The following is a 115,343-nucleotide window of genomic DNA, read 5'->3' on the forward strand; positions in this document are numbered from 1 at the left end:
ACTGTAACCGGTAGTCGGTATCCGCATCATGTTGTGTGTAATGGCCGATGGGCGGAGGGGTCTCGGCCATGGCCGGGGTGGCCACCACGTCGTAGGCGGACCACTGGGTGATGAAATCCGCGGCGATCTGTTTAATCCGTGCCGCAGCGGTAAGCGCGGTGGATTCGCTGCGTAATTGAGCGCGTCGGCGGAAGCCCTTGGCCAGAGTCCCGAGCGCTTGCTCGTCGGTCAGTTTGAGGTGTTGCAGCCCATTGGTCCAAATAGTTAGAAAGGTTTCCGGGTAATCCTGCGCATAACGCAGCTTCGCCTCGCTGAGGTGGTGGCGTGATTCGAGGATGCGTAATCCTGTTTGAAAAGCCTGCCGTGCCGCGCTGCTCAGTGAGATCTCGTAGGTTGATTCGAAGGGCGAGTGGGTGCTGTAGCCGATGCGCAGGCCGCGTAAGGAATCTACCGAGGCGTCAGAGAGTAAGCCCAGATATCTGTCCCCTCCCACCATCGCGTCCAGCAACAGAGCCGCATCCTTGGCATCGCGTGCCAGTGGTCCGGAGACGGTGAACTTCGGGGCCCCGAGACTGTCATAGTAGCCGTCGTGGACATCCGCGGGAATGCGGCCCAACGCAGGTTTGAGTCCCACCAGCCCGCAAGCAGCAGCCGGGATTCGAACCGAACCGCCCCCGTCACTGCCCGGTCCAAAGGGAATCATTCCGGCAGCAATGGCCGCGGCCTGCCCGCCGGAAGAACCGCCGGAGGATGCAGTGGGGTTCAATGGATTGCGCGAGGGAGCGGCGACCAAGTTTTCGGAATAGCTGCTCAACCCGAATTCTGGAACTTGGGTTTTGCCGGTAAAGATCATGCCCTCGGCACGTAACTGCGACACCATCGGATGATCTCTAAGCGCCGTCACATGCTTCATAGCTGCGGTGCCGTAGCTGGTGGGCATCCCAGCAATCTCGTTTAAGTCCTTAAACGCGGTGGGCAGCCCGTGTAACTTGCCAATCTGCCCCCGCATGAAATTCTGATCGGCGCGAGCAGCATCCGCTAAGGCGTGCTCGGACAAATGCACAAAGGCACCGAGTGTGGAGAGCTTTTCGCTTTGCCGCAGATAATGTTCGGTGACTTCGCGGCTGGAGATTTCACCCGCCGCCAACTGATCACGCAAGGTCAGCGCCGAAGGCATCTTGGCTTGGTTGATCGCCTCGAAAGAACCGCGGGATCCTAGATCACCAGCGATGGTGTCACCTCCAGAAGTCTGCACCCTCGATTCGGCGGGTAAACGCCGAGTCTCGAAGCTCCATCCTAACAACGACGCGTCGGTGACCTTCAGGTGTGTGTAGCTTGGCGGTGAGTGTCGAGCTGATATCTGCTTTTGGTCGGAAACTTAATTAGGCTTGGAGAACCATCAGACGTGAAAGGAACACCAGATATGAGCGACTTTGAAACCGTAGCCGTCACCGAGGTGCCCGAAGGGGCCTTGATCTTGGATGTGCGCGAAGACTTTGAATGGGTTGAGGGGCACGCTGCCGGGGCCGTTCATATTCCGCTGGGGGAGCTGCCCGAGCGTTTTGAAGAGCTAGACATGGACACCGACACCTACGTGATCTGCCGGACCGGGGGTCGTTCGGCTCAGGCCGCGGCGTGGTTGACCGGGATGGGCTTCGCGGCCTTCAACATCGCTGGCGGTTCCGATGCCTGGCTGGAAGCAAAGCTAGCCATGGAATCGGAAAATGGGCAGGAACCAACCGTCCGATGAGATATTCCTATCTGGGTCCGGCCGGCACCTTCACCGAGGCAGCACTTCTGCAGGTTCCGGGCGCAGACGAAGCCGAACGGGTGCCGGCTGCCAACGTGAACGAAGCGCTGGCGCTGGTACTTGAGGGTGCGGTCGACGGGGCGATGGTCCCGATCGAAAATTCCGTGGAAGGTGGCGTGTCAGCCACCTTGGACGCCATTGCGCGTGCCGATCACCTGCAGATCGTGCGCGAAGTTTTGGTGCCGATCAGCTTCGTGCTCGCGGTGCATGAAGAGATTGATTCGCTGGATCAGATCACCACGGTTGCGACCCATGGGCATGCTTGGGCCCAGTGCCGACACTGGGCGCAGGCTAATATTCCCGGAGCGGAATTTATCCAAGCTTCCTCCACCGCCGCCGGAGCTTTAGGGCTACAGGACCCGGAGCAACACCATGATGCGGCGATCTGTTCACCATTGGTGGCGTACGAACGCAATTTGAAGGTTTTGGTCGAGGGGATTGAAGACAACGTCGGGGCGGTAACCCGCTTCTTCCTAGTCACCAGAACCGGCCCGTTGCCAGCACCCACCGGCGTGGATAAATCCACCATGATCTTCCGGCTGCCTGAGGACCACCCCGGCGCGCTGATGGCACTGTTGGAACAATTCGCGGCGCGCGGGGTGAATCTTTCGCGGATCGAATCTCGCCCCACCGGCGAAGGCCTGGGAAATTATTTTTTCTCTGTGGACATTGAGGGTCACTTAGCCGAAGAGCGGGTTGCTGCGGCGTTGAGCGGACTGCATCGGCTGTGCTTGGAGCTAAAGTTCCTAGGATCTTACAATGCAGCCGAAGGCGTGACCACGAGCGTGGATTCGCACAACTCGAATGAGGCGTTCGTCCGGGCGCGTCATTGGGTTGCGGAGCTCCAAAACCGTCTTTAGGGCGTCCGGATGCGCAGGGCCGACGGGTTGACCGACACCTCAAGGTTGTTGACCATACCCGTCGGGTCCCCATCGATCTGGGTATTCATGGGCTCGGTGCAACGCAAGGAAAGCTTCTTGGTTTTGTAGAAGCTCAATACCGGGATGTCGTTCTTGGCGCGGAAAGCAGTCTTGAGGAAGATCCACACCCAGCCAGCTGCTGAACGCGGAGAGAGCACCACTGCATCCAGAAGCCCGTCATCAAGTTTGGCATCCGGGACGAAGTCGAGGCCTTGCAATTTGCCGCAGTTGGCGAAGAGCACCGAGCGGACCCGTCGGGTCTGCCAATTCCCGTCAGAGAGCTGGAAGGACACTTTTTTGCGGTGCCCTGGCAGTTGGCGCAGCCCGGCCTCGGAGTAGGCCAGCCACCCCACCTTCTTTTTCAGCGTTTCATCGGTGTCATCGAAGAGATCCGCATCGGTGCCCACCCCGGCGATCACCAAAAACGCATGATCGGCTTCGGTGCCGTTCAGGTGCTGCAATTTCAGGTGTCCCACGTCAATCCGCCGCACTTCACCACGCACCGCCAGCAGGGCCGCGGTGCCCAGGTCATCAACCGGGATATCCAGATTCCGTGCCAAGAGATTTCCGGTGCCCAAAGGAAGAATTCCTAATGTTGCGTCGGTTCCCTCGATTATTTCGGCCACTGCGCGCACCGTCCCGTCCCCACCGGCGGCCAGAATGGTGTCACAACCCGCTTCGAGCGCTTGCCGGGCCATGGACTGGCCAGCATCCTCACGCGTGGTTTCCAATAACAGCGGGGCTTCCAGCCCGGCTTCCTCGCACACACGCTTCACTGCCGCATGCGCCTGATCGTTCTGTGACTTGGATGGATTAATGATTAGCGCGACCTTTTTTGCCGCGGTCTGTTCAACCTTTGCGGGCAGTTGAGTCAAGGGGCTGCTGGGCTCGGTCAGTTTGCGGACCGAGATCCAGCTAAGAATCGCTGCAACCCCGGCACCGCCCGCCAACGAAGCGAGGATCACACGGTTTCTCTGCATAGTGACTACATCGTACTCAGGGTTGCTAGGCTTATGGTGTGATCGACCTGAAAATGCTCACCGATAATCCGGACCTATTCCGCGCCTCCCAACGTGCCCGCGGTGCCGACGAGTCACTCGTTGATGCGCTGCTGGAAGCCGATGCGGCGCGTCGTGAAACCATCGCCGCCTTTGAAGCGCTGCGTTCTGAGCAGAACGTATTCTCCAAGAAGGTCGGCCAAGCTAAGGGCGAGGAGCGCACCGCGCTCTTAGCCGAGGTCAAGGAGCTTGCTGCTCGCGTGAAGCAGGCACAAGCCACCTCCGATGCGGCCGCCGAAACCTGCCTACAACTGCAGCGCAGCTTCCCGAACCTGATCGTTGAGGGGATCCCGGCTGGCGGGGAAGACGACTTCAGCGTTATCAAACACGTGGGTACCGCCCGCGACTTTCAGGCCGAAGGCTTCGAACCGCTGGACCACCTGCAACTGGCCGAAAAGCTGGATGCCATTGACATGGAACGCGGCGCCAAAGTTTCCGGTTCGCGTTTCTACTTCCTCAAGGGCGTGGGTGCACGCCTGGAAATCGCGATGATGAACATGGCCCTGGATGTGGCCATGGAGCACGGTTTCATCCCTATGATTACCCCCACCTTGGTCCGCCCGGAAACCATGCAGGGTACCGGGTTCGATGTGGAACACGATGACGAGATCTACAAGCTCGAACGCGACAACATGTATCTGGTCGGTACCTCCGAAGTGGCGCTGGCCGGTTACCATGCCGATGAGATCATGGACCTGTCTGACGGGCCGATCCGTTACGCCGGCTGGTCCTCCTGCTACCGCCGCGAAGCCGGCGCGGCGGGTAAAGATACCCGCGGCATCATCCGTGTACACCAGTTCAACAAGCTGGAGATGTTCATCTACGCCAGCGTCGAGGACGCCGAAGCCGAACACCAGAAGCTACTGGCCATGGAAGAAGACATGCTGGGGCGCATGGAATTGCCCTACCGCGTGATCGACACCGCTGCCGGAGATCTGGGTATGAGCGCGGCCCGTAAGTTCGACTGCGAAGCATGGGTACCGACTCAGGGCACCTTCCGTGAACTGACCAGTACCTCGAACTGCACGACCTTCCAGGCTCGCCGCCTGAACATCCGCGAACGCGAGATCGTAGACGGCAAGGCCGGCAAGACCCGCACGGTGGCCACCTTGAACGGCACGCTCGCCACCACCCGGTGGATTGTCGCGATTCTGGAAAACCACCAGAACCCAGACGGTACTGTCAACGTCCCGAAGGCGCTACAGCCGTACCTCGGCGGGCTTGAAGTGCTGTCCTAGGCTCAAGAAGCTCTCTTCACGGCGAGCCAGCATCCCACTGCGGGACGCTGGCTCGCCGTTCATTTTTTAGACCGAAAGGCACATCCGTCCGCCACCGGTTTACAGCGTGTTCGACGCGAGTTCACTCTGGATGTGCCCGGCATCATCGCTAAGTCTTGTCCAAGATGGTTCACTGGAGACATGACAGTTCTGATAAAGACCGGCAACGAAGACCGGTTAACTAACAAGAAAATCATGGTCTGCCTAGATGTCGATGGCACAATCGTGAACCACCAAGGTGAGATGAGCGAGCAGGTTCGGCACACCGCGCGGGCGGTCGTGGACGCGGGACATGACGTGGTGGTATCCACCGGACGCTCGCTGGGTGCGACCCTCCCGGTGGTCCGTGAACTCGGCATTGATCAAGGCTATGTGGTGGCCTGCAACGGCGGGGTGATCGCAAAGATCTCCGGCACCGAGGTGGAAGTGGTGCACCGCGAGGTCTTTGACCCTTCGTTGGTGCTGGCCACGCTGTGGCGGACCATGCCAGATGCCAAGTACGCACTTGAAAACGAGCTGGGCGAATTTCTCTCCAGCGAAGAATTTACCGACATCAGCTTCGGCTCACCGGCGCGCGTGGTGGACTTTGACGAACTGGTCAATAGCAAGGCCGTGCGCGTGGTGGTCTTCTCCACCGACGCTACCGCCGAAGAGTTTGGTCAGGCCGTGCACGGGTTAGGGCTCTCCGGAGTTACCTATTCGGTGGGGTGGACCGCATGGCTGGATATTGCGGCCGAAGGCACCACCAAAGCCAGTGGCTTGGAATGGCTGCGCGAGTTGCGCGGTTTCGAGGTACAGGACACCGTAGCGGTGGGCGATGGACGCAATGACATCGAAATGTTGCAGTGGGCTGGCACCGGGGTGGCGATGGGTCAGGCACCCGACGAGGTGAAGGCCGTGGCCGACTCGGTCACCGCTTCGGTGGATGAAGACGGACTGGTCAGTGTGCTGCAGCGAGTATTGCTCGGCTAAGCCTGATCAGCTAATTCCAGTAGCCGGCTAAGCCCGGCTCGCGCGTCATGCTCATCATTGAACCCAGAACGCACAATGGCCGCCGAAACGGCCTGCGGGGTGATATCTAAGGCTTCGGCGATGGCTCGTTGCTGTCCGCGGACTCCGGGGGTCATAAGATCCACGACCGCCCATTCCGCCGCGCTACGCGTGCGGATCGACTGACCAAGCAGCCGTAGTAAACCCTCAATGCCGGTCGCTATGTCTTCTTCCGGGCCGGAAACACAGATCGGAACTCGTTCTCCGCGGTGTCCGGCGGCCTCCAAAGCGCCCAAGGCGCGGTGTACCGCGCGTCCATCAACCAATTCGGCATCCTGCGGAACCGGTTCATAGAGCGGACCAATACCCAACCCAATATTGCAAAAGTTTAAGCGAGTAGTCCGCAAGATGGCGTCGATTGCCGCGGATGCGTCGCGCGGCACTCCGAGCAACAGCTGACCGGAAAGCGCCGTAAAGGGCGAGTGCGTCTCAACCTGATCAAGTTGTTGCCATAACGCCTCGCTGGCGGCGGCTACATCCGTCACCGAGCGGGGCCTGGGGCTAAGCGCAACGACAAACATGGCTTAAGTATTGCCTGTCAGCTTCACTTTGTCCTGCCTTTGCCGGGATATGACCGCGAGCGAACTTGGTGTGTCCTAGGCTGGTAACGGAAGAATGCGAAGGAGTACGCATGGCAGCAGAAGTCATCGCCGGGCGGTTTGAGCTCATTGAGCACATTGCCGAAGGCGGCTCCGGTTCGGTGTGGTTGGCCTACGACCGCCAACACGCTCGTCGTTGCGCGGCCAAGGTGATGCGACAAAGTTACAGCGGTGAGGTGCTGCGCTTTGTGCGTGAACAGGGCGTGAAGTTCGAGCACCGACACCTGTTGACCCCTTATGGGTGGGCGGCGGTGGACGATCGGGTGGTACTCGCCTCCGAATTGATGCGCGGTGGAAATCTACATACCGCGATGCAGGATTATGGGGCGTTCTCTCCGGAACTCGTGGCTGAAATCCTCGTCCAGTTACTTGACGGTTTAGCGCATGTGCATGCCGCGGGTTGGGTACACCGGGATGTGAAACCAGCTAACGTGCTCCTGGAACTCACCGGCTCCCGGGTGCCGCAGGTGCGGCTGACCGATTTTGGGATTGCTGCCCATGAAGATGCGCCGCGGTTGACCCAATTGGGGATCACCGTGGGAACCGAGGGATTTCTGGCCCCGGAACAACTCGCCGGTCAAGACCCGGCGCCCGCTCAGGATCTCTACGCCTTAGCGGTTCTGGGCGTCCAACTGCTCGAACCAACCTTGCATGGCGATCAGCTGCGCCGACGCTGTGACCAGTTGCGCACCGAGCCTTCCAAGGTGCCGGCACCACTGGGAAAGGTTCTGGCCGGACTATTGGCCCAAGACCCGCGCCAACGAGAAAAAACTGCTCACACAGCGGCCGGTAGCCTATCCCCAATGCGTAGCCAGCATGGATACCAGGTCGCCTCCGGAGAAGCTTTCGAGGTCCTTGATCACTTTGCGGACCTAGCGGAGCAGGCTGCCGATACTCCGGAGCTGTCATCGCATCAGGAGGTGCAATCTGCGGCTACCCCACAAGCAGGGGAAAAACCGATCCCGGCGCCGGGTACGCCACAGAACGTAGTCCCGGTTCGGCCTCGACCCTGGCAGCCCCTGTTCCTCTTGCTAGTGGCTCTACTCCTCGGGGCATTGTCCCTGTGGCTGGTCTTTGGTGATTCAAGCCAGACGCAAAGCACGGCGGAGCAACAGCAGTATCCAGCACCCACCGCATCGGGGCAGATCAAGCCAGAATCCAGACCCACCGGCTCCAAGACCCCGCAGCCGGCTGAGCCGGAAACCACGCTGTCGGCTCAGCCCACACCAAGTGATCGGGTTTCGGAGAACACCTTAACGCTGGACATTAGTTCCAATGTGCGTGAGGGCGATGAGTGCACGGTGCTGGAAGTGGGGTTAAGCGTGCACGGGGCAACGGGTGACACGCTCAGCTGCCTGATCGAGGGTGCCACCCAACGTTGGCTAGCCGCCGACTAGCTTCGCTTCCTGCGGCCTAGAAACCACACGCCGGCGAAGCCAGCCAATGCGACAGCGACCCCGCCAAGCAGAGCGCCGAGCTGTGCAGTAGACGGCAACCAGCCGTTCGACGCGGTGGCTTCAAATCCCAAGGAAGTACCTTCGGCGCCCCTCAGATCACTGGCTGGTTCCCAGTGATCTGAAGCCGTAGCTTCACCGGTGAGCTCAACAGCCAACTCGTATTCCAATGGACTCAGACCCCGTGGGTCACGGGCGGCACCGCTCACAGTGATGTAGTAGTACCCCGGGGTACGCAACCAGGACTGTGAGCTATGGGCATCGACCAGGTCGCGCGAAACCTCACTGAGCGTATTACGAGTGACCGAAGAGCCCACCTGCTCGCGTTCCAGAGCTTGTGACGGTCGATCCATGATCTGATCGGACAGTAACGGGCTAAAGGCAGCCGTCACCAGACGCTGGGCACTGGCCTCACGTGAATCCCCCACGGTGAGCCGATAGTTGAGGCGCTGCCCCTCGGATACATGGACCCGGTAGTACTTCACCTCAAAAGGCAGAACCGAATCCGTGGAGACCGAGGTTCCGGCCAGCTCGGTGGCGGTGGCGAAACCGCTGCCACCGCTGACCGGCTCTGCCGGAGCGTCCACCGACAAACTGGCCGGAGGTAGTTTCTCGGGCAAGAGGCCCGAGAGTGTTGTGGGATCCATGGCGGGTTCGACGATCACACGAAGTTCCAGCGGGATCTCGGTATCGGCCTGCCACAATCCGTCGCGAGAAATCTTCAGGTACACCTCGTCGTTGTTCTGCGATAGGCAGCCACCAGAGCTGTCGGTGCGTTTCACTCCGGTGTCCAAGGTGAGCAGAGCCGGGCCGTCGAATTGGGCGCGAGAAATTCGGACATTGTCTCGGCTGGAACACTGTTTGCCATCCAGGGTCACCAACTCACCATCCAACCGAATCGATTCCCGGCTGGTTGGTTGATTCAGCGGATCTACGATTAGCTGGGCACTCACGTGGGCTCTCTCGCCCTCGTCAACCGCGGGTAGCTTGTAATAGCGTCCGTGGTCTTCTCCGGTAACCGGAAGTAGATCTTGGCTCGCCCCGGCCGGTAGTTCCGGAGCCTGTTCCAAGGTATCGCCGCCGCTGCGAGGTTCACCAACCGCTTGGTGGGTGAGAATCTTGGATTCCGCGGAGTCTTGAGCGTGGGCCGGCACACCAAGGGTGACGGCTGCCAATGTGGCGGCCAAGGCCAGGGGTAGGGTTAGCTTTTTCACGCTTGGCCTCCAGGGGTGGTGGTCTGGGTGGTGGGAACTTCCACTACCGCGGTGGAACGGTGTCGAAAAAGGAACCGCCCAGCCGTCAGCAGTGCAGCGGTACCGACCAAACCACCGGTGAACCATGGCCATAAGGCCCCGCTATTGCTTCCGGTGTTCTGTACCGCGAGAATCTCGTCCTGCTCATCCTCCGCTGGTACTTCCGTGGATTGTGCGCTTTCGGGGGATCCTGCCTGCGAAGCCTCGGTCTCAGGTTCGGCCTGCTGATCCTGATTCACGTTGTCGACCTGGAAGACCGGTGGCTGCCCGGTAAAGGGCTGCTCTGTGCCGGTCACCTCAAAAGCCAGCTCATAGTCGAAAGGAACCCCATTGGTTTCTCGCGACCACGTGGCCGAATGGACCACCACATAGTAGTCCCCGCCGAGATAAGCATCCGAGCCGATGGAATTATCGCGGTTGGATTGGTTCACCGGGGTTCGCATATTCAGGGTAGCGGTCCCCGCAATATTGCGCTGCAGGGTCGTATCTCCAACCATATTCACCTGATCTCGCACCGCCGAGTACACCCGCATCCGAATTGCGTTGGTCCCCGACTCGGCATTATTTCCTCCGGTGACCCGGAAGTTCAGTTTTTGTCCGTTGCCCACGTGAACCCTGTAGAAACGAGCCTCGTTGGCCATTGCGGAGTCAGCGTAGAGCTGTCCCGATTCCACTTCGAGCGCGTCATTGAAACTCGAGCCGCCAAGTACCGGCTGCGCTTCACCAGTGACCGTGACCGACTGCGGTGCATCGGCCTGTGTGGTGGCGGCATCCAATAGGGTTGGATCGACCGCAGGCTCCAAGGCGTAGAGCAGCTCCACATCCATCGCAGTGTCCTTTTGGAGCGCACCATCGCGAGTCACCTTCGCGAAGAGCTCACCGGTCCCATCGGCGAAGCATCCACTGGAGGAATCCTGCCGGTACTCCGGGTTGTGCACGTACCCGCTCATTGGACGGCCCAGCTGGGTGGAGTTAGTCATCTCACTGCGCCCCATGGCGCATTGTTTTCCTTGACCATTGACCAGCTCGACACTCACCCGCGCATGCGAGCTACCATCGGAGGATTGTGACTGATCCGGGATCATCGTGGCCGAAACGTGGGCGCGCTCGCCGGGTGACAGTGGTCCGATCTTGTAGTACTTGGTGGTCCCGTCCTTGCTCGTCCAGCTCTTGGTTTCACCCTTTTCTAGGGTATCGAGGTACTGGCCCGGGAGCAGGGTGGGCGCCTGATGCATTTGGGTGGTGCCCTCGACGGGGGTACCGCTTGCGGTATAGCCCTGGAAGGCGCGCAGCGTGCGGGTAGTCAATTCTTCTTGGAGGGTATCGGCGTCATCAGCTGTGACATAGCTGCCGCCGGTGGCCTCGGCAATGCATTCGAGCTGCGAGCGGGCTTCGTCGTTGACCTTGAAGCCAATGGTATGAACCGTCAGGTTGATTCCTTGACCGGCCAAATCCTGCGCTGCCTCACAAGCTGGTGGCTGCGAACAATTTTCTTCGCCGTCGGAAACGAGGATGATTGATTTAGCGCCGTCAGTATCCTTCAGTTCCGCCGCCGCGTGGAGTAGTGAGGCGCCGATCGGGGTTTCACCGACCGCTTTGAGCTGATCCAGTTTGGCTGCGAGACCCGCTTTGTCGACCGGCCCTGGCTTTTGCACGGTGGTGATGTCATCGCATTTCTGCGCGGTCGTGGAACCATAGACGACCAAGCCCATGGATGCATCCTCGGGGGCGTTGCTGATCAGGTGTTTAGTGGCTTTACGAGCCGCATCGATACGGCTAGTTCCCTGATCGTCGGCGTCTTTCTCCAACATCGAGCTGGAGTAATCCATGACCACCATAACCGGCTGCATTTCGGTAGTCGGTACTTCGTCGGCCTGAGCCGCGCTGATACCGGTGAAGGCCAGTAGTGCTGTGGCTACACCGGCCACTAGCCGCCTGGGATAGCTGGGCATTGGTCTTTCCCTCCATCGCGAGTGTTTGCATTTGCAAATATATCTAAAAAGTTTGCATTTGCAAACATGCGTGCAAAACTTAGTTTATGGATAACACCATGGAACAGCAGCGAGCCATCTATGGCACGAGTTTGGCCGAACGATTCGGCTTCGTGATGCAAAGTTACGGACTCTCCCAACGCGCGCTGGCTCGCGTATTGGGGCTCAGTGCCCCAATGCTCTCGCAACTCATTAGTGCTCAAAGGATTAAAATCGGTAATCCGGCCGTTTACGGTCGCCTGCTTATGCTCGAAGCCCGGGTAGACCAGGAAGACCGGGATCGAGTGCTTCGCGAAGTTGAACAAGCAGACCCGGTGACGGCAACCCAATCGAGCAGTGAGCCGACCGAAGAAGCCGAGCAACACACGGTGATTCAGTATCTGCGTCGTACCACTGAGCCTGCCGCCTTAGGAACGCTGGCCACGCAGGCGGTCCAGCTTGGCGCCGCGGACCTAGCCCAGGTACTTCAGTTGGCCGCTGCGCCAGAAAGCTAGGACTAATCTAGGGCTGGCTGGGATTGGGTTCGCGGTGCGGGAAGCCGCAGGACCATAAATTTCATGAAGAACTGCACCGATGGGCCGATCAGCAAGGCATAGGCCACGGTGCCGACACCGACCGGCCCGCCAAGCATCCAGCCGATTGCCAAGACGCTAACTTCGATGCAGGTGCGTATCAGCCGGATTGAGCGACCGGTTGCTAAATGTAAGCCGGTCATCAGTCCATCGCGTGGCCCGGGCCCCAAATGGCTACCAATGTACATTGCTCCACCAAGCCCATTGACCGCAATACCGAGTAAGAACACCGAAATCTGCCAGCTCAACCCCTGAATCGGGGGAATAACGGCTAAGAAGAAGTCCAGACCCAAACCGATGACTAACACATTGGCGATGGTTCCTAGCCCGGGCCACTGCTTCAGCGGAATCCACGTAAATAACACCAGCGCGCCGGTGAGGATTGCGATGGTGCCTAAAGATAGCGGCAGGTGGTTGGCGATCCCTAGATGCAGCACATTCCATGGATCCACCCCGAGCTGGGCACGGATCATCAAGGCTATGGCCAGAGCAAAAAAGAGCAATCCGACGATGAGATAGGTCAGTCGTACCGGTAAGCGTCCGGCACGTAACTGTTGCAAAGGGGATAGATTCGTCAGGCTCATGGTTCCTTCAGGGTACGGTTGGCCGCCACCAACCGCCCAAAGCCAGCGTTGCATTCGGTCATAAAGCGCTAAGGCACAGTTCGATGGCCCGGCTCAGCTGGTCAAAATCTAGGTCGGTTCCCACGGGTGCGTGTCCATCGGTTTCGGCGCCAACTCGCGCTCGTTGTCCAGACGGGCGAGCGGCTGGGACGTGGATGAAAACCGCCGGAACGCTCGATCGGTAGGCACAAAAGGCCACATGGTTGCATAAAAACCGGCCTGGATCTTCGGAGAGCTCCGCGGGGATTCCAGCTTGCTGGAGAGTTTGGATCAGCGGTGCGGGATCGATGCTGGAGCGGATGCGTTGAGGCCCGCCGGGAAAAATTTCGCAGGTTTGCGGCTGATGGCCATCATTGTCGGCAATACGGGCCTCGTCGAGGTTGTATCCCCACAGTTCCGGGGTAATGCTGCGACGCCCGCCGGCTTCACCGAGACAGATTAAAGCCTCTGGACGGTGCTCGTGAATCGCCTGTTCCAAAGCTGCCCCGGCCCGGGCGAAGGAGACGGGCAGGATGGCGGTGCTAATTTGATGTTCACCGAGCGTGGCGGGTAATCGGGTAAGGATTTCCGCGCTGGCGTTGATATTGTCCTGCCCGAAGGGCTCAAATCCGGTAACCAAAATCTGCATTCACCCATTATCGCGCCAAACTGTCGGGCCTAGCTGCTATTGATGGAGATGTCCCAAACTGAACAGACCGGAGCTTAATCCTCGTGCACATCACCCTTTTAATACTGGTCATTCTGAATGTTGCTCTAACGGCATTTGTCGGATTACTGCTTGTGCGCCGTACTTCTGGTACTGCGACGGAACAGTCTCGGATCACCGATGCGGTTCGTGCTACCCACGGTGAGCTCCGTCAAGATCTGGGCAGTCAGCGAGCCGAATTGCGCCAAGCTCTGAGTGAGGTTCGCCAAGAAAATGAGCTGCGCTTGGACCGGGTACGCGCCACTTTGGATGAGAAACTCAGTGCGCTGACGGATTCAAATTCGCGCCGGCACCTGCAGCTGCAAACGCTGTTGAGTGAAGAGATGGAAAAATTGCGCTCCGGCAACGAAGCGAAGCTGGAAAAAATGCGCGAAACGGTGGACGTGAAGTTGCAGGGCACCTTGGAGAAGCGACTGGGTGAGTCCTTCGAATTGGTGAGCAAACGCTTGGAGCATGTCCAACAGGGACTAGGTGAGATGCAGTCCTTGGCGCAGGATGTCGGCGGACTCAAGCGCGTGCTCACCAACGTGAAAAGTCGCGGCACTTGGGGTGAGGTGCAGCTGGCCCGGCAATTGGAAGACATTCTTACTAGCGCGCAATACGAAGAGAATGTGGCGATCGTTCCTGGAAGTGCTGAACGCGTGGAATTCGCGGTGGTGCTTCCGGGACGTGAGGATGGGACTGTCTATTTGCCCATTGACTCCAAATTCCCGCAAGAGGATTACGAGCGCTTGCTGGATGCGCAGGAGTCCGGCGATAAACAGGAGATTGATAAGGCCCAGCGACTTTTGGATCGTGCCGTTCTGGAGCAGGCCAAACTCATCGCGGGCAAGTACATTGCTCCGCCGCATAGCACGGACTTCGCGATCCTCTACCTACCCACCGAAGGGCTCTTCGCCGAGGTGGTGCGCCGACCTGGACTGGCTAGCAAACTGCAAACCGAACACCGGGTACTGATTACCGGTCCCACCACCCTGATGAGCCTGCTTAACTCGTTGCAAATGGGTTTCCGCACCCTCGCCATTGAGAAACGCAGCTCCGAAGTCTGGCAGGTGCTCTCCGCGGCCAAGGAGGAATTCCGCAAGTACGGGGATGTCTGGGACAAGCTAGGCAAGCAATTGGCCACCGCACAGAACACCGTCCGCGAAGCCGGTACTCGTTCGCGTGCCGTGGAACGTCAGTTGCGCGGCGTAGAGGACAGTCCACAGCGGAGCGAAGACATCCTCGACACGCTGGGAGTCGAACCGCAGGGTCTGTCCGGCTAAACCCCCGGCAGATCCCAGCTCAGGCAGAAGACCTTCCTTAATGATGTCTTCGGGTGGGGCAGCTCATGGTTCCGCAAACCGTGCGGATGCAAGTTCCTGCGGGATGGAACCCTAGACTGAAATCATGAATGAAAGTTCAATGAGACTCAGCCCGCGTACCCTCTTCCGGATCTTTGCGATCGCCGAGATGTTCACCTGGGCGGGGTTAATCACCGCGCTGATTCTGCGGGCGGTGGATGTAGCTAACATCGTCCCGATTGCCGGCGGTATCCACGGGTTCGTGTTCCTGTGCTACGCGATGAGCACCATCTTCGTTTGGGTCAACCAGAAGTGGAACGTCGGTTTGGGACTCACCGGGTTGCTTTTGGCGGTTGTCCCCTTCGCCACGGTTCCGTTCGAAGTCACCGTAGAGCGCCGCGGACTCCTGGACGGCGGCTGGCGTCTAGCCCCGGGAGGCGACGAACCACGAGGCTTGATAGAGCATATTCAGGCCTGGATCTTGCGGCACCTGCTGCTGGCAATTGTGCTCATGGTCCTTGCCATCGTCGCGGTATATATTATTTTGCTGATTCTCGGCCCACCGGTACCCCGCGGCTAGTGAACTGAATGTCCAAGTCAGGGCATAACTAAAGGGTTGAGTCCCGGTACCAAAAGGTGCCGGGCCTCAACCCTTAGTCATGACTGGAAGTTTTAGCCCTTGAAGCGAGCGATCGAACGCTCAAGCTCAGCCTCGGCAGCTTCGCGGCCTTCCCAGCCCTCAGCGTTAACCCACTTGCCTGGCTCCAGGTCCTTGTAGCGGGTGAAGAAGTGCTCGATCTCCTTGATCAGCCACTGGTCGATGTCCTCAAGCTCCTTGATGTGATCAAAGCGCTTGTCGGTCGGAACGCAGAGCAGCTTGGCATCGCCACCGCCATCATCGGTCATGTTGAACACGCCGATGGGGCGGGCTTCCACAACCACACCTGGAATCAGGTCAACACCCGGGATGTACACCATGGCGTCCAACGGGTCACCGTCTTCGCCCAGGGTGTCATCGAAGTAACCGTAGTGGGTTGGGTACTGCATCGGGGTGAACAGCACACGATCCAAACGTAGGCGGTGGGTTTCGTGGTCGATTTCGTACTTCACGCGCGATCCGGTAGGGATCTCGATGGTGACGTCGTGGCCCATTAACAGCACACTCCTCAACTAGTCTTAGGGATATCCGAATCTAAGCGTATATGGCAATTACGCTCAGTTGATAAACCAACGAAGGGAAGCTCGCACGCATGAAGGCGTCCACACACCGAGTAATCACTCTGAGCGTGGCTTTGCTAGCCGCGGTGATTCTCGTCTTCACGATGCTGAGCGTTCCCCGGTTCTTTACCGGCTCACCTGAGCTTTTCTACACACCTGCCAGCGCCACCTTGAGCGCCGAGCAACCAGTGCCAGTGACCGGCTTAGCGCAGGAGGCGGCGCTTCCCGATGCGCAGGTTCTGGCGTCAAAGCTTGACGCAATTTTGGCTCCCGCGTCGGATGGAACCAGCTTTAGCGCCTCGGTGCGTGATATCGAAACCGGTCAGGTGCTGTATTCGCAGAACGCCGAGCAGCCCGGGACGCCGGCTTCCAGCCTAAAAATTGCCACCGCGATTGCCGCACTCGATGCTTTAGGCGGTGCCAGACAGCTCGCCACCACCACGTTGCTGGATGGAAATACCGTGATCTTGCGCGGTGGAGGTGATGTGTTGCTGGGAGATGGGCCGTCAAATGATCAGCTCACCGAGGGATACGCCGGAATTGAAACCTTAGCTGAACTCACCGCGCAGCACCTGGCGCAGCGCGAACTCTGGGAGGTGAGCGTCTGGCTAGACGATTCTCTCTTCGCTGATGCCCAAGTCAATCCGGAATGGGAACAATCCCTGTTCACCACAAATAACATCGCACCGGTATACCCGATCGCGCATTACGCCGGTCGCGTGTCCGCGGCGGACCGCGCCGCCCATGAAACCGACTCCGCCGGAAGGGTGCAGCAGATTTTTACCCAGGCTCTGGAGACGGAACTGACCGAGTTGGCCGCTGCCAAGGAAACCTCCAGCCAGCCATCAGCCGATGAGCCTAAGGTGGTTGCAGACGGTCGCGGAGCGTATCAGGGAGGCGAGAAACTTGCTGAGGTTCTCTCGGCACCGTTGAGCCAACAAATCAAACACATGCTGCTGGTTTCGGATAATTATTTGACTGAGGCGATGGGCCGCTTGGTGGCCTTAGAGCAACAGTTACCCGCGGCAGAAGCGGACACGGCGGTGGAACGGGTTGCCGCTGAGTATGGGGCCGAGAACCTGTCGCTGATCGACACCAGCGGGTTGGCCTCAGGTAACCGGGTGGCCCCCGCGGAGCTGACCGAGCTACTCGTCAACGCGGCGGCCAGCGATAATCCCGACCTACGCCAGCTGGCGTACTCGCTGCCGATCTCCGGATACAGCGGCACCATGGCGATGCGTTTATCCTCGGCAACTGACCGGGGTCTGGTGCGAGCCAAAACCGGATCGTTGATGGGGGTCGCGACGCTGACCGGGGTGGTGGTGAGCGACGCGGGGCGGGCGCTGGCATTTAGTATCTACTCCTTCAACCCGGACGGGGCCTTGGCCCCACACCGGCCGACCATTGACCAAGCGGTCAGCACGCTGCATGCGTGCGGCTGCTAGTAAAACTTCAGGAGAAATCGATGAACCAATGGATCGATTGGGATGTGGCGCTAAGCACCGCGAAGGCACTCACCCCGGCAGGGCCCCCGGTTGACCCCAAGAAGGCGGCGCGAATCGTGGCGCAGCTGCGTGAAGCGGCCGAAATTGGGTTGGAAAAAGCCGAACGGATTTCCCGTATTCCGGCCACCGGCCCGGCCGAGGTGCTGGTAGTGGATCGGGCAGGCTGGGCCAAGGCTGTCAGCCAGAACTTTGCCGCCATGATGCCGGCGTTGCCGCAATCCCCGCCGACCGTGCCGGTGATTGCTGGCGCGGAATTAGGCGCGGTGCTGTCCCTGCTCTCCACCCGGGTCTTGGGGCAGTTCGATCCCTACAGTGGATCTCGGCTGCTGCTCAACGCCCCAACCATCACCCAAATCCGTGGCGAGATGAACCTCAACGCCAAAGACTTCTATTTGTGGATCGCCACCCATGAACAAACTCACCGCCTACAATTTGAGGCGGCAGAATGGATTCCTGGGGTGATGCGTGAAACCCTGGCCTCGGTTTTCGCCGAATCCAATGGCAAGACCCGCTCGATGTCCGATATCGCCGAACGGATGAAAACTCTGCGCCATGAGGTCAGCGAACTGACCAGCATCATGTCGGTCCTTGAAGGCCACGCCATGGCGGTAATGAACGATGTGCATGACATCGCCACGATTAAAACCATCCGGCAACGCTTCGCCGCCCGCGGTCAAAACCGTGGTGTCATTGCCACCTGGATTGGCAAACTCTTAGGAATGGACGCCAAGGCTCGGCAGTACGAGCGTGGCGAAAAATTCGTCCGGCAGATTGTCGAGGACCGCGGCTACGCGGGTTTCAACGAGATCTTTAAGGCGCGCGAGAACTTCCCTAACGCCGCCGAACTCGACGACCCGGCACAGTGGCTTCACCGGATGGCATGAGCACGGCGTTAGCGCGCGCCCGCAACGCTATTGACGCGATGGCGCACGGGCAATTTGTGTTAGTGGGTGTCTCTGGAGGCGCTGATTCCCTAGCGCTGGCCGTGGCGAGTAGCGAGCTGATGCGTTTTGGAAAACTTCGCGCCGGAGCGATTATTGTCGATCACGGACTACAAACCGACAGTGCCGCCGCCGCCGAGCAGGCGGCAGCCCAATGCCGCGCGTTGGGGTTGGAGCCGGTGCTGATCCGCCGGGTAGAAACAAGCGACGACGAAGCTAGTGCCCGGACCGCACGCTACGCCGCCTTCAACAGTGCCCTGGGCGAAACCGGAGCCGAATCCATTTTGCTCGCCCACACCCTGAACGATCAGGCCGAACAGGTGCTATTGGGATTGTTACGCGGCTCCGGAACCCGTTCGCTGGCCGGGATCCCGGCCCGCCGCGGACCTTTCTTACGCCCTCTGCTAGGTCTGGACCGTGCGGCGATGGAAGAAATCTGCACTCAGGCCGGGCTGAGCTGGTGGCAGGATGCCAGCAATACCGATCAGCGTTACCGGCGTAACCACATCCGGCATCGAGTGCTACCACTACTACAGAATGAACTCGGTACGCATCTGCCCCAAGCGCTGGCCGCGACCGCGAGCTTAGCTGCGCAGGACGCCGAAGCCTTAGAACAATGGGCACATCGTGCCTATGCCGAACTTGGTGGGGCCGATACTTTGCACCTTGCCGAGCTGGGCAAACTGCCGCTGGCTATCAGCTCTCGGGTACTTCGTTTAGCCGCCCGCAGCGCCGGTGCGAGCACCCCCACTAGGGAACGCACTGAAGCACTCTTACGGCTGGCCGGGCTAGGCTATGCGAAGAGTAAATCCGCCGGACCGGTCCAACTTGAGGGTCATGTTGCCGCGTTCCGGCGGGGCCCGGTGATCGTTTTCACCCGGCCGGGCTAAACACAATTCGCCATATTATGGCAATCTAGGTGTGTACCACCCCTTAAAAATTCAGGAGATCCGACGTGGATTCAAATGCAATCAAGGCCGATCTGGCGAATGTGCTGTACACCAAGGAAGAAATCCAAGCACGTATCGAAGAGCTGGCCGCAGAGATTGACAAGGACTACGCCGGGCGCGACATCCTCGTCGTTGGCGTGCTCAAGGGCGCAGTGATGGTCATGGCCGACCTGTCGCGCGCACTGACGTCGCACGTCACCATGGACTGGATGGCAGTGTCCTCCTACGGTTCGGGTACTCAGTCCTCCGGTGTTGTCCGGATCCTGAAGGACCTAGACACCGACCTGATGGGCAAACACGTACTGATCGTGGAAGACATCATCGACTCGGGTCTGACCCTGTCTTGGCTGAAGGCCAACCTCGAATCCCGCGGCCCAGCTAGCGTGGAGATCTGCACCCTGTTGCGTAAGCCAGAGGCCGCCAAGGTCAAGATTGATGTGAAGTACGTGGGGATGGAAATCCCTAACGAGTTCGTGGTGGGTTACGGTCTGGACTATGCGGAGAAGTACCGCAATCTGGACTGCATCGGCACCCTGGCCCCACACATTTACTCTTAGGGAACTTTTTCGACGCTCCAAGCGTTGAATCCATCGACAGACTGACGTAACCCGGACGTCGTTTGATTGTGTGAGGGGGATGCGGAGGAACGGGAAACTCCGGATCGATGAAAACCAAGAAATTTTTTAACAGCTGGATCATTTGGGTCCTGGTCGGTATCACCGCGATGCTGCTGTTCCTGCCCATGATCTTTGGGCAGAACAGCTCACAGGTGGACACCTCGGTGGGGCTTAACCAGTTGCGTTCAGGAAATGTCACCGAAGCGAAAATCTTCGACGGTGAACAACGCGTGGACCTGCTGCTGCAGGACTCGCTGAACGTTGACGGGGTGGATAAGGGCAAAAACGTCTCGTTCTACTACTCGGTGGCACGTGCCGAGCAGGTCATCGACGCGATGAACGGTGCCCAGCTCAATAAGTTCACCGACCAACCGGTTCAGAACAACTGGTTCCTTTCCATGCTGGGAATTATTATCCCGTTCCTGCTGATCGCCGGATTGTTCTGGTTCATCCTTGCCCGTTCGCAGGGCGGCGGTTCCAAGGTGATGCAGTTCGGCAAATCCAAGGCCAAGTTGATCACCAAGGACATGCCGCAGGTGACCTTCAAGGATGTTGCCGGAGCCGATGAAGCGGTCGAGGAACTCCACGAAATCAAGGAGTTCTTGCAAGAGCCGGCGAAGTTCCAAGCTGTTGGTGCCAAGATTCCTAAGGGTGTGCTGCTCTACGGCCCTCCGGGTACCGGTAAGACCCTGTTAGCTAAGGCCGTAGCCGGTGAAGCTCAGGTGCCGTTCTACTCGATTTCGGGTTCGGACTTCGTGGAAATGTTCGTCGGTGTGGGTGCCTCGCGCGTACGTGACCTATTCGAACAGGCTAAGAACAACGCCCCAGCGATCATCTTCGTTGACGAAATCGACGCAGTAGGTCGTCACCGCGGTGCCGGTATCGGCGGCGGCAACGACGAACGCGAACAAACTCTGAACCAGCTGTTGGTGGAAATGGACGGCTTCGACGCCACCACCAACGTCATCCTGATCGCCGCGACCAACCGTCCCGACGTGCTGGACCCCGCGCTGTTGCGTCCGGGACGTTTTGACCGTCAAATCCCGGTAGAAGCACCGGATTTGAAGGGTCGCGAACAGATTTTGGCGGTACACGTCAAGGGTAAGCCGGTGGACGAGTCGGTAGATCTGAATGCAGTAGCGAAGAAGACCCCGGGTTACACCGGCGCCGATTTGGCTAACGTGCTCAACGAAGCGGCCCTGCTGACCGCCCGCTCTAATGCGAACCTGATCGATGATCGGGCGCTGGATGAGGCGATCGACCGCGTGATGGCGGGACCACAGAAGCGTACCCGACTGATGGACGAACACGAGCGGAAGGTCACCGCCTACCATGAGGGTGGGCACGCCTTGGTGGCCGCGGCCATGAACCAGACCGCGCCGGTCACCAAGATCACCATCTTGCCGCGTGGTCGGGCGCTGGGTTACACCATGGTGGTTCCCGAGTCCGATAAGTATTCGGTCACCCGCAACGAACTGCTGGATCAGATGGCTTATGCCATGGGTGGCCGCGTGGCCGAAGAGATCGTCTTCCACGATCCTTCGACCGGTGCCTCCAATGACATTGAGAAGGCCACGGCAACCGCTCGCAAGATGGTCACCGAATATGGCATGAGCGAAAAGGTCGGCGCAGTACGGCTGACCTCCAGCGCCGGCGAAGGCCCTTACGGTGGCGCAGCCAGCCGTGAGTACTCCGATGAGATGGCACATCTGGTCGATGAGGAAGTGCGGAAGCTGATCGAACAGGCACATGACGACGCGTACTGGGCCTTGACCCATAACCGTCCGGTGCTTGACCGTTTGGCGCTGGCTCTCCTGGAGCGTGAAACCCTGAACCAGAAGGAAATCGAAGAAATCTTCGTGGATCTGGTCAAGATCGATAAGCGTGAAGTATGGCTCTCTAACGAGGCCCGTCCGGTTCACGAACAAGGTCCGATCCGAAGCCCGAAGGAGCTCGCCGCAGAGGCAAGTGACTAATTAGTAATTCCCGCAAAGGCGGCCAGGGGTACACCTTCTGGCCGCCTTTGGCTTTCATACACGATGCCCAGTTGCACATTTGCAATGTTGTTGTGACCCTTCAATACGTGGCTCGGCAGGCTAACCCGATAGGATCGAAAGCGTGAGTAGTTCCGAGATCAATGAAATTGACCAGCCCCGAATTGCCGCGGCGGTCCGTGAAATCCTGTTGGCAATCGGTGAGGATCCCGATCGTGATGGTTTAGCCGACACCCCGAAACGGGTAGCGAAGGCGTACGCCGAGTTTTTCGCCGGGCTGTCACAGAACCCGGCGGATCATCTGAGCACCACCTTCGATATCGAACACGACGAGATGGTTTTAGTTAAGGACATTCCGTTCTACTCCACTTGTGAGCACCACCTAGTTCCATTCCACGGCTCGGCCCATATCGGTTACATCCCCGGCAAGACCGGCAAGGTGACCGGGCTGAGCAAGTTGGCGCGACTGGTTGAAGTCTTCGCCCGCCGCCCGCAGGTTCAGGAACGATTGACCACCCAGATTGTTGACGCGTTGGTCGAACATCTGAACCCCGCTGGTGCCATCGTCGTCGTGGAGTGTGAGCACATGTGCATGTCCATGCGCGGCGTTCAAAAGCCAGGGGCCAAGACCGTGACCAGCGCGGTTCGTGGCCAGTTACGTGAAACCGCTACTCGCGCAGAAGCGATGAGCCTGATCTTAGGAAAGTAGTTAAATGTCTCTTGGAGCCATCCCGGGAACCGGCCCGGCCACCAGCCCACTTAGCGTCATCCGCAAGATTAAGCCCAAGACTTTCTCGGATCTTCCCACCGACCGCACGCTGGTCATGGGGATTCTGAATATCACCGAAGATTCGTTCTCTGACGGCGGCAAGTACCTAGACTCTGGGGCTGCAATCGATCATGGCTTGAAATTGCTGTACTCCGGCGCCGACATCATCGACGTGGGCGGCGAATCTACCCGCCCCGGCGCAGTAGCGGTGGATCCGCGAGTTGAACAGGAACGGATCCTTCCGGTCATCCGCGCCTTGGTCAAGGGTGGTGCGGTGGTTTCGGTTGACACCATGCATGTGGCAACCGCGCGGGCCGCAATCGAAGCCGGTGCCCATATCATCAACGATGTCTCCGGGCTGACCTACGAGGACGGGATGCCGGAGCTGATCGCAGAAACCGGCGTGCCTTATGTGCTGATGCATCGCCGTGGGACCGCACAGACCATGGTCACCGAAGCCAACTACTCCCAGGTGCTTGCTGAGGTGCAAGCCGAACTACGTCAGCTTCGTGATGAGTTCGTCGCTAAGGGTGTGAACAGTGAACAGCTCATTCTTGACCCCGGACTAGGCTTTGCCAAGGACGCTGAACACAACTGGGCACTGCTGGCTCACACCGAAGAACTGCAGGAGCTTGGGCACAAGGTTCTCGTCGGGACTAGCCGGAAACGTTTCTTGGGCGAATTGCTCAGCGAGTCGGGCAAGCCACGTGAAGCCGTTGACCGTGATGCCGCAACCATCGCCACGACCGCGCTGGCCGCGGCCAAGGGCGTGTGGGCTGTGCGCGTACACGATGTGCGCGGCAGCCGCGATGCCATCGAGGTAGTGAAGGCGCATGGATCGCATTAGCGTCTACGGAATTTCGGCCACCGGCTACCATGGCGTTTTTGACCATGAAAAACGTGACGGACAGAAATTCATTGTTGACGTCGTGCTGCACACGGATATTTCGCGTGCGGCAGCCAGCGACAATGTGGCCGATACCGTGCACTATGGCGAGGTCAGCGAACTAGTTGTTGAGCAGATCCAGGCCGGGCCCTGGGACTTGATCGAGAAATTGGGTAGCGAGATCGCCGAGGCGATACTCGCTGCCTACCCCACGGTGCTGCAGGTTGATGTTGTCGTCCATAAGCCGCAGGCCCCGATCCCGGTGCCATTCAACGACGTCACCATCTCTTTGTCACGTCGGCAGAAACAGCACACCGCGATCATTGCGCTCGGCGCTAATCTCAGGGATCCCCAAGCTACCTTGGCTGCTGCGGTCAAAGAACTGGGACAGCACACGGAACTGCTACGCGTCTCACCGCTAGCTAGTACCAAACCGGTGGGTGGACCACCGGACCAGCCGGACTACACCAATCAGGTGGTTGAGGTACGCACCGGGTTGTCCCCGCATGAGTTGTTGGACTTATGTCAGCAGATCGAAGCCGCACATCATCGCACCCGGGAGATTCGTTGGGAAGCCCGCACCCTGGATCTTGATTTGATTGTTTACGATCAGTTGCGGCTGGACGATGAACGGTTGACCCTGCCCCATCCGCGAGCTCATACGCGAGGATTTGTGCTGGCTCCTTGGAGCTGGATGGATCCGGATGCGGTGTTGGACGGGCAACTGGTTTCCCGGCTCGCTGCCGCGGCCGCGGACACGCCGGATATCATTCGTCTATGAAGGCGCTTCGTTTCCTACCGCTGGCATTGTGTACAGTGGCCGGGGCAATCATCGGCTATCTGTTGATGCTGGTGATGAGTAGCCGCGGGTTAATGAGCCCGGTCTTGGATTACAGTGCCCTGTTCTCGATGGGGGCCGTTTCCCTCATCACGTTGGGTCTGGGAATTCGGGTCAAGAGATTTACCAGCGGTCGGAGCAAGAACCGGGTTGAACCGATCGCAGCGGCCCGAATCCTTGTCCTGGCTCAAGCTGGCGCCTATGCCGGGGCGGTGATCTGCGGCTGGCATCTGAGTTTGATGGCAGTGTTGCTCGCCGCAAGCGGACCGAGCCCTACCGCGATCCGATCCATTGTGCTGGCTGCGGCCGGGGCACTTATGGTGATCATCGGATTCATAGTGCAACACCTGTGCAAGTTGCCACCGGAAGACACGGACGAGAATGGTGAAGGAGCCCAAGGTTATGTCACAGACTGAATTCGTGAGCGTTGACCCGGCCTACTACAAGGTCCGGTTACTTTCGTGGCTGATTAACACCCTGATCTATCTGGCGATAGCGCTGGTGCCACTGATCTTGTCGCTCTTTTCCATCAACGTGCCCCAGTGGCTGATTATCGTGCCGCCACTGGTGGTTGTGCTGATCGCCGTATGGGTTCTCTATTTGATTCGACGCCGGGTGCGGGCACTTGGCTATGCCGAACGAGCCGAAGACCTAGTGGTGCGTTCGGGTGTGTTGGTCCGCAAACGTATCGTCATCCCTTATGGCCGGCTTCAATACGTCGAAATGACCTCTGGGCCGTTGGAACGCCGCTATAAGCTATGCCGTCTGACCATGAACACTGCCGCAGGTGCGGCTACCGCCATGATCCCCGGCTTGCCGGCCGAGGTTGGAGCGGACCTACGTGAACGGCTGGTCGCCGCCGGCGAAGAGAAGATGATCGGGCTATGAACGAAAACTGGCAACGGGTTCACCCGGCCAGTCCGTTTGTCCATGGCTGGCTGGCTATCATTGGTTTGATATGGGTTTATTGGAGCTCGACCGACGAGCTTTCGTGGTCCGAACGCTTCGAAGGCCCGCGCCTTGGATGGACGGCGGCCATTGGGGCCGCAGCCCTTGTAGTGATCCTGATCTTTTATGCGCTGTCTTGGTACTTCACCCGCTACCGGTTGAGTGAAACGCATGTCTATGTAAACTCCGGGATGCTTTTCCGCAGCCAGAAACAAGCTCGAATCGAACGCGTGCAGGCGATTGATATTGCCCAGCCTCTGGTTGCCCGGTTGTTTGGTCTGGCCGAACTCCGTTTCGATGTGGCCGATGGTTCGGCCTCGGTGATGCGTCTGGCTTTTTTGAAAAAGGCCCAAGCCCATGAGCTGCGCACCGAAATTCTCAACCTAGCCCAAGCGGCTCGAAGCGGCACTACTCCCACTATCGAGCAAGGGCAAGAATTACCGGCGGGGGAAATTGCCTCAGGCGAGGAGAGCGCACCCCCGGCCGATGCTATAGCGGGCACTGAATACCTCATCGTCTCAAAGGTGCCAGCAGGGCGACTGCTCGGTTCGCTGATGCTGCGCGGCTCAACCGTCTTTGGTGTCCTTCTGGCGATATTCTTCGGAATCATGGCCCTAGTTGGCCAAGCCGGAGTGCTCGCTGGTGCTATTCCCGCATTACTGGGCTTCGGTGGCTGGTTCTATAAGCAGCTGAATGATTCATGGAATTTCACCGCGTCGAATACCGACACGGGGCTCCGTATTAGCCGCGGATTGGTTGATACACGCCACCAATCGATCCCAGCTGGCCGGGTACAAGCTATCAAGATCAGCACACCCGTGTTTTGGCGCCCACTGGGGTGGTACCGGATCGAGGTCAATGCGCTGGGATTGGGAGAAGACGAATCCTCCGAAACACTGGTAATGCCAGTGGGCAATTTCGAATCGGTTTGTGAAGTGATGGGAATCCTTCTTCCTGACCTCGGCGTTTCACCACAGCGTGAAGTGCTGCAGACCGCGATTAGTAGCGGCACCGAATACGGCTTCACGACTTCCCCCGAGCGTGCCAAACTCTTCTCTCCGGGAGCCTGGCGGCATCAGGGATTCTTGGAAACGGGAAAGGTGCTGATTACTCGCTATGGCTGGCTGTCCAGAACGGCGACCTTCATCCCCTACCAACGAATTCAAGGTGTTAGCTGGCACCAGGGTCCGTTAGAACGCCGCCGAGATTTGGCAGGAGTGCGGGTACATTCGGCCGGGGGCAGCATTCTGGGATATGCTCACCAACTTGATATGAACCGGGCCGACGAACTCTTCCAGGCTCAGGCACTCCGAGCGGCCGAAAGGTAGAAGGTGGACGCTCCACGATTAGGTATTGGCATTATTTCCGCGGGCAAGGTTGGGGCGGTGCTCGGCGCGGCTCTGGCCGCCGCCGGACACCGGATCACTGGTATTCATGCCGTATCCGAGGCCTCTCGCGACCGAGCCGAAGCACTGCTACCACAGGCGGAAATCCTCAACCCCGACGAGATTCTGCGCCGTAGCGAGCTGGTGCTCTTCGCGGTTCCAGACGACGTTCTAGGAGAACTGGTCGCAGGTCTCGCCGCGGCCGGACATTTTGTGACCGGACAACTGGTGGTTCACACTGCGGGACGCTACGGGACCGGAATCCTCGACCCGGTCCGTCACGCCGGAGCATTCCCGTTAGCAATTCACCCGGCGATGACCTTTACCGGGATGAGCCTAGACCTCGAACGGCTTACCGACTGTGTTTTCGCGGTGACCGCCGATGACATGATGCTCCCGGTGGCTCAAGCTCTCGTGGTGGAGATGCGCGGAGAGCCGGTAACTATCGCCGAGGCGGATCGCACCAGTTACCACGCGGCCTTGGCCCACGGGGCAAACCACCTCAACACCATTACCGCTCAATCAATGGATTTGCTGCATCGAATTGGCGTTGCGGATCCCGGAGCGACATTGCGCGCGTTGATGAGTGCAAGCCTAGATAACGCGCTGCGTTCCGGAGCTAGCTTGTTGACCGGACCGGTCGCACGTGGTGATGCAGGTACACTCAGTGCACATCTGGAATCACTGGAAGACGATCCACAGGAAACCGCCGACAGTTATCGTGTCTTGTCGCGGGCCACAGCATTACGGGCTCGGACTCAGGGGCTCATTTCCGCAGGAACATTAGAAGAATTGTTGAGCATCTTAGAATAGGGGAGTGAAAACCCCGAAGATCATCACCACTCGTGCCGAATTAAGAGCAGCTATCCATGAAGCAAACCCAGCCTCGCTGGGTTTTGTACCCACCATGGGCGCCCTGCACTCGGGCCACGGCACACTCTTTACACAAGCCAGAGAAGAAAACGAACTGGTGGTCATTTCGATTTTCGTCAATGAACTGCAGTTCAATGACCCGGAAGACTACCGTCGTTACCCGCGCAATCTCGAAGCAGATGTCGCCGTGGCTCAAGCCGCCGGGGTTGATCTGATCTTTGCTCCTGACGCCGAAGAGATCTATCACGCGGGCAAACCGATGATCCGTTTGGATACCGGGGTGATGGGTGCACTGTATGAGGGGGAGTCGCGGCCGGGACATTTCGACGGAATGTTGGCCGTGGTTTCAAAGTTGCTGCATCTGGCTGACCCGGGACGCGGGAAATACCGCGCCTACTTCGGGCAGAAGGATGCCCAGCAATTGATGCTCATCAAGCGGATGGTTGCCGACTTGGATTACCCGGTCGAAATCCGTCCCGTACCCATCGCGCGCACCGAGCGCGGACTGGCCCTATCAAGTCGCAATGCACTGCTGAACCAGCAACAGTTAGAATCCGCGCTGGTGCTGTATCGGGCTATCGAACTGATCGCCGCACGAGCCGCACGCCACGAGCCGTTGCATCTCGAAGATGCTATCGGACTGTTTCAGATGACTCCCGAGGTTGAGCTGGACTATTTCGTGGTTGTCGACCCGAACACCTTGCAGGAGCTGGCCTTCAATTGTCAGGACACCCCCTTCGTTGGAGAAGGACTGATTCTGGTAGCCGCCACCGTTGGTGGCGTGCGGCTGATCGATAATCAGCCGATCTAAGCAAACCGGCGAGACGCATCGGCCAAGATCGAACGAAATTGGGCTAGTTCTGTGATGATCTGCGCAGCACTTTGCAACTCATTGGCAAAGGCAACAGCCTGCCCTGCGTAGAACGGGGCGATGCGTCCGTTGGCTGCTTCGCGTGCCTGCTCCATCTGTGCGAGCAGGTCTGCGTCGGCCATAGCTTCTAGTTCCGCAACGCGGTGAGCCCACTGAGCAGAGAATTCATTGGCCAAGGCTCGCCCGCCAAACTCCGGTGCCCAAGGAACCTGCTGGGCAATATCGAAGACACGGGTGCAAACGGTGTCATCCAAGCCCGCAGCAATTACCGCATCCTTGACGTTCGGATGTCCTGCGGCTTCTTGCGCGGTTAGGAATCTCGTTCCTACCCACACGGCTTGGGCGCCACAGGCTAGAGCGGCGGCCACACCCTGCGCGGTAGCTATTCCCCCGGCGGCAATGACTGGCTTGTCGGTCTGTGTCACTGCCAGCTGCAGGAGTGCCAGAGTGCCAGCTTCATTGCGGCCGTGGCCCCCGCCTTCGGCCCCTCGGGAAATCACTAAATCAATATCAGGCTCGGATGCGCGTTGTAGATCTGCCGCGTTACCCACCTGCATAGCGGTTAGTGCCCCGGCTTCCTTGGCCATGGCTACTGCCCGGGTGGGATCCCCAAAACTCACCGCCACCACATCCGGCTTGTAGCTAAGGAACGCCTCAACCGGTTGCAAGTCCTGTTCGACTGACCAACCCATGAATCCCACGCCCCAGGGGGTCGAGAGATCCTCAACAGCCTGAGCCTGTTCCTGGATCCATTGCTGACTGGGGTTTGCGGGCGCGCCGATCATTCCCACTCCGCCGGCACGGGAAACCGCAGCGGCCAATTGACCACCGGCAGCCCCAGCCATGGAGGCATTGAAGATGGGCAGTTGGTAACCGAGAAGGGCCTGTAAATCGTTCATGAAAGTACTCTATTCCAGCCTTGCAATACATGTAACGCAGAACACCTCGTTTCGATTTGCGTGGTGGTGGAAACCTGCGTATAGTTTTTCTTTGTTGCCAGCGAGGAACACGCCGCGAAAGCGGGAAGTTCAGCTGGTCTTCACAAAGACTTTCCTTGCTAGTCACTGAGGGTTCCGGTTGAGTTTGAACCGGGTCCACGGTGTGCTAAGGTTGGGAAGTTGCTCCGAAGCGAAGCGCTCACCTTTGGTGGTGGGTTGTGGTGTCGGAAGTGTTTGTTGTTTGAGAACTCAATAGTGTGCCAAGTTTGTTGATACCGAATGTTTTTTGTTTGGTGAATACGAAACATTTTTTTGCTTGAGGATGCCGCACCCCCGTGTGGTGTTTCTTGAGTGGTTTTTATTCGCCAGGACTACATCAACGTTGTGGTTCCCTGATTTTCCTTGGGGGGCTTGTTGGTGGCTTTTTATTTTTTTATGGAGAGTTTGATCCTGGCTCAGGATGAACGCTGGCGGCGTGCTTAACACATGCAAGTCGAACGATGAAGCCTAGCTTGCTGGGTGGATTAGTGGCGAACGGGTGAGTAACACGTGAGTAACCTGCCCCTGACTTCGGGATAAGCCTGGGAAACTGGGTCTAATACCGGATATCACTTCCTGCCGCATGGTGGGTGGTTGAAAGATTTATCGGTTGGGGATGGACTCGCGGCCTATCAGCTTGTTGGTGAGGTAATGGCTCACCAAGGCGACGACGGGTAGCCGGCCTGAGAGGGTGACCGGCCACACTGGGACTGAGACACGGCCCAGACTCCTACGGGAGGCAGCAGTGGGGAATATTGCACAATGGGCGAAAGCCTGATGCAGCGACGCCGCGTGAGGGATGACGGCCTTCGGGTTGTAAACCTCTTTCAGTAGGGAAGAAGCGTAAGTGACGGTACCTGCAGAAGAAGCGCCGGCTAACTACGTGCCAGCAGCCGCGGTAATACGTAGGGCGCGAGCGTTATCCGGATTTATTGGGCGTAAAGAGCTCGTAGGCGGTTTGTCGCGTCTGCCGTGAAAGACCAGGGCTCAACCCTGGTTCTGCGGTGGGTACGGGCAGACTAGAGTGATGTAGGGGAGACTGGAATTCCTGGTGTAGCGGTGAAATGCGCAGATATCAGGAGGAACACCGATGGCGAAGGCAGGTCTCTGGGCATTTACTGACGCTGAGGAGCGAAAGCATGGGGAGCGAACAGGATTAGATACCCTGGTAGTCCATGCCGTAAACGTTGGGCACTAGGTGTGGGGGACATTCCACGTTTTCCGCGCCGTAGCTAACGCATTAAGTGCCCCGCCTGGGGAGTACGGCCGCAAGGCTAAAACTCAAAGGAATTGACGGGGGCCCGCACAAGCGGCGGAGCATGCGGATTAATTCGATGCAACGCGAAGAACCTTACCAAGGCTTGACATGTTCCAGACCGGGCTAGAGATAGTCCTTCCCTTCGGGGCTGGTTCACAGGTGGTGCATGGTTGTCGTCAGCTCGTGTCGTGAGATGTTGGGTTAAGTCCCGCAACGAGCGCAACCCTCGTTCCATGTTGCCAGCGGGTTATGCCGGGGACTCATGGGAGACTGCCGGGGTCAACTCGGAGGAAGGTGGGGATGACGTCAAATCATCATGCCCCTTATGTCTTGGGCTTCACGCATGCTACAATGGCAGGTACAATGGGTTGCGATACTGTGAGGTGGAGCTAATCCCTAAAAGCCGGTCTCAGTTCGGATTGGGGTCTGCAACTCGACCCCATGAAGTCGGAGTCGCTAGTAATCGCAGATCAGCAACGCTGCGGTGAATACGTTCCCGGGCCTTGTACACACCGCCCGTCAAGTCACGAAAGTTGGTAACACCCGAAGCCGATGGCCTAACCACCTTGTGTGGGGGGAGTCGTCGAAGGTGGGACTGGCGATTGGGACTAAGTCGTAACAAGGTAGCCGTACCGGAAGGTGCGGCTGGATCACCTCCTTTCTAAGGAGCTAACCATTATTTGGTTGCTCATGCCAGACACGAGTGTTGTTTGGGTGGGTTGCTCATGGGTGGAATATCAATGAACTCAACACTGGGAAACATGCGCCGTTGGTGGTGTGTGGGTGTTGGCTGTGGCTGTGTCGCATTGTTTGCTTGTGAGTACGCATGATCGTCCCTGTTGGGGTGGTGGTGTGGGAAAGCGGGTGAGGGGTGTGGTGTGGTTTGTGTGGTTTGGCATGCTGTTGGGTTTTGAGGCAACAAGCTTTCATGGCCCCCCTTTTTTGTTGTGTCTGGTTTTGACTGGGTGCTGGGGGGTTGTGCTGGTTTTGGTGTGGCCTTGTCCTGTGTCTTTGAGATTATTGCCCCGGTTGTGGGTGGTGGTTTTGGGGGTGTGGGGTTGTTGTTTGGGAACTGTATAGTGAACGCGAGCATCTTATAGAACGAGATGAGTTGCATGGGCCTGTTGTCGCGGGTTTGTGTGATGTTTGAGTCTTGTTTTGTGATTTTGTTGATTGTTTTGTTGCTCAATTATTTTTGAGGCTTTTTGCAAAGTGTTTTGTTGAAAGTTTTTAAGGGCGCACGGTGGATGCCTTGGCATCAGGAGCCGATGAAGGACGTGGGAATCTGCGATAAGCCTGGTGGAGTCGATAACCGGACGTTGAGGCCAGGATTTCCGAATGGGGAAACCCCGCACCATGTTATGTGGTGTGACCCGTGACTGAATGTATAGGTTGCGTGGAGGGAACGCGGGGAAGTGAAACATCTCAGTACCCGCAGGAAGAGAAAACAATAGTGATTCCGTTAGTAGTGGCGAGCGAACGCGGATGGGGCTAAACCGGTTGGTGTGTGATAGCGGATAGGCGTTGCATCATCGGGGTTGTGGGGCTTATATGTGCTGACTCTATCTAGTTGGCGGAGCGAGGTGCGGGCGTATAGGTGAATCGGTTGGAATGCCGGACCAGAGAGGGTGATAGTCCCGTAGGTGTAATGCGTGTCTGCCGTTCTTGTATAGGTGCCCGAGTAGCACGGGGCTCGAGGAATCCCGTGTGAATCTGCCAGGACCACCTGGTAAGCCTGAATACTACCTGATGACCGATAGTGAATCAGTACCGTGAGGGAATGGTGAAAAGTACCCCGGGAGGGGAGTGAAATAGTACCTGAAACCGTGTGCTTACAAACCGTTAGAGCATGGGCTTGTCCTGTGTGATGGCGTGCCTTTTGAAGAATGAGCCTGCGAGTTAGTGCTGTGTCGCGAGGTTAACCCGTGTGGGGTAGTCGTAGCGAAAGCGAGTCTGAATAGGGCGTTTGAGTGGCACGGTCTAGACCCGAAGCGAAGTGATCTACCCATGGCCAGGTTGAAGCGCGTGTAAGAGCGTGTGGAGGACCGAACCCACTTCAGTTGAAAATGGAGGGGATGAGCTGTGGGTAGGGGTGAAAGGCCAATCAAACTTCGTGATAGCTGGTTCTCCCCGAAATGCATTTAGGTGCAGCGTTGCGTGTTTCTTACTGGAGGTAGAGCTACTGGATAGGCGATGGGCCCTACAAGGTTACTGACCTTAGCCAAACTCCGAATGCCGGTAAGTGAGAGCGTAGCAGTGAGACTGTGGGGGATAAGCTTCATAGTCGAGAGGGAAACAGCCCAGAACGCCAACTAAGGCCCCTAAGCGTGTGCTAAGTGGAAAAGGATGTGGAGTTGCTGTGACAACCAGGAGGTTGGCTTAGAAGCAGCCACCCTTGAAAGAGTGCGTAATAGCTCACTGGTCAAGTGATTCCGCGCCGATAATGTAGCGGGGCTCAAGCACACCGCCGAAGTTGCGTCATTCAAACATGTCATAGGCCTTTGTGGTCCAGTGGTTTGGATGGGTAGGGGAGCGTCGTGTGGCCGGTGAAGCCGCGGTGGAAACCAGTGGTGGAGGCTACACGAGTGAGAATGCAGGCATGAGTAGCGAATGACGGGTGAGAAACCCGTCCGCCGAATGATCAAGGGTTCCAGGGTCAAGTTAATCTGCCCTGGGTTAGTCGGGACCTAAGGCGAGGCCGACAGGCGTAGTCGATGGACAACGGGTTGATATTCCCGTACCGGCGAAGGACCGCCCATACTGAGCAGTTGATGCTAACCACCTCCAATCATTGCGTACGGCGCCCTTGTGGTGTTGTTGTGGTGTGCGGGGCTGGGAACCGAGGCTGTGAGGTCAGCGTATTAACAGGTGTGACGCAGGAAGGTAGCCGAGCCAGGCAATGGAATTGACCTGGTCCAAGGGTGTAGGAAGAACGGTAGGTAAATCCGCTGTTCATGTTTCTGAGACCTGATAGGCGCCCACTTTGGTGGGTGATTTGGTGATCCTATGCTGCCTAGAAAAGCATCGGCGTGAGGTCCCAGTCCGCCCGTACCCGAAACCGACACAGGTGATCAGGTAGAGAATACCAAGGCGATCGAGAGAATCATGGTTAAGGAACTCGGCAAAATGCCCCCGTAACTTCGGAAGAAGGGGGGCCTGCCCCGTGAAGAGGACTTGCTCCTTGGAGGCGGGTGTGGGCCGCAGAGACCAGTGGGAAGCGACTGTTTACTAAAAACACAGGTCCGTGCGAAGTCGCAAGACGATGTATACGGACTGACTCCTGCCCGGTGCTGGAAGGTTAAGAGGACTGGTTAGCAGTAATGCGAAGCTAAGAATTTAAGCCCCAGTAAACGGCGGTGGTAACTATAACCATCCTAAGGTAGCGAAATTCCTTGTCGGGTAAGTTCCGACCTGCACGAATGGAGTAACGACTTCCCAGCTGTCTCAACCATGAACTCGGCGAAATTGCAGTACGAGTAAAGATGCTCGTTACGCGCAGCAGGACGGAAAGACCCCGAGACCTTTACTATAGTTTGGTATTGGTGTTCGGTGCAGCTTGTGTAGGATAGGTGGGAGACTGTGAAGCTTGGACGCTAGTTCAGGTGGAGTCATCGTTGAAATACCACTCTGGCTGTACCGGTCACCTAACTTCGGACCATGATCTGGTTCAGGGACAGTGCCTGATGGGTAGTTTAACTGGGGCGGTTGCCTCCTAAAGAGTAACGGAGGCGCCCAAAGGTTCCCTCAGCCTGGTTGGCAATCAGGTGTTGAGTGTAAGTGCACAAGGGAGCTTGACTGTGAGAGTGACAGCTCGAGCAGGGACGAAAGTCGGGACTAGTGATCCGGCGGCACCGTGTGGAAGGGCCGTCGCTCAACGGATAAAAGGTACCTCGGGGATAACAGGCTGATCTTGCCCAAGAGTCCATATCGACGGCATGGTTTGGCACCTCGATGTCGGCTCGTCGCATCCTGGGGCTGGAGTAGGTCCCAAGGGTTGGGCTGTTCGCCCATTAAAGCGGTACGCGAGCTGGGTTTAGAACGTCGTGAGACAGTTCGGTCCCTATCCGCTGCGCGCGTTGGAAATTTGAGAAGGGCTGTCCTTAGTACGAGAGGACCGGGACGGACGAACCTCTGGTGTGTCAGTTGTACTGCCAAGTGCATCGCTGATTAGCTACGTTTGGAAGGGATAACCGCTGAAAGCATCTAAGCGGGAAGCCTGCTTCGAGATGAGATTTCCATGCACCCTTGTGGTGTGAGAGGCCCCCAGCTAGACCACTGGGTTGATAGGCAGGATGTGGAAGCAAGGACTGAAGACTTGTGTAGCTGACCTGTACTAATAGGCCGATGACTTATCAACACCAACAAAACACCCGACCTGTGGGTTGGGTAGACAAGATTTTTTGTGTGTTCGCGTTCACTATATGGTTACGAGATAACAACCTCATCAATCACACGCAAGTGTGGTTGCGGGGTTTGGTTGCATTATTGTGTTTGTTGTTTCGAGGCTGTTACGGCGGTCATAGCGTGGGGGAAACGCCCGGTCCCATACCGAACCCGGAAGCTAAGGCCCATTGCGCCGATGGTACTGCACTCGTGAGGGTGTGGGAGAGTAGGACACCGCCGGACTATTATTGTGGTTTGAGGCCCTGATACTTGTGTGTCAGGGCCTCACCCATTTAACCGGGTGGTATTCATTCCCGGGATGCTGGCTTATAGGTTGCGGGTTGCTGGTGGTCTGTGCGGATCCCGCGTAGGGACTCAACGCCCCTGGCTCCTGGTGCGGGGTGCACAGACAGAAACCACGCTTCCTTGTTGTCGGCTTTCCGTTAGTGCCCGCAAGCTCAGAGCTGCCACTTCTAAGCAGCAATACGAACCTGCTGCTTGATACACGGTTTTGATCCCGGTGCTCTGTATCTGGTGGCGAAAGTGGTTGGTGTTCGGTTCCAGGAGTGAGCTGATCGCCCCGGAGGGATGCTAGCTTTATCCTGCGGGCCCCAGTCGGAGTTTGACTGCATCTACGGTCTTTACGTGCGCTGGCTCCGATGTCTGTAAGCGGACATGAAAAACTGCCCATAGGTGGCCAAATAAATGCCCACACACGGACAACAAAACTGCCCGCTGACGGACAGCAGAATTACCCGCTCATGGCCAGCACTCTTTGCCCACTGATTTCATAACCAACCTTGTTCTCACCCTGATGCCACCTCGGCGAGGGAAGAGAGCGGGGCTCCTTTCCATCGGGTTTGATGAAAAGTACCAACAACTCATCAACCCATGGTTCTGAAAGGAGCCCCTCTATGAAGTCTGACGGAGAAATCATGGAAATTCTTGCAGCGTACGACCGAACCGGTTCGTTTCGCGCAGCCGCCGAACTTGCCGGCTGCTCACACCACACCGTTGCTAAGCACGTCAAAGCCCGTAATTCAGGCGCTCCGATTCCTGGGATGAAACCCCGCACAAAAATCACCGATGAGTACCGGGTAATAATTGAGCAGCTCATTGGTGAGTCTTCGGGCCTGATCCGTGCCGATAAAGTCCACGAAAAACTCATCAGCATGGGCTACACCGGTTCTGAACGTTCCACCCGCCGATCGGTGGCCGAGCTGAAGCGTTCCTATCGGCTAGGCAATCAGCGCAATCATCTGCCGTGGGTGACCGAGCCAGGGTTGTGGCTTCAGTACGATTTCGGTGATGGGCCAGTGGTGAACGGCGTGAAAACCGTGCTGTTCGTCGCCTGGTTGGCTTGGTCTCGCTTCCGGGTTGTGCTCGCGTTGCCTGACCGGCAGGGGCCTACCGTGTTCGCCGCTTTGGACCGCACCTTCCGGCTGTTGGGTGGTGCGCCGACGTATGTGTTGACCGATAACGAGAAAACCGTGACGGTGATGCATGTAGCCGGTATCCCGGTGCGTAACAGGTCGGCGGTGACGTTCGCCCGCTACTACTCGGTGAGCGTATTGACCTGTGAACCACGAGATCCAGCAACGAAGGGCGGAGTGGAGAACGCGGTGAAAATCGCGAAGGCGGATCTCGTACCCACAGAGACGAACTTGCGCCCCGCTTACAACTCTTTTGAAGAGCTTGAGGAGGCTTGCGACCAGTTCATGGCGCAGGTGAATCAGAAGAAACACCGGTCCACTGGGCAAGCACCGATGGACCTGCTCACCGCTACAGAGCAGGGTGCGCTGCACCGGATCCCGGATGAGCCGTTCACCCTCGCGCTGGGCGAAAGCCGTAAGGTGCCGATGAACACTTCCATGATCAGTTATGAGAACGCACGCTACTCAGTGCCCGGACGGTTGCTCGGTGAAACGGTGTGGGTGCGCACCGTGGGAGTCGGTTTACAAGCCACCGTGGTCATTGTTCATCAAGGTGTTGACGGGCCAGAACAGGTGGCCTCGCACTTGAAGCTGGGCCCGGGGATGGTGGCGGTGAAATCCGAGCATTTCTCCGGGAATCAAGAGCAGAAGATTCCGGGAGTGAAAGAGCCTAAGCCCCGTACCCAGGCAGAACGAGATTTCTGCGCCATCGGTGCCGGAGCCACCACCTGGCTGTGTGAAGCGGCCGCGGTAGGCACGGACCGGATCTTGGTGAAAATGGCTGAAGCGGTCAGCCTTGCCAAGTTACATGGCACTGCTGCGGTGGACCGGGCCCTCGGGTTAGCTGCGACGCATCATCGGTTCGGTTATGAAGACTTACGCTCCATCTTGGCCTGTGAAGTCGTTGGCAATCAGCCCGTGAAGCATCAGGGTAGTGAGCAGAGTTCCTTGACGCAAGGAACCAGATCATGGGCCGATTTCGGGGCCACTGAACCGACAGGAGAACAGTAGAAATGGTGATCAGCATCAATTCCGCACCACCGCTTCCAGAAGACCTCGAAGCCCAGTTCCGTGCCCTAAGGATGCCACACGCCCGCCTCGCGGCCCCCGAACTACTCGCCACGGCAAAGTCCCAGCGGTGGGAACCGGCCGAGGTGCTGCGGGCCTTACTTCAGGAGGAAACAACCGGCCGTTCCCGGTCGGTGATCGCTAGCAGGCGCAAAGCCGCAGGGTTTCCCACTGGGAAAACGTTCGATACATGGGATCCAACGCTTTCAACCATCCCGGTTGCGACGCAGCAGGCCTTACGAACTTTGGAATGGGTTCAGCGTGCGGAAAACCTTGTGCTGGCAGGCCCTTCTGGCACTGGTAAAACGTTCTTCCTCGAAGCGTTGGGGCAGCACGCGGTGGATGAAGGGCTGAAAGTTGCGTGGTTTACCCTTGAACGCCTTGCCGGGATCGTGCGCTCACACCGGGTCGACGCGTCAGTGAGCAAAGCCGTGGACAAGATTCTGCGTTCTGACCTGGTCATTATTGATGATATTGGGTTGTTACCGGTGCCTGAAGACGCTGCTGAAGCGCTTTACCGGGTGGTTGATGCCGCGTATGAGAAGAGCTCGGTAGCGATTTCCTCGAACTTGCACCCCGCGGGGTTTGACGAGTTGATGCCAAAGACTCTTGCTACCGCGACAGTGGACAGGTTGCTACACCATGCCCATATTTGCCAGACCAGTGGTGACTCGGTCCGACTGACTCAGGCGCTGGCCGGGGCGGGGGTGAGCGCGTTGCACTAGGACGAGTTCCCGGGGTGGACTGCTGTTGGTCACCGCCAGGCTGGAAATTACTTTCACAGTGGGCAGTGGTGGTGGCCGTCAGCGGGCAGTTTTGTTGGCCAATGGTGGGCATTTTTCGTGGCCGCCCGTGGGCAGAAACCAATGTCCCTTGACAGATGTCATCGTGTCAGCTGCGCGGCTCGCGGCGCGGTGATCCCGTTTGCTCAGCAAGCTCTGCGCTCCGAACGCGAAGGCTGCGACGAAAGAGGGATCAGTAGATACTCCCCGGAAAATCCGAACTTAGGCAGTTTATTGCCGATACATTTGCTTTAGGGTTGATTTCTTCCCCTTTTTCCAGCTCTTCGGCAGGATCTTGCCGAAGTGGGTGATCTCATGCATTATGGAACTTGAATCAACCAGAATCGGCGTTATCTTGCCGGGACGGGAGCGCGGATGAATTCGCTAAGTGATGTCGGGGCAGCCATTCAAACGTCGAGGAAAGAAAGTGGTCTGACTCAAGAGCAGCTAGCCGATCTTGCAGGGATTTCTGAACGTACGCTGCGTTCGATTGAATCCGGAAATGGCAATCCCTCCTTTGCTGCCGTTCTGGCTACTTTGAACGTGCTGGGTATCCGACTGCTGGTAGTGCCGTGAGCTCTAATTTCCAGGAACTGAAACTCGTATCGACAGCTGACGTATATCAGGACGGAAAGCTCGCTGGCCATCTGCGTAGACAGCCCGACGGTAGTGTTGAATTCTCTTACACCGTCGAATATCTTGCATCCGGCCGGAAGGGCATAGCATTTTCGCTACCGGCCTCGAACCCCACTTACAGTGTTCCGAGTGGCGGACTCCCCGCGTTCTTCTCGGGTCTTCTTCCCGAAGGCCACAGGCTCACCGTACTTAAGAATGCGGCTAAGACATCCCTATCTGATGAACTGACATTGCTAATGATCGTAGGTGCCGATACACCTGGCGATGTCAGTATTGTGCCATCCGGGCGGCCATTGACCTCTCCTCCAGTGGTCGCGGAAGTTCTTGACCCGGCTCAAATGGACTTTGCAGCCCTGTCGCGTACGTTGGATCTGCATTCATTGCCGGGGGTACAGGACAAGATCAGTGCCACAATGCTGACAACGCCGGTGGCAACGCGGGAATTCAACTATCTGCTCAAGCTAGATACTCAGGAGCATCCGCATCTGGTGGCCAACGAGCATCTTCATTTGGAAGGCGCCAAGAAACTCAAAATTCCAACAGCCAAGAGTGCGCTCTTGCGTGATAAGAACGGCGTAGAGGGGCTTCTTGTCGAACGCTTCGACCGGAGAATCGGAGCAGATCGCACGACGTTGACGCGCAGACGCCTCGAGGACGCGATGCAGGTGCTGAATCTGCCGCCGTCGGCCAAGTATTCGATATCATCCGAAGAAGTGTGCTTGGCATTGTCAGAGCATTGTCATGCCCCTTTGCTCGCGGTGAGAAACCTTTATCTGCAGTTCGTCTATGCGTGGCTGACGGGAAATGGGGATCTTCACGGGAAGAACGTGTCAATTCTGGCTGACGAGAGGGAGAGATTTTCGGTTGCTCCGGTCTATGACGTGCCGTGCACGCTTCTTTATGGAGATGACACGATGGCTTTGACGCTGGCTGGGAAGACCAAGAATCTCAAACGCAAGCATTGGGCACAGTTTGCTGGGGATCTAGGGCTCAATGAGCGGTCCGCTAATGCAGCAAATAAGCTGGCGCTCAATGCAGCCGGCTCTGTCGACTTGAACCAGCTACCAATAGACGGTTCACCATTGCGTGGTGCACAGCGGGAGTTAAGACATCGACGCTTCGAGCTGGAAGGGCAGTAGAAGAGTACTGTCCGTCCGTGGTGAGTGGGTAAGCGAGGCCGATACCTACGCACTGACCCTTTGCGAAGCACAGTAGGTCTATCGCGCCTACCGGGGAGCAGAGTTAGATCTCCGACCTTTGCGGCCTGCCCAATGGCGCGGTCTTGGAGTTCCTCCAAGATGACAACGAGCTATGGGATTTCGGCGCAGACAAATTTGGACGCCCGGTGCGGCGCTCGACCTGCGCAGCAGACGAGGCTCCACTCGAATGCTAAGGCGCCTGGCTCATCGATGCTTTGGAACGCTACCTACGAGCACTAAAAATATGAGAGTCCGTTCTCGATGAGGTGTGGATCCACAGTTGCGGCAAATCCAGACCATGCCCGAATGGCGTAACAGCCAGACCATGAGGATATGTGATGGGCGAGATGCGCCGTGCGCCCTTCAAAGCTGGGACCACCTAAACATTTGCAGGATGCAACTAGGGGGAAAGCGGTAGGCCTTTAGAAGAAGCCAGCGGCTACCGCAGCAGGGAGGACAGGACAAGATCGATGACTGAGACTTACTGTCGTACTGACCCTCCTTTGCTCCGCTTGCCTTTACAGTGAGTGTTACGACGAGCGGGAGAATCGCAGAGACTTCGGGCTCTTTGGATGGCAAATAATTAAGTGTGCACGGTCACCCCTGATAACCCGTCTACCGATTTGCGTGCCCCCTGAAACCTGTGTATAGTTTTTATCTGTTGCCGAACGGAACACGGGATCAAAACCGGAAGAAACAGGGCAACAAAAACCCCATCAAAACCCTGAAGAACACAGTTATCTGTGAAATCAATCAGGAACTAAATGGGGGAAGAATAGAAATTCAAATCACATGAAAATGAATTTGACTTTCAAATATTCTTCAAGATAAGATTTACAAAGAACGCCGGAAGAAATCATCACCTTGAATGTGGTTGATGAGGAACCGGAAAGTGTTTGTTGTTTGAGAACTCAATAGTGTGCCAAGTTTGTTGATACCGAATGTTTTTTGTTTGGTGAATACGAAACATTTTTTGCTTGAGGATGCCGCACCCCCGTGTGGTGTTTCTTGAGTGGTTTTTATTCGCCAGGACTACATCAACGTTGTGGTTCCCTGATTTTCCTTGGGGGGCTTGTTGGTGGCTTTTTATTTTTTTATGGAGAGTTTGATCCTGGCTCAGGATGAACGCTGGCGGCGTGCTTAACACATGCAAGTCGAACGATGAAGCCTAGCTTGCTGGGTGGATTAGTGGCGAACGGGTGAGTAACACGTGAGTAACCTGCCCCTGACTTCGGGATAAGCCTGGGAAACTGGGTCTAATACCGGATATCACTTCCTGCCGCATGGTGGGTGGTTGAAAGATTTATCGGTTGGGGATGGACTCGCGGCCTATCAGCTTGTTGGTGAGGTAATGGCTCACCAAGGCGACGACGGGTAGCCGGCCTGAGAGGGTGACCGGCCACACTGGGACTGAGACACGGCCCAGACTCCTACGGGAGGCAGCAGTGGGGAATATTGCACAATGGGCGAAAGCCTGATGCAGCGACGCCGCGTGAGGGATGACGGCCTTCGGGTTGTAAACCTCTTTCAGTAGGGAAGAAGCGTAAGTGACGGTACCTGCAGAAGAAGCGCCGGCTAACTACGTGCCAGCAGCCGCGGTAATACGTAGGGCGCGAGCGTTATCCGGATTTATTGGGCGTAAAGAGCTCGTAGGCGGTTTGTCGCGTCTGCCGTGAAAGACCAGGGCTCAACCCTGGTTCTGCGGTGGGTACGGGCAGACTAGAGTGATGTAGGGGAGACTGGAATTCCTGGTGTAGCGGTGAAATGCGCAGATATCAGGAGGAACACCGATGGCGAAGGCAGGTCTCTGGGCATTTACTGACGCTGAGGAGCGAAAGCATGGGGAGCGAACAGGATTAGATACCCTGGTAGTCCATGCCGTAAACGTTGGGCACTAGGTGTGGGGGACATTCCACGTTTTCCGCGCCGTAGCTAACGCATTAAGTGCCCCGCCTGGGGAGTACGGCCGCAAGGCTAAAACTCAAAGGAATTGACGGGGGCCCGCACAAGCGGCGGAGCATGCGGATTAATTCGATGCAACGCGAAGAACCTTACCAAGGCTTGACATGTTCCAGACCGGGCTAGAGATAGTCCTTCCCTTCGGGGCTGGTTCACAGGTGGTGCATGGTTGTCGTCAGCTCGTGTCGTGAGATGTTGGGTTAAGTCCCGCAACGAGCGCAACCCTCGTTCCATGTTGCCAGCGGGTTATGCCGGGGACTCATGGGAGACTGCCGGGGTCAACTCGGAGGAAGGTGGGGATGACGTCAAATCATCATGCCCCTTATGTCTTGGGCTTCACGCATGCTACAATGGCAGGTACAATGGGTTGCGATACTGTGAGGTGGAGCTAATCCCTAAAAGCCGGTCTCAGTTCGGATTGGGGTCTGCAACTCGACCCCATGAAGTCGGAGTCGCTAGTAATCGCAGATCAGCAACGCTGCGGTGAATACGTTCCCGGGCCTTGTACACACCGCCCGTCAAGTCACGAAAGTTGGTAACACCCGAAGCCGATGGCCTAACCACCTTGTGTGGGGGGAGTCGTCGAAGGTGGGACTGGCGATTGGGACTAAGTCGTAACAAGGTAGCCGTACCGGAAGGTGCGGCTGGATCACCTCCTTTCTAAGGAGCTAACCATTATTTGGTTGCTCATGCCAGACACGAGTGTTGTTTGGGTGGGTTGCTCATGGGTGGAATATCAATGAACTCAACACTGGGAAACATGCGCCGTTGGTGGTGTGTGGGTGTTGGCTGTGGCTGTGTCGCATTGTTTGCTTGTGAGTACGCATGATCGTCCCTGTTGGGGTGGTGGTGTGGGAAAGCGGGTGAGGGGTGTGGTGTGGTTTGTGTGGTTTGGCATGCTGTTGGGTTTTGAGGCAACAAGCTTTCATGGCCCCCCTTTTTTGTTGTGTCTGGTTTTGACTGGGTGCTGGGGGGTTGTGCTGGTTTTGGTGTGGCCTTGTCCTGTGTCTTTGAGATTATTGCCCCGGTTGTGGGTGGTGGTTTTGGGGGTGTGGGGTTGTTGTTTGGGAACTGTATAGTGAACGCGAGCATCTTATAGAACGAGATGAGTTGCATGGGCCTGTTGTCGCGGGTTTGTGTGATGTTTGAGTCTTGTTTTGTGATTTTGTTGATTGTTTTGTTGCTCAATTATTTTTGAGGCTTTTTGCAAAGTGTTTTGTTGAAAGTTTTTAAGGGCGCACGGTGGATGCCTTGGCATCAGGAGCCGATGAAGGACGTGGGAATCTGCGATAAGCCTGGTGGAGTCGATAACCGGACGTTGAGGCCAGGATTTCCGAATGGGGAAACCCCGCACCATGTTATGTGGTGTGACCCGTGACTGAATGTATAGGTTGCGTGGAGGGAACGCGGGGAAGTGAAACATCTCAGTACCCGCAGGAAGAGAAAACAATAGTGATTCCGTTAGTAGTGGCGAGCGAACGCGGATGGGGCTAAACCGGTTGGTGTGTGATAGCGGATAGGCGTTGCATCATCGGGGTTGTGGGGCTTATATGTGCTGACTCTATCTAGTTGGCGGAGCGAGGTGCGGGCGTATAGGTGAATCGGTTGGAATGCCGGACCAGAGAGGGTGATAGTCCCGTAGGTGTAATGCGTGTCTGCCGTTCTTGTATAGGTGCCCGAGTAGCACGGGGCTCGAGGAATCCCGTGTGAATCTGCCAGGACCACCTGGTAAGCCTGAATACTACCTGATGACCGATAGTGAATCAGTACCGTGAGGGAATGGTGAAAAGTACCCCGGGAGGGGAGTGAAATAGTACCTGAAACCGTGTGCTTACAAACCGTTAGAGCATGGGCTTGTCCTGTGTGATGGCGTGCCTTTTGAAGAATGAGCCTGCGAGTTAGTGCTGTGTCGCGAGGTTAACCCGTGTGGGGTAGTCGTAGCGAAAGCGAGTCTGAATAGGGCGTTTGAGTGGCACGGTCTAGACCCGAAGCGAAGTGATCTACCCATGGCCAGGTTGAAGCGCGTGTAAGAGCGTGTGGAGGACCGAACCCACTTCAGTTGAAAATGGAGGGGATGAGCTGTGGGTAGGGGTGAAAGGCCAATCAAACTTCGTGATAGCTGGTTCTCCCCGAAATGCATTTAGGTGCAGCGTTGCGTGTTTCTTACTGGAGGTAGAGCTACTGGATAGGCGATGGGCCCTACAAGGTTACTGACCTTAGCCAAACTCCGAATGCCGGTAAGTGAGAGCGTAGCAGTGAGACTGTGGGGGATAAGCTTCATAGTCGAGAGGGAAACAGCCCAGAACGCCAACTAAGGCCCCTAAGCGTGTGCTAAGTGGAAAAGGATGTGGAGTTGCTGTGACAACCAGGAGGTTGGCTTAGAAGCAGCCACCCTTGAAAGAGTGCGTAATAGCTCACTGGTCAAGTGATTCCGCGCCGATAATGTAGCGGGGCTCAAGCACACCGCCGAAGTTGCGTCATTCAAACATGTCATAGGCCTTTGTGGTCCAGTGGTTTGGATGGGTAGGGGAGCGTCGTGTGGCCGGTGAAGCCGCGGTGGAAACCAGTGGTGGAGGCTACACGAGTGAGAATGCAGGCATGAGTAGCGAATGACGGGTGAGAAACCCGTCCGCCGAATGATCAAGGGTTCCAGGGTCAAGTTAATCTGCCCTGGGTTAGTCGGGACCTAAGGCGAGGCCGACAGGCGTAGTCGATGGACAACGGGTTGATATTCCCGTACCGGCGAAGGACCGCCCATACTGAGCAGTTGATGCTAACCACCTCCAATCATTGCGTACGGCGCCCTTGTGGTGTTGTTGTGGTGTGCGGGGCTGGGAACCGAGGCTGTGAGGTCAGCGTATTAACAGGTGTGACGCAGGAAGGTAGCCGAGCCAGGCAATGGAATTGACCTGGTCCAAGGGTGTAGGAAGAACGGTAGGTAAATCCGCTGTTCATGTTTCTGAGACCTGATAGGCGCCCACTTTGGTGGGTGATTTGGTGATCCTATGCTGCCTAGAAAAGCATCGGCGTGAGGTCCCAGTCCGCCCGTACCCGAAACCGACACAGGTGATCAGGTAGAGAATACCAAGGCGATCGAGAGAATCATGGTTAAGGAACTCGGCAAAATGCCCCCGTAACTTCGGAAGAAGGGGGGCCTGCCCCGTGAAGAGGACTTGCTCCTTGGAGGCGGGTGTGGGCCGCAGAGACCAGTGGGAAGCGACTGTTTACTAAAAACACAGGTCCGTGCGAAGTCGCAAGACGATGTATACGGACTGACTCCTGCCCGGTGCTGGAAGGTTAAGAGGACTGGTTAGCAGTAATGCGAAGCTAAGAATTTAAGCCCCAGTAAACGGCGGTGGTAACTATAACCATCCTAAGGTAGCGAAATTCCTTGTCGGGTAAGTTCCGACCTGCACGAATGGAGTAACGACTTCCCAGCTGTCTCAACCATGAACTCGGCGAAATTGCAGTACGAGTAAAGATGCTCGTTACGCGCAGCAGGACGGAAAGACCCCGAGACCTTTACTATAGTTTGGTATTGGTGTTCGGTGCAGCTTGTGTAGGATAGGTGGGAGACTGTGAAGCTTGGACGCTAGTTCAGGTGGAGTCATCGTTGAAATACCACTCTGGCTGTACCGGTCACCTAACTTCGGACCATGATCTGGTTCAGGGACAGTGCCTGATGGGTAGTTTAACTGGGGCGGTTGCCTCCTAAAGAGTAACGGAGGCGCCCAAAGGTTCCCTCAGCCTGGTTGGCAATCAGGTGTTGAGTGTAAGTGCACAAGGGAGCTTGACTGTGAGAGTGACAGCTCGAGCAGGGACGAAAGTCGGGACTAGTGATCCGGCGGCACCGTGTGGAAGGGCCGTCGCTCAACGGATAAAAGGTACCTCGGGGATAACAGGCTGATCTTGCCCAAGAGTCCATATCGACGGCATGGTTTGGCACCTCGATGTCGGCTCGTCGCATCCTGGGGCTGGAGTAGGTCCCAAGGGTTGGGCTGTTCGCCCATTAAAGCGGTACGCGAGCTGGGTTTAGAACGTCGTGAGACAGTTCGGTCCCTATCCGCTGCGCGCGTTGGAAATTTGAGAAGGGCTGTCCTTAGTACGAGAGGACCGGGACGGACGAACCTCTGGTGTGTCAGTTGTACTGCCAAGTGCATCGCTGATTAGCTACGTTTGGAAGGGATAACCGCTGAAAGCATCTAAGCGGGAAGCCTGCTTCGAGATGAGATTTCCATGCACCCTTGTGGTGTGAGAGGCCCCCAGCTAGACCACTGGGTTGATAGGCAGGATGTGGAAGCAAGGACTGAAGACTTGTGTAGCTGACCTGTACTAATAGGCCGATGACTTATCAACACCAACAAAACACCCGACCCTGTGGGTTGGGTAGACAAGATTTTTTGTGTGTTCGCGTTCACTATATGGTTACGAGATAACAACCTCATCAATCACACGCAAGTGTGGTTGCGGGGTTTGGTTGCATTATTGTGTTTGTTGTTTCGAGGCTGTTACGGCGGTCATAGCGTGGGGGAAACGCCCGGTCCCATACCGAACCCGGAAGCTAAGGCCCATTGCGCCGATGGTACTGCACTCGTGAGGGTGTGGGAGAGTAGGACACCGCCGGACTATTATTGTGGTTTGAGGCCCTGATACTTGTGTGTCAGGGCCTCACCCATTTAAGCCTTCGGCGCATCATTGCGCACCTAGGATTACAGGTACCCTCGTTCTGACTAGAGTAGCTATAGAGAGTTATTTTCCGGTCTACTCAGGGAGTATCTAGGTGAGCGCGCAGACATTAAAGTACCGTGACGAGTCCATTCGTCCGCAAGACGACCTGTACCGAAATGCCAATGGCAAATGGTTTGATACGGCTTCAATCCCCAGCGATCAGGGTCTCTACGGTTCTTTCATGGAATTGCGTGATGAAGCTGAGGCTGCCGTTCACGCGATCATTGAACAGACTGTCGAGGCGGTCGCTGCTGGTACTGCGAAGAATGCCGCTGAAACCCGAATTGCGCACCTCTATGGCAGTTTCATGAATGAGGAACTGATTGAGAGCAAGGGGCTGGACCCGGTTCGCGATTACCTGCAGTCCATCGCTGACGCACAGAGCATTGAGCAATTGATTGAACTGTCGGGAAGCTTCTACCGGAAGGGTGTTAGTAGCTTCCTACAATCCGGTGCCATGAATGATGCTGGAAACCCAGAGCGAAACCTGCTCACCTTCCTGCAGGGTGGTCTGGGGCTGCCTGACGAATCTTACTATCGTGAAGAGCAGTTCGCGCAGACCGTCACCGATTACCAAGAACATGTGGCCCGCCTGCTGGGACTGGGTGAACAGGCTGATGCCCAAGCCGCCGCAGAACGGGTTGTGGAGCTGGAAAAGGTCATTGCCGCTCACCACTGGGACCGCGTCAAAGTACGCGATGCGCAAGCCCGGTATAACTTGATGACTCGTGAGCAGGTCCTTGAACTCTTCCCCCAGCTCGAGCTTTGGCTAAAGGGCGCCGGTATCGAGCAACAGTACTTCGAAGAAGTGGTGCTATGGCAGCCTAGCTACTTTGCCGCGCTATCTAAAGCTCTGCAGGAACAGCCGCTTAGTGCGTGGAAAGCATGGCTGACTCTTCAGGTACTGCGCTCTTTCGCTTCCTACCTCTCCAGCGATTTCGTCAACGAAAACTTCTCCTTCTACTCCGCACGCCTGGGCGGGGTGGAGACGCTCAAGGAACGCTGGAAGCGTGGTGTGGCCTTCACCGAAGGTGCGGTGGGTGAAGACATTGGGCAGCTGTACGTCGCTAAACACTTCCCACCGCAGGCTAAGGACGCCATGGATCACTTGGTTGAGCGTCTGATCCAGGCCTACCGAGATTCCATTAGTACCCTGCCATGGATGGGCGCGGCAACCATTGAGAAGGCCTTGGAGAAGCTTTCGATGTTCCGGCCGAAGATCGGCTACCCGAATGAGTGGATCGATTACTCAAGTATTGAAACCGATCCGCACGATGTGATCGCTAATCTTGCCGCTGCCAACGAGTTTGAATTCAAGCGAGAACTCAAGAAGATCGACGACGGTGTGGACCGCGAACTGTGGTTTATGTATCCACAGACGGTCAATGCTTACTACCACCCGCTGTTGAATGAGATCGCCTTCCCCGCGGCGATTCTGCGACTTCCGTTCTTTGATGTGGACCGTGACATTGCGTCGAACTTTGGTGCCATCGGCGCGGTGATCGGCCACGAAATCGGGCACGGTTTCGACGATCAGGGATCGCAGTATGACGGTACCGGCGAGTTGAAAAACTGGTGGACGGCCGAGGACCGTGAAGCCTTTGAGAAGCTAACCGGCAAGCTCGTTGAACAGTACGAAGCGCTCTCCCCAACCGAGGCACCGGAACACCAGGTCAATGGAAAACTGACCCTCGGCGAAAACATTGGCGATCTTGGCGGCTTAGGTATCGCGTACAAGGCCTACAAGCTGGAGCTCGCGGCCCGCGGTATCGAGACTGACGAGGTAATCGATGGTGTCACCGGCGATCAGCGCTTCTTCTACGCGTGGGCCGAATGCTGGCGTACGTTGATTCGTCCGGAGACCGCGGTAATCCGCGTTACTACCGACCCGCATTCCCCGGGCGAGTTCCGTTGCAACCAGGTGCCGAAGAATCTGACTGCTTTCCACGAAGCCTTCGACACCAAACCAGGCGACGGAATGTGGCTAGATCCGGCTGATCGCGTCGAAATCTGGTGATCCGAGCCGCAGGCGGGCATCAATGATGCCCGCCTGCGGCGCTTAACTCACCGAATCTGGTGAGTCCGATCATGAAGCACCCACAACCACGGCCGTGACACGTAGAATGGTGTACTGTGACTTCCCTAGATAATTCCCCTGCAGCAGACAGCACGAACACTAACGACCAGCGTCAGGTCCGCATGAATAAGCGCGCCGAGCTGCTCGCCCGCGGCGAGGAAGCCTACCCGGTCGGAGTACCACGTACCCATAGCTTGGAACAGGTTCGTGCACAGTACCCGGATCTGGAACCAGACACCGCTACTGGGGCGATTGTCGGGGTTGTCGGTCGAATCGTTTTTATGCGCAACACCGGAAAGCTGTGCTTTGCCACCCTGCAGGAAGGGGGGCCGCAGGGCGCCGGCACGCGTCTGCAGGTCATGCTGTCACTGGCCAACATCGGTGAAGAGCGTCTGGCCGATTGGAAAGCACTGGTCGACCTTGGTGACCACGTCTTTGTCAGCGGTGAAGTGATCTCATCGCGTCGTGGTGAGCTATCCATTATGGCGACCGAATTCCAGATGGCGTCCAAGGCCCTGCGTCCGCTTCCGGTACTGCACGCAGACCTGAACGAAGAGACTCGGGTGCGGCAGCGTTACGCCGACCTGATCGTGCGCAATGAAGCACGTGAAATGATCTACAAGCGTGCCGCCATTGTACGTGCGGTGCGTCGTACTCTAGAGGATCACAACTACGTCGAGGTGGAAACCCCGATGTTGCAGCTCATCCACGGCGGTGCCTCGGCGCGACCATTCCAAACCCACCTCAATGCCTTCGATCAGGATATGACGTTGCGCATTGCCACCGAGCTGTACCTCAAGCGTTGCGTTGTCGGTGGTGTCGATCGCGTCTTCGAGCTAGGACGTATTTTCCGTAATGAAGGCGTGGATTCTACCCACTCACCAGAGTTCACCACGCTGGAAAGCTACGAAGCCTATGCCGATCAATTCGTGATGGCCGATCGCATTAAGGAAATTATCCTCAACGCCGCTGACGCCATTGGCGCTGGCCGCCAGATCGAAACTTCCAAGGGAACCATCAACCTTGACGGTGAATGGCGTTGGCTCGGTGTCTACCCTGGGCTTTCGGAAGCGGTAGGCGAAGAAATCACCCCGGAAACCACGGCTGAGAAATTGCGTGAGATTGCGCAGAAGCACGAGGTCAAGATCGACCCGGCGTGGGGAGCCCAGAAGCTGGTCATCGAATTGTTTGGTGAAATCGTGGAACCAACGCTGATCGACCCGACCTTTGTCTACGATTATCCACCGCTGGCGCAGCCATTGGCCCGGCCACACCGTGAGAACCCCGATGTCATTGAAGCTTGGGATTTGATTATTGGCGGGATGGAACGCGGAACGGCGTTTACCGAGCTGATTGACCCAGTAATTCAACGCGAACGCTTGACCGAACAATCGCTCATGGCTGCCGGTGGCGACCCCGAAGCCATGCAATTAGATGAGGACTTCCTGCGCGCACTGGAGTACGGTGCTCCGCCAATGGGCGGAATTGGCTTGGGCATTGACCGTTTGGTTATGCTCTTCACCGATGTGGGAATTCGCGAAACGATCCTTTTCCCTTTGCTGAAGCCGGAGGCATAAATGCCATATGTAGAAGCCCTATTGCCGACTATCGTTGTTGCATTGATTTTCTGGTACGTCATCAAAGCAGTCATGAATGCTGACCGCGCCGAACGTCAAGCGGAAGCCGAAGCGGATAAAAAATTAGTCCTTGATTCTACTTCTGGAGAATTAAAATCACAGGATAATAAATCCCAACCTGAAAATTAGGTATGAATTGAGCAATTAATGCATATCTAAAAGTATTTGTTAGATATGATGTATCTACAGCAGATCTGATGTTATAAATTCTTTGGGTCTAAAGCATTACCAGCACGGAGGATAATAACGTGGCACGCCAGGTCCAGATTGCATTAATTGACGATATTGATGGCGGGGAAGCAACCGAATCTATTTCTTTTAGTGTTGGTTCCGACCATTATGAGATGGATCTCAACGATCAGAATGCGGAGAAATTCCGCGCCGCGTTGGCGCCTTTTATCGAGGTGGCGCGCAATTCGAAGCAGGCGTCCAGCGGTGAGGCGCCAGCGATTCGAGCGTGGGCTAAGGAAAACAACATTAAGGTTAACGCCCGTGGTCGGCTGAATGCCGATGTGGTTGAGGCCTATCAGGCAGCACAGCGCAAGGGCGGGCGAAGCCGCGCTCGCTAAGAATACTGCCGGGTAAGTCAATTTGGCTGGAAGAGGTCGAGGTGTATATACCTCGACCTCTTCCGTTTCTGCGCCACTAAAGAATTGGCGGTAGCGTGCTTATCGGTTATCCCTGTGGCGAACAAGGCAGATTCCTGAGCCGATGATGCGTAGCATCGAATTATTGGTAAGCAAGGAGTGTGCCGCAATGTTTGAGAGATTTACCGACCGTGCCCGTCGCGTTGTCGTGCTCGCCCAAGAAGAGGCGCGCATGCTCAACCACAACTACATTGGCACCGAGCACCTGCTGCTCGGCCTGATTCACGAAGGCGATGGTGTCGCGGCTAAGGCGCTGGAATCGCTGAACATTTCGCTAGGAGCCGTCCGCGAGCAGGTCCAGGAAATCATCGGCAAGGGCCAGCAGGCTCCTTCCGGCCACATTCCGTTCACTCCGCGCGCCAAGAAGGTTTTGGAACTTTCGCTGCGCGAAGCACTGCAGCTGGGACATAACTACATTGGCACCGAGCACATCCTGCTGGGGCTGATCCGTGAGGGTGAGGGCGTTGCCGCGCAGGTGCTGGTAAAGCTCGGCGCCGATCTGGGCCGGGTGCGTCAGCAGGTTATCCAGTTGCTCTCCGGATACCAAGGTGGCAAGGACACCGCGTCCGCTGGTGTCAGCTCCGGCGGTCAGAGCGAAGGCACCCCGGCTGGCTCGGCCGTTCTGGACCAGTTTGGTCGTAACCTCACCGCGGCAGCCCGCGAAGGTAAGCTTGACCCGGTCATTGGCCGTGAGCATGAGATGGAACGCGTCATGCAGGTCCTCTCTCGCCGCACCAAGAACAACCCAGTACTCATTGGCGAACCAGGCGTCGGTAAGACCGCCGTGGTCGAGGGACTCGCCCAGTCGATCGTGCGTGGCGATGTTCCTGAAACCATCAAGGACAAGCAGCTTTACACCTTGGATCTAGGTTCGCTGGTTGCCGGTTCACGTTACCGCGGTGACTTCGAAGAGCGCCTGAAGAAGGTACTGAAGGAAATTCGCACTCGCGGTGACATCATCCTGTTCATCGACGAAATCCACACTCTCGTGGGTGCCGGTGCCGCTGAAGGCGCCATCGATGCCGCCAGCATTCTCAAGCCAATGCTCGCTCGCGGTGAACTGCAGACCATCGGTGCGACCACCTTGGATGAGTACCGCAAGAACATTGAGAAGGACGCAGCTCTTGAGCGTCGTTTCCAGCCGATCCAGGTCAAGGAACCATCGGTTGAACTGACCACTCAGATTCTGCGCGGACTGCGTGACCGCTACGAGGCACATCACCGTGTCTCGATTACCGATGGTGCCTTGCAGGCCGCATCGCAGCTGGCTCACCGCTATATTTCCGACCGCTTCCTGCCGGATAAGGCAGTGGACCTGATCGACGAGGCCGGTGCTCGACTGCGCATTCAGCGCATGACCGCACCCCCTGCTCTGAAGGAAATGGACGAGGAGATCGCCACTGTCCGTTTGGAGAAGGAAGCAGCCATCGACGCGCAGGACTTTGAGGGCGCGGCTTCCTTGCGCGACAAGGAGTCGAAGCTGATTGAAGCGCGCAACGAGAAGGAAAAAGCCTGGCGCAACGGTGACATGGACGAAATCGCCGAGGTCACTGAGGAGCTCATTGCTGAGGTCCTAGCGAACTCCACCGGTATCCCGGTTGTGAAGCTGACCGAGGAAGAGTCCACGCGTCTGCTGAACATGGAAGATGAGCTGCACAAGCGAGTTATCGGCCAGGATTCAGCGATCAAGGCTATTTCTCAGGCCATCCGTCGAACCCGTGCAGGGCTGAAGGATCCAAACCGTCCAGGTGGCTCCTTCATCTTCGCCGGTCCGACCGGCGTAGGAAAGACCGAGCTAGCCAAGGCGCTGGCCGAGTTCCTCTTCGGTGAGGAAGACGCACTGATCACCCTGGATATGTCCGAATACTCGGAGAAGCACACCGTTTCCCGACTTTTCGGTGCCCCTCCGGGCTACGTAGGCTACGAAGAAGGCGGACAGCTGACCGAGAAGGTACGCCGTCGTCCGTTCTCCGTAGTGCTCTTCGACGAAGTCGAAAAGGCCCACGCGGACCTGTTCAACTCATTGCTGCAGATTCTGGAAGACGGCCGTTTGACCGACTCACAGGGCCGAGTGGTGGACTTCAAGAACACCATTATCATCATGACCACCAACCTCGGTACCCGGGATATTTCCAAGGGTGTGATGACCGGCTTCCAGTCCTCGGCCGATACCCGTACCGGTTACGAGCGGATGCAGGCCAAGGTTCAGGAAGAGCTGCGCCAGCATTTCCGTCCAGAGTTCCTGAACCGTGTCGATGACATCGTGGTCTTCCCGCAGCTGAGCCAGGAAGAAATCGAAGAGATCGTGGATCTGTTCGTCGGTCGTTTGGCCAAGCGTCTACACGAGCGCGGAATGACCATCGAACTGTCCGATGCCGCGCGGACCGTTCTAGCGACCCGGGGCTACGATCCCGCCATGGGTGCACGTCCCTTGCGCCGGACGATTCAGCGTGAGATCGAGGATCAGCTCTCCGAGCGAATCCTGTTCGGTCAGATTCTGACCGGCCAGCACATTCACGTGGATGTCGAAGGTGAAGCCGGGGCGGAGAAGTTCACCTTCCGCGCCGAAGGCGGCACCGGACAGCTTGAAGGCGAGCCAGCACCGGCTGCGCTAGAGGGCTAAACAAGCAACGCCTACGGGCGGTGGCCGAGAATTTTATTCTTGGCCACCGCCCGTAGGCGTTTAATTGATTTCTTCGTCAGCAATCAAACAACTGTGAAGAGCACCGCTTGATATGGCTGCTAACCGAAGCGGGTACAGCTACCTGAGAGCGAGTGCCATAAGCGGCAGTGGGGTTTGCTTCGCTCTCGGAGGCGACTTGAGCCAAAGATCTCGTAGGTCAAGCCCGATCACTAGAGTTCAGCCCAGGAACGATTTCCACGCCGCCAGACGAGAAACAGTCCTAGGAACATGCAGCAGAGATAAATCCCGGTCACTGCCACCCAGCCCGCGCTAAATCCGCCGGAGGAACCAACCAGTACACCCATTAGGACCGGTCCAAGAGTAAATCCCGCAAACTGCCCTGCGGTAACGATGCCACTGGCGCTGCCTAAGCGGGAAGCTGGGATCACCCGGAGCAGAGCTGCCATCAAAACTACCGAGACCCCCAGAGCCGAAGCACCATGTAGCGCCACCGCAAGCCATAACAAGACCGCGGAATCTAGCTGCTGAGCAAGTAGGAAGCTGATCCCTCCACCGGTAGCCATGGATGCGAGCAAGAGGAGCAACTTAGGTGCAGAGATTCCCCGGGACATTAGCGCTCCCCAACCGACTCGTGCACTGACACCAATGATGCCAGCCACCGCAGCGGTGAAACCGCCGGCGACCAAGGAAAAATCCAGTTCACGAACCGCAAAGAGCGGCAGATAGACATTGGTTGCTTGTACCCCGGCGCCGTTAATAAACCCGAAGGTGCTCAACCCGAAGATAAAGAATCGTGTTGAGGTGTCTTTAGGTAGTGCGGTCGCTGAACTTTGAGTTTTGCTACCAGTGCGGGTCGGCAACGGCAGGAGTGGAACCGAGGAAACAACGCGTATGGCAAGGATGCCGAGAATAACGGCTAGCAAAGCGCCGAAGATATTGGCCCCGTGCCACCCGACCCAGGCCGCTAACAACGGGAAACCGATACTGCCAACGAGTTGCGAAACCTGCACACCGGACTGTTTCACGCCCGTCCACGTAATCCTTTGCTCCGTCGGAACCCGTTGAGCAAGGATCCGATTGGTCACGCCATTGGCAAAGGACTGCGCGAGCCCCGATAGTGCTGCGGCGATTAGCAGTAACCAATAACCGCCAGGGATCGCGGCAACTGCCATGGATAGAGCGGCAATCCCGAAGATTAGACTCAGTAAGCGCAGATCCGCACTTCTGTCAGTGAACCTGCCCAAAGCAGCGTTTCCCACGGCAGCAAACGCAAAACAGGCGGTGGCAAGCAAACCAAATTGTGCCTCATCAATACCCAGATCCCGAATGATCAGGTCGCTGGTCGCGCTCAGACCATAGTTGAGCAGCGGGGCGATCCCTACGGCGCTGAGCAAGATAGCTAACAGGCCGAACCCGGACTTGCGCGATGAAGTGTGCATGGCTCTAAGTCTCTCAGAGTCACGCCAGCGAAGTGTCGCCATCTGCTTCCTAACGCACCGGCAGATGAGCCTGACGACGGGTAAAGAAACCGCGCAGCGACCGTGAGTCGGACGAGAGCAACATTATGCGTCATCGTCCGTGACGGGGAGGGTGTTAGCAACGGATCTAAGCTTTATGCAGAAATACCGCTTCAAAGTGGTCTATTGCTGCACTGCGGAGGCATAGGATCGGAAGGTGAGTTCTTTTATCGTTCGCCCAGCCCGCACCAGCGACGTTCATGGCATTCGTGATCTTGTCCGGCCACTTGCCGAACAGCGAATTCTGTTGGATAAGGAAGCAGTGACCTACTACGAATCCATCCAAGAGTTCGTTGTCGCCGAGGACTCTGCCGGGAACTTGATCGGCTGCGGTGGTCTCCACGTGATCTGGGAAGACATCGCCGAGGTGCGAACTCTTGCCACAGCCCCGCAATGGTTGGGCAAGGGAGTGGGTAAAGCACTCATCAGAGAGTTGATCCGCCGTGGCCAAGACCTAGGAGTTAAACGAATTTTCTGTTTGACCTTCGAGGTTGAGTTCTTTGAACGCAACGGCTTCAGCGTGATGGCAGATCAAAGTGCAGTGGATCCGGAAGTTTATGCCGAGTTGCTGCATTCACGTGATGAAGGTGTGGCAGAGTTCCTCGACCTGGCAAGAGTCAAACCCAATACGCTGGGTAACACTCGCATGATCCTCAACTTCTAAAAACCGCTGACGACCCACCACCCGTCAGCGCGCCCGGACCCTTCGGAAGCGACTGGGTTTCCACTGACTAGCTTGGTAGCCGAATGCCGTCGGATTCTTCTGTCGCGAGCCCATCGGCTAAGAGACCGGCAAGGGCACGTTCGCGTTGCTCCAGCGGGGAGTCCAAAGACTGTAAACCGATAAAGATGGGTTCTTGTTGGGTGGCTAGGTCGCTCAAGAAAGCGCTAGGCGCAAGTAACCCATCGGTGTCACGCAGAATGGCCATCATCGCCCCACGCACCTGCCGGTCAGTTCCCTGCCAAGCCTGTCCCTTGGGCTTGTAATGTGGAGGCGGTTGCCCAGCCGCAATCCACGCACAGTGCTCAAACACCGGGCACTGCTCGCATTTGGGGCTACGTGCGGTACAAACCAAGGCACCCAACTCCATCACGGAAATATTCCAGGTCACCGCGGTGGCTAAATCTTCGGGCTGAACCTGACGCGCACGGACGAACTCGCTGGCTCGCGGATTGGGCTCCGGTAGCGCTGCGCCTCCAAAGAGCCGGGCATGAACCCGCCGAATATTGGTATCTACCACCACAGTGGGTTGCCCGAAGGCGAAGCAAGCGACGGCCGCGGCGGTATAGTCACCAACCCCGGGCAACGCCAAGAGCTGTTGTTCACTGGTCGGGACCTCGCCGTTGTACTCGGTGGTGATTTCTACGGCAGCCGCGTGTAACCGCACCGCACGGCGTGGGTAACCAAGACGTCCCCAGGCTTTAATAGCCTCAGAAACCGGTTCCGCCGCCAGATCTTGTGGTCGCGGCCAGCGTTCCATCCACTCGGTCCACACCGGAAGGACACGAACTACGGGGGTCTGCTGCAACATGAATTCACTGACCAACACCGCCCAACCCGAGACGTGGGGCTCACGCCACGGCAGTTGCCGGGCGTTAGTTTGATACCACTGGTTGATCAGGTGATGGATTTGCTGCACCTGACCACTGTATGTCGAGCCACCACAGGGGTGATAATTACCGTGAAATCAACGGGAAGTAACGGGGAATGAACTAGCCTTATGCCATGAGCAATTCACCGTCCGGCCGACTACCAGCTAGCGTCTATCGACGCCGGCGGATTACTGTTGCGGTTATCGCACTGCTAGTGATAGGTCTGCTGGGTTGGGGAATCTATGCGGCGATTGGAGCGCTGAGCTCGGAACCCGAGAATGGGTCGGCACCAGATCGTGAAGAAGTGCAACAGACGCTGCCAGCCCCATCGGCAACGGTAAACGAACAACCGGACGGAATCTGTAACCCCGATCAAATCGAAGTTACCGCCAGCACAGATCAGAATTCCTATACGGCGGACAAGAGCCCGGTGCTGATCATGCAGATCAAGAATACATCCGAGGCGGAGTGCAAAGTCAACGTCGGAACCACCGAGCAAGAGTTCCGCGTTATGAGTGGATCGGACCGGATTTTCTCTACTTCCGACTGTGCGGCCGAAGGTGAAGAAGTACTCCTAGATTTTAAACCTGGACAGCAGGAAGAAGCCCGGTTCACCTGGACACGTGAGCGTTCTGCTCCCGGATGTAAACCGGTCAATGTGCAGCCACGACCTGGAACCTACCGTTTCACCGCAGTTCTGGGAGAGGTTGAATCCGAGCCCAGCTCCTTCAACCTAGAGTAGCGCGCTACAGATATCGGTCCAGCAACGAGGACTCAGCCATCCGAGCTAACCCCTCGCGGATTGATCGCGCCCGTTGCTCACCGATCCCTTCAACATCCATCAATTCATTAGTGGATGCGGCCATCAAAAGTTGCAGGTCGTTGAAATTTTCTACGAGGCGTTCGCCAATGGCTCTTGGCAAAGTCCGGATCATCGAAAGCATCCTGAACCCGCGGGGGGTCAGCGGATCATCGAGGCCCACTCCGCCGTGCGGAGCCAACACCTTGAGCAGTGCATCAAGTTCAATGAGCAGGGCGTCCGGGATAAGTTCAAGACGGTTTAGCGCCGCCTGGGGATCTTGCTCCGCCCCGGCCAACGCCGGGTAGTCACGGAGCACCAACTGGTTATCGGTTTTGATACCAGCCAAGAGCTCGGCATGCTGTGCAGCTAACAACCGCCCGTCGGCGCCGAGTTCAAGAACATGGCGGGAAATATCCTCGCTGGTACGGCGAACCATTTCGGTGCGCTGCAGGACTGCCAAAACCTCGCGGACGGTGGCCGCGTCTTCAATCTCCGCCGCGGTTAGCGCGCTGGTCACCTGATCCAACCGGTGCCGGTAGCGTTCCAAGGTGGCAATGGCCTGATTCCCCCGGACCAGAAGCCGCTCACTAGTTTCCAGCACGTGGCGCTCGCCGGCGGCATAGAGCGTGATGGTCTGCATCGAAGCGGACACCGCAACGACCGGAAAACCGGTTTGTACCGCCACCCGTTCGGCGGTGCGGTGTCGGGTGCCGGACTCCGCAGTTTGGATTTTCGCGTCGGGCATCAACTGCACCCCGGCCTGCAGGATTTGCTGGCCAGACTCATCACAAATGATTGCCCCGTCCATTTTGGCGAGTTCCCTTAGCCGCGTGGGGGAGAACGCGATGTCAATCCCGAAGCCGCCGGAACAGATGGACTCAACGACCTCATCATGGCCCAAGACGATCAGCGCGCCAGTACGTCCGCGTTGAATCCGTTCCAGCCCCTCGGCCAGTTCGGTACCCGGAGCAATGCGAGCCAAAGTGGCCAAGAGTTCTGCTGAGGGATGTAGTTGCACCGACTATTCCTTTCAGGGCAAGCGATTGCTCTATCTTATCCCGTCGGCTTCTGCCGCTGAGTGAAGGCCAGATCCAGCGCCTCGGCAATCGACTCGACCTGAAAAACCCGGATGCCCGCAGGAATGTTCTTCAAAGGTTGTGGGGTGGCCGGAACCATCGCGAAGGAAAAGCCCAGTCTTGCCGCCTCAGTAACGCGACGGGAGATCTCTGGTACCTGGCGAACCTCACCGGCCAGCCCCACCTCGCCGAATGCCACGAAATCTTGCGGTAGTGGGAAATCATGCATCGAAGAGGCCAGTGCTAGCGTGCAGGCTAAGTCGGCGGCTGGCTCGGAGAGTTTGACCCCACCCACTGTGGCCAAGTAGGAATCCATCCCGGATAGATCCATCCGGGCGCGAGCCTGCAACACGGCCAACACCATTTGTGTGCGAGAAGCGTCGAGCCCGCTCACGGCGCGGCGGGGCGCCGGTCCCGCGGTGCGTGATAACAAGGATTGAACTTCGGCGACCAGTGGTCGGCGACCTTCCAGTGTCACCGTGATACACGTTCCTGGGACCGGGTGCTTAGTGCGTGTGATGAACAGCCGAGAGGGATCGGTGAGCGATTCGATACCGTCTTCGGTCAAATCGAAGCAACCCACTTCATCGGTGGGACCATAACGGTTCTTCAATGCGCGTAGTAACCGTAACCGGGAGTGTTTCTCACCGTCGAACTGGCACACCACATCCACGAGGTGTTCGAGTAGGCGGGGACCAGCGACCGAACCTTCCTTGGTGACATGTCCAACCATAATGGTGGTCATGGCCCGGGTTTTCGCAGCATTAATAATTGCGGCTGCCACCTCGCGGACCTGAGATACACCACCGGAGGCACCGTCCACCTCGGCGCTGGAGAAGGTCTGCACCGAGTCCAAAATCAATAACTGCGGATCAATTTCGGAGATTTGCCCGAGCGCGAGAGCAAGATCCGTTTCCGCGGCCAAGTACAGTGAATCGGCCACCGCATTAATTCGTTCGGCGCGAGACTTCACCTGCGGAGCTGATTCCTCACCGGTCAGATAGAGCACCCGCAAGCCACTGCGGGCAGCCTTCGCGGCCACATCAAGTAGTAGCGTAGATTTACCCACCCCGGGCTCACCGGCCAACAGTATGGCCGCAGCGGGCACCAGACCGCCACCCAATACCCGGTCCAATTCGGAAACACCGCTGGAGCGAAAAGCCGCTTGAGAAGCATCGATCTCGGCGATTGGTTGGGCGGGATTCGCTACCCGTGCCGCCGGGACGGTGCGTGCGGAAACCACGCCGACTTCCTCCACGCTGCCCCAGGCCTGACATTCGCCGCAGCGGCCCACCCATTTGGCGGTGGTCCAGCCGCATTCGGAACAGCGGAAATTGCTGGCAGTTTTGGTACGGGAGGTCTTACTCATGGATTAATCCTAGCTACCTGCGCCGACAGATCCGGGCTGGCAGCCCGCGGGCCGTCGGTTCAGTTCATCAGTCGCGGCAGTGGGGCAACTGCTTCATCGTGATCATTTCCGGCCGCCTCTAGGAGATCGACGAGTAACGGACGCAGCAGTAGCACTAGACCTTCACCCTGCATCCCGGCGATACCCATTTGGCGGGGGTCTAATTGGCCGGCGCAGTCCTCTAATTGGCGGCGAGCCAGCCGTTCGTATTTGCGTTGCCCGGCCACGGTGGGTTCGCGTACCGAATGCGCCAGCGTATTGACCGCCTCGGAGAGTTCGCGTAACAGCGCGGAGATCTGCTCGGCCCCCTCGGGCGCCAGCGCACTCTGACTGAGCACCGCGGCCAGCCGCCGCACGAATACTCGCAGGTTTCGCGCGGCCAGATCGAATTTCTCTTGACGTTGGGCCAGCCGTCGAATCTCGTGTCTGTGCCGCCGCTGGGTTGGCGCGAAGGTGGAGACCTCTAAGGCGGTGGAAAAGGCTTGCGGCAGCTTGTCCATATGCCGTTGCGTGGCGCGCGCCTTGACCAGAGCATGGAAGGCCGACCGGTGGTCATCATCGCGTACCGCCCAAGAGCATTCCAAAAGTACCTCGCCCAGTTCGCGCAGCAGATCGTTGAGCGCGGTGACCGGGGTACGCCGCGAATCGGTGGGAAGTAAGGCCATCAGCAGGATCGCCAGACTGGCTCCCAGCACCGCGTCAAGGGAACGGGAGAAGGGCCCATCAACGGACAATGGCATCAGCACCACCAGCGCGGACTGCATCCCTAGCTGGGTGGAGAAGATCGGCCCGGAATTCAGGTAACGGGCCACCAACAGACTCAACGACATCACGGCGGCAGCCTGCCACAAGCCACGGCCCCACCATTGCATCAAAAAGTCGCCTAAGGCGACCCCGAGGGTGCAGCCCAGCGCCACCTCCAACACCTTGCGCATGGTGGTGGAAGCCCCGAAACCGGAGGCGATCAACGCGCTGGTGGCCGCAAAGATCGGTTGGGTGTGCCCGAAAAGGACTTCGGCCACCCAATAGGCGCCGATGGCGGCAATGGTCATTCGAATGATGCGCGGCAGCGAGTTTCGGGCACGGGTGAACCCCACCTTATTCCGCTGGCGCACAAATTGACGTGCGCGTTTGAACTTCGCTGCACTGGCCATAATTCCCAGTTTTACATGGAGTTCGCGGCACAGTTCAAAACCGCCGTCACAAATCTGTGACTGACTTCACGGCGTTTCGCGCCGTTGTTTACCTTGCGTTCACTTTCGCCGGGGAATCTCGTTACCTGCCCTCCTTAGGCTCAAATCAGACACCAAGCCACTATGGCTGTCATCCACACGCTCTAAACATTCCTGATATGGGGGAGACCATCGTGAAGTTCCAACGCTTCGGTAGCGCAGCTGCCATCCTTTCGGTCGCAGCGATCGCGCTGACCGCCTGCGGTTCGGACAATCCGACCGGTGCCGCTTCGTCGGCCCCAGCTGAAACCCAGGCAAGCGCAAGCGGAGTTTCCGGTACGCTGACCGGCGCCGGCGCATCCAGCCAGAACTCGGCCATGGACGCCTGGACCAACGGCTTCTCGGCCGCCAACGCCGACGCTATGGTGCAGTACTCCCCAGATGGTTCCGGCGCTGGCCGCAAGGCCTTCCTGGCCGGTGGCGCACAGTTCGCTGGTTCGGACGCTTACCTGAGTGAAGAAGAGATCGAAGAGTCCAAGCAGGTTTGTGGCCCAGACGGTGCCTTTGACATTCCGGCTTATGTTTCGCCAATCGCCATCGCCTTCAACCTCGAAGGTGTGGAGTCGCTGAACCTGGATGCCGCGACCATCGCCAAGATCTTCAAGCTGGAAATCACCCAGTGGAATGATGAGGCTATCGCCAGCCAGAACCCAGATGTTGAGCTGCCAGATTCGGCCATCACCGTAGTGCACCGCAACGATGAGTCCGGCACCACCGAGAACTTTGTCGAGTACCTGAAGGCCGCCGCTGGCGACGTCTGGACCTACGACGTCTCCGGCGACTGGCCAAGCGACATTCAGGCCGAGAACGCCAAGGGCACCTCCGGTGTGGTTTCCACCACCACCTCCACCAACGGTTCGATCACCTACGCTGACTTCTCCGCCGTCGGTGACCTGTCCACCGTGAACGTCAAGGTTGGCGAGGAATACACCGAGATCTCGGCCGATGCTGCCGCTAAGGCCCTCGAAGCAGCAACCCCGGTTGAGGGTCGCGCCGACACCGATATGGCACTGGACTTGGCTCGCGACACCACCGAAGCCGGAACCTACCCCATCGTGCTGGTTTCCTACCACATCTACTGCTCCAGCTATGAGGATCAGGCTACCGTTGATCTGGTCAAGGCCTTCGGTAATTATGTAGTCTCAGAAGAGGGCCAGAGCGTTGCTCAGGAATCGGCCGGAAATGCCCCAATCAGTCCGGCGATTGCAGAGCAGGCTAGCGCCGCCATCAACTCGATCACCGTTGCCGAGTAAACTTAGAGATTGACCCGAAGTGCGGGCCGTGAAACGGTCCGCACTTCACCCCCTCCTCCACCCCAAAAGTGTCGGTCACCTCCGACCATGACCCCCAGTAGAAGGCATCTGCCATGACTACCAATGCTCTGAAGAGCAGCGGACCGTCCGCCGGACGCGCCGGTGACAAGATCTTCTCCGGTGCAGCGCTAGCGGCCGGCATCCTGATCTTGTTGACCCTGTTTGCGGTCGCAGTCTTCCTCTTCATCCAAGCCCTACCGACCTTTGCCGCGGATCCCGCGGACATTTCTGGCGGTGAGGGCTTCTTTGGCTACATCTTCCCAATCGTTATCGGTACCGTGATCGCCGCGGTGATCGCGCTCCTGATCGCCACCCCGGTCGGTATCGCCGTAGCCTTGTTCATCTCCCACTATGCACCGCGCAAGGTCGCCGGCCCCCTGGGCTACGTGATCGACCTGCTTGCCGCGATCCCATCGGTGATCTACGGTGCCTGGGGTTACCTGGTTCTAGCCCCCGCGCTGGTGCCGGTCTACGAGTGGCTGGCCGAGAACCTGGGATTCATCCCGATCTTCGGCGGACCAGCCAGCCAGACCGGTAAGACCATGCTCACCGCCGGTATTGTGCTGGCCGTGATGGTGCTGCCGATCATCACCTCGCTCAGCCGCGAAATCTTCTTGCAGACCCCTAAGCTGCACGAAGAAGCCGCGCTGGCACTAGGTGCTACCCGCTGGGAAATGATCACCACCGCAGTAATTCCTTTCGCCCGCCCCGGCATCATCTCCGCGGTGATGCTCGGCCTGGGCCGTGCCCTGGGTGAAACCATGGCTGTGGCCCTGGTGCTTTCCACCGGTGGCTTGATCCCATCACTGATCCAGTCCGGTAACCAGACCATCGCCGCGGAGATCGCACTGAACTTCCCTGAAGCCTTCGGTCTGCGCTTGGCTGAACTGATTGCCGCCGGTTTGGTACTGTTCGTGATCACCCTGATCGTCAACATGATCGCCCGGGCCATCATCGCCCGCCACAAGGAATTCTCGGGAGCGAACTGATGAGCCTGACTAAAACAAACCACGAACAGGACAGCTCGTTAGCGCCTCGTCGCCGTAACACGCTCTCCAAAGGCAAGCTACCGCGCTGGGCTATCCCCACCGTGGCCGTTGCCGCCATCATCCTCGGTGCGGCACTGTCCACCCTCACCGGCTTCGCCCTGGCAAGCTTCGCCATCTACGCGGCCCTGCTGTTTGTCATCGGTGCCACCGTGACCACCATGGTGGTCGAAGGTAAGCGTCGCGGAAAGAACGCGCTGGCTCTCTACCTGGTCTACGGTGCCTTTATCCTGGCGCTGATCCCGCTAGCCTCGGTGATCTACACCGTGCTGGAAAAGGGTCTGCCGGGGATGAGCATGCACTTTTTGACCAGCTCCATGAACGGGGTCACCGGCGCGGTCGATAACCAGAGCGTAGCCGACGGCACCCCAGTGCTTGGTGGCGCCTACCACGCACTGATGGGGACCTTGCTGATCACCCTTTGGGCCACCGTAATCTCGGTGCCGGTGGGTATGCTCACCGCCATCTACCTGGTGGAATACTCCAAGGGTGGGCCATTGGCCAAGGCAATCACCTTCTTCGTCGACGTGATGACCGGTATCCCTTCGATCGTCGCCGGTCTGTTCGCCGCAGCCTTCTTCGGCATCATCCTCGGGCCGAACGCCCGTATGGGTATTGTCGCAGCGGTCGCACTGAGTGTGCTGATGATTCCAACCGTGGTGCGATCCACCGAGGAAATGCTCAAGATCGTGCCGAACGAGCTTCGTGAAGCTTCCTATGCGCTGGGTGTGCGCCGCTGGCGCACCATCTTGAAGGTGGTCATCCCCACCGCGATTTCCGGTATCGCCTCCGGTGTCACCTTGGCTATTGCCCGAGTGATCGGTGAAACCGCTCCGATTCTGGTCACCGCGGGTATCGCTAGCAATATCAACCTGAACGCCTTCGCGAACTGGATGTCCACGCTACCGACCTTCATTTACTACCAGATCCTGACTCCGACGAGTCCGACGAACATTGATCCGTCCATCCAGCGCGCCTGGGCCGCGGCTCTGCTGCTGATCCTGATGGTGATGGCGCTGAACCTGGCCGCTCGTCTTGTCGCTTCGATCTTCGCCCCGAAGAAGGGCCGTTGAGCCACCTAGGCTCCGGAATCCTTCGCCCACAATAGATTTCAAAGGACCCACATCATGTCAAAGCGCATCGACGTTAAAGACCTAAACGTTTACTACTCAAAGTTCCTCGCCGTTGAAGGCGTAAACATCAATATCGCTGCAAAGTCGGTTACCGCCTTCATCGGCCCTTCGGGCTGTGGCAAGTCGACCTTCCTGCGCACCCTGAACCGTATGCACGAGGTCATTCCCGGCGGTCGTGTTGAGGGCGAAGTGTTGCTGGACGGCGACAATCTTTACGAGCCAGGGGTTGACCCGGTGAACGTGCGCAGCCAGATCGGTATGGTCTTCCAGCGCCCGAACCCGTTCCCCACCATGTCCATCAAGGACAATGTGCTGGCCGGGGTCAAGCTCAACGGCAAGAAGATTTCCCGCTCCGACGCCGACGCGCTGGTGGAAAGCTCGCTGCGCGGTGCGAACCTCTGGAACGAAGTCAAGGATCGACTAGATAAGCCAGGCTCCGGTCTTTCCGGTGGTCAGCAGCAGCGCCTGTGCATCGCGCGGACCATTGCGGTGAAACCGGACGTGATCCTGATGGACGAACCGTGCTCAGCGTTGGACCCGATCTCCACCTTGGCGATCGAGGATCTAATCAACGAGCTGAAGAGCGAGTACACCGTGGTGATCGTGACCCACAATATGCAGCAGGCCGCTCGCGTCAGCGATAAGACCGCTTTCTTCAACATTGCCGGTACCGGTAAGCCAGGCAAGCTGATTGAGTACAACGACACCACCACCATTTTCTCCAACCCAGCAGAAAAGGCCACCGAAGACTACGTCTCGGGACGCTTCGGATAAGCGAAGAATAAAGAATTCGCTTATCACCGGTTAGGGCCGGTGATAAGCGGTCCGGAAGGGGGTCTTCCGGGGGATCCTGGAGGGGATCAGACTAATGGCTCGCCCACAAGGCGAGCCATTGGTTTTTAAAGCTATGTAAAATAACCTTGACTGTAAAGCATCCTTGTCAGAAAAGTAAGTTTGGCATCCCGTCGATGGAAAGGATGCTACTGATGACCGCTGCTACCGCCCAACGCACCCGTTGGGGACGCGCCCGCTTCGGCGGAGGAACCGGCGCGCTACTTATGCTCAGCATGCTCTGCGGGGCACTTCTTGCGGCCGCGGCGGGTGCACTCTTCGGCTGGTTGGTGGCTTCCACGACGCAAGTGCTCGGCTCGATATTGTTCGCCTGTATGGTTTGGCCCGTCACCAGCACACTCGCCTGGGTTTGCTTCGTTGATGTGACCTCGTTGCGGGACACGGTGGAAAACGCTGAAGATACGGTGGAAAACCATTGGTATGACAAGGCTGCCTCGGCCACGTTTACCGACCTATTGCTGGTTCTCGGGATTGGCGGGGTGATTTTCACCTTTGCGCCTATTGAGGCGAATATTGGGCTCACTCTTGTTGCCGTGATTATCCTGGTGACGGCGGATTTTGCGCTCCGGTATCGGATGTTGAGTCGGGAGCAAGGGTAAGCCGATGCGCAATACGCTGCCCGACTACCGGCGTGAGCGAGGCCTATCCCAGCAGGCGCTGGCAGATCTTCTGGGGGTCTCTCGACAGACGGTGATCTCGATTGAAAAAGGCCGGTATGACCCGTCCTTGCCGCTGGCCTTCAAAATTGTGGCCGTTTTTGGATGCCGCATCGAGGATATGTTCACCACCGAGAGCAACAACTAGCCAAGTGCCAGCGAAAGATCAGAGCAAAGTCAGCGGATAGGCCGCCAGGGTCAGAATGATACCGCCCGGGACACAAATCAGCGGGGTGGCCAGCCAATGCCGAACCACGCGTTGCACATTGCGCCACGAAACCGTCTCATAAGGCTGGTTCGCGCCCGCGCCGACAATCGCGCTACTGACCGCCTGATTCGTGGACATAGGCAGGTGCAGGAGCAGTGCGCCGCCGTACAACAGTCCGGCGGCTACACCTTGGGCGACCATACCGCGCAGTGGATCAAATTTCACTAGCCGGTGTTGCAAGGTGTGCGCGATACGCCACCCGCCACAGCAAACCCCCAAAGCCAGCATCGTCGCGGCAAGTAGCTGGATCTGCCACGTGGTTTCCGGCGAATCGATGTAATGGGCGGTGAGCAGCACCAAGGTGAGCATTGCCCCGGAACGCTGTCCGTCTTGGATCCCCAGGCCCAACGCCACGGCGCAGGCACCCAAGGCCTGCCCGGCCCTAGAGGTGGCGTTGACCTTGCTAGCAGTGTGATGGCGGATCAGCCAGATGACCGGGTATACCAACAGATAGGAGATCGTATACGCCACGATCGGGGTGATGATCATCGGCAAGATCACGCCACCGGTGAGAATATCTAGCGGGTTGCTCATCGACCGGTTACCGAGCAAGGCGGCGGCACCGGTGGCGCCGGCAATGCCAGATAGCAGCCCCTGGGTGGATGAAACGGGCATCCCACGCCACCAGCAGAACAACCCCCAGCCGGTGGCGGTGAGGATTCCACACACCAAAACCATCAACCCCGGCACCCCGGAACCGAGGCTGAGGTCCAGCCGGCTGATCAAAAAGGAGCCGAGGCTGGTGCTCACGAGGGTGCCGAGAAAAGCAAAAATGGCTGCCACCCCGACAGCGATCCCCGGGGTCAGCGCCTTGGTGCGTACCGCGGCAGCCACGGCCGTGGATGCATCGCGAAAACCGTTAAGCCAGGTGTAACCCAGAGCAAGGATTAGCGCGAGGACAGCCAGAATCGTATGCAGGGTCATGTCCCTTTACGACTCCTTGACCAGTACACGACCCAAGTGGTCGGCGAATTGGCGCATGACGGTACATGAACTAAAAATCTGATCGGCCACTAACTGGTGGCGGTGCATGGTCGAGGCTTTGGAGAACTTGGAGATCTCTACACTCCACGCCAGATGCGTGCGCGACATGCGTTTGGAAAGATGCACCATTTGCAGCCAGTTATCTTCGAGGTCATCCAGGTGTTTGAGGCGGCCCAGCGACCCGCTGGCTAGTTCGCCGAGCTGGCTCACCAGTTCCAACTGCTCCGAGGCCCGGGGGGACAGGGGTGTGGAGCCCAAAGAATTAATCAGCTCGCCGGCTCCCCGCAGAATTTCGGTGACCTCATGGAGCAGCCGGGCAAAGGTGAAGATGTCCTCGCGCGGTAGCGGCGAGAGGTAGTTGGTTCGCAGCTTGGTCAGAATCGCGTGATGCAGATCCGAGGCCTTGGTTTCCGTGTCGGATAGGCCGCGAACAAGGCTTTCGCGTTCCTCGGTGTTCCCGACCATTTCTGCAGCAAGTTGCACGGCGTCGTGGATCAATGCGGCGAGTTCACGCAGTTGGTCCAACCCGCGTGATGCAGAGGGAAAGAGCTGAAATTTCACGATCTACGGTGCACCGTTCAACTTGGAAGTATCGGCTAAAGGGCTGACTGTGAATAGTGTACGACGTGAAGGTGAACAGCCGCGGTGATGGTGCCGAACCGGGAACGCCTCTCGGCGGAAGGCCGCTCTAGGCGGCTAATGGTTGGAGCCCGGGGTTACCAGCGGTTCGGCACCAGAGTCCAGTTTTCTTCCTCAGCGCCCGACTGTCAACCGCTAGGTGCCAGCGTGCTAAAGCTCACGCCTCGATCGAAGGGATTTTTCGATCCCCGACACGCATAACAGCGCACAACAAAACCAGATGGCACCGCCGGGTCCCACGAGGACCGCCGCGCTACTGGCGGCCACCGGAATGAGGACCTGACCTACTCGGTTGCCCATGAGCCGGACTGCCAGCGCCGTACCTCTGTCCTGAAACGCTACCGCGGTGGAGACCATGCTCATGGTCAGCGGTTGACCCAAACCCATGAGGAAACCGCCGATGAACAGGATCGCGGATGCCAGAAGTAGGTGTTCCAGAAGTAGCGGGACCAGAATGAAGCTCAGTCCGGTCCCGTACAGGCTTCCAAGGACCAGTCGCGACCGGTTGAGATGACGGGAGAACCAGGGCAGGAACATGCGTGAGATGACCGAGGCCGCGCCACGTACCGCCAGCAAAACGCCTACCGCGGCCGGTGCAACCCCATAGTGTTCGGCCACCAGGGGGAGGAAGGCGGTGAGAATATCGATCATGGATAGCAGCGCCAGCCCCGCGAACATATGTGAGGCAACTCCCGGGGTGCGCAGAATTGCGCCCACGGATGCCTGCTTGGCTTCGGGGGCGGCACTGGCGGTAACCTTTTGCGGTTTGCCGATGCGTCGCGGCTGCAGATTCGGCATGAGCAGGGGGATGGCCAAGGCGGATGCCGCGGCACCGATCCACAACGAGAGATTCACGTCCGCGGCCCGCTCGGAGACCGCAACCTGCGTGCTAGCGCCCAGAATACCGCCGGCCACGAGTGGCCCGATGACCTGACCGACGGCGAATGCGGCGGTAAACCACCCAAAGGCCTTATCGAGCTGGTTATCGGGAAAGAACCTTGCTATCGAAGATTGCCCGCCGATGGTGAACACCAGGTGCCCTAGCCCCAACACCGCGCTTCCGGCCGCGACGAGCGGAATCGTGGGAGCCCCCCCGATCAGTGCCGAGCCCAAGACAATGAGCAAAATGCCCCACAGCATGAGGTAGCGGATCTGTCGGACCCGGGAACTGATCCGCCCTAACCAAAGGGCGACCGCCAGGGGAAGGATCGCATAGACGGCGGTGGTGATACCCACCATCACCGAGCCCGCATTCAGGGTCAATAATTTGTAGGTGGTGACGGGTCGAACGAGGTTTAACGTGGTTTGCGACAGGATCGCGGTAAGGATCAAAACTAACAGCCAGCGGCCGGTACCGCTTGCGGGTGCTTGTTGCTGGCTGGTCAAATTGGGCGGTCCTCTTCGGAAGGGAAACGTGTCGGTGGGGAATCTTCGTACGGGAGGTGGATTAGTCGAGACAGTCGCTACGCCACAACCGTGCGCAGGCTTCCAAATCTTCGGCCGTGCGCACTAGGGCGGTGGCCCGTGCGGTAAGTTTACTGCCGCGTGCCTCATTGGATAGATCCGCGGCGTCGGCATGATCTGCCATCCCCAGTGCCAGCACCCGGCAATATGCGGCGGTGCGTTCCAGCGCGTGAGCGTAGTCGCCTTCGAAGGCCCCGGACAGGATCGAATCGGCCATCTTGCGCAGCTGCTCGGAGGTCGGTGGCTCGGCCACCCCGGCCACGATCCGATCGACCTGGGCGCGGTGTGCTCCGGCGCTGAACCGGGCGGCCATCACCTCGGGGTTACGTAGTGTTGCGGTGCGGATCGCGTACAGCCGCCATAGCGAACCGGGCAGCGAACGTGCCGGCGCCTGGCTCCACAGCTCGGCCAAGACTTCCAAGCCCTCATCCTCGGCGACGGAAATCAAACGAGCGGTGACTTCCGGGTCCCGATTGCTCAGCCCGCGCTGCACGAAGGCGGCGGCGGAAAGATGGGCGGCCTCGGAGAGGCGCGCGGGATCCGCCCCGCCGACGTAGGTATCAAATTCGGCCGAGGTTAGTGGTTTTGGTTTGTGGTGACGGAATCCCGGGTCGTGCGCGGCCTGGGAACCTGCGCGTGCGCCTTTCATGGTGAGAAGACTACTCCCTCAAACTTGTTAGTCTGGCGTTACCCGCCAACTTCCGAGTCTACCGTTGGAAGTATCTGGGTGCTGTGAGCAATCAGGCAAACGTTGTTTGACGCGAATTTTTCTCGATTAATGATCATGGGCTCTCATCGGGTAACATGGTTTTTGGCCTTGTGCCGTGCGCCTTTAGCTCAGTTGGTAGAGCACTGGACTTTTAATCCATTGGTCGCGGGTTCGAGCCCCGCAGGGCGCACAAGAGAAAACCGACTCTTACTTGGTAAAACAAGTGAGAGCCGGTTTTTTATTTAAGCAGAATTGCCGAGTTTGACCATAGTTTTTTGGTGCAACGAACTATGGGGTGCTCGCCGTGAAACCAAGTGGGTTTAAAAACACCCGTGGTGCTTCACCGGCCTTGTGCGCCACACGCCTATGACACACTTCTGGCAACACGTCCGTGGCGGGCAGCAGGTTAGTTCCCGATCGGTGGTGGTGCCACGTCATGCAGGCCGCGATCGATTTCCTTTTGTTTCTTCTTATCGGAAGGAACCGTCAGGATAATTGCCGCGATCGCCACAGCCACCATGAAGACGTTGAAGAGTAGGCCGATGGCTCCACCGAAGCGCAAGGCGATGTTATCCTGTCGCCCGATAAACAAGCCCCAGGAATGGATGATTTCGGGGTCCATGGCCTGACCTGCCACATAGAGCGCCGCCGAGACGGCCACACCAATGGCGTTACCCAGCGAGGATGCCATCTTGTAGATTCCCGAGGCCGCTCCGACTTCGGCATCTGGAACATTGGATAGCGCCGCGTCGGTGGACGGTGTGGCATAGAAACCCAAACCGATACCAAATAGCGTGAACCCGATGACGCTGAGGATGATGTAGGTGTCCAGGTAGAGGAAGGTGGCCGAGCAGAACAGCACACCAATACCGGTAATCACCGAGCCCCAGATCATCGGTTTCTTCGGTCCGAAGCGCTGCAAGAGCTTCTCGCCCACGCGGATTGTGGCCAGAATGGCAACCAGATAGCCCAGAGTGAGCAACCCGGATTGCAGCGAGCTGAGACCACCGGCCATTTGAACCAGGCCCAGGGACACGATCAGCGTACCGGCGGCACCATTGAGCATGAAGTTGGACAGCGTAGCCCCGGTGAAGGTGCCGTTGGCAAAGAGTTTGAGGTTAACGAAGGCTCCGCGCCGGTGGGTTTCGATGTACAGGAAGACCAACCCGGATATCGCGGTCAGCAAGACAAGCCCCAGCCCGCTAAGGCTCAACCAGCCGATATTCGGCCCTTGTGAAATATAGACGTTCAGAGCGACCAGAGCAATGATGAAGGAAATTAAGCCTCCCCAGTCAAACCCGTGATGTTGTTGATCCGCTGTGGTTGCGGCCCTTGATTCCGGGGTGCCGCGCAGCAGGAACAGGGCCAGGATCGAGAGCACCACCGAGATCCAGAAGATCGAACGCCAGCCTAAGAACGAGGAAGCCATGAGCCCACCGAAGAGTGAGCAGAACCCGGAGCCGCCCCATGAGCCGATGGACCAGAAGGAAAGGGCACGTTGCCGGGCCTTACCCTCATAGAACGTCTTGACCAGTGCCATCGATGAAGGCATGATGCACGCCGCGGATAGCCCCTGAACCACGCGACCGCCAAGCAGCATGGCGCTGGTAAGCCCACCCAAATTTTCCGGGGTCAGGGCGATCAGTAGGGAGCCGGCGATGCTAAGCCAGATACCCACATACAGGATCTTGGTGCGCCCGATTCGGTCAGCCAATCCGCCGGCGACCACAATGAAAATACCGGAGAATAACGAGGTGATCGAGACCGCAAGATTTGCCAGTGTCTCCTCAACTCCCAGCTCCCCCTTGATGCCTGGAATAACGTTGAGCAGGGTTTGAGCGAAAAGCCAGAAGTTAATGACCGCGAGCACCACGCCCAGTAGCCATTTATCGGTTGGTTTCCACGCCGTACTCGCCGGCGGCCTAGTGTTGGCACTCATGACAGAGCGACCCCTTCGCTATTGCTGTTTAAGGTAGGCCAAGGCGGCCACCAGATGAGTCCGGGTCATGGTCTCCAGAGTGGGATCAATGGCCGGGGTGAAAAATGGTGAGTGGTTGGACGGTAAGGAACCCAGCGTCCCTTCGGCCGCGGCCTTTTGGTAGAGGTGGCTGGGGACCGAGCCCACAACCCAGTAGGTGTATGGAACACCAAAGGCGTCGGGCACTCGACTAAAATCTTCCGACGCGGTTTTCGGCTCAGCCGGTCTGACCCGCTCGGATCCAAAATGCGCGGTGAATGCGGCCGTGACCTTGTCATTGACAGTCTGATCGTTGGAAGTCAGCGGGAACTGATCGTAGAACTCAAATTTCGGCTCCGCGGGACTACCGGCGGCCTGACACTCGCCGATAACGATGCGCTCAATGGCGGTAATCAGGGTCTGACGTACCTGAGGATCGTAGGTGCGCAGGTTCAGCAGCAATTCGGCCCGATCGGAGATGATATTGGATTTACTTCCCGCGTTAAGCGCACCAATGGTCAGCACCGCAAACTTTCCGGGCTGGATCTCACGGGAGACCACGGTTTGCAACCGCATCACAATGGCTGCGGCCAGCACGACTGGGTCTACCGAATTATGCGGCATCGAACCGTGGGCGCCGCGCCCATACACGGTGATTCTGAGGGAGTCACCGGCGGAGAGGATCGGTCCGGCCGTGGTGTAAACAACCCCCGCCTCCTCGGACATCACATGCTGCGAAAAAGCCACATCAGGCTTCGGGACCTTCGCGACCAAGCCATCATCGATCATGGCCTGGGCGCCGGCCGCGGTTTCCTCCGCGGGCTGGAAGAGTGCAATATACGTACCGGACCAGCCCGCGGTGTGGCTGGACATGAGTTTGGCGGCGCCGAGCAGGGCGCTGATATGCATATCGTGTCCGCAGGCATGCATGACCTGGGGAACCTTCGAAGCATACGGGAGATCGGACTGCTCGGCCACGGGTAAGGCATCGGTGTCGGCGCGAGCCAGTACCACCGGGCCCTGACCGTTCTGTAAGACACCGACAACACCGGTCCCGCCCATGCGATGCACCTGATAGCCATAGGCGGAAAGCTCCGCGGCGATATAGTTGGCCGTTTCATGCTCGGCACCGCTCAGCTCAGGGTTTTGATGGAAGTGTCGATAGGTCTCCCGCTGCCATTCAAGCTGATCTTCAAGAGCCGTAAAGATGCTAGAGGTAGTCATCTCAAACCTTCCTGATTACCTGTTATTTAAGGTAAACATATTCCTATGTATGCCCGAATGTCTACGGAAGCACAAAGTATTTAGGGGGGTATTCATCGGGCTTTAGAACGGCCGCGGAGCATAAGTGCACGACACTCCACTCAGGCTGGTTAGATTTCCAGCTCCAAATCTTGCAACGGTACTGCCACACAAGTCAGGATCTGATTTTCGGGGATTCGGGCGCTGGGTTCGAGTAGATACTCCACCGCCCCGCTCTTGAGTAGCAACGCACAGCTTCCACAGGCACCGGAACGGCAGGAGCTCTGGGGTTGCAGACCTCGAGATTCCAATGATTCAAGCAGTGTTCCCGCCTCGGGGCGCCAGTTAAACCGCTGCCCACTGGAACCGCAGGTGATCTGTGCTTCCGGGTAGCGTTCGAGCAGTGAACCGAAGTCTTTTGGCGGGGAGATGAAGACCTCTCGGTGAATCCGCGAGTCATCGATGCCAGCACCCCGGCAGGCCTGCAATGAGCTACTAACAAATCCCTCGGGTCCGCAGATGATGACATTGTTACTTCCCGTCACCACGCGAGTCAGCTCCTGTACCGAGGGACGGGCCCGTGAACTGTCGTAGTGCATGATGGTGGCCGGAATGTTCAGCGAATTGGCGGCGGCGCTAAGTTCCGTGAAAAGTTCTCCCTCCGCACCGCGCTCAACATGCACCACACGCAAAGCCGCTAATTCCGGGGCGTGGGATGCCCCGCGAAGCAGCCCCAGACCGGCGGTAATTCCGATACCCGCGGTCAGCATGGTCGTGTGGCCCTGCAGGGCTGTTGCCGCGGTCAGGGTGCCGTGGGGCCCGGAGGCGAGAACTCGATCGCCGGCGGCCAGCTGCCCCATCAGTTGGGAGGCCTCACCAAGTTGGCGCACGGCAATGCTCAGCCGGTCACCGCTCACCGCGGTAATCGTGTAATTGCGCCAGATATCTGCGCCCAAGTGGATCCGCAGGTGAGTGCCGGGCTCATCATAGGATTCCACCCAACCGTGCGGGTCACTGAGGGTGAGTAGGGCAACGTCGGAGTCAACGACCCGAGAATGAACTACCTCAAGGAAGCGCGGTGTTCGTTTGGCTGGCACCAGCGGAAGTGCTCGCCGGTCTGAGTCTTCGATGTGGATCTTCGCGCCCGCGAGAAGCTCACCCGGTTCAAGAACCGTCCCGTACACACCACAGTGAAGATGTCCGAAATGGGTCGCAAGAAGCTGTGGCCCATTGAGGTCTACTTCCGTGGTGGCGGGGTTGACCGAGGTAGCGGAGCAGCGCTCGATGGATTTGGTAATGGCAATTTTTGCCTCACCAATGCGTAGCACCTTGCCAATGAGGTCGAACTCTTCAAAAGCCGCCAGATCTTCCAGGAGGATATTGCCGCGGTAGCGTAAGGGGTCTATCTGGGTGCCGCTGGCCTGTGCCAAGGCCGCCACGGTACGCGGGTTGATCAGCGAAATCCCGGACAAGCGGGAATCAAACATGCCGTGTTCGGCGGCAATGACCTTACGCGGAAAACTGCCCTGGGCGGGCAGTTGGGCGGAAAAGTAGTTGGTTGCCTGCTCGCGTCCCGAAGCCGTTCCGGAATCGAAGGTGCAGGGTTCCGCGCCGGGTGCCGTCACGGTAATGTGCGGCGGATGAGAACGAAGCGTCCACTGTTGTAGCTCGGTGGTGTTTTTTAGGGCGTTAAAGGCCGACCATTTGTGCCATTGGTGATCCGTGACCTCGGTGCTGCCGTTGCTAAAAGCTACCGCCCTGTCCCCAACGAGACCGCCGCCGCGCACCACTTGAGCAGCCGTGATTTCCTCGGCGGGTAGGCCTTTGACGGGGAAACGGAAAAGGCGCTGGATTTGCATTGTTCCAGTCTAGAGCTCGACTGCGGGGTCTTTGCTTCCCGTGACGGGGGAAGCCACGCCACGAACTACGGCACTACCAGGACTCAATTTCTGGCAATGCCAGATAGAAACACAGCACGTTATCGAATTGGATGCTGCCGCGTGAAAGGTGATCCGGGCCCGTTGCGAGGGTGACCTGGATACTCTCTCCATCCCAGAGTACTTCGGTGGGCTCGTAGGCAGCACGCTCATCCCAATGCTCGGCACTACTGGAGTCATAGATCCAACGTTCGACCGTCATGTCGAGCTCATCGTAGAGGCATCTCCACCCCGGTCGTTGTGTCAGGTAAGCGTCGGGCTCCAAATCTTGGGCCGTCAGTTGTGGCCACGTATCGGTTCCGCTGAGCCTTCCGAGTTCACGGAGTGCTTCGGCGATATCTTCTAGACGGGAGCATTCGTAAACTCTGCACAGTGCCCGAGCGAGGCAGAGCAGGTAGCTTGCTTCGCGGGAGCGGGCGCGACGCTGCACCTCTAAACGTTCGCGGGCTCGGCGGATTTGCTGGGAGCTGCGTTGGCAACGGGTTTTGCTGACCGGCATGATATTTTCCCTTGTACGAAATTACCGTTCTGCCGGTCGGATCCGACAGTGTGATCAGGCTAAACGGAAAGTCGCTTGTGCGGTGCGGGAAAATAAAATCTGTGGACAAGTGCCATCCACAACAGGGCGCGCCGAAAGTTCTCGGGGCAGCGGTTATCCCTTGAGGCTACGCTTCGGCCGGTGTCGCTTGCTCAAGGACCCGCAAGAACTCGCGAATCCGCTGCATGACTTGCCGGTAGGCCGCATGATCGTAGGAGGGAAGTGAGCTGTCGGTGAATAGATGCTCGGCACCGGGGTAAGTGAATAGCTGCGCCAGATCCCTTCCCGTTGAAAGGACAAAGTTCCTCGCGGCAGCGAGGTCACCCTCAGCAGCGAAGAAGGGATCCTCGATCATGCCGTGAATCTGGGCGGGCACCGTGGCGGGCCATGGCCCGAATGACCACTCGGAATCTAGATCAATGAAGCTTTCCAACAAGATAGCACCGCGCGCTCCGGGACGTTGCTGCGCCAGCCGTTGAGCTTGCATGGCGCCATAGGAGATACCGATATAAACCAGCGACTGGGACAGTGCGCTGACCTCCTGCTCAACTCGCCGAGTCAGAAACTCTTCACCAAGCTCGTCCACGAGATTTATCCCGGCCGGCAGGTCGGCCGGAAGTACCCCGTCAAAAAGATCGGGAAGGTGGACCATGTGGCCCCATGACTCGAATTCGGTGGCCATGGCGCGTACCCCCGAGGTGAGACCACGAACGTGGTGCAAGAGAACAATGTCGGCCATGGTGTCCTTCCTCCGTGCGGCTAGCGTTCGTCGACGAGATTCTCGATGCGTCCGGGGAGGTGTTCCAGAGCCGAATCCCAGCCCGGCATCTGGCTATTGATCTCGACGCTGTACCCCTCGGCGAGGATGAATTCGGCACAAGTCAGCGTCTCCGTGCCGGATCCGCTTTCGTAAATGAATGCGCGACGAATATCGTGCCAGAGGAGGGTGGCGGATTGATCGATGACCAGCCCGGTGGGCAGGACCTCGACGGTGCGCTGCGGATAGCTCATGTTGGGCCTTCCATGGCTGAAAAAGTGCTGGCTTCCAGTGTGGCACACGCGGCTCGGCCGATGGGCCGTACGCGCCGAATTTTGCCGGAGATCACTACCCTGCACCCCAACCGTCCGCCCCAGTGAAGCAACGGACGGTTGCGCAGCACAAACCTAGAAAGTGGGGTCCAATTTTTTGAGGCTTCCCCGATGATCCAGCTCTAGCAGGTAGTCCAAACCTATTGAGGACAGGAACTTCTCATCGTGGCTCACCATCAGTAACGCGCCGCGGTAGGCGTTGAGAGCCCGCGAAAGTTGTTCAACGCTGCTGATATCCAGATTATTGGTCGGCTCGTCGAGAACTATGAGCGGCGTAGGAGGGTCAGCAAGCAGCAAAGTTGCTAGATATACCCGAAACCTTTCCCCACCGGAGAGCGTTGCCAGGGGACGATCCACGCTGTCGCCTCGCAGGAGCATCCGGGCCAAAGCATTGCGTACTTGATGACTGGTGCTTAGTGGGGCCACCGCGCGGACACTGTCCATGGCAGAGGACTGCTCCGGAAGGGTGTCAAGACGCTGTGGTAGGAAGCCGGCCTCGCAGAATAGTTGGGTTTTGATCGGTAACGCCGTGCCACCGGGTAAGCCCAGCAGCTGGTTTAGGAGGCTGGTTTTCCCTACTCCGTTGGCGCCAACCAGACCCACACGTTCCGGCCCCTGAATGATGTGGGCGCTATTTTCATCACTCAACACGGCGATTTTGCGGCTACGTGGTAGCCGAGGGTCGGGTAAATCAATGCTGATCTGCTCAGCCTTGCGGATACGATTCCCCGCGTCCTGAGCATGCTGTTGTGCCGAAGCGACTTTGGATTCCATTTCGGCGCGCATCACTCCGGCCGAAGCCTGAGATTTCTTGCGGAGGTTATCGGCCGCCATCCGCGGAATACTGCCGGATAGTTGCAGTTTTCGTCCCGCTTGTTGGCGACGGGCCAGCTTGGTTTCAGTTTCACTACGTTGACGCTTTTCCTGCTTGAGCTGTTGTTCAGCGGTTCGCGCCGCTTGTTTGGCCGCGTCCTGCTCCCTATCGAGATACTGGAGATATTCGCTATAGGTGCCACCAAAGTTTGTCAGGTTCCCTCCGAAAAGCTCGGCGGTGTGTTCCATCCGCTCCAACAACGCAAGATCGTGGCTGATAACTACCAAGGTCCCCGGCCAATCGTCCAGTAGGGAGTAGAGCTTGGTACGGGTGGGCCGATCTAAATTGTTGCTGGGCTCATCGAGCAGGGTGATGCTGGCCTGCGCCAAACGTAACCCGATGATCGCAACCAGCATGGCTTGTCCACCGGATAAGGTCGCTGCCAAGCGGTCCAAGTCGGAAACGCCTAAACCGATGCGTGAGAGCTCGGCCTCGGTTCGGGCCTCGATATCCCAGCGCTCGCCGACGGTGTCATAGTCGGCAGGGTCGAGACTTCCCGCTTCGACGGCTCGTAGGGCTCTAAGAATCGGCGCAATCCCCAATAGCCCGGCAACACTCATGCCGGGTGTAAGTAGCAGCATTTGGGGCAGATAAGCTACCTCACCATTGAGTTCGACACGACCCGAAGTTGGGGTCAGCTCGCCGGCAACGAGGCGTAGTAGCGTCGATTTTCCTGCGCCGTTATCGCCTACCAGACCGGTTTTTCCGCGGCTGAAACTGCCGTTGATTTCGGATAATGCTTCGGTTCCATCGGGCCAGCTGAAGGACACGGAATGAAGTGTAATTGCAGAGGATAAAGCCATGGTGGCCTCCTGAATCCTGCTGATTAGCGCAGGAAGGTGATCGGGGCGGCCGCGAAATCACCAGAAGGCATGGGGTTAGGCCAGCAAAGGACCCGTGTCTATTGAAATGAAGTATTCAACCATGAGATCTGGGATCGGCCAGCCGGAAATGAACAAAGTACATGCACCGGGCATGCAAGGGGTTCGGGGGGCTAGGAGCCGAGGATCTCGATCTTCATGAAAATAACTGTAGCAGTACTCAGCGTCCGGTGGGGGAGCCGCTGCGCATTGACTGCCGCCAAGCACCCGCGCGGGGCCGTGGATCCCTTAAAAACTTAGGCCCGCATGCATGCGGGATGCGGGCCACAGACAGAGATTAAGAGGGTACTACTTGGTTGCCCGGTGCAGGGCAACAATTCCACCGGTGAGGTTACGGAATTCGACGTTCTTCCATCCGACTTTGCGGAACTTCTGACCCAGTGCCTGCTGATCCGGCCAGGCGGCGATGGAGTCCGCGAGGTAGGCATAGGCCGAGGGGTTTGAGGAAACCAGGTAGCCCAAGGCCGGGATAACCCGCGGCAGGAACTGCTGGTAGGCCACCTTGATGGGAGTGACGGTCGGGGTGGAGAACTCGGCGACCACAATGCGACCACCCGGTTTGGTCACGCGAAGCATCTCGGACAGGGCCTTTTCGGTGTCCGAGATATTGCGCAGCCCGTAGGAGATGGTCACCGCGTCGAAGGTATTATCCTCGAACGGCAGATCGGTGCCGTCACCGTAGACGAACTCCAGCTGCGGGTGGCGTTTGCGGCCCTCGGCGAGCATGCCGTGGGACATGTCGCAGGCGGTGACCTTCGCCCCGGCCGCGGCGAAGGGTACCGAGGAGGTGCCGGTGCCGGCGGCCAGGTCGAGGATGTGTTCACCGGGCTTCGGGGCGACCGCCTCGGTGGTGACCTTGCGCCAGTAGTTAACGATGCCGCCGGTCATCAGGGTGTTGAGCAGGTCGTAGCGCGGGGCTACGTTGTCGAACATCTCCTGAACCTGGTTGGCCTGCTTGTCCAGGCCCGCGCGCACATTGTGGGAAGTCATGGTTCCCAGTGTTTCACATTCGCGCATGGCATATGCTCCGATGTGCGCGGAATCGCTCTCAGAGTAGCGACTCCAGCCGCCGGTAGCTGGCCTCCATCCCGTCGGTCATTCCGGTCGCCAGGACCATGTCCCGAAGCGCATTTTCATGCCATCGGCCTACGCCCTGGCCCATCAACCGGTGCGTTAACACCGGTTGATGGGCTTGAACGAGTCTTTTCGCCGATAGCGACCAGCATGGGTAACTACCCCGATGTCCCGGACCACAATCGGTGGTGGGAGTCAGCGCTTGCTTGCGTGGGTGGCCGGAGCCTTCAGCTCTTCGTCCCGCAGCTTGCCGAATGTCTCGGAAACCCAATCGGCAATGTATCCGGCCACGTAGGGCATATTGTCGATGGAAATATGCTCGGTGCCTCCCTCCGGCTCGTCGAACAGGCGAAGCTCACGCAATGGGCTGTTGACCGCCTGCTCGTAGCTCTGCCGTGCATAGTCCACCGAAATCTGGCGGTCGTTGACCCCATGGGTGATGAGGAACGGAACATCGATCTTCTCCACCACCCCGTTCAGATGCATGTTGCGGGTGCGTTCGAAGAAGTCCTCCTGGTCTCGCGCACCCCACACCCACTGCACGTGGTCCCAGTAGTGCGGCACCGGATTTTCGCCTTCGCGGTCAAGCCGCTTATGCTGCACCTCAGTCCAGTTGTGGTTGGCACCCCAGGCGACCACTAGTTTCAAGCGTTTCTCGAAGGCGGCGGCCCGTGGAGCGTAATAACCGCCGAGGGACCAACCCACGATACCGATCCGATCGGCATCAATGGCCTGGATGGTTTCGGCGTAGTCTATGATCGCGCCAGCCCATGCTTCGGTATCATGGCGGGCGGTCAGCCCACGTAGGCGAAGAGCCTCCCCTGAACCCGGGGTATCGACCATGAGCGTCGAGATTCCACGCTGGGCCAGCATCGCAGGGAACCCGGAGTAGTACATCATCTCCTTTGTTGAATCCAGCCCGTTCCACTGAATCACCAACGGGGTCGGGGACCCGTCAACGGATTCCGCTTGGTACAGGTAGCCGGGAAGGGACGAATCCTCGTAGGGGATTTCCACGGGCACCAAGGGCAGACCGCCTAATTGGATATGCTTCAGCAGCAGGTCAATGGACTTCTGGTACGCCTGATTGCGGCCCTCCCACTGCGGTGATTGCAGCCGCTCGGCTTGTGAGACATACAAGCTTGACCGGTAGTACTTGTCGGCGGCTCCCTGGTGGCGTCCCAGCTGTTCATCGACTTGCGCCGAGGCTACCAGCCGGTCGGCGACGGCAACCCACGCCGCGTAGAGTTCCTCGGTGCCTGCATCATCACCATTCTTCGCGGCCTCGAGCACGGGACGGCAGGCGCGGTCTACCTCGTCAATAAACCCGCCGTTGTTCAAGGTGGCGACAACGGACATCGACCAGACATAGTTGGTCGGGAAATACATGAACATAACTACTCCTCTGTGTTTCTGGAGGTGGCCCCTCAGATGTTCTCGTACGGACCCCCTGGACTTCTTCGGTGGCTGGTGGAACCTACGTGGCGGCCGGTGTGGTGGTACGTCCGGCAAGCAGATCCGACATGACCTTCACCCCGCCCGATGAGGTGAAGGCTCCGTCCACGGGGATCTCAGCCCCGCTGACGTAGCTAGCCAAACCGGAAAGCAGGAAGCAGACCACTGCGGCAACCTCCTGCGGCTGACCCACCCGTTCTAGCGGTGTGAGAGCCAGCTGGGCGCTAGTCATCAGCGGGGAGGCATTGGCCATCATCGGGGTTTCAATGTAGCCAGGATGGACGATATTCACCCGGATACCCCGTGGACCCAGTTCGGTGGCAGCCGCATGGGTCAGACCCCGCAGCCCCCACTTGCTGGCTGTGTAGGCTACCGTGTGGTGGGCGTTCAGTGCGGCGGCCGAGCCGATGTTCACGATGGAGCTGCCCGGTACCATGAGTGGCAGCAGCGCTTGGATGCCTAGCAGCGGTCCGGCCAAATTGATGTCCTGGGTGTGTTGCCAGTCGTTGAGACTGACATCTTGCAGCCGTGGACGCATGGTGATCCCTGCATTGTTGACCAGGCCATGCACGTCCAGGCTTCGTTGTTGCAAGGAGCGGGCAAGGTGTTGCCAGTTCTCTTCGTTGGCCACATCCAGCTGGTGGTATTCGACTTGCCCTGGAAGTTCCCGGGTTTCCGAAACCAGATCAGTAGCTTGTTCGGACAGGTCCGTGGCCACCACATGGGCGCCGGAAGCAGCCAGTAACAAGGTTTCTGCCCGACCTTGCCCGCCGGTGGCTCCGGTGACAACCACAAGGCGCCCGGCCAACTGTGGCAGTGCGTCGATGGTGTTCATGCGAGGGGTTCCTTTCGGTCGATCAATTCAATGAAGTTGCCTTCAGGATCGGCCACAAAACTCATTCGTACGCCGGGCTGCGGGGACGGGCAGGGAGCCATTTTCTCGATGGCTCCATGACGCAGCAGTGTGGCATGTAGTTGGTCCACATCAGTCACCCTCAGGCACAGGTGCCCGTAACCGCGGCGTAGCAGTGCCTCGGGCTGGGTCGCAGGCGCGGGAAGGGCCGCTGAACCCGCACGTTCGAGTAGTTCGAGCACCAGCCCTCCCGGGTGGACCAGGAATGCGCCACGCAGTTCCAGTGGCTGGACCTCGAAATGACCGGTGGACGTCATCTCCAGTGCTTGGCCGTACCAGTCGAGCATCGAGTCGAGATCGGCGACGGAAATTCCTACGTGGTCCAGCCGCATGCCGCTACCCTCGTTCACGAGCTGCTGCTGGTCAGTCGTGTGGGCCATGGTGTAGCAACTCCTCATGAATGGACCCCGGCAACAGGTCAAGCAGTTCGGGGGTGAAATGCCCGTCAACCAGGATGAAGGCCACCCGGCACACGGCATCCGAACGGTTCGCCCAGGCATGGTCGGTACCGCGTTGCACCACAACATCTCCGGCCCGTAGCAGCACCTCGCTGTCGTCGAGGACCAGGAAGATCTCGCCCTCGAGCACGATTCCATAGTCGATGGTTTCGGTGCGGTGCACCGGGGATTGGTTACCCAGTTCGTTCACATGACCGGGGAAGAACTCGTTGATGCGGATCTTGGTGCCGCGTTCCGGGGGCGGGACACGCAGTGTGCGCTGGGTTGGCTCATCCGGTTCCATCGGTTGGATCGCAGCGGGGCTGTTGTCGGTCTGCCAGATTTCGTAGAATCCGACACCGTCCTGCGGCATGTACTGGTGAACCGGCACGGTACCGTCGCTGAGCACCACGGAGGTACCTGCGGCATCGTGTCCGGTGACCACGCGCCGCGGCAGCGTGCTCTGTGGTTTGGAAGTCATGGTCGTGTCCTTTGGAAGGTGATAGTGGATCGGGACATCAGGCGGGCTGGGTCAGCACGTTGAGGGCACCGGCCATGACACCGGCGGTATCGATACCCTCCAGTGCAGGGTGCAGCTCCCATTCGGCCAGTTGCAGTGAGGCTTCAACCACGCCGGCGACGCGCTTCTTGCGACGGGTGATGAACTCATCGAGCAGGCTCTCGATGTGGCCGTCGCGGGCCACGTATTCGGCCAGCAGGATTGCGTCCTCGCAGCATTGGGCGGCACCCTGGGCGATCAGCGGTGGGCAAGCGTGGACCGCATCGCCGATGAGGACCACCAATCCGTCACGCCATGACTCGTCGTCGACGAAGAGCCATTCGATGGGTTGGAAGTTCTTCACATGCGCGTCGGTGATGTTCTCACGGATGAAGTCGAACGGGCCGTGGTAGCCGGCCAGTAGCCGCTTGAGCTCGTCGGTATCACTGAGCCCGTTGTCCGGGCGCACCGGGTCGGTCAGCACATATGCGTAGCAGAGGTCCTTGGAGATCGGGGTGTAGCCGGCCTTGTACTCAGGCCCGTGGTGGAAGACCGCGGCGCAGTCCATTTCTGCGGTGCGTTCGGTGACCACACGCCAGATCCCCAGCCCGCTGGGCTTCTTCTCGTGGGTGATACCGACCAGCTTGCGGGTTTCGGAGTTGATTCCATCTGCGACGACGATCAGGTCGAATTCCGCGGTGGTGCCGTTGGAAAATTCTGCGCGCACCGTGTGTTCCAGGTTCCGGTACCCGATCAGCCTGCCCCCGAGGATGACTTGGACACCTGCCTGGTGGATCATCTCCACGAGTACGTCCTGGATGTTCGAGCGCAACGCGCCCATGGTTGGAGGTAGGTCCATCCCGCCGGTGTGCGGGGTGTCCACGGTAGTGATCAGGTGCCCTTCGGCATGGCGTAACTGCAGGTCACTGAACGGGTGGGAGGTTTCCATGATCTTGTCCAGCGCACCGATGGAGCGCAGCGCCTTGAGCGCATTGCCCTGGACGGTGATGCCGTGACCGACCCCGTGCCACTGCTCGGAGCGTTCAAGCAGTGTGATGTTCTTACCCTGCTGGCGCAGTGCCAGTGCGGCGACAGTGCCGGCAATTCCTCCACCGACTACCAGGATGTTCTGTACCTTGTGCAACGTTTTGTCCTTCCGAGGCCAATGTCGTTCTGCGGATTGGTGATTACCATCACGCTATGGCCTGGGCTGTGTCGGCAGAAGTGGGTATGGCTGATGGCAACTATCGCGGTCAGACATAGCCGCAGGCAACAGATCCCGATTGCCATGTGTGGAGCAGGGTTATCGTTCAGATACAGCAGCACCTCCGCCTGGCATGTGCAGACGGAGGTGCGCGGAGTGGGTGGGTAACTGGATTATTCGGTGTCGAATTCGACCTTCTCGGCGGTCAGGTAGAGCATCTCCACCAGCCAAGTCACGGCAGGATCCGAATTCTTGGATGGGTGCCAGTGCGCGGCCTCCACCAAAAAAGCCTGGAGCGGGGTGTTGACTATGGCCAGGTTCAGGGACGCGGCATAACGTTCGGCCAGGATCTGCGGGACGTGCCCGATCAGCGCGGTACCGGCCACTGCCAAAGGCACCGGCAGGAATCCCTGTACCACCCAGGCGATGTCGGGAACCAGCCCTGCCTCGGCCAGCATGTCATCAATATGCGTCTTATTCCCTTCGCCGAAGCTGGCCTTCACGTGGCGTAGTGCGGCCAGGTCTTCAAGGGTGAAGGCGCCGTTGCGGATGCGTGGGTTCGTCGCATCGGCCACGCAGACGAATCTGTCACTGAACAGTGCCCGCTTCTTGCCCGGTAACCCGCGGCCGGTACCTGCGATGATGACATCGCGTTTGAGCAGGTCTTCGGGGGTGACTCCACTGCCTGCGGGCAACGAGTCGCACACCACCCGTACTCCGGGGGCATGCTCCTTGAGCAGGTTTGTTAGCGGGCTGGTCAGTTGCGCCAAGGCGTAGTCGGAAGCGGAGATGTAAAAGGTGCGTTGGCTGGTTGCCGGGTCAAAGGTGGGCAGTAACTGCACCGTTTGGTTCAACGCGTGCACGGCCTCGTTGATCAACGGCAGGATTGACTCTGCTTTTTCGGTCAGTTCGAAAGTGCGTCCTTGACGGGTCAGCAGTGGGTCGCCGTATTGCTGGCGCAGCCGCGCCAGGGCACCGCTGACCGCGGGCTGGCTCATGCCGAGCCGGGCACCGGCCTTGGTGAGGTTGCGTTCTAGCAGGATGGCCTGGGCCACTACGATCAGGTTGATATCGATCTTGCGAAGGTCGGTCATCGTTGTCCACATCCCGCGGTGTGCTGTGTAGTCTTCTACCGGACACGACAATTATCCCCGCCCGTACCCCCACATGTGGCCGGACGGGGATCTGTCTGGTGTTACTTGTTCAGTTCGGCAGCCCACACGGTGCGAACATTGGTGAACTCGCGCAGCCCCTCCACGGATAATTCGCGACCGTAACCGCTGGACTTCAGTCCTCCGAAGGGCAGTCGTGGGTCCGAGGCCGCGACTCCGTTGACGAAAAGCACACCGCTGGTGATTTGCCGGCCCACACGCAGTCCGCGGTCCATGTCCCCGGTCCAGACGGTGGCACCCAGACCGTAGATGGTGTCGTTGGCCAACTCGATGGCATGTGCCTCGTCGCGGGCGCGGATGATGGGCATGACGGGCCCGAAGGTTTCCCGGCGGAATACCGGCATACCGGCGGTCACCTCCGACAGGACGGTGGGCTGGTAGTAGTAGCCGGGACCCTTTCGCCGTTCGCCACCGGTCTCCAGCACCGCGCCGTCATCCACGGAATCCTGAACTAGTGCATGGATTTCCTCGACAAATTGTTCCTTGGCCAGCGGTCCCAGATTGGTGCCTTCGGCGCCGGGGTCCCCCAGCTCCAGTTCGCGTACGGCCTTGGTGGCCAAGTGGACAAATCGGTCGTAGAGCTCATCGACGACAATGAAGCGCTTGGCGCACAGGCAGCTTTGGCCGGTATTCCCGAAGCGTGCCGTCACGGCCTGCGGGATGATCGATTCCAGGTCGGGGACGTCCTCGAGCACCACGAACGGGTCGGAGCCGCCCAGTTCCAGGACGCATTTCTTCAGCGCCCGGCCAGCAGCCTGGCCGATCGCCTTACCGGCGGCTTCACTGCCCGTGAGGGTTACCGCGCTGATGCGCGGGTCCTCGATGATCGTGGAGACCATTTCATGTGATTGCGGCACCAGCACGCCGAATAGCCCCCGGGGCAGACCGGACTGTTCGAATACGGAATTGATGGCGTGGGCGGCGCCGGTGACGTTGGCTGCGTGTTTCAGCAGTGCCCCGTTGCCGGCGATCAGTGCCGGGATGGCAAATCGAATCACCTGCCAGTAGGGGTAGTTCCACGGCATCACAGCAAAGATGACCCCTAAGGGCTCGTAGGCAACGAAGGAGCTTTTCGCCTGGGTGTCAATGCCTCGCGGGGCCAGGAAATGTTCGGCATGTTGTGCGTAGTACTCGACCGTAGATGCGCACTTGAGCACCTCAGACCGCGCCTCGGTGATCGGTTTGCCCATCTCGGCGGTGATCAGCTGGGCATGTTCCTCCACATTGTCGCGCAATACCCGGGCGACCCGGGCTACTGCGGCGGCCCTGTCTGCCACCGGAAGTCGTGACCAGCCATGTTGGGCGGTGGCACTGGCGGCAATGATGTCCTGCAGCTGTCCCATATCGTGGGTAGGGTAGTCGGCCAGCTGTTCGCCCGTTGCCGGGTTTCGGGTGGTAATCGTTGCGGGGCTCATAACTGATCCTCACTATAGGTTCGCCGCGCAGCCGGAACCAGGTGTCCGGGACTGCGGGTTTTGGTAATGGTGTTGCTGATGGTGCCCAGCCCGGTCACCGACATCTCCACGGTGTCCCCGACCTGGAGGGGCGCCGGAGAGCGGGTGCCGGTCCGGCTCCAGGTTTCACTCAGGGCACCGGACCTGCAGGTGCCGGTGGCCAGCACGTCGCCGGCCCCGACCAGGGCGTCGCGTGACGCGTGGGTGAGCATTTGTTCGAAAGACCATGAAAGGTTGGCCAGGTTGTCCTGGCCGACTTGGACCCCGTTGACGCTCACGGACATATCCAGCGCCAGCCGGTCCCCTTGGCGGTATTGCTCCAGTTCGTCCGCCGTAGTGATCCAGGGGCCCAACGTGTTGGCGAAGTCCTTGCCCTTGTTGGGCCCGAGTCCGACTTGCATTTCACGTTGCTGGATGTCGCGGGCGGACCAGTCGTTGAAGATCGCATATCCGATGATGTATTCCCTCGCCTTCTCGACCGGAACATCGCGGGCCTCATGGCCCACGATGGCCGCGACTTCAAGTTCGAAGTCCAACGCCTGGGTGTGCGGCGGCATCGGAACCGGTGCCCCGGAGCCCACGAGGGACCACGGGTTCATGAACAGGAAACCGGGAGCCTCATACCAGGGCTCTGGAACGAAGCCATTGCCATCGAACCCCTTCTTCATTCCGGAGATGTGGGCCTCGAAGCCGAGGAAGTCCCGCATGGCCCGCGGCTGGATGGGTGGTAGTAACTGAACGTCCTCGAGGGGTGCGCGGAACCGTCGGCCGGCCGTGGCTTCAAGCTGGTTGCGTTCGGCCGGAGCCAGGCTCAGCACCTCAAGTGCGCTGAGCCTGGTTTCCAGCAGGTGCATCCAGCCATTGCGCACGATTCCCAAATGAGCGAAGCCGTGATGCTCAAAGGCTGCGAGTTTCATCTAGAAGTCCAAGGTCTCGCTGAAATCGCGCTTGCGCTCGCTTAATGCGGGAATGGCCTTCCCCAGAGCCCAGGTCTTGAAATGTTCGTAGGTGCCATGAGCCTTGAACGCTTCCTCGTTCACGTAGACCTCGAAAATCCTGAAGACGGACGGCTCCTCGGAGGACTGGTGCGCCTGGTAGTAGATGTTGCCCGGTTCGGTGCGCGAAGCCGGGGAGAGCTGCTCCAGGGCCGAACGGACGGTCTCTTCCTCGCCTGGCTTGGCGATCCAGGTTGCGCTGCAGACAAATGCCATGATGATGGTCCTTTCATAGGGTGTTTATTGATGTCATGGATCCGGGACGTTAGCCCTTTTTCCGGCGTCGACCAAGGTAGGTCGACAGTCCAACGGCCACCAGCAATGCGGCGCCGTTGAAAACAGAGGAGGCCCAGCCGCTGGCGCCGCTCAATGTCAATCCGCTGACCGAGATGGACACGAAGATCGCGCCAACCAGGGTGCCGATGACGTTGAAGAAGCCCGGGGTGATCGCGGTTGCGCCCAGGAACACGGCGGCCAATGCGGCGAACAACAGGTCGCCGCCGGAGGAGGCGGTGGCACTGCCCATGCGGGATAGCTGGATGATTCCGGCGATACCCGCGATGAGCGAGCCGAGAACGAAACCAACCCAGACATTGCGCTCCACGCGGATACCAACCAGTTTGGCTGATTCCTGGTTGGAACCGATTGCGTAGAGCGAGCGGCCATAGGGGGTGTGGGTCAGCACGTACCAGATGATCGCGGCGATCAACAGGACCACGAAGAACACCAGGGGCAGGCCCAAGATCCGGGTTGAACCGAATCTGGTGATCGCCGGGTCGATTCCGGAGAGAATGGTCTTGCCGCCGGTGAACCAGGTGACGCCGCCGGTGAGCAGGATCGACATGCCCAGGGTTGTCACGAAGGGGTTCATCTTCAGCTGGGTAACGAAGTAGCCGTTGACGACGCCGATTAGCGCGGCAAATACCATCGAGAGCAGGAACGCGGCCCACAAGGGGACCTGGTAAAAGGACATCAATCCCGCGCTGAGCACCTGGGTGCTGACTGCTACGGCACCAAGGGAGAAATCGAAGTGTCCGGGGATGAAAGCGAAGAGCGCGGCTATCGCGATCAGCGCAGTCACCGATTGACTGCCGAGGATCACGTTGATGTTGTTCATCGTTGGGAAGGCGGATGAGCTGGCAGGATTGGCCGAGAAGAAGATGATCACCAGCAGGGTCAGGATGACCAGGGCGTAGCTTTCCAGGAAATGGCCGAGCCGTGTGGTGAGGCTGGTGCCTGGGGCGGTGGCCGCTGTGGTCACCGGGATGCTGCCGGCGCGTTGGGATGCCGGGGTCCCGGGCTTGGTTTCAGTCATGTTCATGGTTCCGATTCCTTGGGTCAATCATGACGAGTTTGGTCAGTGAATCGACATCTACATCAGTGGCGTTGACGGATTCCTCCAGGCGTCCGTCACGCAGGATGAGGATGCGGTCGCTCAGGGCCACCAGTTCGCTCAGGTCCGAGGAAGCCAGGATCACTGAGCAGCCGGTGGATGCGGCCTGCCGGATGATGGCATAGATTTCGGCCCGGCTCATGATGTCCACGCCCTGGGTTGGTTCATCCAGTAACAGTAATTTCGGGTCTCGTTGCAGCCACCGGGCGATGACGACCTTTTGTTGGTTGCCGCCGGACATGGAGCTGAACCTGGCATCTGCCCCGCTGACTCTTATGGCGAGTTTGCCGATGTAATCACGGGCAATGCGTTTCTCCTTGCTCCGGGGCATCCACGTACCGCGCCAGGTGTTCTTGTGCACGGCCACCGAGATGTTGTCGCTGACCGTGCGGTCGGGGAACGCTGCTTCCTTTCCGCGGTCCTCGGGCACCAATCCCACTCCGGCATCCATTGCATCCTGGATGCAATGCGGTGCATAGGGATTCCCATCCAGCAACATGGTGCCGGAGTCGGGGCGGTGGCGGCCGAACAGGTCCAGCAGCAGTGAACTGCGCCCGGAGCCGACCAGCCCGGCGATGCCGACGATCTCTCCGCGTTTGACTTGCAAATCGACGTCGTGGAGCGGCCCGCCCCGCACGCCATGCACTTCAAGCCGTAGCTGGTCGGTGGCATGGGACTGCGCATCGTCCGGCCGCAACGCGGAGACCATGCCCCCGGCCATGATGGAAACAATGTCGTGCTCGGTGGGAGTGGCGTCCACCAGCGTCCCGGCCACCTTGCCGTCACGGAAGATCGTGTAGTCGTGGGCGACGGAAATGATTTCCTTGAGCCGATGGCTCACGATGATGATTGTCTGTCCAGCATCGGCACGTTCGCGGAGGCGGGAGAGCAGGTATTCGGATTCGGCCTGTGCCAGCGAGGCGGTGGGTTCATCAAGAACCAGGATGGCTTCGGAGGAGTCCTCGTGCTGCATGACCCTGGCGATCGCGACCATGGTGCGATCCGAGGGTCTCAGATCGCCGACTTTGGTGCGTGGATCGAACTGCAGGTCGTAACTGGCCAGTGTCACCGCAACCCTGTCGCGTAGGTCTCTGGCCGAGATCGCCCCGCCGGTGCGCAGCGGAAATCCATGGGCCAGGCCGAAGTTCTCGGCGATCGACAACTCCGGGAACAACGCCAGATCCTGGTGGACGAAGCGCAGGCCGGCGGCCCGGGCCGTGTCAGAGGTATATCCGGTCAGCGAATACGCCTGTCCAAGTACCTCGAGGTCACCGGAATCGGCCGGGTGCACGCCGGCGAGGATCTTGATCGTCGTGCTTTTGCCGGATCCGTTGCCGCCGAGCAGGGCGTGGATGGTGCCGCGTCGGACGTCCAAACTGACATCATCCAGCGCCTGCGTGCCGCCGAATCGCTTGGACAACCCGCGGAGGGACAGGGCCAGCCGTGGTGGGCCGCCTGACCCCGCGGCGCGGTCGTCAATAATTGGTGCTGCGCCGGACATGTTACTTGCCCCAGGCTTCGAGGAAGACCGATTCGAAGTCGATGGCTCCGTCATAGTCCCCGGAATCCGGGAGGTTGTGTTCGGCATCAATTGTCTGGATGGATTCACCGATCCAGGCAGCTGGTTGCCCATCGAGGATGCGGGCGGCGGTGTCCACCGAGCCCCAGGCCCCCCAGCGGACCGCGAAGCCCACCGAGGCGTCCACTCCGGCGTCACCTTGGCGGATCATGTCCATGACCGGCGCGTCGCCACCACGTCCGATGACGAAAAGTTCACTGTCACGCCCAGACTGCACAATGGTCTGGGCCAGGCCGGTGGCCAGCCAGCCGTCCACCGGGACTACTACGGCATTGGCTTCGGGGTGGTTCAGCAGGGCGGTACTGACCTTTTGCAAGTAGGAGCCGTCGGCCTGCTCTGGATCTGAAACGTCAACAGTGGCTACGACGTCCCCGCCGCCCAGCTCGGTGAGCCGTTCGGTGAATCCCTCGGTGATCCAGGGTCCCCAGGACTGTCCGGTGAAGTTCAGGACGACGGCCTTCACCTGCTGGTTGGTCTTGCCCGTCAGGTATTCGGCTTGCAGCTTGCCGAATCCCCGCCATTGGCTTTCGGGGGTTTCCCCGTCGATCCACAAACGTTCGGAGTCCCACAGTTTCGGGGAGCAATCATCCACACCGCCGCCGCCGATCACTGTGATACCGGCGTCATTGGCCTCCTGGAAGGCGGCCTGGGCGACACCGCAGCCGATGCCGATGGGCACAATCACGTCCGCGCCACCGGCGATGGCCTGGCGGATCGCGGTGGCGAATCCCTCTGGGTTCAGCTTGCCATCGGTGATAGTGGTTTTCCATCCGATGGCTTTGCCGGCTTCGACCACATTGGCGGCAGGAGTGGAGCAACCAGGCACCTGTTCCCCACAGGAGACCACGAACAGGTTCACGTCCTGGGAGACGTTGACCGGGTCCAGCTGCAAGTCGCCGCTGATGCCTTCGAAGGACTGGTCGAGTGCGGCCTGGGCATCGGCGCCCAGTTCGGTTCCCGAGGTGGTGGATGTATTGGTGGTGTCGGAGCCGCACGCGGAGAGGGCGAGGGTCGAAGCAGCGAAGACGATCGCTGCGGTTGCGAGTGGAGTTCGTTTCATGGTCTTACCTTCGGTTCCGGTGGATGGTGGGAAAGGCCTGCGGAGACTGTGTGCCGCATCACGTTGGGAACAGTCAATCAATACGCGGCCGGAGCGGGAACAGTGCCGGGGTGATGTCTGGTATTGGCTGCGGCAATGGTTGGGACATGGGCATGGAAACGCGCAGGGGCATCGCTTGATGGCCCTGCGCGTGGGGTGGTCTTCCAGGGTGCGGTCCTAGGTGAGGGTCCACCCTTCGATGGTGCTGCTGGTTTCGAATTCAGCGGTGTTCACGATCCGTCGTGCATCGTCCAGGTTGCCGGAAAAAGCTGTGACCAGCATGGTGCTTACCAGTTCCTTCGCGGTGTCCGTATCCAGGTAGGCGGCACCCAGGGTGAGCACGTTCGCGTCCGCCTGTTCCCGGGCCGCGGTCACAAACCGGGGGTCGCTGGCGGTGATGGCCCGTGCCCCATTGACCTTGTTGCAGCAGATGACCTCCGCGTTGCCGGAGTAGCCGCAACTGATCCCCAGCACGGGCACTCCGGCATCCTCGTCGGCTACCACGCCCCGGGCCACGGCGATGGCATAGTGCGGGTAGTCGTCCTCGTGGTCGTAGGACGGCGCGCCATGCCAAATGACCTCATGTTCCGCGGCAAGCCATTGACGTAGTGCTCCGGCCAGCTCCCAGCCTTGGTAATTGGTGCCTAGGTGGATCCTCACGATGTAACCCCCTTTACGTCCCAGTGATTGCGGTTCATTGTCGCCGGGTCCTTGGCCATGTAGCGTACGAAGCGGCCGTGAGGATCGTGTTCGGCGATGATCTCCTGCAGTTTGGCGTAGTTCTCGTCGGCCATGAACTTCACCTGGCGGTGGGCCTGGTCGCTGTCGCCCAGGTACTGTCCCACGGTGATCGGCTGCGCGTACTCCATGTGGCGGTCCAGCAGGGCGCGGTATTCGGAATCCTTGGTGGCATCCTCGTAGACCATGTAGCTGGCCACGTAGGCCTCTGACTGCATGGAGAAGGCCATGTCAGGCAGCGGGCGCATGATGCCGTTGCTGAACCAGATGGTGAAAGCCTGCTCGCTGGGCAGGTCGGTGAACAACGGATTGATGCGCTTGATGACCTCGGCCGGTTCGCCACTGGTCCAGATATTGTCCACGATGTAGCGGGCATGTTCAGGATTCTGCGCCTCCTGTTCCACACGCTGTTCTTTCAGCGTAGATTCCGCAGCATGTTCCACGGCCAACGCCCGGTCCAGGATCGGGTTGTCGGCAAACGGGGCCAACGCCTGGGCGCCCTCTTCGGCACTGTCGGTCAGGGCCACACCGGAGAGCACCAATCTGCGGTGCACCACCCCATGCTCGTCGGGTTCCATGCTTTTGCTGATCACCACGATCTCCACATTCTCGGAGATGTCCGCATGCACCGTGTAGAGCCAGGCCATCAGTTCATCGAAGTCCTCCAGCGCGAACAGCTGGATGGTCCGGGCCAGGTGCTTGAAGATCGGGTTGGTCTGGATGTGGAAGCGGGTCACGATGCCGGGGAACGAAGGTCCGGCGCCCCGGGCGGCCCAATAGAGGTCTTGGTTCTGCGTGGAGTCCGCACGAATCAGCTCGCCTGCGGCATTGACCATGTCAATGGCGACCACCGATTCGGCTGCCCAGCCCCAACCGCGCTGGCACCAGCCCTGGCCGCCCTGGAGCAGGAACCCGCCGATGCCCACCGAGGGGCAATGTCCGCCGGAAAAGAACCGACCGCGTTCTTCCAGATACGGTGAGAGCACTGCCCCGCCTTGCACGGCCGGGTTGGCCCAGACGATGCCGGTTTCATCGTCGTAACCCTTGTTCTGGAGCAGACCCAGGTCGATGAGCAAGGTGCCGTTGCGCACGCTCCAGACAGCCCAGGAATGTCCGCCGGAACGTACAGATACCGCCCAGCCTTCCTGGGTTGCCAGACGAACACCCAGTGCAACGTCCTCTTCCGTAGCCGCAAGCAGTACCGCGGCGGGGGTGCGGTCCGGGCGTCGCCCGTTGAATACCCTGCCGACGCGGGCGTCTTCGAAATCCGGGTCACCGGGATGGACCAGTGATCCGGTGAAATCTGCGGCTGTGATCCGTGTTGTGGTGCTCATCCTAGAACGGTTCCTCCTCCGTCAACCACCAGGTTGACTCCTGTAATCCATTGCGCTTCCTCCGAGGCGAGGAATAGCGCCGCGTTGACGATATCTTCGGGCTGGCCTGGACGTCCCAAAGGAATGCGGGCCAGATTGTCCAGCAGTGGTTGCGGGCCAGAATCGACCAGCCAAGCCGTGGACGGGGTGACGATGAACCCGGGGGAGATGCTCACCGCTCGGATTCCGTACTTGCCACCTTCGGCGGCCAGTTGCTGGGTCAACGAGATGACCCCGCCCTTGGCGGTGCCGTGGGCGTTCTGGCTCATGAACTCAACACCCCGGGTTCCGGCGATCGACGCGATATTCAGTACCACCCCACCGTGTTCCATGAAGTGCGGCCAAATGGCCTTGACCGTGTAAAACACCAGGTTCAGTTCGTTGTTGATGGTGAAGTCCCAGTCATCAACGCTCAGCTCATGCACATCACCGAAGCGTGGTGAGGAGGCGTTGTTATAGAGGACATCTGCCCGCCCGTGAATCGTGATGGCCCAATCTATCCACGCTTTGGCGCCCTGCGCATCAGACAGGTCCACTGGGGCCTGGTAGTGGAGTTCATATCCTGCCTCGCGCACCAACCGGGCGGTTTCCTCGGCGGTGTCCTGGAACAGGTCGCAGCCAACCACCAATGCGCCTTCACTGGCGAAGCGCAATGCAGCGGCGCGTCCCATGCCGCTGCCGATTCCGGTAATCAGTACGACCTTGTCTTGCATCCGTTTCACGGTGACCTCCTGGCTAAACGGGTGGGGCGACGAACAGGCCGCGATCCGGGTCGTTGAAGGACTCGCGGGCAACTAATTCGTTCATTTCGTTGGCAGTACCCCACTGGTCCTGGGTGGTCACATCGTTGACGTCCAGCCGGCTCGGATGCCAGGTGTCCTCGTCATCGATGGTGGCCAACTCGGTAGTGTATTCCAGCGTATTGCCGGCCGGATCGAGGAAGTAGGCGAAGGTGTTGTCCCCGGCGTTGTGACGACCAGGCCCCCACACCATGCGGGCCCCTGAGCGCAGGATTTTGCCCGCGCCGCGCATCCACTCCTCAACCCCGCGCATTTCGAAGGAAGCATGGTGCAGGGAGAAATGGGGGCCTTGGGCGACTGCGAAGGAATGGTGTGCGTTGTTGCAGCGCATGAAGTGCATGAGGTTGCCCATGCTCTGGCTCATCAGGGTGTCACTGATCGCGAAGCCCAGGTGCTTGATGTAAAAATCTGCGGTGCGTTGCATGTCGGTGGAGTTCACCACTACATGCGAGAGCTTGACGGGGACCGGTTCCCGGGGATTGATCTTGCGGTTGCGCTTCAGATGCACATCAGCGGAAACCTCGATGGTGCGCCCGTCTACGTCGTAGAAGCGGAAACCGTAGCCGCCGCCGGGCGAATCCAGGCGGCGTGGCGCAAAAATGATCTGAACGTCTGCCGCTGACAGCTCCCGGTGCAACGCGTCGACATCGGCTGTGGTGTGCGCGCCGTAGGCGATCAGGTCGATACGTTTCTCGCCCCTGCGCAACCGCACCGAAAAGGGCTCCGGCGAACCTTCGGCGCCCAGATAGGACACCTGGTGATCAGTATCGGTGTGGGCCACGCTTAGACCCCAATGCGTGGTGAGGAAATCGAGTTCTTCCTCAAAGTTTTCCACTGCCAGCGCCAGGTAGCGCAAGTGTGAGATTCTCCGGACGGTCATCGGTTTACTCCTGGGGTTCTGGTGCCCTACAGCACGGATACTGGAATTGAGATGAACGTTACGTGATCTGCCTCATAGGCGGGAATGCTTCCCGGTCGATACCAGCTATCGGTATTCACATACCTTCCGGGCAACCCGTCGCACTCCGGTCTCCGATATGCTGTCAGGCATATCACGAACCAGGGATGTCGCTGGCCGAAGCGACTGACGCACCAGAGGAGCTAAGGAGCCCTGATCCGGCATGGAGCTTTCGAAGGTTGACCTGAATCTGCTGGTGCCCTTGCGGGCGTTGTTGGAGGAAGCCAATGTGACCCGTGCAGGCGAACGGATCAACATGGGCCAGTCCTCGATGAGTTCGGCGTTGTCACGGCTGCGGGCCACGTTCGATGACGAGTTGCTGGTGCGCACGGGGCGTGATTACGAGCTGACTCCGATGGCCAGGCTCTTGCTGCCGCAGGTACAGGTGACGCTACCGTTGATTGAACATGCCCTAGGCAGTGGTGAACCGTTTGACCCGCGCACCTCGACCCGGCACTACCGGTTGCTGATGTCGGATTTTGCCATGCTCGAACTCAAGGCCCGACTTGCAGAGCTGTTGGCTGTCGGCACGAACATACGATTGGAGATCTTGCCACTGCCCTCGAACCCCACGGACAGCGACCATGCCATGACCGTGAATGACTTTGTCGTGGCGGTGCCCGGCATCGGGATCGACGGTGAGGCCTGCGAATTGTTCTCCGACGAATACGTCTGCCTGATGGATGCCCGGAATCCTTACGCGGCTCAGGGGGCAATCACCTGGGATCAGTTCTCTCAGCTGCCTTATGCGGTTTGCGACTTCGGCTCAAATCATCTGACCCCACCGGAACGACGCATGCGTGAAATGGGGTTGGTGCGCGAACCACGAATCTCAACGGCCAGTTTCCTCTCTTTGCCTCAGGTTGTGGCGGGTACTGATCTGGTGGCCGTGGTACCCCGTCGATTGGCCGAACGTTTAACAGCTTCGACTGGAACCGTGGCATTGCCGGTTCCCTTCGAACGCGTGGAATTGATCAGCACGCTGTTCTGGCATCCGGCGCACAATTCCGATCCGTCACATGGCTGGTTGCGCCATTCTCTGCAATTTCGGGATCGGCCTGTACCCACTCGCTGGCCGTTGGATCGCGAACCCCGGGTGGCCCACTAGGTCCATCACCGGGAGCATCATCCGCGCGATTCGACTGCCTACCGTGGAAAGCCGCGGGCAGGAGCGCACCAGTGAGTCGCTCTCAGAGTAGCGACTCCAGCCGCCGGTAACTGGCCTCCATCCCGTCGGTCATTCCGGTCGCCAGGACCATGTCCCTGGTTTCGGCGTCCGGATAGGTGATGACCAGGCTCAGCAGGGTTCCGCCCGTGGTGGGGGTGAAGGTGGTTTCGTTGAGCGTTGGAGGGTAGTCGGTGCCGATCATCTGCTCGGTGAATGATTCGTAGCTCTGCGGGATGCTGGACAGGCATTCCCCGGTGAACCCGAAGCCCTGTCCCTCGATATCCGGGCCGGGCTCCCACCAGTAGCGGTAGTGCTCGCCTACCGCAGCAGGCAGGACGCATTCGGTCATCGTCCATCCGTCCGGGCCCAGCAACCAGCGTTGCATCAGTCCGGCGTCGTGGTGTGCCTGCCAGACCTGCTCCCGGGTTCCACGGATCAGCCGGCTGACCCGGACCTGGGTGTCCGAGAGTAGTTGCGCCTCGGTGCTGAAGGTCTGCGCGTAATTGCGCAGGTCGATCAGCACCTGTTCGATCTGGCTCATGGCGGAACGCAGTCCCTCATCCATGCCCATGGATACCAGCTGTTCCAGCTCGGAAACGGTTGCGAAGTTGGTGGTGACGACAAGTTTCGATCCATCTGGTGTCGGGTCGAAGCTGAATACCGTGCGGGTGGTGGGCAGATCCGTGCTCGGGGTGCCGTCGGCGTGGGCAAACCCATCGGTGACTTCGAAGAACTTGTGTTCAACGACTTCTGTCCACTGCCAGTAGCCGTGGTATTTTTCGCCCTCGGGAGAGGTCATGTAGTAGTCGCTGCGTCCACCTGTGGTGCCATCATGGCGGGTGAAGGTGGCCGGGTAGCCGACCGGCCCCCAGAATTTCTCCAGTTGCCGCGGATCCAGGTAGGCGTCCCAGAGTCGTGCGACGGGGACCGGAAAGTCGGCGTGGACGGTGAGCGTCAGTGTCTCTTCGTCCTTGACGACGGAGGTGACAGGCATGGGAAGACTCCTTCTACGGTGTCTCGTCGGCGAGGAAGGCATCCAGGCGGTTGATCCTTTGGTGCCACAGATCCTCGTAGGCGGTCAGTAGTTCCTTGACGTGCCGGATCGTATCCGGCTGGCCGCGAACGATCCGTTCGCGACCACGTGCGATCTTGGTGACCAGGCCCGCAGCCTCGAGCGCTGCGACGTGTTTCTGCACCGCGGCAAACGACATGTCGTAGGACGCGGCCAAATCGGAGACACGGACTTCCTCGTTCAGGGTGCGCCGCACGATATCCCGTCGTGTGGCGTCAGCCAAGGCGCGGAAGACCTTGTTCACCTGTTCTTCGCTCAACTCATATACAACCATTTGGTTGTATATTACGCCTGTCGGGCTTGGAGGTAAAGGGGTGGTAGGGAATTTTTTTGAGTCGATAAGTCATATTGTTTAGTCTCTAAAACGAGTGATAACTCTACTATGTTCCGGAGGGTGGCTGTCTGGCCTCCTGCTTTCCCGGTAGCCTCCTCTATCCAACCCGTGCCGTGGGGCTTAACATCAAAGATCCAGGGCACGTTGTCGAGGGTAGTCAGCGGGAGGCTGTAATGGGGCAGTTGATTCTCGAAGTTTCCGGATTGACCAAGCGCTACGGAAAAGTCCGGGCATTGGACGGGCTGGATCTGACGGTCCAACCCGGTCAGGTCCACGGGTTCCTGGGCCCGAACGGGGCCGGAAAAACCACCACCCTGAGGGTTCTGCTTGGACTGCTGCGTGCAGACAGCGGCCGGGTCCGGCTTTTCGGCCAGGACCCCTGGCGGCGCGCGGCGAGTCTACACCAGCGATTGGCCTATGTACCTTCCGACGTCATGCTGTGGCCGGGATTGACCGGAGGGGAAATTATCGACCTGCTCAGTTCGTTGCACGGCCGAGTCAACGAGCGGCGCAGGACCCGGTTGCTTGAACGATTCGAATTGGACCCTACCCGCAAGGCGCACACTTATTCGCGGGGCAACAGGCAAAAGGTTGTCCTGGTGGCGGCACTGGCCTGCGAGGTGGAACTGCTACTGCTCGATGAGCCGAGCACGGGACTGGACCCGCTGATGGAATTGGTGTTCCAACAGGCCATCGAGGAAGCCGCGGACCGCGGAACCGCCGTCCTGCTCTCCAGCCATCTCCTGCCCGAGGTGGAGAAACTGTGCTCGCAGATCACCATCATCAAGCAGGGGAAGACCGTTGAATCGGGAACCCTGACCCAACTTCGTCAGCTGACCCGCAGCCACATAGCGCTCAGTGCCGCGGTGGACGCCGGGGCGCTGCGCAGCCTGAGTGGCGTGGATGACGTACGGCAGGACGGTCAGCTCTACCGTTTCAGCATCGACCACCGGGAAATTCCCAGGCTCCTGCGGCTGCTGGCCGATCGCGAGGTCACCTCGTTCAGCTGTACCCCGCCAAGCCTCGAAGAGCTGTTCTTGCATCACTATCGCACTGAAGCCGGTGTCCAATGAGCACTCCTGCCCTCGCTCGTCATGTCCTGCGCGCCGACCAGGGTGCGTTCAGCGGCACCGGAAAGCTGGTGCTGCTGATCCTGCGCTTTTCACGCCGTTCGCTGATCTGCTGGACCGGACTTGCACTGGGCATCACGTGGTACACCGTCTCCGCGCTCGAGGTGGTCTTCGCGGATCCCGAGGCGCTGCGAGCCAGGGCGGCGGTCATCGGACTGCCGGCCGCCGCAATGCTCTCCGGCCCCGGGTACGGTCTGGAAGACTATTCGGTGCCGGCGATGATGGCCAATGAACTCCTTGGGGCCTACGCGGTTTTTCTCGCCATCCTGTGTCTGCGGCAGGGGATTGTGCATACGCGCGCCGCGGAGGAAGCCGGCCGGGCTGATCTGATCGGTGCGCTGCCCGTGGCCCGCCTCGCCCCGCTGACCGCCGCCCTGATCGTCGTGCTGTGCAGCGCCCTGGCGGTGTGCCTGGCGGTCTGCACGGCCCTGCTGCTGTCCGGATTCGACCCGGCCGGGGCACTGCTCTGCGTCTCTGGCCTGTTCGGGGTGGGGCTGGTGTTCGGGGCCGTGGGGGTGTTCTGCGCCCAGCTGAGCTCGAGCACCCGCACCGCGTTCTCGCTGTCGGTGCTCGTGCTGGCGTTCGGCTATCTGCTGCGTGCTGCCGGAGATGCGAGCGAGCTCGGGGGATCGCTGCTTTCCTGGCTGTCGCCTTTCGGCTGGGCCCAGCAGACCCGCGTTTTCGTCCAGGCGCGGGCCTGGCCGTTGCTGCTATACCCCGTGTTGATTCTGCCATTGCTTTCGGCAGCCTACCTGCTGCAGTCACGTCGTGAGATCGGTGCCGGGCTGTTGCCGACGCGTCTTGGGCGGGATCGTGCGCGAACCATGGACAGGACGTTGCTGGGGGTGAGCCTGCGGCTGGAACGCACCCGGATGATCACCTGGCTGGTGGCGTTGTTCATCGCCGCGGCCATGAACGGGTCGCTGGCCAGGCCGGTGGCCGAGGCGCTGCGCGATGTTCCGGCGTTGCAGCCGTTACTGGGTGTCCAGGGTGACGCTGCGCTGGAGGAGCTGGTGCTGGCGACCCTGGCGGTGTTCCTGGCCCTGACTGCCATGGCCGCTGGACTCTACGCGGTGCAAAGCCCGCACAGGCTGAGACAGGACGAGGCACTGGGGCGGGGCGGTTTGCTGCTTGCCGGGCCCGTCACGCGATATTGGTTGCTGGGAACCCAACTGCTGGTATGCGCGGCAGGTTGCGTGCTGCTCTGCGCAGCCGCCGGAGCGGGATTGGGGCTGGGCGCTCAGCCGGTCTTTGAGCAGCCGGTACTCGGCCTCTGTGTCCTGGCCTCGCTGGCCTTCGTGCCGTTGCTCTGGTGCTGGTTGGCCCTTGCCTTCCTGGCCTACGGGCTGCGCCATGGCGGCCTGCTGGTCTGGCTGGGGATTGTCGCCTGCATTGTGGTGGGGATCTACGGTGCACTGTTGAATATCCCGCAGCAGCTGATCGACCTGGAGCCCTTCACCGCACTGGATGTGCTGGCTGTGGCGCGCGGCCAGGGTCAGGGCTGGGTTCTGGTCGGCTATTTGCTGGCTGCAGTGCTGCTGGCCGCGGCCGCGATGGCGGCCTTCCGGCGCCGGAATGTCGGTTCCTGAGGGAATGCCCGCGCTCTTCTAAAGCAGCACGAATTCACCTACTCTGGTGGATGGTACGGTGTTCCATTCTGCCGGATATGGGGAGAACCACATGGGCGAATCGATGATTGACTGGTCTGATGCGTCGCGTCAGGCGTTGAAAGCCCGAGCCCTGTTGGAATCGAACTCAACAAATCTCAACGAACTTCCGCTGCGCAACGACGTGCGCGAGTCCTGGAAACGCTCGCTGGCCCGGGTCGCCCCTGCCGCCGAGCCCTCGGTGCTCAGCGATGATCGCCTGCGGCTGGCCCGTGAACGCAGCGAGTTGCAACGGATCTGGCCGGTGTTCGAGAAGCTTCTGGTCCCAGCCGCCACCGACGCAAACCTCCTGGTGGCGCTCGCCGACGCGCGCGGCACCCTGCTCTGGGTCGCCGGGAGCACGACGGCTCGTGCCGGGGCCGAGCGTGTGGGCTTCGCCGCGGGCGCGGACTGGGCGGAACTATCCATCGGCACCTCGGCGCCGGGCATGGCCCTGGCCACGGGAACCGGTTCACAGGTTTCCGGTGCGGAACACCTCTATGAGCAGGCCCAGCAGTTCAGCTGTTCCGCCGTGCCGATCCGCAATCCGCGCACAGGCCAGGTGATCGGCGCGGTCGACCTGACCGGTGGCAGCGACGCAATTTCCATGCATTCCCTGCCCCTGTTGCAGGCGGCGGTTATGGCCGCCGAAACCCAGTTGCTATTGCCCGGCGCCGGGGCGGTGGTCGACCCGGACTACCTTGACCTGGGGCGGGCCGACGGAGCGCACCTGGGTGACCTGTCACTTTCGCTACGTCACGCCGAGATCCTGACGCTGCTGGTCGAACACCGCCACGGATTGAGTACGGCCGAGCTGGTGGAAGAACTCTTTGAACGTCCCGATGCGGCGGCGGAGGGGACGGTACGTGCCGAAATGGTGCGCCTGCGCAAGGTGCTGGCCGAACTGCCTGGCCGGGTACTGGATTCGCGCCCATACCGGTTGCGCTGGGACCTGCAATCGACGTTGGGACGCCTCCGCGATGCGCTGGAACTTGGGGATCTGGACTGGGCGCTGCAACTCTACGCGCCGGGCCTGCTGGCCAGATCGCAGGCGCCGGGGATCGTCTCGCTGCGCTACCAGATGCAGTCCGCACTGCGCGAGCTGGTCCTGGACCGCGGCACCGCCCAGCAGCTGTTGCATCTCGGACGCCAGTTGGCCGATGCGGAACTGCTGCGCGCGGCACTGCGCGAGCTGCCAGCGGATTCCCCGGCCCGCTCGCTGGTGGTTTCCGAGGTGGAACAGCTCGAAGCCTGAGGGGCCGTCAACTCCGACCCATCGTCTTGCGAACTTCCGGGGAGGGCGCGACCCCCCCCGTTGAGGCGCGGGGATCCGGGCTGTCCGCACGTTGCAACGTGGCCGCAACCTCTGGGTGACTAGAGTCACATTCAGGACGCTGGCATCAAGCCACGCGGCAGGACTGAGACGAAGGAGTCGTACAGCCATGACTGTCTATGCAAACCCGAACACCGACGGAGCAGTAGTCAATTTCAAGTCGCGCTACGAGAACTACATCGGCGGTCAATGGGTTGCTCCTGTCAAGGGAATGTACTTCGAGAACATCACCCCGATCACCGGCAAGGCCTTCTGCGAGGTCGCCCGCTCCACCGCGGAGGACATCGAGGTCGCCCTGGACGCGGCGCACGCGGCGGCACCGGCCTGGGGCAAGACCAGCCCCGCCGAACGCGCGGTGATCCTGAACAAGATCGCCGACCGGATCGAGCAGAACCTCGAGATGCTGGCCGTGGCCGAAACCTGGGACAACGGCAAGGCCGTGCGCGAAACGCTGAATGCCGACCTTCCGCTGGCGGTGGATCATTTCCGCTACTTCGCGGGAGCCATCCGCGCCCAGGAAGGTACCCTGTCGCAACTCGACGAGGACACCACTGCCTATCACTATCATGAGCCGCTGGGCGTGGTAGGCCAGATCATCCCGTGGAACTTCCCGATCTTGATGGCCGTGTGGAAACTGGCCCCAGCGCTGGCCGCCGGCAACGCCATTGTCTTGAAGCCTGCTGAGCAGACACCAACCAGCATTATGGTTCTTGCCGAATTAATTGGTGACCTGCTGCCGGCCGGTGTTCTGAACATTATCAACGGGTTCGGCGTTGAAGCGGGTAAGCCGTTGGCTTCGAATAAGCGCATCCGCAAGATTGCTTTCACCGGGGAAACCACTACCGGCCGCCTGATCATGCAATATGCTTCGGAAAACCTGATTCCGGTCACCCTCGAACTGGGAGGTAAGAGCCCGAATATCTTCTTCGAGGACATCGCAGCGAAGGATGATGCCTTCTATGACAAGGCCCAGGAAGGATTTACCCTCTTTGCTTTGAATCAGGGCGAGGTTTGCACCTGTCCATCGCGCGCGCTGATCCAGGAGAGCATCTACGGTGAGTTCATGGAGAAGGTCATTGCCCGCACCGAAGCGATCAAGCAGGGCAATCCGCTGGATACCGACACCATGATGGGTGCGCAGGCATCAAATGACCAGCTGGAAAAGATCCTGTCTTACCTCGATATCGGCAAGTCCGAAGGTGCCAAGGTACTCACCGGTGGTGGCCGCGCAGAACTCGGTGGGGAGCTCGAAGGTGGTTACTACGTGCAGCCGACCATCTTTGAAGGCACCAACAACATGCGCATTTTCCAAGAAGAGATTTTTGGCCCGGTTGTCGCGGTCACCAAGTTCGGCAATTATGACGAAGCGATTTCAATCGCCAATGACACGCTCTACGGGTTGGGGGCAGGTGTGTGGAGCCGTGGTGGCAACACCGCATACCGCGCGGGTCGGGCAATTCAGGCCGGACGCGTTTGGGTCAATCAGTATCACGCCTACCCGGCACACTCGGCGTTCGGCGGCTACAAGTCCTCCGGTATTGGCCGCGAGAATCACCTGATGATGCTGGATCACTACCAGCAGACCAAGAACCTACTGGTTTCCTACTCGGAGGACAAGCTAGGTTTCTTCTAAAAAGAGCCGCCTACAAACCAGGTAGGTGGATCACGTCGCGCTAGGTTTCGACAAACTTCGAAGGCGTGGGGTCACTGGGTGGCAGGGTGAATCATGACTAGCCTCATTTCTCACCTTCCGCTCCTGCTCCACGCCTTCGATTCTTAAACGGCAACCTGCACTGAACCTAGATGAGACTGCTAAAACTGCTTACTGGATCACTGCGACATTGAATTTGGGGTGCCGATGGGCTTAGTGGCGTCCCGAACGTTCGACGTTTCCGAGCCCTAGACGCACCTGAACAAAAGTAGGACACTGGCAAGTACCCGCCGCGACGGATTCTTCGAGGTAGCAACAGGAGATAATGATGAGTGCAATCACTGAAACCCGGGCCACGATCGCCGGAGAAGATTTTTCGCGGGTCGCCTTCACCGAAGAATGCCTCGAACTATTGCGTAAACTTTGGGCGATCCACGGGCCACTGATGTTCCATCAGTCCGGCGGCTGCTGTGATGGATCCTCACCCATGTGCTACCCCGCCGGAGAATTCAAGACCGGGGGTGCTGATGTGTTGCTCGGTGTGCTGGAGCTAACTGACGGTTCCGGAGACAGACTCGGCAGCATCGACTTTTGGATGTCCAAAGAACAATTCGAATACTGGAAACACACCAAACTTACCGTCGATGTTGTCGCCGGTCGCGGATCAGGATTTTCAGTCGAAGCGCCCGAGGGCAAACGTTTCATCATCCGTAGTCAGATCATCGAATTTCCCAGCAACGATTAACTAGTCGAAGGCAATAGCGGGGTGGGTGGCTGATCTAGCAATGGAGTACGCCGCGCCAAACGTGCAGCAACCACTCCGGCAAGGAGTAGGAGTACCAGCCCCACCAGTGCGGCCGACCCGCTGGTCGGCCAGATGCCGCCCATTAGTAAAAGTGCGGGAACGGTACTTGACGGAATCCCGGTAAGAATCAGGAACCAGCCGGTAAACCGCGTCGTATCACGCCCAGCGAAGCTTTCACGGCCCAGCGCCAGTTTCCAAAACAACAGGAACCAAGCCACCGCCCAGCAAAGCCAAATAACCGAAAACAACGGGTCGAACGCCAACAACCGCACCACTTGATACAGCGCAATCCCCGCAACGAACAGGCAATACCAGCCAAAACCAGTCTCCTCGACACCGGTTAAGAGGCTGTAACACACCCACAAATAGGTGATGCCGAAGAGATAGCTAGGCCAAGCGGCCGCAATCAGATCGATATTGCCGGCAGCTTGGATCAATACAACGGTCGGCAGAACCAGTTGAATCAAACCCACCAGAAAATTCAGTGGAATCGTCGATCGTCCACTGATCATTCCGGCCGCCGATAAGCCATTGAGTAGCAGGATTACACCCACAAAAACTAGGCCAACATGTTCCATCAATCCACTCCTCGCCAGAAAATGCGCATGCATTAGGCTCGACCGGTTAGGGTGACCCACCGGGAAGAAATTGACCACCAGAGTGGTGGATGAAAAATATTCTAGCCCCGGTTCGGCTGTGCTTTGGATCTTGGGTGTCATCTAACGTCCCACAAGCCGGTCCGGCGGCGAAACCGGTGGCATAGACTGCAAAGTATGCGCCTTTGGACCTTGCACCCCTCGCTTCTCGACACCAAGGGTTTGGTGGCTTGTTGGCGCGAAACCCTATTGGCCCAAAAGGTTCTAGCGGAACACACCACGGGCTATCGCAACCATCCCCAGCTGGAGCGTCTGCGCGCCACGGCGAACCCCTTAGAGACGGTGGGATTCTATTTAAAGGGGCTCTGGGAAGAAGCGGATGCCCGCGGATACCATTTCCGTGTCGAACGGATCCTCGAGGCTGGAAACGAGAACTTGGCCGGGACGCTTCCGGTCACCGTGGGGCAAGTATTATTCGAGGCTCAACACCTCGAGCGCAAACTTCTTGTACGAGATCCTTCCCGCGTGGCAGCACTGCCAAAAGACGCCAGCAACACCCGCTTGCACGCACTCTTTCGCTTGGTGGACGGTCCGGTGGAACCGTGGGAAAAGGATCCGCTGGCTCACACGTAATCAATGTGAAGCTACTGGCTTGGGTTTGCTGAAATGGAGGAATGAGTGAAGCATTCGTCCAGCCCGTGGGTGGCAAAGATATCGAACTGCAGTTGCGCTGGAGCGACGAGGACAAATTGGGGCATGTGAATAATGCCCGGATCATCACGCTGATGGAGGAAGGACGCTTCCGCTGGTCACGCGAAGATCAGGATCCGCGCCGGTTCCCATACGGTGTGGTGGTGGCGGCACTTAACGTCAATTACCTCAAGCCGCTGTATTACGAGCCAAATATCAGGATGCGGGTAGGCATTGCTCGCATTGGCACCAAGTCCTACACCGTGCGCCATATCGCGTACCAGAATGGGCAACCCGCGTTCGATGGCAGTACCGTCATGGTGCCCTTGGCCGAAGATGGTGTCTCCTCGCGGGCCTTGAACCAGGCCGAACGTGAGTGGATGACCGGCCAACTGCTCAGCTAGTAAGCAAAGAACTCCGAAACCGGGACGGTAGCCAAGATGAATCTCATGGGGTAAAGGTGCTGGCCGGTTTCATAATATGCCGTCCTACCCTTTGAGTTACTTACCGATTCGCCGGTCAAATCCTTCAGTGGCAGTCCTTATGCCGAACGCTGTGATCCCGCGATCCTCACTACTTTGCACTAGATTGCCGGGCGTTTGGGGTGCGAAATTCGCACGGTGCAGCTGGCCCGAGCGCTTTCTCAAGCTTGCTTGATCTGGCGAGACCAGTTGGTTCATGGCAAACATAGTCTGATGTCTCCGCTTAACGCCTAGCGTTAGCGAAGCTCCGGCTGGTGGTCTAGATACGCCCGAAGCGCCGATCCGCCTGGAACTATCAGCCAGTTCGAGGTCTGGTCGGCGCTTCGGTGCCAAAAATTAGCGTCCAAAGAGACGGCTAAAAAACCCCGTCGCTTTCGCTTCTTCGTGGCCCTGGCAGCGGTTGGACTTTGGTACATTGGCCATCACTGTGTCAACGTGCTGACCGCATCCGGCCCAGGTGACTTTTCCGCAGGTCTTACAGCTTACTTGGCGGCACATTCGATGCCCCTTTCCTGGGGCTGGTACCCCGGTAGTTTATGACAGTGAAAGGAAGAGTTTTTCTAGTTCTTCGACGGTCAAGCCGTCTTCAGTCTCGGCCGTTTGCTCGGGATCGATGAGGCAGTACTGCATGGCTGTGGAGACAATGGCGAACCCGGCACGGTCTAGGGCAGTGGACACTGCCGCGAGTTGCGTGACCACGTCGCGGCAATTGCCCTCACCCTCAACCGCGTTAATGACCGCGTCGAGCTGACCGCGGGCTCGCTTGAGACGGTTGAGGATCTTTTTGCGGGTAGCTTCATCGGCCTGGCGCATCATGTTCTCCTTATAGTTCCTGCCGGCTAACCGGCTTTAACCTACGGACGAAGTTGCCTTCTGCTGCATGCGCGTGCGGACTTCATCCATGTCTAATTCTTCTAACGCAGCAATGAGCGCATCAAGTCGGTTGGCATCCAACGCTCCAGGTTGGGAATGAACCATGATTCCCTCCTTGAACGCCATCAACGTGGGGATCGACGTGATTTGTGCTGCCGCGGCTAAGCCCTGCTGGGTTTCGGTGTTGACCTTACCGAAGATGACTTGCGGATGCTTGGCGGCTGCCTGGTCAAAGACCGGGGCGAACTGGCGGCAGGGTCCACACCATGCGGCCCAGAAATCCACCAGCATCATCGGTGAAGTTTTTACGGTATCGGCAAAGTTCGTGTCGGTTAATTCTAGGGGTTTCATTTCAGGTTCTTCCTTTTCATGGTTATTTGTCCAAGGCGTCAGCTGTCGTCGGTGTTCTTCGGGCCAGTGGGCAGCGCGCGGCAAGCCGGGGAACCATGGTGCATAACGCCAGCAGCAGTACCGCGGGCAAGCCAACGCCAAGGGTGATCCATCCAGCGAGTCCCGGCAGTTCTTGGGCTAGAACGGCAACGCCCATCGCGAGGACGAAGTATCCAAATCCTTGGCGCAGGGCTGCTTCCGGGATTCTGGCGGTGAATCGGGCCCCGATGAAGGATCCCAGTACAGCCGCGACAGTGATGCTCAGCGCCAGTGGCCAGTCGATGGCGGTGGAGGTGAGGTAACCACCCAGCCCGGCAAAGGATTTCAGGGCGATAACCATCAGTGAGGTACCTACGGCCAAGGGCATTGACAGTCCGCCCAGTAGGGCAAGTGCCGGGACGACTAGGAACCCGCCGCCAGCACCTACCAGGCCGGTGACCAAGCCAACCAACAACCCGTCGAGAACGATTTTTCCTACTGGACGAACCCTAGGCGCATCGGTGGAGGCGACCTTCTTGCGGCCCCGAACCATTGCGCTGGCGGTGGCCAGCATCATCACGGCAAAGGCGATCATCAGCACCGTGGCCGGCAACAGCCCGCCCAACAGGCCGCCAAGAAAGGCTCCGACCATTCCGGTGGCACCGAAGATTGCTCCGATACCCCAACGAATGTTGCCGGCTCTGGCATGCGGTAGCAAGCTGAATAGCGAGGTCACCGCCACGACGAACAATGAGGTGGCGATCGCTTCCTTGGCTTCAAGCCCGGCTACGTAGGTTAGTAGCGGTACCATCAAGATCGAGCCACCCCCGCCTAGCAGGCCTAGGGTGATTCCCACGATGACCGCGGCAGCGAGAACGAGAATGAGCATCGAATCCATGGCAGGTTGCTCCTTAGCTGAGATTCAGCAGTTGGCCAGCGTTTGGAGTTTGTCCCAGCGGGTTGTTTCCAGGACGAACTTTCGGCTTGTTCCACGGCATTTTTGCTAGCGCTGCGGCCATGGCACAGGAGTTACTGGCTGCCGAGTAGGTGAGCCCGGCACCAATGGCGGCTGGCAGGTAGCCCAGTTTCGGGTTGACGAACTTCCCGGCCAGAAAACCAGCTAGGACCAACGACCCGGCAGCCATCCGGACCTGGCGGTCCATCGCCCAACGGTTGGAACCGCGCACCACCTTGCCGCCGCTCTTTTCGTAGGCCGCAATGCCTCCGGTGAGGACCTGTGCGCCGTCGATCTCTACGTCGAGCATGCACTGTTGGGCCTGGCTGGCCCGATTACCGGACTGGCAGACCAGCACTATTCGCTTGGCCAGCTTTCGGGCCACATCGTGGGCATGTTCGGGGATGAGATCCAAGGGCACATTATATGAACCGGGGATGTGTACGGCTTCAAATTCGGCGGCGGTGCGCACATCGAGGATGGCCACGCCCGCATTCTCTTCGCTGAGCATTTTTAGTTGCTCGGCGCTGATCTGAGGCAATTGATTGCTCATGTGTTCCTTCGGGTTGCTCGGGTCAAAGGGGGACTACTGGGAAACCAGTTCGGATTGCCAGCCGGCGTAGCTTCCGGTCAGCTCTACCACGGTGTAACCGGCATCGCGTAGTGCGCTGGCGGCCACCGCATTGCGCTTGCCGCTCTGGCAGTAGCTGACGATCACCCCATCGGTTGGCAACGAGTCCAGCTTCCACAAGGCTTGACTGGCCGAGAGCCACTTCGCGCCGGGGATGTGTCCATCGTTGTATTCGGTACGGTTGCGCACATCCAGCAGTACGCTGTGCTCGAAGTTCTGCAGATCGCGGGGGTGAACTTGCTCCGGGAGGTAACTTGGCAGGTCGGTGAGGTCACTGATATACCCAGCAACCTTGTCAATGCCCACACGTACTAGGTGGTTGCGCATCTCTTCGGCCTGGTCAGCCCCCGTGGCGAAGACGATCAGGGCTCGTTCATCACGTTCTGGATCGAATCCCCAGCCAGCGAAGGTGGCCAACTTGTCCGGGCCAGGAATGGCTAACGCCCCGGCGACGGTGCCGGCGTGAACCTGCTGGTGATCGCGGGTATCTACGAAAACTGCGGAGCGTTCTTCCAGCATGGTGCGAACTTGCTGCGCATCGAGCTCCTGCAGCGGCTGCAGTGGGCCCATCACCGCCGCACCGTCACGGTTCTGGCGTTTCATGCGGCCAAAGTAGGCGTGAGCGTCCGGCTGATTTTCCAACAGTTCGTTGGTGAAGCCTTGTTCGTCATTGGTGTTTAGGTAGCGGGCCCACCAGGCGTTGGCGCGTTCGTATCCCACGGTGGTGGATGGAACCGCGCCCAGCGCCTTGCCGCAGGCACTGCCCGAACCGTGGCCCGGGTAGACCTGCACGTGATCCGGAAGCTGCAGGAAAACTTCTTGCAAGGACTTGAACAGTTGGGAGGCTCCGGCGAAGCGGGTGTCTACGCCCCCGGCGGCTTCGTCTAAGAGGTCTGGACGGCCCAGATCGCCAGCGAAGACGAAGTCTCCGGAGAGCATGTACCCGGGTTCGGAGCTGTAGGCCCCGTCAGTGATCAGGAAGGACAGGTGCTCGGGGGTGTGCCCCGGAGTGTGGCGGGCGGTGACGGTGATGTTGCCCAAGGTAATGCTGTCCTTGTCCATCAGGCGCTCGGCTTCGAATCCGTACTGCCAGTCCGCGCCACCTTCGCCGGAAACATAGGTAGTGGCGCCGGTTGCGGCGGCCAGTTCACGGGTGCCGGAGAGGTAGTCGGCGTGGATGTGAGTTTCGGTGACCGCGGTGATGCGCATGCCTTGCTTGGCGGCTAGCGCCAAGTATTCAGTGATGTCGCGGCGGGCGTCAACAACGATGGCCTCGCCTTTGGCTTGGCAACCGATGAAGTAACTAGCCTGAGCCAAGTCTTCGTCGTAAAAGCGTTCTAACAGCATCGGGGAAGTCCTTTCGTTTGGTGATGAATCAACCATAACTTATACCCCCAGGGGTATGTCAACAATAGGGGTGGGGGTATCTGTTGTAGTCCTGTGTTGCTTGCCTTGAACTATTTCAAAGCACGCTTTGACCTGTATTGACGCGGACTGTAATAAACTGCCGTGATTTATCTCAGGACGTGATGGGCGCGAGCTCGGGCGACCAGGAACCAGGGTCGAAGGGGAGCAAAAGTGCGCGGTGAGGTGTGAAAGAGATGCGGAATGCGCCAGCTGCGGTGCGTTGAATTCGAGGAGGGCTAGGCCGCGAGTTGAAGTCACCCGAGAAGCAGTTGGCAACTACCTAAACGCGGTGAGGCGCTGCAGCCTAGCGGCCTTGCCGCGTAGCGGCCGCCAGCAGCCAGATGGAGTAGGGTTCCTGCGGGGTGTTAGGCCGCTATGGCCGGATCGTCGCCAAAGCGGCGGTGCTCCTGAACGGGCGTCCATGGTGATATCTCTTACCCCAAGGTCAGGAGTGCGAGTAGTTGGACGAATGGCCACAGTGTGGTGGAGGCGAGAGAGCGTCGCTAGCGGATGAGCCAGGTACGACTTGCTGGTGTCCGAGGGTTTTAGTTCTCGGTGCCGCGCAAATCCTCTAAGTGTGCCGCCAGCCGCGTGCTGGCGTTGCTCAGGTGTTCGGATAACAGGGTTACCGCGCCGGCTGCGTCACCCGCAGAAATAAGCTCCAGGAGACGAGCGTGTTCCGTGGCGATCCGTTCGGTGGAAAGCAATGTGGCATCTTGTACCCGGCTCATGCACAGGCGGATTTCACCGGTGAGTTGTTCGTACATGGCGCTGATGCGCGCCGAATCTAAGGCATTGACCAGGGCTGAGTGGAAGCGGATATCCGGATCCACGATTTGTAGTGGGGAGGCATCCTGCAGGGCCGTAATTTCCCGGTTGGCTTCGATAGCGGCTTCCGGAACCCGGGCTTCGGCGGCGAGCAAGCGCACCGCTTCGGCTTCGATCAGTCCGCGAGTGCGGTAGACATCGCGGGCATCACTGGCCGAAAGCACGCGCACCCGGGCGGTTTGATGGGCGTTGCGGCTCAATAGTCCACTGGCCACCAGGTTCTCTAGTGCAGCTTTCGCGGTGGGGCGCGCCACCTCATAGTGAGCCGCCAGATCAACCTCTCGCAGGGCGGTGCCGGGGACAAGATCGCCGCGGAAAATACGCTTGCGCAGGTCCTGAATCACCGCTTGCACTACCGAAACGACTCCCAGCCGAGCCATGTATTTCCCTTCTTAGGCGGGGTGAACAGTTAAAGTATCGCACGCAAGGTACTAGCATGACATGTGTACTTGTTAGACAAAAATTGCGATTCGGTAGGCTGAGCCTACCGCCGAGCACAGGAGCACACCATGGCTATGAGCGCGCCAGCACTAGGTGCAAGCACGATTCCGCGCGAGGTTATCGACGTTGTTGCCGATAGTGAACGGGTCAAAACCCGATCTATCGACCGGGTCGCGTATGCCTCGGACGCCTCGCATTACCTCTTGACTCCGCAGGCGGTAATCATCGCCGCGGATGCTCGCGAGGTAAGTCAGCTACTGGCCGCAGCCAGCGCCAAACGTCAGTCGGTGACTCTGCGCTCCGGCGGAACTTCGCTGGCCGGGCAGGCCAGCGGGGATGGTCTGCTGGTGGATGTGCGGAAGAACTTCCGCGGGATCACCGTGCTGGATCAGGGAACCCGGGTCCGGGTGCAGCCCGGAGCTACGGTGCGTCAGGTCAACGCGCGCTTGGCTCCCTACGGATATAAGCTCGGGCCAGACCCAGCCAGCGAGGCCGCCTGCACCATCGGCGGAGTCATCGCCAACAACTCCTCGGGCATGGCCTGCGGCACCGAATTCAACACCTACCGCACCCTCGAATCGATGACCTTCGTGCTGCCCTCGGGCACCATGATCAACACCGCCGACGCGGATGCCGACCAGCAATTCGCCGCCCAAGAACCCGAGCTGGTGGCCACCTTGGATCGGCTACGTCGGCGGGTGCGGCAAAACCCCGAATCGGTGGCATTGATTCAGAAGCACTTCGCGCTAAAGAACACCATGGGCTACGGGGTCAACTCCTTCCTTGACTTCGACTCACCTGCCAAACTCTTCTCCCAGCTGCTGATCGGTTCCGAAGGTACCTTGGCCTTCGTGGCCGAAGCGGTATTCCGTACCGTGCCCGTGCGTAAACTTGCCATCGCCACCTTAGCGGTCTTCGATAATTTGGATCTTGCCACCCGTGCCCTGCCGGATCTGGTCGACTCTGGGGCCGCAACCTTGGAACTAATGGATTCCACTTCGCTACGCGTAGGCCAGACCCTGCCCGGAGTGCCCGAGGCGATTATGGGCTTTGACGTACAGGATCAAGCGGCGCTACTGATCGAATACCACGCTGATAATGAGGAACAGTTAGCGGCGCTGCGTGGTTCGGGACAACGCCTGCTGGATGAAGCGCCGCTGCGTGCTCCGGCGCACCTGTCTACCGATAAGGCCAACCGTCAGGCTGCGTGGCAATTCCGCAAGGGCTTGTACGCCTCGGTGGCCGGGGCTCGGGCCTCGGGAACTACCGCCTTGTTGGAAGACGTGGCCGTCCCAGTCGCCGAGCTGTCCAGCACCTGCCAAAGCCTGCAGGAGCTGTTCACCGAATATGACTACGCCGACTCGGTAATCTTTGGCCACGCCAAGGACGGAAACATCCACTTCATGCTCACCGACCGTTTCGAAGGCGACGTCGCCTTGAACCGCTACAACGGGTTCAACGACCGGATGGTGGAGCTGATCCTATCCAAGGGCGGAAACCTCAAGGCCGAACATGGCACCGGCCGTGCCATGGCCCCGTTCGTGCGCCGCCAGTACGGTGATGAGCTCTACGAGGTGATGGTCGAGCTGAAATCTGCCGCCGATCCACAGCTGATGCTCAACCCCGGGGTGATCATCGATGAGGACCATGCCGCGCACATCCGCAATATTAAGCTCAACGCCACCATTGAGGTGGAAGCTGACCGCTGCGTGGAATGCGGCTACTGCGAACCGGTCTGTCCTTCCAAGGACTTGACTCTCACCCCGAGGCAACGCATTGTGGTGCGCCGTGCCATCGCTAAGGCCGAAGCCGAAGGTGACACCGCACTGGTCAATGAACTGGAACGCGACTACGACTATGACGCGGTACAGACTTGTGCGGTCGACGGCATGTGCGTCACCGCCTGTCCGGTACAGATCAATACCGGTCTGCTGGTGAAGCGGTTGCGTCGCGAAGACGCCCACCCAGTTCTTGAAGCCGGGTTCAAGGCCGCCGCCAAGGGGTGGGGTGCAGCCACCCGTGCCGGGTCCGCGGCGCTGAGCGTGGCTCAGAAACTTCCGACCCCGATGGTGCGTGCCACCACCGATCTGGCTCGCAAAGTCATCAGCCCCGATTTGATGCCACGCTATGATGCAGAACTGCCCGGTGGGGGCGAGGCTCGCAAACCACTGGTGGGACGTCTTGGTGCAGCGGATGCCGAGCCAGTCGCCATGTACCTGCCGGCCTGTGTGAACTCAATGTTCGGAGCCTGTGGGGATGGGCCGGGCGTCGGCGCGGCCTTCGAGCAGCTCTTGCGCAACGCGGGCGTGAGTGTTCTGGTTCCCGAAGGGATCGAATCGCTGTGCTGCGGAACCCCGTGGACCTCGAAGGGTTATGCGCAGGGACATCAAATTATGGAAGACCGGGTGATTGCGCGGGTACGCGCCGCTCAACCACAGGGTGCGAACCTGCCGGTCATCTCGGATGCGACCAGCTGCACCGAGGGTTTTGAGCACATTCTGACCCAGGCCGGATACACGGTGCAGGATGCGCTGAGCTTCACCGCCGAACACTTGCTGCAGCGACTTCCGCAAGGCGATCGGATCGATTCGTTGACCTTGCACCCTACCTGCTCTTCCACCCAGATGGGGTTGAACGATGCATTGCAGGCCGTGGCGCAGGCCGCCGCGGTCGAGGTTCACGTCCCGCAGGCTTGGGGTTGTTGTGGTTATGCGGGCGACCGTGGCATGCTGCATCCGGAGCTCACCGACTCGGCCACCG

General features: G+C 58.8%; 98 protein-coding genes, 1 tRNA gene and 6 rRNA genes (2 of these 105 cut by a window edge). 54 read left to right on the forward strand and 51 right to left on the reverse strand.

Features of this window, described 5'->3' with window-relative positions; genetic code table 11:
* Positions 1–1,255, reverse strand: the 5' portion of a protein-coding gene (locus tag ACQQZ8_RS00280) for an amidase (protein ID WP_431710773.1). Its footprint begins 170 nt before the window's first position; the window shows 1,255 of its 1,425 coding nt (coding positions 1–1,255); its start codon is at positions 1,253–1,255; the stop codon falls past the left edge of the window.
* Between the two features lie 168 nt (positions 1,256–1,423).
* Here ACQQZ8_RS00280 and ACQQZ8_RS00285 point away from each other — a divergent pair, with 168 nt between their 5' ends.
* Complete coding sequence (locus ACQQZ8_RS00285; RefSeq protein WP_431710774.1) at positions 1,424–1,750, forward strand: rhodanese-like domain-containing protein; 327 nt, start codon at positions 1,424–1,426, stop codon at positions 1,748–1,750.
* A complete protein-coding gene (gene pheA / locus ACQQZ8_RS00290) occupies positions 1,747–2,670 on the forward strand; it encodes a prephenate dehydratase (protein ID WP_431710775.1) in 924 nt (307 codons plus the stop codon). Before ACQQZ8_RS00285 ends, pheA begins: the two co-directional genes overlap by 4 nt.
* Here pheA and ACQQZ8_RS00295 read toward each other — a convergent pair.
* Positions 2,667–3,710, reverse strand: a complete 1,044-nt coding sequence (locus ACQQZ8_RS00295; RefSeq protein ID WP_431710776.1) for a diacylglycerol/lipid kinase family protein — start codon at positions 3,708–3,710, stop codon at positions 2,667–2,669. The two genes, pheA and ACQQZ8_RS00295, sit on opposite strands and share 4 nt — an antisense overlap.
* A gap of 38 nt (positions 3,711–3,748) precedes the next feature.
* Between ACQQZ8_RS00295 and serS the strand changes: the two genes are divergently transcribed.
* Positions 3,749–5,026, forward strand: a complete 1,278-nt coding sequence (serS, locus tag ACQQZ8_RS00300) for a serine--tRNA ligase (RefSeq protein WP_431710777.1) — start codon at positions 3,749–3,751, stop codon at positions 5,024–5,026.
* Positions 5,027–5,206: 180 nt separating this feature from the next.
* Complete coding sequence (locus tag ACQQZ8_RS00305) at positions 5,207–6,037, forward strand: HAD family hydrolase (RefSeq protein ID WP_431710778.1); 831 nt, start codon at positions 5,207–5,209, stop codon at positions 6,035–6,037.
* On the opposite strand, the gene ACQQZ8_RS00310 is transcribed toward ACQQZ8_RS00305, so the two are convergent.
* Complete coding sequence (locus ACQQZ8_RS00310) at positions 6,034–6,600, reverse strand: hypothetical protein (RefSeq protein WP_431710779.1); 567 nt, start codon at positions 6,598–6,600, stop codon at positions 6,034–6,036. The genes ACQQZ8_RS00305 and ACQQZ8_RS00310 overlap by 4 nt on opposite strands.
* Positions 6,601–6,746: 146 nt before the next feature.
* Between ACQQZ8_RS00310 and ACQQZ8_RS00315 the strand changes: the two genes are divergently transcribed.
* Positions 6,747–8,111, forward strand: a complete 1,365-nt coding sequence (locus tag ACQQZ8_RS00315) for a protein kinase domain-containing protein (RefSeq protein ID WP_431710780.1) — start codon at positions 6,747–6,749, stop codon at positions 8,109–8,111.
* Here the strand turns inward: ACQQZ8_RS00315 and ACQQZ8_RS00320 are convergent.
* Positions 8,108–9,382 carry a hypothetical protein gene (locus ACQQZ8_RS00320; protein ID WP_431710781.1) on the reverse strand — a complete coding sequence of 425 codons (1,275 nt, stop codon included), beginning with the start codon at positions 9,380–9,382 and terminating at the stop codon, positions 8,108–8,110. The two genes, ACQQZ8_RS00315 and ACQQZ8_RS00320, sit on opposite strands and share 4 nt — an antisense overlap.
* Positions 9,379–11,373, reverse strand: a complete 1,995-nt coding sequence (locus tag ACQQZ8_RS00325; RefSeq protein ID WP_431710782.1) for a vWA domain-containing protein — start codon at positions 11,371–11,373, stop codon at positions 9,379–9,381. The genes ACQQZ8_RS00320 and ACQQZ8_RS00325 overlap by 4 nt, the downstream gene beginning before the upstream one ends.
* Positions 11,374–11,459: 86 nt before the next feature.
* Here ACQQZ8_RS00325 and ACQQZ8_RS00330 point away from each other — a divergent pair, with 86 nt between their 5' ends.
* Positions 11,460–11,906, forward strand: coding sequence for a DNA-binding protein (locus ACQQZ8_RS00330; RefSeq protein ID WP_431710783.1), 447 nt, complete (start codon positions 11,460–11,462; stop codon positions 11,904–11,906).
* A gap of 2 nt (positions 11,907–11,908) precedes the next feature.
* Here ACQQZ8_RS00330 and ACQQZ8_RS00335 read toward each other — a convergent pair whose 3' ends face one another.
* Positions 11,909–12,568, reverse strand: a complete 660-nt coding sequence (locus ACQQZ8_RS00335) for a YczE/YyaS/YitT family protein (protein ID WP_431710784.1) — start codon at positions 12,566–12,568, stop codon at positions 11,909–11,911.
* Positions 12,569–12,626: 58 nt separating this feature from the next.
* On the reverse strand, positions 12,627–13,235 hold the full coding sequence (locus ACQQZ8_RS00340) for a pyroglutamyl-peptidase I (protein WP_431710785.1): 609 nt from the start codon (positions 13,233–13,235) through the stop codon (positions 12,627–12,629).
* Between the two features lie 83 nt (positions 13,236–13,318).
* On the opposite strand from ACQQZ8_RS00340, the gene rmuC reads away from it, so the two are divergent.
* Both rmuC and ACQQZ8_RS00350 read left to right on the forward strand, forming a co-directional pair.
* Positions 13,319–14,578 carry a DNA recombination protein RmuC gene (gene rmuC, locus ACQQZ8_RS00345; RefSeq protein ID WP_431710786.1) on the forward strand — a complete coding sequence of 420 codons (1,260 nt, stop codon included), beginning with the start codon at positions 13,319–13,321 and terminating at the stop codon, positions 14,576–14,578.
* A gap of 124 nt (positions 14,579–14,702) precedes the next feature.
* Positions 14,703–15,176 carry a DUF3817 domain-containing protein gene (locus tag ACQQZ8_RS00350; RefSeq protein WP_431710787.1) on the forward strand — a complete coding sequence of 158 codons (474 nt, stop codon included), beginning with the start codon at positions 14,703–14,705 and terminating at the stop codon, positions 15,174–15,176.
* Positions 15,177–15,268: 92 nt separating this feature from the next.
* On the opposite strand, the gene ACQQZ8_RS00355 is transcribed toward ACQQZ8_RS00350, so the two are convergent.
* Positions 15,269–15,748: an inorganic diphosphatase gene (locus ACQQZ8_RS00355; protein WP_431710788.1), complete on the reverse strand. Its 480-nt coding sequence runs from the start codon at positions 15,746–15,748 to the stop codon at positions 15,269–15,271.
* Positions 15,749–15,846: 98 nt separating this feature from the next.
* Here ACQQZ8_RS00355 and dacB point away from each other — a divergent pair, with 98 nt between their 5' ends.
* The 13 genes from dacB (at position 15,847) to panC (ending at position 28,331) form a co-directional block, all read left to right on the forward strand.
* A complete protein-coding gene (gene dacB, locus ACQQZ8_RS00360) occupies positions 15,847–17,259 on the forward strand; it encodes a D-alanyl-D-alanine carboxypeptidase/D-alanyl-D-alanine endopeptidase (protein WP_431710789.1) in 1,413 nt (470 codons plus the stop codon).
* Between the two features lie 20 nt (positions 17,260–17,279).
* The gene (locus tag ACQQZ8_RS00365) at positions 17,280–18,203 is read left to right on the forward strand and encodes a zinc-dependent metalloprotease (RefSeq protein WP_431710790.1); all 924 of its coding nucleotides are present in this window, start codon (positions 17,280–17,282) and stop codon (positions 18,201–18,203) included.
* Positions 18,200–19,150 (forward strand): tRNA lysidine(34) synthetase TilS, encoded by a 951-nt coding sequence (gene tilS, locus ACQQZ8_RS00370; protein ID WP_431710791.1) that lies wholly within the window; start codon positions 18,200–18,202, stop codon positions 19,148–19,150. The genes ACQQZ8_RS00365 and tilS overlap by 4 nt, the downstream gene beginning before the upstream one ends.
* A 65-nt stretch (positions 19,151–19,215) precedes the next feature.
* The gene (gene hpt / locus ACQQZ8_RS00375; RefSeq protein WP_431710792.1) at positions 19,216–19,767 is read left to right on the forward strand and encodes a hypoxanthine phosphoribosyltransferase; all 552 of its coding nucleotides are present in this window, start codon (positions 19,216–19,218) and stop codon (positions 19,765–19,767) included.
* Between the two features lie 107 nt (positions 19,768–19,874).
* Positions 19,875–21,803 (forward strand): ATP-dependent zinc metalloprotease FtsH, encoded by a 1,929-nt coding sequence (gene ftsH, locus ACQQZ8_RS00380; RefSeq protein ID WP_431710793.1) that lies wholly within the window; start codon positions 19,875–19,877, stop codon positions 21,801–21,803.
* 142 nt (positions 21,804–21,945) lie between these two features.
* Positions 21,946–22,530 carry a GTP cyclohydrolase I FolE gene (gene folE / locus ACQQZ8_RS00385; protein WP_431710794.1) on the forward strand — a complete coding sequence of 195 codons (585 nt, stop codon included), beginning with the start codon at positions 21,946–21,948 and terminating at the stop codon, positions 22,528–22,530.
* A gap of 4 nt (positions 22,531–22,534) precedes the next feature.
* Positions 22,535–23,437, forward strand: coding sequence for a dihydropteroate synthase (gene folP, locus ACQQZ8_RS00390; RefSeq protein ID WP_431710795.1), 903 nt, complete (start codon positions 22,535–22,537; stop codon positions 23,435–23,437).
* A complete protein-coding gene (gene folK / locus ACQQZ8_RS00395) occupies positions 23,424–24,257 on the forward strand; it encodes a 2-amino-4-hydroxy-6-hydroxymethyldihydropteridine diphosphokinase (RefSeq protein ID WP_431710796.1) in 834 nt (277 codons plus the stop codon). The genes folP and folK overlap by 14 nt, the downstream gene beginning before the upstream one ends.
* Positions 24,254–24,730: a DUF3180 domain-containing protein gene (locus ACQQZ8_RS00400; RefSeq protein WP_431710797.1), complete on the forward strand. Its 477-nt coding sequence runs from the start codon at positions 24,254–24,256 to the stop codon at positions 24,728–24,730. Before folK ends, ACQQZ8_RS00400 begins: the two co-directional genes overlap by 4 nt.
* Positions 24,717–25,202: a PH domain-containing protein gene (locus ACQQZ8_RS00405; protein ID WP_431710798.1), complete on the forward strand. Its 486-nt coding sequence runs from the start codon at positions 24,717–24,719 to the stop codon at positions 25,200–25,202. Before ACQQZ8_RS00400 ends, ACQQZ8_RS00405 begins: the two co-directional genes overlap by 14 nt.
* On the forward strand, positions 25,199–26,590 hold the full coding sequence (locus ACQQZ8_RS00410) for a PH domain-containing protein (protein WP_431710799.1): 1,392 nt from the start codon (positions 25,199–25,201) through the stop codon (positions 26,588–26,590). Before ACQQZ8_RS00405 ends, ACQQZ8_RS00410 begins: the two co-directional genes overlap by 4 nt.
* A gap of 3 nt (positions 26,591–26,593) precedes the next feature.
* Complete coding sequence (locus ACQQZ8_RS00415; RefSeq protein ID WP_431710800.1) at positions 26,594–27,460, forward strand: Rossmann-like and DUF2520 domain-containing protein; 867 nt, start codon at positions 26,594–26,596, stop codon at positions 27,458–27,460.
* 4 nt (positions 27,461–27,464) lie between these two features.
* Positions 27,465–28,331: a pantoate--beta-alanine ligase gene (gene panC, locus ACQQZ8_RS00420; protein WP_431710801.1), complete on the forward strand. Its 867-nt coding sequence runs from the start codon at positions 27,465–27,467 to the stop codon at positions 28,329–28,331.
* Here panC and ACQQZ8_RS00425 read toward each other — a convergent pair.
* Positions 28,328–29,290, reverse strand: a complete 963-nt coding sequence (locus ACQQZ8_RS00425) for an NAD(P)H-dependent flavin oxidoreductase (protein ID WP_431710802.1) — start codon at positions 29,288–29,290, stop codon at positions 28,328–28,330. The genes panC and ACQQZ8_RS00425 overlap by 4 nt on opposite strands.
* A gap of 471 nt (positions 29,291–29,761) precedes the next feature.
* Here ACQQZ8_RS00425 and ACQQZ8_RS00430 point away from each other — a divergent pair.
* From ACQQZ8_RS00430 to ACQQZ8_RS00500, 15 genes are all read left to right on the forward strand, one after another.
* Positions 29,762–31,287 (forward strand): 16S ribosomal RNA (locus ACQQZ8_RS00430).
* Between the two features lie 559 nt (positions 31,288–31,846).
* A 23S ribosomal RNA gene (locus ACQQZ8_RS00435) occupies positions 31,847–34,984 on the forward strand.
* A gap of 151 nt (positions 34,985–35,135) precedes the next feature.
* Positions 35,136–35,252, forward strand: a 5S ribosomal RNA gene (gene rrf, locus ACQQZ8_RS00440).
* The 16S, 23S and 5S rRNA genes sit together here, the layout of an rRNA operon.
* Before the next feature lie 671 nt (positions 35,253–35,923).
* Entirely contained in the window at positions 35,924–37,453 is a 1,530-nt protein-coding gene (gene istA / locus ACQQZ8_RS00445) for an IS21 family transposase (protein ID WP_431710132.1), read from the forward strand.
* A gap of 2 nt (positions 37,454–37,455) precedes the next feature.
* Positions 37,456–38,235, forward strand: a complete 780-nt coding sequence (gene istB, locus ACQQZ8_RS00450; RefSeq protein WP_431710131.1) for an IS21-like element helper ATPase IstB — start codon at positions 37,456–37,458, stop codon at positions 38,233–38,235.
* Between the two features lie 432 nt (positions 38,236–38,667).
* Positions 38,668–38,868, forward strand: coding sequence for a helix-turn-helix domain-containing protein (locus ACQQZ8_RS00455; protein WP_431710803.1), 201 nt, complete (start codon positions 38,668–38,670; stop codon positions 38,866–38,868).
* Positions 38,865–40,067, forward strand: a complete 1,203-nt coding sequence (locus ACQQZ8_RS00460) for a type II toxin-antitoxin system HipA family toxin (RefSeq protein ID WP_431710804.1) — start codon at positions 38,865–38,867, stop codon at positions 40,065–40,067. The genes ACQQZ8_RS00455 and ACQQZ8_RS00460 overlap by 4 nt, the downstream gene beginning before the upstream one ends.
* Before the next feature lie 1,153 nt (positions 40,068–41,220).
* Positions 41,221–42,746, forward strand: a 16S ribosomal RNA gene (locus tag ACQQZ8_RS00465).
* 559 nt (positions 42,747–43,305) lie between these two features.
* A 23S ribosomal RNA gene (locus ACQQZ8_RS00470) occupies positions 43,306–46,443 on the forward strand.
* A 152-nt stretch (positions 46,444–46,595) separates the two neighbouring features.
* A 5S ribosomal RNA gene (rrf, locus tag ACQQZ8_RS00475) occupies positions 46,596–46,712 on the forward strand.
* 154 nt (positions 46,713–46,866) lie between these two features.
* A complete protein-coding gene (locus ACQQZ8_RS00480; protein WP_431710805.1) occupies positions 46,867–48,831 on the forward strand; it encodes a M13 family metallopeptidase in 1,965 nt (654 codons plus the stop codon).
* A gap of 116 nt (positions 48,832–48,947) precedes the next feature.
* On the forward strand, positions 48,948–50,468 hold the full coding sequence (gene lysS / locus ACQQZ8_RS00485) for a lysine--tRNA ligase (protein ID WP_431710806.1): 1,521 nt from the start codon (positions 48,948–48,950) through the stop codon (positions 50,466–50,468).
* Positions 50,469–50,657, forward strand: a complete 189-nt coding sequence (locus tag ACQQZ8_RS00490) for a hypothetical protein (protein WP_431710807.1) — start codon at positions 50,469–50,471, stop codon at positions 50,655–50,657.
* 119 nt (positions 50,658–50,776) lie between these two features.
* Complete coding sequence (locus ACQQZ8_RS00495; protein ID WP_431710808.1) at positions 50,777–51,097, forward strand: histone-like nucleoid-structuring protein Lsr2; 321 nt, start codon at positions 50,777–50,779, stop codon at positions 51,095–51,097.
* 187 nt (positions 51,098–51,284) lie between these two features.
* On the forward strand, positions 51,285–53,798 hold the full coding sequence (locus ACQQZ8_RS00500) for an ATP-dependent Clp protease ATP-binding subunit (protein WP_431710809.1): 2,514 nt from the start codon (positions 51,285–51,287) through the stop codon (positions 53,796–53,798).
* A gap of 230 nt (positions 53,799–54,028) precedes the next feature.
* Here the strand turns inward: ACQQZ8_RS00500 and ACQQZ8_RS00505 are convergent, their stop codons facing one another.
* A complete protein-coding gene (locus ACQQZ8_RS00505) occupies positions 54,029–55,258 on the reverse strand; it encodes an MFS transporter (protein ID WP_431710810.1) in 1,230 nt (409 codons plus the stop codon).
* Positions 55,259–55,493: 235 nt separating this feature from the next.
* Here ACQQZ8_RS00505 and ACQQZ8_RS00510 point away from each other — a divergent pair, with 235 nt between their 5' ends.
* A complete protein-coding gene (locus ACQQZ8_RS00510) occupies positions 55,494–56,000 on the forward strand; it encodes an amino-acid N-acetyltransferase (RefSeq protein ID WP_431710811.1) in 507 nt (168 codons plus the stop codon).
* 67 nt (positions 56,001–56,067) lie between these two features.
* On the opposite strand, the gene ACQQZ8_RS00515 is transcribed toward ACQQZ8_RS00510, so the two are convergent.
* Positions 56,068–56,976: an A/G-specific adenine glycosylase gene (locus tag ACQQZ8_RS00515; RefSeq protein WP_431710812.1), complete on the reverse strand. Its 909-nt coding sequence runs from the start codon at positions 56,974–56,976 to the stop codon at positions 56,068–56,070.
* Positions 56,977–57,062: 86 nt separating this feature from the next.
* On the opposite strand from ACQQZ8_RS00515, the gene ACQQZ8_RS00520 reads away from it, so the two are divergent.
* Positions 57,063–57,671 carry a hypothetical protein gene (locus tag ACQQZ8_RS00520; protein WP_431710813.1) on the forward strand — a complete coding sequence of 203 codons (609 nt, stop codon included), beginning with the start codon at positions 57,063–57,065 and terminating at the stop codon, positions 57,669–57,671.
* 4 nt (positions 57,672–57,675) lie between these two features.
* Here the strand turns inward: ACQQZ8_RS00520 and disA are convergent, their stop codons facing one another.
* The 3 genes from disA to ACQQZ8_RS00535 are packed head-to-tail and all read right to left on the reverse strand — an operon-like array spanning position 57,676 to position 61,369.
* Positions 57,676–58,749 carry a DNA integrity scanning diadenylate cyclase DisA gene (gene disA / locus ACQQZ8_RS00525; RefSeq protein ID WP_431710814.1) on the reverse strand — a complete coding sequence of 358 codons (1,074 nt, stop codon included), beginning with the start codon at positions 58,747–58,749 and terminating at the stop codon, positions 57,676–57,678.
* 35 nt (positions 58,750–58,784) lie between these two features.
* On the reverse strand, positions 58,785–60,176 hold the full coding sequence (gene radA / locus ACQQZ8_RS00530; protein ID WP_431710815.1) for a DNA repair protein RadA: 1,392 nt from the start codon (positions 60,174–60,176) through the stop codon (positions 58,785–58,787).
* 59 nt (positions 60,177–60,235) lie between these two features.
* Positions 60,236–61,369 (reverse strand): FUSC family protein, encoded by a 1,134-nt coding sequence (locus tag ACQQZ8_RS00535; RefSeq protein ID WP_431710816.1) that lies wholly within the window; start codon positions 61,367–61,369, stop codon positions 60,236–60,238.
* 212 nt (positions 61,370–61,581) lie between these two features.
* Between ACQQZ8_RS00535 and pstS the strand changes: the two genes are divergently transcribed.
* From pstS to ACQQZ8_RS00565, 6 genes are all read left to right on the forward strand, one after another.
* Positions 61,582–62,700 (forward strand): phosphate ABC transporter substrate-binding protein PstS, encoded by a 1,119-nt coding sequence (gene pstS / locus ACQQZ8_RS00540; RefSeq protein ID WP_431712099.1) that lies wholly within the window; start codon positions 61,582–61,584, stop codon positions 62,698–62,700.
* 113 nt (positions 62,701–62,813) lie between these two features.
* On the forward strand, positions 62,814–63,749 hold the full coding sequence (gene pstC, locus ACQQZ8_RS00545) for a phosphate ABC transporter permease subunit PstC (RefSeq protein ID WP_431710817.1): 936 nt from the start codon (positions 62,814–62,816) through the stop codon (positions 63,747–63,749).
* Entirely contained in the window at positions 63,749–64,879 is a 1,131-nt protein-coding gene (gene pstA, locus ACQQZ8_RS00550) for a phosphate ABC transporter permease PstA (RefSeq protein ID WP_431710818.1), read from the forward strand. The genes pstC and pstA overlap by 1 nt, the downstream gene beginning before the upstream one ends.
* Before the next feature lie 54 nt (positions 64,880–64,933).
* Positions 64,934–65,713, forward strand: coding sequence for a phosphate ABC transporter ATP-binding protein PstB (gene pstB, locus ACQQZ8_RS00555; protein ID WP_431710819.1), 780 nt, complete (start codon positions 64,934–64,936; stop codon positions 65,711–65,713).
* Between the two features lie 212 nt (positions 65,714–65,925).
* Positions 65,926–66,390, forward strand: coding sequence for a hypothetical protein (locus ACQQZ8_RS00560; RefSeq protein ID WP_431710820.1), 465 nt, complete (start codon positions 65,926–65,928; stop codon positions 66,388–66,390).
* Between the two features lie 4 nt (positions 66,391–66,394).
* Complete coding sequence (locus tag ACQQZ8_RS00565; protein ID WP_431710821.1) at positions 66,395–66,595, forward strand: helix-turn-helix transcriptional regulator; 201 nt, start codon at positions 66,395–66,397, stop codon at positions 66,593–66,595.
* Between the two features lie 18 nt (positions 66,596–66,613).
* Here ACQQZ8_RS00565 and ACQQZ8_RS00570 read toward each other — a convergent pair whose 3' ends face one another.
* The 4 genes from ACQQZ8_RS00570 to ACQQZ8_RS00585 all read right to left on the reverse strand — a co-directional run bounded on the left by ACQQZ8_RS00570 (position 66,614) and on the right by ACQQZ8_RS00585 (position 70,451).
* Positions 66,614–67,639 (reverse strand): inorganic phosphate transporter, encoded by a 1,026-nt coding sequence (locus tag ACQQZ8_RS00570; protein WP_431710822.1) that lies wholly within the window; start codon positions 67,637–67,639, stop codon positions 66,614–66,616.
* 6 nt (positions 67,640–67,645) lie between these two features.
* Positions 67,646–68,260, reverse strand: a complete 615-nt coding sequence (locus ACQQZ8_RS00575; protein WP_431710823.1) for a hypothetical protein — start codon at positions 68,258–68,260, stop codon at positions 67,646–67,648.
* A gap of 228 nt (positions 68,261–68,488) precedes the next feature.
* A complete protein-coding gene (locus tag ACQQZ8_RS00580; RefSeq protein WP_431710824.1) occupies positions 68,489–69,724 on the reverse strand; it encodes an MFS transporter in 1,236 nt (411 codons plus the stop codon).
* 61 nt (positions 69,725–69,785) lie between these two features.
* Entirely contained in the window at positions 69,786–70,451 is a 666-nt protein-coding gene (locus ACQQZ8_RS00585; RefSeq protein ID WP_431710825.1) for a hypothetical protein, read from the reverse strand.
* Between the two features lie 177 nt (positions 70,452–70,628).
* On the opposite strand from ACQQZ8_RS00585, the gene ACQQZ8_RS00590 reads away from it, so the two are divergent.
* Positions 70,629–70,701 (forward strand) — tRNA-Lys (locus ACQQZ8_RS00590).
* Between the two features lie 216 nt (positions 70,702–70,917).
* Here ACQQZ8_RS00590 and ACQQZ8_RS00595 read toward each other — a convergent pair.
* The 24 genes from ACQQZ8_RS00595 to ACQQZ8_RS00710 all read right to left on the reverse strand — a co-directional run bounded on the left by ACQQZ8_RS00595 (position 70,918) and on the right by ACQQZ8_RS00710 (position 96,094).
* Positions 70,918–72,450: an MFS transporter gene (locus ACQQZ8_RS00595; protein ID WP_431710826.1), complete on the reverse strand. Its 1,533-nt coding sequence runs from the start codon at positions 72,448–72,450 to the stop codon at positions 70,918–70,920.
* An 18-nt stretch (positions 72,451–72,468) separates the two neighbouring features.
* Entirely contained in the window at positions 72,469–73,692 is a 1,224-nt protein-coding gene (locus ACQQZ8_RS00600; RefSeq protein ID WP_431710827.1) for an amidohydrolase, read from the reverse strand.
* Positions 73,693–73,841: 149 nt separating this feature from the next.
* A complete protein-coding gene (locus ACQQZ8_RS00605; protein WP_431710828.1) occupies positions 73,842–75,569 on the reverse strand; it encodes an MOSC domain-containing protein in 1,728 nt (575 codons plus the stop codon).
* A 73-nt stretch (positions 75,570–75,642) separates the two neighbouring features.
* Positions 75,643–76,146: a hypothetical protein gene (locus ACQQZ8_RS00610; protein ID WP_431710829.1), complete on the reverse strand. Its 504-nt coding sequence runs from the start codon at positions 76,144–76,146 to the stop codon at positions 75,643–75,645.
* Positions 76,147–76,312: 166 nt separating this feature from the next.
* Positions 76,313–76,924, reverse strand: a complete 612-nt coding sequence (locus ACQQZ8_RS00615; RefSeq protein ID WP_431710830.1) for a dienelactone hydrolase family protein — start codon at positions 76,922–76,924, stop codon at positions 76,313–76,315.
* 20 nt (positions 76,925–76,944) lie between these two features.
* The gene (locus ACQQZ8_RS00620) at positions 76,945–77,196 is read right to left on the reverse strand and encodes a hypothetical protein (RefSeq protein WP_431710831.1); all 252 of its coding nucleotides are present in this window, start codon (positions 77,194–77,196) and stop codon (positions 76,945–76,947) included.
* A gap of 153 nt (positions 77,197–77,349) precedes the next feature.
* Positions 77,350–78,918, reverse strand: a complete 1,569-nt coding sequence (locus ACQQZ8_RS00625; protein WP_431710832.1) for an ABC-F family ATP-binding cassette domain-containing protein — start codon at positions 78,916–78,918, stop codon at positions 77,350–77,352.
* Between the two features lie 399 nt (positions 78,919–79,317).
* Positions 79,318–80,019 carry a demethylmenaquinone methyltransferase gene (locus tag ACQQZ8_RS00630; RefSeq protein WP_431710833.1) on the reverse strand — a complete coding sequence of 234 codons (702 nt, stop codon included), beginning with the start codon at positions 80,017–80,019 and terminating at the stop codon, positions 79,318–79,320.
* Positions 80,020–80,298: 279 nt separating this feature from the next.
* Positions 80,299–81,492 (reverse strand): alpha/beta hydrolase family protein, encoded by a 1,194-nt coding sequence (locus ACQQZ8_RS00635; protein ID WP_431710834.1) that lies wholly within the window; start codon positions 81,490–81,492, stop codon positions 80,299–80,301.
* Between the two features lie 88 nt (positions 81,493–81,580).
* Positions 81,581–82,393, reverse strand: a complete 813-nt coding sequence (locus ACQQZ8_RS00640) for an SDR family NAD(P)-dependent oxidoreductase (RefSeq protein ID WP_431710835.1) — start codon at positions 82,391–82,393, stop codon at positions 81,581–81,583.
* Positions 82,390–82,851 (reverse strand): VOC family protein, encoded by a 462-nt coding sequence (locus tag ACQQZ8_RS00645; RefSeq protein WP_431710836.1) that lies wholly within the window; start codon positions 82,849–82,851, stop codon positions 82,390–82,392. The genes ACQQZ8_RS00640 and ACQQZ8_RS00645 overlap by 4 nt, the downstream gene beginning before the upstream one ends.
* Complete coding sequence (locus ACQQZ8_RS00650) at positions 82,835–83,389, reverse strand: cupin domain-containing protein (protein ID WP_431710837.1); 555 nt, start codon at positions 83,387–83,389, stop codon at positions 82,835–82,837. Before ACQQZ8_RS00650 ends, ACQQZ8_RS00645 begins: the two co-directional genes overlap by 17 nt.
* Positions 83,390–83,426: 37 nt before the next feature.
* A complete protein-coding gene (locus ACQQZ8_RS00655) occupies positions 83,427–84,551 on the reverse strand; it encodes an FAD-dependent monooxygenase (RefSeq protein ID WP_431710838.1) in 1,125 nt (374 codons plus the stop codon).
* A gap of 233 nt (positions 84,552–84,784) precedes the next feature.
* Positions 84,785–85,705: a LysR family transcriptional regulator gene (locus ACQQZ8_RS00660; protein ID WP_431710839.1), complete on the reverse strand. Its 921-nt coding sequence runs from the start codon at positions 85,703–85,705 to the stop codon at positions 84,785–84,787.
* 101 nt (positions 85,706–85,806) lie between these two features.
* Complete coding sequence (locus tag ACQQZ8_RS00665) at positions 85,807–87,198, reverse strand: NAD-dependent succinate-semialdehyde dehydrogenase (protein ID WP_431710840.1); 1,392 nt, start codon at positions 87,196–87,198, stop codon at positions 85,807–85,809.
* Positions 87,195–88,154, reverse strand: a complete 960-nt coding sequence (locus ACQQZ8_RS00670; RefSeq protein ID WP_431710841.1) for a fumarylacetoacetate hydrolase family protein — start codon at positions 88,152–88,154, stop codon at positions 87,195–87,197. Before ACQQZ8_RS00670 ends, ACQQZ8_RS00665 begins: the two co-directional genes overlap by 4 nt.
* Positions 88,155–88,448, reverse strand: a complete 294-nt coding sequence (locus ACQQZ8_RS00675; protein WP_431710842.1) for a putative quinol monooxygenase — start codon at positions 88,446–88,448, stop codon at positions 88,155–88,157. It lies immediately after the preceding gene.
* 49 nt (positions 88,449–88,497) lie between these two features.
* Positions 88,498–89,553, reverse strand: coding sequence for an ABC transporter permease (locus ACQQZ8_RS00680; RefSeq protein ID WP_431710843.1), 1,056 nt, complete (start codon positions 89,551–89,553; stop codon positions 88,498–88,500).
* Positions 89,540–91,126, reverse strand: a complete 1,587-nt coding sequence (locus tag ACQQZ8_RS00685) for a sugar ABC transporter ATP-binding protein (RefSeq protein ID WP_431710844.1) — start codon at positions 91,124–91,126, stop codon at positions 89,540–89,542. The genes ACQQZ8_RS00680 and ACQQZ8_RS00685 overlap by 14 nt, the downstream gene beginning before the upstream one ends.
* Before the next feature lies 1 nt (position 91,127).
* The gene (locus ACQQZ8_RS00690) at positions 91,128–92,264 is read right to left on the reverse strand and encodes a sugar ABC transporter substrate-binding protein (RefSeq protein WP_431710845.1); all 1,137 of its coding nucleotides are present in this window, start codon (positions 92,262–92,264) and stop codon (positions 91,128–91,130) included.
* 216 nt (positions 92,265–92,480) lie between these two features.
* The gene (locus ACQQZ8_RS00695; protein ID WP_431710846.1) at positions 92,481–92,963 is read right to left on the reverse strand and encodes an RpiB/LacA/LacB family sugar-phosphate isomerase; all 483 of its coding nucleotides are present in this window, start codon (positions 92,961–92,963) and stop codon (positions 92,481–92,483) included.
* Positions 92,960–94,375 (reverse strand): FAD-binding oxidoreductase, encoded by a 1,416-nt coding sequence (locus tag ACQQZ8_RS00700; RefSeq protein WP_431710847.1) that lies wholly within the window; start codon positions 94,373–94,375, stop codon positions 92,960–92,962. The genes ACQQZ8_RS00695 and ACQQZ8_RS00700 overlap by 4 nt, the downstream gene beginning before the upstream one ends.
* Positions 94,372–95,127: an SDR family NAD(P)-dependent oxidoreductase gene (locus tag ACQQZ8_RS00705; RefSeq protein ID WP_431712100.1), complete on the reverse strand. Its 756-nt coding sequence runs from the start codon at positions 95,125–95,127 to the stop codon at positions 94,372–94,374. Before ACQQZ8_RS00705 ends, ACQQZ8_RS00700 begins: the two co-directional genes overlap by 4 nt.
* A 22-nt stretch (positions 95,128–95,149) precedes the next feature.
* On the reverse strand, positions 95,150–96,094 hold the full coding sequence (locus ACQQZ8_RS00710) for a VOC family protein (RefSeq protein WP_431710848.1): 945 nt from the start codon (positions 96,092–96,094) through the stop codon (positions 95,150–95,152).
* A gap of 241 nt (positions 96,095–96,335) precedes the next feature.
* On the opposite strand from ACQQZ8_RS00710, the gene ACQQZ8_RS00715 reads away from it, so the two are divergent.
* Positions 96,336–97,280, forward strand: a complete 945-nt coding sequence (locus tag ACQQZ8_RS00715) for a LysR family transcriptional regulator (RefSeq protein ID WP_431710849.1) — start codon at positions 96,336–96,338, stop codon at positions 97,278–97,280.
* A gap of 82 nt (positions 97,281–97,362) precedes the next feature.
* Here ACQQZ8_RS00715 and ACQQZ8_RS00720 read toward each other — a convergent pair whose 3' ends face one another.
* Together ACQQZ8_RS00720 and ACQQZ8_RS00725 are read right to left on the reverse strand one after the other, a co-directional pair.
* On the reverse strand, positions 97,363–98,334 hold the full coding sequence (locus ACQQZ8_RS00720) for an SRPBCC family protein (protein WP_431710850.1): 972 nt from the start codon (positions 98,332–98,334) through the stop codon (positions 97,363–97,365).
* Between the two features lie 13 nt (positions 98,335–98,347).
* Positions 98,348–98,686, reverse strand: a complete 339-nt coding sequence (locus ACQQZ8_RS00725) for an ArsR/SmtB family transcription factor (protein ID WP_431710851.1) — start codon at positions 98,684–98,686, stop codon at positions 98,348–98,350.
* 233 nt (positions 98,687–98,919) lie between these two features.
* Between ACQQZ8_RS00725 and ACQQZ8_RS00730 the strand changes: the two genes are divergently transcribed.
* The 5 genes from ACQQZ8_RS00730 (at position 98,920) to ACQQZ8_RS00750 (ending at position 105,251) form a co-directional block, all read left to right on the forward strand.
* Positions 98,920–99,819, forward strand: coding sequence for an ABC transporter ATP-binding protein (locus ACQQZ8_RS00730; protein WP_431710852.1), 900 nt, complete (start codon positions 98,920–98,922; stop codon positions 99,817–99,819).
* Positions 99,816–101,465 (forward strand): ABC transporter permease, encoded by a 1,650-nt coding sequence (locus ACQQZ8_RS00735; RefSeq protein WP_431710853.1) that lies wholly within the window; start codon positions 99,816–99,818, stop codon positions 101,463–101,465. The genes ACQQZ8_RS00730 and ACQQZ8_RS00735 overlap by 4 nt, the downstream gene beginning before the upstream one ends.
* Before the next feature lie 91 nt (positions 101,466–101,556).
* The gene (locus ACQQZ8_RS00740) at positions 101,557–102,777 is read left to right on the forward strand and encodes a GAF domain-containing protein (RefSeq protein ID WP_431710854.1); all 1,221 of its coding nucleotides are present in this window, start codon (positions 101,557–101,559) and stop codon (positions 102,775–102,777) included.
* Between the two features lie 187 nt (positions 102,778–102,964).
* Positions 102,965–104,488: an aldehyde dehydrogenase gene (gene adh, locus ACQQZ8_RS00745; RefSeq protein ID WP_431710855.1), complete on the forward strand. Its 1,524-nt coding sequence runs from the start codon at positions 102,965–102,967 to the stop codon at positions 104,486–104,488.
* A gap of 346 nt (positions 104,489–104,834) precedes the next feature.
* A complete protein-coding gene (locus ACQQZ8_RS00750; protein WP_431710856.1) occupies positions 104,835–105,251 on the forward strand; it encodes a DUF779 domain-containing protein in 417 nt (138 codons plus the stop codon).
* Here ACQQZ8_RS00750 and ACQQZ8_RS00755 read toward each other — a convergent pair.
* The gene (locus ACQQZ8_RS00755) at positions 105,248–105,889 is read right to left on the reverse strand and encodes an AmiS/UreI family transporter (RefSeq protein ID WP_431710857.1); all 642 of its coding nucleotides are present in this window, start codon (positions 105,887–105,889) and stop codon (positions 105,248–105,250) included. The two genes, ACQQZ8_RS00750 and ACQQZ8_RS00755, sit on opposite strands and share 4 nt — an antisense overlap.
* 195 nt (positions 105,890–106,084) lie before the next feature.
* On the opposite strand from ACQQZ8_RS00755, the gene ACQQZ8_RS00760 reads away from it, so the two are divergent.
* On the forward strand, positions 106,085–106,540 hold the full coding sequence (locus ACQQZ8_RS00760) for a pyrimidine dimer DNA glycosylase/endonuclease V (RefSeq protein WP_431710858.1): 456 nt from the start codon (positions 106,085–106,087) through the stop codon (positions 106,538–106,540).
* Positions 106,541–106,581: 41 nt separating this feature from the next.
* Positions 106,582–107,001 (forward strand): acyl-CoA thioesterase, encoded by a 420-nt coding sequence (locus ACQQZ8_RS00765; RefSeq protein WP_431710859.1) that lies wholly within the window; start codon positions 106,582–106,584, stop codon positions 106,999–107,001.
* 612 nt (positions 107,002–107,613) lie between these two features.
* Here the strand turns inward: ACQQZ8_RS00765 and ACQQZ8_RS00770 are convergent.
* From ACQQZ8_RS00770 to ACQQZ8_RS00795, 6 genes are all read right to left on the reverse strand, one after another.
* Positions 107,614–107,892, reverse strand: a complete 279-nt coding sequence (locus ACQQZ8_RS00770; protein ID WP_431712101.1) for a metal-sensitive transcriptional regulator — start codon at positions 107,890–107,892, stop codon at positions 107,614–107,616.
* Positions 107,893–107,928: 36 nt separating this feature from the next.
* Positions 107,929–108,303: a thioredoxin gene (gene trxA / locus ACQQZ8_RS00775; protein WP_431710860.1), complete on the reverse strand. Its 375-nt coding sequence runs from the start codon at positions 108,301–108,303 to the stop codon at positions 107,929–107,931.
* Positions 108,304–108,325: 22 nt separating this feature from the next.
* Positions 108,326–109,219, reverse strand: coding sequence for a sulfite exporter TauE/SafE family protein (locus ACQQZ8_RS00780; RefSeq protein ID WP_431710861.1), 894 nt, complete (start codon positions 109,217–109,219; stop codon positions 108,326–108,328).
* Between the two features lie 13 nt (positions 109,220–109,232).
* Complete coding sequence (locus tag ACQQZ8_RS00785; RefSeq protein WP_431710862.1) at positions 109,233–109,829, reverse strand: rhodanese-like domain-containing protein; 597 nt, start codon at positions 109,827–109,829, stop codon at positions 109,233–109,235.
* Between the two features lie 33 nt (positions 109,830–109,862).
* The gene (locus ACQQZ8_RS00790) at positions 109,863–111,254 is read right to left on the reverse strand and encodes an MBL fold metallo-hydrolase (protein WP_431710863.1); all 1,392 of its coding nucleotides are present in this window, start codon (positions 111,252–111,254) and stop codon (positions 109,863–109,865) included.
* Positions 111,255–111,859: 605 nt separating this feature from the next.
* Entirely contained in the window at positions 111,860–112,522 is a 663-nt protein-coding gene (locus ACQQZ8_RS00795; RefSeq protein WP_431710864.1) for a GntR family transcriptional regulator, read from the reverse strand.
* Positions 112,523–112,651: 129 nt separating this feature from the next.
* Between ACQQZ8_RS00795 and ACQQZ8_RS00800 the strand changes: the two genes are divergently transcribed.
* Positions 112,652–115,343 carry the 5' portion of an FAD-binding and (Fe-S)-binding domain-containing protein gene (locus tag ACQQZ8_RS00800; protein WP_431710865.1) on the forward strand. 143 nt of this gene lie beyond the right edge of the window, so only the first 2,692 of its 2,835 coding nucleotides appear in the window; it begins with the start codon at positions 112,652–112,654; its stop codon lies off the right edge, out of view.

It is taken from the genome of Glutamicibacter uratoxydans (genome assembly GCF_050753455.1).
GTDB classification, from domain to species: domain Bacteria; phylum Actinomycetota; class Actinomycetes; order Actinomycetales; family Micrococcaceae; genus Glutamicibacter; species Glutamicibacter uratoxydans_A.

Bases quoted from the DNA above. Each gene is read 5' to 3' on its own strand.
- ACQQZ8_RS00665 (WP_431710840.1), bottom strand. From the start codon at position 87,198: ATGAGCCCCGCAACGATTACCACCCGAAACCCGGCAACGGGCGAACAG.
- ACQQZ8_RS00755 (WP_431710857.1), bottom strand. From the start codon at position 105,889: ATGGAACATGTTGGCCTAGTTTTTGTGGGTGTAATCCTGCTACTCAAT.
- ACQQZ8_RS00500 (WP_431710809.1), top strand. From the start codon at position 51,285: ATGTTTGAGAGATTTACCGACCGTGCCCGTCGCGTTGTCGTGCTCGCC.
- ACQQZ8_RS00685 (WP_431710844.1), bottom strand. From the start codon at position 91,126: ATGTCCGGCGCAGCACCAATTATTGACGACCGCGCCGCGGGGTCAGGC.
- ftsH (WP_431710793.1), top strand. From the start codon at position 19,875: ATGAAAACCAAGAAATTTTTTAACAGCTGGATCATTTGGGTCCTGGTC.
- ACQQZ8_RS00640 (WP_431710835.1), bottom strand. From the start codon at position 82,393: ATGAACACCATCGACGCACTGCCACAGTTGGCCGGGCGCCTTGTGGTT.
- ACQQZ8_RS00710 (WP_431710848.1), bottom strand. From the start codon at position 96,094: ATGACCGTCCGGAGAATCTCACACTTGCGCTACCTGGCGCTGGCAGTG.
- ACQQZ8_RS00615 (WP_431710830.1), bottom strand. From the start codon at position 76,924: ATGGCCGACATTGTTCTCTTGCACCACGTTCGTGGTCTCACCTCGGGG.
- ACQQZ8_RS00750 (WP_431710856.1), top strand. From the start codon at position 104,835: ATGAGTGCAATCACTGAAACCCGGGCCACGATCGCCGGAGAAGATTTT.
- ACQQZ8_RS00325 (WP_431710782.1), bottom strand. From the start codon at position 11,373: ATGCCCAGCTATCCCAGGCGGCTAGTGGCCGGTGTAGCCACAGCACTA.
- ACQQZ8_RS00410 (WP_431710799.1), top strand. From the start codon at position 25,199: ATGAACGAAAACTGGCAACGGGTTCACCCGGCCAGTCCGTTTGTCCAT.
- ACQQZ8_RS00680 (WP_431710843.1), bottom strand. From the start codon at position 89,553: ATGAACATGACTGAAACCAAGCCCGGGACCCCGGCATCCCAACGCGCC.
- ACQQZ8_RS00560 (WP_431710820.1), top strand. From the start codon at position 65,926: ATGACCGCTGCTACCGCCCAACGCACCCGTTGGGGACGCGCCCGCTTC.
- folP (WP_431710795.1), top strand. From the start codon at position 22,535: ATGTCTCTTGGAGCCATCCCGGGAACCGGCCCGGCCACCAGCCCACTT.
- ACQQZ8_RS00720 (WP_431710850.1), bottom strand. From the start codon at position 98,334: ATGCCTGTCACCTCCGTCGTCAAGGACGAAGAGACACTGACGCTCACC.
- ACQQZ8_RS00405 (WP_431710798.1), top strand. From the start codon at position 24,717: ATGTCACAGACTGAATTCGTGAGCGTTGACCCGGCCTACTACAAGGTC.
- ACQQZ8_RS00295 (WP_431710776.1), bottom strand. From the start codon at position 3,710: ATGCAGAGAAACCGTGTGATCCTCGCTTCGTTGGCGGGCGGTGCCGGG.
- ACQQZ8_RS00535 (WP_431710816.1), bottom strand. From the start codon at position 61,369: ATGGCCAGTGCAGCGAAGTTCAAACGCGCACGTCAATTTGTGCGCCAG.
- ACQQZ8_RS00350 (WP_431710787.1), top strand. From the start codon at position 14,703: ATGAATGAAAGTTCAATGAGACTCAGCCCGCGTACCCTCTTCCGGATC.
- ACQQZ8_RS00670 (WP_431710841.1), bottom strand. From the start codon at position 88,154: ATGAAACTCGCAGCCTTTGAGCATCACGGCTTCGCTCATTTGGGAATC.
- ACQQZ8_RS00715 (WP_431710849.1), top strand. From the start codon at position 96,336: ATGGAGCTTTCGAAGGTTGACCTGAATCTGCTGGTGCCCTTGCGGGCG.
- ACQQZ8_RS00355 (WP_431710788.1), bottom strand. From the start codon at position 15,748: ATGGGCCACGACGTCACCATCGAGATCCCTACCGGATCGCGCGTGAAG.
- ACQQZ8_RS00675 (WP_431710842.1), bottom strand. From the start codon at position 88,448: ATGGCATTTGTCTGCAGCGCAACCTGGATCGCCAAGCCAGGCGAGGAA.
- ACQQZ8_RS00630 (WP_431710833.1), bottom strand. From the start codon at position 80,019: ATGACTTCCCACAATGTGCGCGCGGGCCTGGACAAGCAGGCCAACCAG.
- ACQQZ8_RS00595 (WP_431710826.1), bottom strand. From the start codon at position 72,450: ATGAGTGCCAACACTAGGCCGCCGGCGAGTACGGCGTGGAAACCAACC.
- ACQQZ8_RS00760 (WP_431710858.1), top strand. From the start codon at position 106,085: ATGCGCCTTTGGACCTTGCACCCCTCGCTTCTCGACACCAAGGGTTTG.
- ACQQZ8_RS00490 (WP_431710807.1), top strand. From the start codon at position 50,469: ATGCCATATGTAGAAGCCCTATTGCCGACTATCGTTGTTGCATTGATT.
- istB (WP_431710131.1), top strand. From the start codon at position 37,456: ATGGTGATCAGCATCAATTCCGCACCACCGCTTCCAGAAGACCTCGAA.
- ACQQZ8_RS00600 (WP_431710827.1), bottom strand. From the start codon at position 73,692: ATGACTACCTCTAGCATCTTTACGGCTCTTGAAGATCAGCTTGAATGG.
- ACQQZ8_RS00330 (WP_431710783.1), top strand. From the start codon at position 11,460: ATGGATAACACCATGGAACAGCAGCGAGCCATCTATGGCACGAGTTTG.
- ACQQZ8_RS00340 (WP_431710785.1), bottom strand. From the start codon at position 13,235: ATGCAGATTTTGGTTACCGGATTTGAGCCCTTCGGGCAGGACAATATC.
- ACQQZ8_RS00400 (WP_431710797.1), top strand. From the start codon at position 24,254: ATGAAGGCGCTTCGTTTCCTACCGCTGGCATTGTGTACAGTGGCCGGG.
- pheA (WP_431710775.1), top strand. From the start codon at position 1,747: ATGAGATATTCCTATCTGGGTCCGGCCGGCACCTTCACCGAGGCAGCA.
- ACQQZ8_RS00705 (WP_431712100.1), bottom strand. From the start codon at position 95,127: ATGCAAGACAAGGTCGTACTGATTACCGGAATCGGCAGCGGCATGGGA.
- ACQQZ8_RS00645 (WP_431710836.1), bottom strand. From the start codon at position 82,851: ATGGCCCACACGACTGACCAGCAGCAGCTCGTGAACGAGGGTAGCGGC.
- ACQQZ8_RS00690 (WP_431710845.1), bottom strand. From the start codon at position 92,264: ATGAAACGAACTCCACTCGCAACCGCAGCGATCGTCTTCGCTGCTTCG.
- ACQQZ8_RS00785 (WP_431710862.1), bottom strand. From the start codon at position 109,829: ATGAGCAATCAATTGCCTCAGATCAGCGCCGAGCAACTAAAAATGCTC.
- tilS (WP_431710791.1), top strand. From the start codon at position 18,200: ATGAGCACGGCGTTAGCGCGCGCCCGCAACGCTATTGACGCGATGGCG.
- ACQQZ8_RS00700 (WP_431710847.1), bottom strand. From the start codon at position 94,375: ATGAGCACCACAACACGGATCACAGCCGCAGATTTCACCGGATCACTG.
- ACQQZ8_RS00565 (WP_431710821.1), top strand. From the start codon at position 66,395: ATGCGCAATACGCTGCCCGACTACCGGCGTGAGCGAGGCCTATCCCAG.
- trxA (WP_431710860.1), bottom strand. From the start codon at position 108,303: ATGAAACCCCTAGAATTAACCGACACGAACTTTGCCGATACCGTAAAA.
- ACQQZ8_RS00795 (WP_431710864.1), bottom strand. From the start codon at position 112,522: ATGGCTCGGCTGGGAGTCGTTTCGGTAGTGCAAGCGGTGATTCAGGAC.
- ACQQZ8_RS00585 (WP_431710825.1), bottom strand. From the start codon at position 70,451: ATGAAAGGCGCACGCGCAGGTTCCCAGGCCGCGCACGACCCGGGATTC.
- ACQQZ8_RS00620 (WP_431710831.1), bottom strand. From the start codon at position 77,196: ATGAGCTATCCGCAGCGCACCGTCGAGGTCCTGCCCACCGGGCTGGTC.
- ACQQZ8_RS00605 (WP_431710828.1), bottom strand. From the start codon at position 75,569: ATGCAAATCCAGCGCCTTTTCCGTTTCCCCGTCAAAGGCCTACCCGCC.
- istA (WP_431710132.1), top strand. From the start codon at position 35,924: ATGAAGTCTGACGGAGAAATCATGGAAATTCTTGCAGCGTACGACCGA.
- ACQQZ8_RS00335 (WP_431710784.1), bottom strand. From the start codon at position 12,568: ATGAGCCTGACGAATCTATCCCCTTTGCAACAGTTACGTGCCGGACGC.
- ACQQZ8_RS00725 (WP_431710851.1), bottom strand. From the start codon at position 98,686: ATGGTTGTATATGAGTTGAGCGAAGAACAGGTGAACAAGGTCTTCCGC.
- ACQQZ8_RS00735 (WP_431710853.1), top strand. From the start codon at position 99,816: ATGAGCACTCCTGCCCTCGCTCGTCATGTCCTGCGCGCCGACCAGGGT.
- ACQQZ8_RS00770 (WP_431712101.1), bottom strand. From the start codon at position 107,892: ATGCGCCAGGCCGATGAAGCTACCCGCAAAAAGATCCTCAACCGTCTC.
- ACQQZ8_RS00610 (WP_431710829.1), bottom strand. From the start codon at position 76,146: ATGCCGGTCAGCAAAACCCGTTGCCAACGCAGCTCCCAGCAAATCCGC.
- ACQQZ8_RS00425 (WP_431710802.1), bottom strand. From the start codon at position 29,290: ATGAACGATTTACAGGCCCTTCTCGGTTACCAACTGCCCATCTTCAAT.
- ACQQZ8_RS00780 (WP_431710861.1), bottom strand. From the start codon at position 109,219: ATGGATTCGATGCTCATTCTCGTTCTCGCTGCCGCGGTCATCGTGGGA.
- ACQQZ8_RS00520 (WP_431710813.1), top strand. From the start codon at position 57,063: ATGAGCAATTCACCGTCCGGCCGACTACCAGCTAGCGTCTATCGACGC.
- ACQQZ8_RS00635 (WP_431710834.1), bottom strand. From the start codon at position 81,492: ATGTATTTCCCGACCAACTATGTCTGGTCGATGTCCGTTGTCGCCACC.
- pstA (WP_431710818.1), top strand. From the start codon at position 63,749: ATGAGCCTGACTAAAACAAACCACGAACAGGACAGCTCGTTAGCGCCT.
- pstC (WP_431710817.1), top strand. From the start codon at position 62,814: ATGACTACCAATGCTCTGAAGAGCAGCGGACCGTCCGCCGGACGCGCC.
- ACQQZ8_RS00455 (WP_431710803.1), top strand. From the start codon at position 38,668: ATGAATTCGCTAAGTGATGTCGGGGCAGCCATTCAAACGTCGAGGAAA.
- ACQQZ8_RS00315 (WP_431710780.1), top strand. From the start codon at position 6,747: ATGGCAGCAGAAGTCATCGCCGGGCGGTTTGAGCTCATTGAGCACATT.
- ACQQZ8_RS00285 (WP_431710774.1), top strand. From the start codon at position 1,424: ATGAGCGACTTTGAAACCGTAGCCGTCACCGAGGTGCCCGAAGGGGCC.
- folK (WP_431710796.1), top strand. From the start codon at position 23,424: ATGGATCGCATTAGCGTCTACGGAATTTCGGCCACCGGCTACCATGGC.
- ACQQZ8_RS00765 (WP_431710859.1), top strand. From the start codon at position 106,582: ATGAGTGAAGCATTCGTCCAGCCCGTGGGTGGCAAAGATATCGAACTG.
- dacB (WP_431710789.1), top strand. From the start codon at position 15,847: ATGAAGGCGTCCACACACCGAGTAATCACTCTGAGCGTGGCTTTGCTA.
- ACQQZ8_RS00305 (WP_431710778.1), top strand. From the start codon at position 5,207: ATGACAGTTCTGATAAAGACCGGCAACGAAGACCGGTTAACTAACAAG.
- adh (WP_431710855.1), top strand. From the start codon at position 102,965: ATGACTGTCTATGCAAACCCGAACACCGACGGAGCAGTAGTCAATTTC.
- radA (WP_431710815.1), bottom strand. From the start codon at position 60,176: ATGAGTAAGACCTCCCGTACCAAAACTGCCAGCAATTTCCGCTGTTCC.
- ACQQZ8_RS00740 (WP_431710854.1), top strand. From the start codon at position 101,557: ATGGGCGAATCGATGATTGACTGGTCTGATGCGTCGCGTCAGGCGTTG.
- ACQQZ8_RS00570 (WP_431710822.1), bottom strand. From the start codon at position 67,639: ATGACCCTGCATACGATTCTGGCTGTCCTCGCGCTAATCCTTGCTCTG.
- ACQQZ8_RS00505 (WP_431710810.1), bottom strand. From the start codon at position 55,258: ATGCACACTTCATCGCGCAAGTCCGGGTTCGGCCTGTTAGCTATCTTG.
- ACQQZ8_RS00660 (WP_431710839.1), bottom strand. From the start codon at position 85,705: ATGACCGACCTTCGCAAGATCGATATCAACCTGATCGTAGTGGCCCAG.
- ACQQZ8_RS00790 (WP_431710863.1), bottom strand. From the start codon at position 111,254: ATGCTGTTAGAACGCTTTTACGACGAAGACTTGGCTCAGGCTAGTTAC.
- pstB (WP_431710819.1), top strand. From the start codon at position 64,934: ATGTCAAAGCGCATCGACGTTAAAGACCTAAACGTTTACTACTCAAAG.
- ACQQZ8_RS00730 (WP_431710852.1), top strand. From the start codon at position 98,920: ATGGGGCAGTTGATTCTCGAAGTTTCCGGATTGACCAAGCGCTACGGA.
- ACQQZ8_RS00365 (WP_431710790.1), top strand. From the start codon at position 17,280: ATGAACCAATGGATCGATTGGGATGTGGCGCTAAGCACCGCGAAGGCA.
- ACQQZ8_RS00650 (WP_431710837.1), bottom strand. From the start codon at position 83,389: ATGACTTCCAAACCACAGAGCACGCTGCCGCGGCGCGTGGTCACCGGA.